The 115,343-nt window shown below is 68.2% G+C and carries 83 protein-coding genes and 1 tRNA gene (2 of these 84 only partly in view); 51 read left to right on the forward strand and 33 right to left on the reverse strand.

The window, feature by feature from the left end; translation table 11 throughout:
• The 4 genes in view from ABD156_RS09680 to ABD156_RS09695 are tightly spaced (at most 17 nt apart) and all read left to right on the forward strand, a layout consistent with a single transcriptional unit that may run on beyond the window.
• Positions 1–9,669 carry the 3' portion of an amino acid adenylation domain-containing protein gene (locus ABD156_RS09680; protein ID WP_344269424.1) on the forward strand. Its footprint begins 12 nt before the window's first position, so only the last 9,669 of its 9,681 coding nucleotides appear in the window; the start codon falls outside the window, past its left edge; the stop codon is at positions 9,667–9,669.
• 5 nt (positions 9,670–9,674) lie between these two features.
• A complete protein-coding gene (locus ABD156_RS09685; protein WP_344269790.1) occupies positions 9,675–10,478 on the forward strand; it encodes an ABC transporter permease in 804 nt (267 codons plus the stop codon).
• 17 nt (positions 10,479–10,495) lie between these two features.
• Positions 10,496–10,699, forward strand: coding sequence for an MbtH family protein (locus ABD156_RS09690; protein ID WP_344269427.1), 204 nt, complete (start codon positions 10,496–10,498; stop codon positions 10,697–10,699).
• 1 nt (position 10,700) lies between these two features.
• Positions 10,701–11,654, forward strand: a complete 954-nt coding sequence (locus tag ABD156_RS09695) for an ATP-binding cassette domain-containing protein (RefSeq protein ID WP_344269430.1) — start codon at positions 10,701–10,703, stop codon at positions 11,652–11,654.
• Between the two features lie 112 nt (positions 11,655–11,766).
• Here ABD156_RS09695 and ABD156_RS09700 read toward each other — a convergent pair whose 3' ends face one another.
• The 10 genes from ABD156_RS09700 to ABD156_RS09745 all read right to left on the reverse strand — a co-directional run bounded on the left by ABD156_RS09700 (position 11,767) and on the right by ABD156_RS09745 (position 22,382).
• Entirely contained in the window at positions 11,767–13,065 is a 1,299-nt protein-coding gene (locus tag ABD156_RS09700; RefSeq protein WP_344269433.1) for an MMPL family transporter, read from the reverse strand.
• Positions 13,066–13,185: 120 nt separating this feature from the next.
• Positions 13,186–14,163 carry a 2,3-diaminopropionate biosynthesis protein SbnA gene (gene sbnA, locus ABD156_RS09705; protein WP_344269436.1) on the reverse strand — a complete coding sequence of 326 codons (978 nt, stop codon included), beginning with the start codon at positions 14,161–14,163 and terminating at the stop codon, positions 13,186–13,188.
• Between the two features lie 4 nt (positions 14,164–14,167).
• Complete coding sequence (gene sbnB, locus ABD156_RS09710) at positions 14,168–15,214, reverse strand: 2,3-diaminopropionate biosynthesis protein SbnB (protein ID WP_344269439.1); 1,047 nt, start codon at positions 15,212–15,214, stop codon at positions 14,168–14,170.
• Between the two features lie 38 nt (positions 15,215–15,252).
• Complete coding sequence (locus tag ABD156_RS09715) at positions 15,253–16,623, reverse strand: preATP grasp domain-containing protein (protein WP_344269441.1); 1,371 nt, start codon at positions 16,621–16,623, stop codon at positions 15,253–15,255.
• Positions 16,624–16,712: 89 nt separating this feature from the next.
• A complete protein-coding gene (locus ABD156_RS09720; protein WP_344269443.1) occupies positions 16,713–17,447 on the reverse strand; it encodes a beta-ketoacyl-ACP reductase in 735 nt (244 codons plus the stop codon).
• Entirely contained in the window at positions 17,444–18,517 is a 1,074-nt protein-coding gene (locus ABD156_RS09725) for a beta-ketoacyl synthase N-terminal-like domain-containing protein (RefSeq protein ID WP_344269446.1), read from the reverse strand. Before ABD156_RS09725 ends, ABD156_RS09720 begins: the two co-directional genes overlap by 4 nt.
• Positions 18,514–19,761 carry a beta-ketoacyl-[acyl-carrier-protein] synthase family protein gene (locus ABD156_RS09730; protein WP_344269449.1) on the reverse strand — a complete coding sequence of 416 codons (1,248 nt, stop codon included), beginning with the start codon at positions 19,759–19,761 and terminating at the stop codon, positions 18,514–18,516. The genes ABD156_RS09725 and ABD156_RS09730 overlap by 4 nt, the downstream gene beginning before the upstream one ends.
• 5 nt (positions 19,762–19,766) lie before the next feature.
• Complete coding sequence (locus tag ABD156_RS09735; RefSeq protein ID WP_037812007.1) at positions 19,767–20,018, reverse strand: acyl carrier protein; 252 nt, start codon at positions 20,016–20,018, stop codon at positions 19,767–19,769.
• A gap of 179 nt (positions 20,019–20,197) precedes the next feature.
• Entirely contained in the window at positions 20,198–20,950 is a 753-nt protein-coding gene (locus tag ABD156_RS09740; protein ID WP_344269461.1) for an AfsR/SARP family transcriptional regulator, read from the reverse strand.
• Positions 20,951–21,776: 826 nt separating this feature from the next.
• A complete protein-coding gene (locus ABD156_RS09745) occupies positions 21,777–22,382 on the reverse strand; it encodes a TetR/AcrR family transcriptional regulator C-terminal domain-containing protein (RefSeq protein WP_344269464.1) in 606 nt (201 codons plus the stop codon).
• Between the two features lie 152 nt (positions 22,383–22,534).
• On the opposite strand from ABD156_RS09745, the gene ABD156_RS09750 reads away from it, so the two are divergent.
• Positions 22,535–24,100 carry an MFS transporter gene (locus ABD156_RS09750; RefSeq protein WP_344269466.1) on the forward strand — a complete coding sequence of 522 codons (1,566 nt, stop codon included), beginning with the start codon at positions 22,535–22,537 and terminating at the stop codon, positions 24,098–24,100.
• 25 nt (positions 24,101–24,125) lie between these two features.
• On the opposite strand, the gene ABD156_RS09755 is transcribed toward ABD156_RS09750, so the two are convergent.
• From ABD156_RS09755 to ABD156_RS09765, 3 genes are all read right to left on the reverse strand, one after another.
• The gene (locus ABD156_RS09755) at positions 24,126–24,581 is read right to left on the reverse strand and encodes a glycosyltransferase (RefSeq protein ID WP_344269468.1); all 456 of its coding nucleotides are present in this window, start codon (positions 24,579–24,581) and stop codon (positions 24,126–24,128) included.
• Positions 24,582–25,231: 650 nt separating this feature from the next.
• A complete protein-coding gene (locus ABD156_RS09760; RefSeq protein WP_344269471.1) occupies positions 25,232–27,811 on the reverse strand; it encodes an NACHT domain-containing protein in 2,580 nt (859 codons plus the stop codon).
• Between the two features lie 590 nt (positions 27,812–28,401).
• Positions 28,402–29,985: a Fis family transcriptional regulator gene (locus ABD156_RS09765; protein WP_344269474.1), complete on the reverse strand. Its 1,584-nt coding sequence runs from the start codon at positions 29,983–29,985 to the stop codon at positions 28,402–28,404.
• A 30-nt stretch (positions 29,986–30,015) separates the two neighbouring features.
• Between ABD156_RS09765 and ABD156_RS09770 the strand changes: the two genes are divergently transcribed.
• The 5 genes from ABD156_RS09770 to ABD156_RS09790 all read left to right on the forward strand — a co-directional run bounded on the left by ABD156_RS09770 (position 30,016) and on the right by ABD156_RS09790 (position 39,783).
• Positions 30,016–31,896 carry a hypothetical protein gene (locus ABD156_RS09770; protein WP_344269477.1) on the forward strand — a complete coding sequence of 627 codons (1,881 nt, stop codon included), beginning with the start codon at positions 30,016–30,018 and terminating at the stop codon, positions 31,894–31,896.
• Between the two features lie 14 nt (positions 31,897–31,910).
• Positions 31,911–33,536 carry a class I SAM-dependent DNA methyltransferase gene (locus tag ABD156_RS09775; protein ID WP_344269480.1) on the forward strand — a complete coding sequence of 542 codons (1,626 nt, stop codon included), beginning with the start codon at positions 31,911–31,913 and terminating at the stop codon, positions 33,534–33,536.
• Positions 33,508–34,626, forward strand: a complete 1,119-nt coding sequence (locus ABD156_RS09780; RefSeq protein WP_344269483.1) for a restriction endonuclease subunit S — start codon at positions 33,508–33,510, stop codon at positions 34,624–34,626. Before ABD156_RS09775 ends, ABD156_RS09780 begins: the two co-directional genes overlap by 29 nt.
• Positions 34,626–37,817, forward strand: a complete 3,192-nt coding sequence (locus tag ABD156_RS09785) for a type I restriction endonuclease subunit R (RefSeq protein WP_344269486.1) — start codon at positions 34,626–34,628, stop codon at positions 37,815–37,817. Before ABD156_RS09780 ends, ABD156_RS09785 begins: the two co-directional genes overlap by 1 nt.
• 658 nt (positions 37,818–38,475) lie before the next feature.
• Positions 38,476–39,783, forward strand: a complete 1,308-nt coding sequence (locus ABD156_RS09790) for a tyrosine-type recombinase/integrase (RefSeq protein ID WP_344269793.1) — start codon at positions 38,476–38,478, stop codon at positions 39,781–39,783.
• Positions 39,784–39,805: 22 nt separating this feature from the next.
• Here ABD156_RS09790 and ABD156_RS09795 read toward each other — a convergent pair.
• A tRNA-Ala gene (locus tag ABD156_RS09795) sits at positions 39,806–39,878 on the reverse strand.
• Between the two features lie 918 nt (positions 39,879–40,796).
• Between ABD156_RS09795 and ABD156_RS09800 the strand changes: the two genes are divergently transcribed.
• From ABD156_RS09800 to ABD156_RS09830, 7 genes are all read left to right on the forward strand, one after another.
• Entirely contained in the window at positions 40,797–42,404 is a 1,608-nt protein-coding gene (locus tag ABD156_RS09800; protein ID WP_344269796.1) for a coagulation factor 5/8 type domain-containing protein, read from the forward strand.
• Positions 42,405–42,512: 108 nt separating this feature from the next.
• Positions 42,513–44,165: an NAD(P)/FAD-dependent oxidoreductase gene (locus ABD156_RS09805; RefSeq protein ID WP_344269489.1), complete on the forward strand. Its 1,653-nt coding sequence runs from the start codon at positions 42,513–42,515 to the stop codon at positions 44,163–44,165.
• A complete protein-coding gene (locus ABD156_RS09810; protein WP_344269492.1) occupies positions 44,162–45,589 on the forward strand; it encodes an ATP-binding protein in 1,428 nt (475 codons plus the stop codon). Before ABD156_RS09805 ends, ABD156_RS09810 begins: the two co-directional genes overlap by 4 nt.
• A gap of 605 nt (positions 45,590–46,194) precedes the next feature.
• Positions 46,195–46,422, forward strand: a complete 228-nt coding sequence (locus ABD156_RS09815) for a hypothetical protein (protein ID WP_344269495.1) — start codon at positions 46,195–46,197, stop codon at positions 46,420–46,422.
• 1,009 nt (positions 46,423–47,431) lie between these two features.
• Complete coding sequence (locus ABD156_RS09820; protein ID WP_344269498.1) at positions 47,432–48,055, forward strand: pentapeptide repeat-containing protein; 624 nt, start codon at positions 47,432–47,434, stop codon at positions 48,053–48,055.
• 50 nt (positions 48,056–48,105) lie between these two features.
• Positions 48,106–48,705, forward strand: a complete 600-nt coding sequence (locus tag ABD156_RS09825; RefSeq protein ID WP_344269501.1) for a sulfite oxidase-like oxidoreductase — start codon at positions 48,106–48,108, stop codon at positions 48,703–48,705.
• Positions 48,675–49,418, forward strand: a complete 744-nt coding sequence (locus tag ABD156_RS09830) for a ferredoxin reductase (protein ID WP_344269504.1) — start codon at positions 48,675–48,677, stop codon at positions 49,416–49,418. The genes ABD156_RS09825 and ABD156_RS09830 overlap by 31 nt, the downstream gene beginning before the upstream one ends.
• Positions 49,419–49,431: 13 nt before the next feature.
• Here ABD156_RS09830 and ABD156_RS09835 read toward each other — a convergent pair whose 3' ends face one another.
• Both ABD156_RS09835 and ABD156_RS09840 read right to left on the reverse strand, forming a co-directional pair.
• Complete coding sequence (locus ABD156_RS09835; RefSeq protein WP_344269507.1) at positions 49,432–52,107, reverse strand: helix-turn-helix transcriptional regulator; 2,676 nt, start codon at positions 52,105–52,107, stop codon at positions 49,432–49,434.
• The gene (locus tag ABD156_RS09840; protein WP_344269510.1) at positions 52,104–53,246 is read right to left on the reverse strand and encodes an Hsp70 family protein; all 1,143 of its coding nucleotides are present in this window, start codon (positions 53,244–53,246) and stop codon (positions 52,104–52,106) included. Before ABD156_RS09840 ends, ABD156_RS09835 begins: the two co-directional genes overlap by 4 nt.
• A 304-nt stretch (positions 53,247–53,550) precedes the next feature.
• Between ABD156_RS09840 and ABD156_RS09845 the strand changes: the two genes are divergently transcribed.
• From ABD156_RS09845 to ABD156_RS09855, 3 genes are all read left to right on the forward strand, one after another.
• Positions 53,551–54,714, forward strand: a complete 1,164-nt coding sequence (locus tag ABD156_RS09845; RefSeq protein WP_344269513.1) for an IniB N-terminal domain-containing protein — start codon at positions 53,551–53,553, stop codon at positions 54,712–54,714.
• 97 nt (positions 54,715–54,811) lie between these two features.
• On the forward strand, positions 54,812–56,584 hold the full coding sequence (locus ABD156_RS09850; protein WP_344269515.1) for a dynamin family protein: 1,773 nt from the start codon (positions 54,812–54,814) through the stop codon (positions 56,582–56,584).
• Positions 56,585–57,345: 761 nt separating this feature from the next.
• Positions 57,346–58,545 (forward strand): GTPase, encoded by a 1,200-nt coding sequence (locus ABD156_RS09855; protein WP_344269517.1) that lies wholly within the window; start codon positions 57,346–57,348, stop codon positions 58,543–58,545.
• A gap of 375 nt (positions 58,546–58,920) precedes the next feature.
• Here the strand turns inward: ABD156_RS09855 and ABD156_RS09860 are convergent, their stop codons facing one another.
• Positions 58,921–59,307, reverse strand: coding sequence for a pyridoxamine 5'-phosphate oxidase family protein (locus ABD156_RS09860; RefSeq protein ID WP_344269520.1), 387 nt, complete (start codon positions 59,305–59,307; stop codon positions 58,921–58,923).
• 99 nt (positions 59,308–59,406) lie between these two features.
• Between ABD156_RS09860 and ABD156_RS09865 the strand changes: the two genes are divergently transcribed.
• From ABD156_RS09865 to ABD156_RS09880, 4 genes are read left to right on the forward strand one after another with little or no spacing between them, the layout of a single operon-like run.
• Positions 59,407–60,354, forward strand: coding sequence for an ABC transporter substrate-binding protein (locus ABD156_RS09865; RefSeq protein ID WP_344269522.1), 948 nt, complete (start codon positions 59,407–59,409; stop codon positions 60,352–60,354).
• On the forward strand, positions 60,341–61,234 hold the full coding sequence (locus ABD156_RS09870; RefSeq protein ID WP_344269524.1) for an amino acid ABC transporter permease: 894 nt from the start codon (positions 60,341–60,343) through the stop codon (positions 61,232–61,234). Before ABD156_RS09865 ends, ABD156_RS09870 begins: the two co-directional genes overlap by 14 nt.
• A complete protein-coding gene (locus ABD156_RS09875; protein ID WP_344269526.1) occupies positions 61,227–61,994 on the forward strand; it encodes an amino acid ABC transporter ATP-binding protein in 768 nt (255 codons plus the stop codon). The genes ABD156_RS09870 and ABD156_RS09875 overlap by 8 nt, the downstream gene beginning before the upstream one ends.
• Positions 61,991–63,718, forward strand: a complete 1,728-nt coding sequence (locus ABD156_RS09880) for an aminotransferase class V-fold PLP-dependent enzyme (RefSeq protein ID WP_344269529.1) — start codon at positions 61,991–61,993, stop codon at positions 63,716–63,718. Before ABD156_RS09875 ends, ABD156_RS09880 begins: the two co-directional genes overlap by 4 nt.
• A 45-nt stretch (positions 63,719–63,763) precedes the next feature.
• On the opposite strand, the gene ABD156_RS09885 is transcribed toward ABD156_RS09880, so the two are convergent.
• Positions 63,764–64,930 carry a macrolide family glycosyltransferase gene (locus ABD156_RS09885; RefSeq protein ID WP_344269532.1) on the reverse strand — a complete coding sequence of 389 codons (1,167 nt, stop codon included), beginning with the start codon at positions 64,928–64,930 and terminating at the stop codon, positions 63,764–63,766.
• A 285-nt stretch (positions 64,931–65,215) separates the two neighbouring features.
• On the opposite strand from ABD156_RS09885, the gene ABD156_RS09890 reads away from it, so the two are divergent.
• The 6 genes from ABD156_RS09890 (at position 65,216) to ABD156_RS09915 (ending at position 70,377) form a co-directional block, all read left to right on the forward strand.
• Entirely contained in the window at positions 65,216–66,118 is a 903-nt protein-coding gene (locus ABD156_RS09890; RefSeq protein WP_344269534.1) for an ABC transporter ATP-binding protein, read from the forward strand.
• Complete coding sequence (locus ABD156_RS09895; RefSeq protein ID WP_344269537.1) at positions 66,115–66,849, forward strand: ABC transporter permease; 735 nt, start codon at positions 66,115–66,117, stop codon at positions 66,847–66,849. Before ABD156_RS09890 ends, ABD156_RS09895 begins: the two co-directional genes overlap by 4 nt.
• A gap of 54 nt (positions 66,850–66,903) precedes the next feature.
• Entirely contained in the window at positions 66,904–67,551 is a 648-nt protein-coding gene (locus tag ABD156_RS09900) for a hypothetical protein (protein WP_344269540.1), read from the forward strand.
• Positions 67,544–67,849: a winged helix-turn-helix domain-containing protein gene (locus ABD156_RS09905; RefSeq protein ID WP_344269543.1), complete on the forward strand. Its 306-nt coding sequence runs from the start codon at positions 67,544–67,546 to the stop codon at positions 67,847–67,849. The genes ABD156_RS09900 and ABD156_RS09905 overlap by 8 nt, the downstream gene beginning before the upstream one ends.
• A gap of 1 nt (position 67,850) precedes the next feature.
• Positions 67,851–69,176: a DNA polymerase IV gene (locus ABD156_RS09910; RefSeq protein WP_344269546.1), complete on the forward strand. Its 1,326-nt coding sequence runs from the start codon at positions 67,851–67,853 to the stop codon at positions 69,174–69,176.
• 79 nt (positions 69,177–69,255) lie between these two features.
• On the forward strand, positions 69,256–70,377 hold the full coding sequence (locus ABD156_RS09915) for a CapA family protein (protein WP_377927743.1): 1,122 nt from the start codon (positions 69,256–69,258) through the stop codon (positions 70,375–70,377).
• 674 nt (positions 70,378–71,051) lie between these two features.
• Here ABD156_RS09915 and ABD156_RS09920 read toward each other — a convergent pair.
• Positions 71,052–72,074 (reverse strand): family 2 encapsulin nanocompartment cargo protein polyprenyl transferase, encoded by a 1,023-nt coding sequence (locus tag ABD156_RS09920; RefSeq protein ID WP_344269552.1) that lies wholly within the window; start codon positions 72,072–72,074, stop codon positions 71,052–71,054.
• 525 nt (positions 72,075–72,599) lie between these two features.
• On the opposite strand from ABD156_RS09920, the gene ABD156_RS09925 reads away from it, so the two are divergent.
• The 3 genes from ABD156_RS09925 (at position 72,600) to ABD156_RS09935 (ending at position 76,310) form a co-directional block, all read left to right on the forward strand.
• Positions 72,600–73,361, forward strand: a complete 762-nt coding sequence (locus ABD156_RS09925) for a bestrophin-like domain (protein ID WP_344269554.1) — start codon at positions 72,600–72,602, stop codon at positions 73,359–73,361.
• Positions 73,362–73,364: 3 nt separating this feature from the next.
• A complete protein-coding gene (locus ABD156_RS09930) occupies positions 73,365–74,654 on the forward strand; it encodes a DUF6923 family protein (protein WP_344269557.1) in 1,290 nt (429 codons plus the stop codon).
• 90 nt (positions 74,655–74,744) lie between these two features.
• On the forward strand, positions 74,745–76,310 hold the full coding sequence (locus ABD156_RS09935) for an esterase-like activity of phytase family protein (protein WP_344269559.1): 1,566 nt from the start codon (positions 74,745–74,747) through the stop codon (positions 76,308–76,310).
• 6 nt (positions 76,311–76,316) lie between these two features.
• Here ABD156_RS09935 and ABD156_RS09940 read toward each other — a convergent pair whose 3' ends face one another.
• Positions 76,317–77,330, reverse strand: a complete 1,014-nt coding sequence (locus tag ABD156_RS09940) for an autoinducer 2 ABC transporter substrate-binding protein (protein ID WP_344269561.1) — start codon at positions 77,328–77,330, stop codon at positions 76,317–76,319.
• Positions 77,331–77,428: 98 nt separating this feature from the next.
• Positions 77,429–78,733 carry an alpha/beta hydrolase gene (locus ABD156_RS09945; RefSeq protein WP_344269563.1) on the reverse strand — a complete coding sequence of 435 codons (1,305 nt, stop codon included), beginning with the start codon at positions 78,731–78,733 and terminating at the stop codon, positions 77,429–77,431.
• Between the two features lie 256 nt (positions 78,734–78,989).
• Between ABD156_RS09945 and ABD156_RS09950 the strand changes: the two genes are divergently transcribed.
• On the forward strand, positions 78,990–79,448 hold the full coding sequence (locus tag ABD156_RS09950; protein WP_344269565.1) for a DUF4396 domain-containing protein: 459 nt from the start codon (positions 78,990–78,992) through the stop codon (positions 79,446–79,448).
• Positions 79,449–79,451: 3 nt separating this feature from the next.
• Here ABD156_RS09950 and ABD156_RS09955 read toward each other — a convergent pair whose 3' ends face one another.
• Both ABD156_RS09955 and ABD156_RS09960 read right to left on the reverse strand, forming a co-directional pair.
• Positions 79,452–80,240, reverse strand: a complete 789-nt coding sequence (locus tag ABD156_RS09955; RefSeq protein ID WP_344269568.1) for a hypothetical protein — start codon at positions 80,238–80,240, stop codon at positions 79,452–79,454.
• 52 nt (positions 80,241–80,292) lie between these two features.
• The gene (locus tag ABD156_RS09960) at positions 80,293–83,169 is read right to left on the reverse strand and encodes an AfsR/SARP family transcriptional regulator (protein ID WP_344269571.1); all 2,877 of its coding nucleotides are present in this window, start codon (positions 83,167–83,169) and stop codon (positions 80,293–80,295) included.
• An 830-nt stretch (positions 83,170–83,999) separates the two neighbouring features.
• On the opposite strand from ABD156_RS09960, the gene ABD156_RS09965 reads away from it, so the two are divergent.
• On the forward strand, positions 84,000–85,979 hold the full coding sequence (locus ABD156_RS09965; RefSeq protein WP_344269574.1) for a S53 family peptidase: 1,980 nt from the start codon (positions 84,000–84,002) through the stop codon (positions 85,977–85,979).
• Positions 85,980–86,084: 105 nt separating this feature from the next.
• Here ABD156_RS09965 and ABD156_RS09970 read toward each other — a convergent pair whose 3' ends face one another.
• The gene (locus ABD156_RS09970) at positions 86,085–87,296 is read right to left on the reverse strand and encodes an MFS transporter (RefSeq protein WP_344269577.1); all 1,212 of its coding nucleotides are present in this window, start codon (positions 87,294–87,296) and stop codon (positions 86,085–86,087) included.
• Positions 87,297–87,397: 101 nt separating this feature from the next.
• On the opposite strand from ABD156_RS09970, the gene ABD156_RS09975 reads away from it, so the two are divergent.
• From ABD156_RS09975 to ABD156_RS10005, 7 genes are all read left to right on the forward strand, one after another.
• Complete coding sequence (locus ABD156_RS09975; protein ID WP_344269580.1) at positions 87,398–88,771, forward strand: purine-cytosine permease family protein; 1,374 nt, start codon at positions 87,398–87,400, stop codon at positions 88,769–88,771.
• 44 nt (positions 88,772–88,815) lie between these two features.
• Entirely contained in the window at positions 88,816–89,490 is a 675-nt protein-coding gene (locus ABD156_RS09980) for an SDR family NAD(P)-dependent oxidoreductase (protein ID WP_344269582.1), read from the forward strand.
• Positions 89,487–90,512, forward strand: coding sequence for an S-adenosylmethionine:tRNA ribosyltransferase-isomerase (locus ABD156_RS09985; protein WP_344269584.1), 1,026 nt, complete (start codon positions 89,487–89,489; stop codon positions 90,510–90,512). The genes ABD156_RS09980 and ABD156_RS09985 overlap by 4 nt, the downstream gene beginning before the upstream one ends.
• A 114-nt stretch (positions 90,513–90,626) precedes the next feature.
• A complete protein-coding gene (locus ABD156_RS09990) occupies positions 90,627–91,682 on the forward strand; it encodes an ABC transporter substrate-binding protein (protein ID WP_344269586.1) in 1,056 nt (351 codons plus the stop codon).
• Between the two features lie 25 nt (positions 91,683–91,707).
• Positions 91,708–92,484, forward strand: a complete 777-nt coding sequence (locus tag ABD156_RS09995; protein WP_344269589.1) for an ABC transporter ATP-binding protein — start codon at positions 91,708–91,710, stop codon at positions 92,482–92,484.
• On the forward strand, positions 92,471–93,355 hold the full coding sequence (locus ABD156_RS10000; protein WP_344269592.1) for an ABC transporter permease: 885 nt from the start codon (positions 92,471–92,473) through the stop codon (positions 93,353–93,355). Before ABD156_RS09995 ends, ABD156_RS10000 begins: the two co-directional genes overlap by 14 nt.
• 47 nt (positions 93,356–93,402) lie before the next feature.
• Entirely contained in the window at positions 93,403–94,395 is a 993-nt protein-coding gene (locus ABD156_RS10005) for a YdcF family protein (protein WP_344269595.1), read from the forward strand.
• 12 nt (positions 94,396–94,407) lie between these two features.
• On the opposite strand, the gene ABD156_RS10010 is transcribed toward ABD156_RS10005, so the two are convergent.
• Positions 94,408–94,818: a helix-turn-helix domain-containing protein gene (locus ABD156_RS10010; RefSeq protein WP_344269598.1), complete on the reverse strand. Its 411-nt coding sequence runs from the start codon at positions 94,816–94,818 to the stop codon at positions 94,408–94,410.
• Between the two features lie 112 nt (positions 94,819–94,930).
• Here ABD156_RS10010 and ABD156_RS10015 point away from each other — a divergent pair, with 112 nt between their 5' ends.
• The gene (locus ABD156_RS10015) at positions 94,931–95,329 is read left to right on the forward strand and encodes a MarR family winged helix-turn-helix transcriptional regulator (RefSeq protein ID WP_344269601.1); all 399 of its coding nucleotides are present in this window, start codon (positions 94,931–94,933) and stop codon (positions 95,327–95,329) included.
• Positions 95,330–95,532: 203 nt separating this feature from the next.
• Here ABD156_RS10015 and ABD156_RS10020 read toward each other — a convergent pair whose 3' ends face one another.
• Positions 95,533–97,092 (reverse strand): DEAD/DEAH box helicase, encoded by a 1,560-nt coding sequence (locus tag ABD156_RS10020; RefSeq protein WP_344269604.1) that lies wholly within the window; start codon positions 97,090–97,092, stop codon positions 95,533–95,535.
• 277 nt (positions 97,093–97,369) lie between these two features.
• Between ABD156_RS10020 and ABD156_RS10025 the strand changes: the two genes are divergently transcribed.
• Complete coding sequence (locus ABD156_RS10025) at positions 97,370–98,698, forward strand: serine hydrolase domain-containing protein (RefSeq protein WP_344269607.1); 1,329 nt, start codon at positions 97,370–97,372, stop codon at positions 98,696–98,698.
• A gap of 12 nt (positions 98,699–98,710) precedes the next feature.
• Entirely contained in the window at positions 98,711–100,438 is a 1,728-nt protein-coding gene (locus tag ABD156_RS10030) for an acyl-CoA dehydrogenase family protein (protein ID WP_344269610.1), read from the forward strand.
• Between the two features lie 55 nt (positions 100,439–100,493).
• Here ABD156_RS10030 and ABD156_RS10035 read toward each other — a convergent pair whose 3' ends face one another.
• Positions 100,494–102,872, reverse strand: coding sequence for a Tex family protein (locus ABD156_RS10035; protein ID WP_377927735.1), 2,379 nt, complete (start codon positions 102,870–102,872; stop codon positions 100,494–100,496).
• A gap of 167 nt (positions 102,873–103,039) precedes the next feature.
• Between ABD156_RS10035 and ABD156_RS10040 the strand changes: the two genes are divergently transcribed.
• Positions 103,040–104,542, forward strand: coding sequence for a chitinase (locus tag ABD156_RS10040; RefSeq protein WP_344269616.1), 1,503 nt, complete (start codon positions 103,040–103,042; stop codon positions 104,540–104,542).
• Here the strand turns inward: ABD156_RS10040 and ABD156_RS10045 are convergent.
• Together ABD156_RS10045 and ABD156_RS10050 are read right to left on the reverse strand one after the other, a co-directional pair.
• Complete coding sequence (locus ABD156_RS10045) at positions 104,514–105,989, reverse strand: flavin-containing monooxygenase (RefSeq protein ID WP_344269619.1); 1,476 nt, start codon at positions 105,987–105,989, stop codon at positions 104,514–104,516. The genes ABD156_RS10040 and ABD156_RS10045 overlap by 29 nt on opposite strands.
• A gap of 81 nt (positions 105,990–106,070) precedes the next feature.
• Positions 106,071–107,162, reverse strand: a complete 1,092-nt coding sequence (locus ABD156_RS10050; protein WP_344269622.1) for a winged helix DNA-binding domain-containing protein — start codon at positions 107,160–107,162, stop codon at positions 106,071–106,073.
• An 80-nt stretch (positions 107,163–107,242) separates the two neighbouring features.
• Between ABD156_RS10050 and ABD156_RS10055 the strand changes: the two genes are divergently transcribed.
• The 3 genes from ABD156_RS10055 to ABD156_RS10065 all read left to right on the forward strand — a co-directional run bounded on the left by ABD156_RS10055 (position 107,243) and on the right by ABD156_RS10065 (position 110,165).
• The gene (locus ABD156_RS10055; RefSeq protein WP_344269625.1) at positions 107,243–108,259 is read left to right on the forward strand and encodes an AraC family transcriptional regulator; all 1,017 of its coding nucleotides are present in this window, start codon (positions 107,243–107,245) and stop codon (positions 108,257–108,259) included.
• Between the two features lie 42 nt (positions 108,260–108,301).
• Positions 108,302–108,901, forward strand: a complete 600-nt coding sequence (locus tag ABD156_RS10060; RefSeq protein WP_344269629.1) for a TetR/AcrR family transcriptional regulator — start codon at positions 108,302–108,304, stop codon at positions 108,899–108,901.
• Positions 108,902–108,968: 67 nt separating this feature from the next.
• The gene (locus ABD156_RS10065) at positions 108,969–110,165 is read left to right on the forward strand and encodes an MFS transporter (protein WP_344269632.1); all 1,197 of its coding nucleotides are present in this window, start codon (positions 108,969–108,971) and stop codon (positions 110,163–110,165) included.
• Here the strand turns inward: ABD156_RS10065 and ABD156_RS10070 are convergent.
• Positions 110,114–110,737 (reverse strand): TetR/AcrR family transcriptional regulator, encoded by a 624-nt coding sequence (locus ABD156_RS10070; RefSeq protein WP_344269799.1) that lies wholly within the window; start codon positions 110,735–110,737, stop codon positions 110,114–110,116. The genes ABD156_RS10065 and ABD156_RS10070 overlap by 52 nt on opposite strands.
• Before the next feature lie 70 nt (positions 110,738–110,807).
• Between ABD156_RS10070 and ABD156_RS10075 the strand changes: the two genes are divergently transcribed.
• On the forward strand, positions 110,808–111,191 hold the full coding sequence (locus tag ABD156_RS10075) for a hypothetical protein (RefSeq protein ID WP_377927732.1): 384 nt from the start codon (positions 110,808–110,810) through the stop codon (positions 111,189–111,191).
• Between the two features lie 60 nt (positions 111,192–111,251).
• Here ABD156_RS10075 and ABD156_RS10080 read toward each other — a convergent pair whose 3' ends face one another.
• Entirely contained in the window at positions 111,252–112,133 is an 882-nt protein-coding gene (locus tag ABD156_RS10080) for a TetR/AcrR family transcriptional regulator C-terminal domain-containing protein (protein ID WP_344269635.1), read from the reverse strand.
• A gap of 105 nt (positions 112,134–112,238) precedes the next feature.
• Between ABD156_RS10080 and ABD156_RS10085 the strand changes: the two genes are divergently transcribed.
• Entirely contained in the window at positions 112,239–113,423 is a 1,185-nt protein-coding gene (locus tag ABD156_RS10085; protein ID WP_344269638.1) for an FAD-dependent monooxygenase, read from the forward strand.
• Here ABD156_RS10085 and ABD156_RS10090 read toward each other — a convergent pair.
• Both ABD156_RS10090 and ABD156_RS10095 read right to left on the reverse strand, forming a co-directional pair.
• A complete protein-coding gene (locus ABD156_RS10090; RefSeq protein ID WP_344269641.1) occupies positions 113,412–114,725 on the reverse strand; it encodes an MFS transporter in 1,314 nt (437 codons plus the stop codon). The two genes, ABD156_RS10085 and ABD156_RS10090, sit on opposite strands and share 12 nt — an antisense overlap.
• Positions 114,722–115,343, reverse strand: partial view of a M20 metallopeptidase family protein gene (locus ABD156_RS10095; protein ID WP_344269644.1) — the 3' portion only. The gene runs 605 nt beyond the window's last position; 622 of the gene's 1,227 nt are visible here — the last part of the coding sequence; the start codon falls outside the window, past its right edge; the stop codon is at positions 114,722–114,724. Before ABD156_RS10095 ends, ABD156_RS10090 begins: the two co-directional genes overlap by 4 nt.

Here is a 115,343-nt window from a genome sequence, read left to right on the forward strand (position 1 = left end):
GAGACCAGCCTGCCCCTGTCCACGGCCCAGACCGACGTCTGGTTCGACGAGCAGCTGTCCGGAGGCGGCCTGGCCTACGCGATGGCCGACTACCTGGACATCTCCGGCGACCTCGACGTGGCGGCGTTCACCGAGGCGTTCCGCCTGCTCACCGACGAGGCCGAATGCTTCCGCGCGCGCTTCTTCGAGATCGACGGCGAACCGCGCCAGGTGGTCGAGCCGCTGACCGAGCTGCCGGTCCGCTTCCTCGACCTGTCCGGCGAACCGGACCCCGAGGCGGCCGCCCTCGCGTGGATGCACGAGGACCTGGCCCAGCCGTTCTCCGTCACCGATTTCCCGCTCTTCCGGGCGGCTTTGCTCACGCTCGGCCCGCGTCGGCGATTCTGGTATCTCACCACCCACCACCTGGTCGGCGACGGGTTCAGCGCCGCGATCTGCCACCGGCGGATGGGCGAGCTGTACACGGCCGTGCTGACCGGTGCGGAGCCCCAGGGCCGTCCCCTGCCGCCGTTTCGGGACCTGCTGGAATCCGAACTCGCATATCAGACCTCGACGCATCTCGGGCGGGACCGCGAGTTCTGGAGCAGCCACTTCAGCACGGTCCCGGACCTGATCAGCTTGTCCGGCAAGGAACCCGCGCCCGCTCGCGGCTTCCTACGCCGCACCCTCGCCCTGCCCGCCGATGCCGCCGCAGCCGCGCGGAAGGCGGTGGCGCAGGCCGGGGTGACCCTGCCGACCTTCCTGCTCGCCGCGATGGCCGCCTACACCGAACGCCTTTCCGGGATCCAGGACCTGATGCTGACCGTCCCGGTCGCCGCCCGCGCGGGGGTCCGGACGCGGACGATTCCGGGGATGATGGCGAACTACCTGCCGCTGAAAATGCAGGTCACGCCCGCGATGACCCCGCAGTTGCTGCTGAAGCAGGCTTCGCGGGAACTCGCCCGCACGCTCAAGCACCAGCGGTACCACGTCAACCAGATCCGCCGCGACATCGGCGTGCGCAGCGACGAACGGCGGCCGTTCGGCGGTCCCTTCGTGAACGTGCTGCCCGCGGATCCCGGGCTGCGGCTCGGCGACTGCGTGACCCGGGTGCGGAACCTGTCCACCGGGATCACCAACGACCTGTCCATCACCGTCCTCGACGAGCCCGGCGGCGGGATCGAACTGCACCTCAACGGAAACCCCGACCTCTACGACGAGTCCGGAGTGGACACTCACCTGCACCGGTTCGCCGGGTTCCTGGACCGCTTCGCGCGCGCCGATCCGGACGCGCCGCTCGCGCGCATCGACGTCGCCGATGCGCAGGAGCGCGAGGAACTGCTCGCCGCCGGGTTAGGCGCTAATGGCCCGGTTGGTGCGGGGGTGGTGGAGCGAGTGCGCGCGCAGGCTCCGGATGCGGTCGCGGTGGTTGATGCGGCCGGGTCGGTGAGTTATGCGGACCTGGTCGGGCTGGCCTCGGCGTTGTCGCGGCGGTTGCCAGCGGGGCGCGTGGTTGGCGTGCTCGCCGGCCCAGGGAGCGGTTTCATCTCAGCGGTTCTCGGTGTGTTGGGCGCGGGCGGTGCCTACGTGCCGCTGGATCCGACGCTGCCGTTGGCGCGGTTGCGTGACTTGGTGGCGGACAGCGGCGCGGCTTGTGTCGTTGCGGCACCGGAGTTTCGGGACATCGCGGCGGAGCTGCCGGTGGACGTCGTGGAGCTGGACGGCACGGTTGATGCCGACCTGGCACCCGTGGTCGGCGCGGGCGATGGCGTGGCGTACGTGATCTTCACGTCCGGGTCGACCGGGCGTCCCAAGGGCGCGATGGTCTCCCGGCTCGGGATGATGAACCACCTGCTGGCGAAGGTCGAGGATCTCGGGCTGGGCGCGTCCGACGTGGTGGTGCAGAACGCGCCGCTGACGTTCGACGTGTCGGTGTGGCAGATGCTCGCGCCGCTGGTGGTCGGCGGCCAGGTCCGGGTGGTGGACCGGCGGGTCGCCGCGGATCCGGAGACGTTGTTCGGCTTGGGGATGTCGGTGCTGGAAGTGGTGCCGTCGTTGCTGCGGGCCGCATTGGACTTCTGGGATGCCGGTGGTCCGCCGAAGCTGCCCGGATTGCGGTGGCTGGTGGTGACCGGCGAGGCGTTGCCGCCGGACCTGTGCGTGCGGTGGTTCGGGTACTTCCCGGAGATTCCGCTCGTGAACGCGTACGGGCCGACGGAGTGTTCGGACGACGTGACGCACGCGGTTCTGTCCAGTGTGGACGATGTGCGCGGGGTGCGGACGCCGATCGGTCTCCCGGTGCGGAACACCCGGCTGTACGTGCTGAGCGACGAACTGCGGCCGGTCCCGGCGGGTGCGGCCGGCGAGCTGTATGTCGGCGGCTTGGTGGTCGGACGCGGTTACGTGGGCGACCCGGTCAAGACGGGTTCGGTGTTCGTCGCGGATCCGTTCGGCGAGCCGGGCACGCGGATGTACCGGACCGGCGACCGCGTGGTGCGCCGGGACGACGGGGCTTTGGAGTTCATCGAGCGTCGCGACTTCCAGGTCAAGATCCGCGGCCACCGCATCGAACTCGGCGAAATCGAAGCTACCCTGCGCGAGCTGCCCGAGATCGCGGACGCGGTCGTGGTGGTGCGCACCGACGACGCCGGGACCAAACGGCTGGCCGCGTATCTGGTCGGAACGGAGCCGGTCGACGTCCCGTCGGTGCGGAGCGAACTGCAGCAGCGGCTGCCGGACTACCTGGTGCCGCCCGCGATGGTCGTGCTCGACGCGATGCCGCTGACCGTGCACGGCAAGGTCGACCGGGAAGCGTTGCCGGAGCCCGATTTCGCCGCCGAGGCAGTCGGCCGGGCCCCGCGCAATGCCGTCGAGGCCATCCTGTGCGATGTCCTGGCCGAAGTGCTGACGGTGCCGAAGGTCTACATCGACGACAACTTCTTCGCCCTCGGCGGCGACAGCGTCAGCTCGATCCAGGTGGTCAGCCGTGCCCGCAAAGCCGGGCTGATCATCACCCCGCGCGACCTGCTGGAAGCCCGCACCCCGGCGGCGATCGCGGAGAACGCGGTCCCGGTCGGAGACGAGGTCGCCCTCGAAACCGCCGCCTTGATCGAACTCGAACCGGGAGAACTGGACGAGCTGCGGGTCGGTCCGGTCGAGGAAGTGCTCCCGCTCGCGCCGTTGCAGCAGGGCATGCTCTTCCACGCCGAGCTGGACGTCGAAGGCGTGGATTTCTATGCCGTGCAAGCGATCGCGGACCTCGAAGGACCGCTCGATACCGCAGCGGTCCGGGACGCCTGCGCCACGCTGCTGACCCGCCACACCGCTCTGCGCGGATACTTCCGGCGACGCCGCAACGGGGAACCGGTGCAGCTGGTCGCCGAATCGGTCGAGCTGCCGTGGTCCGAGGTCGACCTGACCGTGCTGCCGGAGGACCGTCGGGTGGCGGAGCTGCAGCGGCTGGTCGAGGAAGACCGGTTGCGCCGCTTCGACCTCGCCCGCCCGCCGCTGGTCCGCTTCACCCTGATCCGGGTCGCCGCCGAGCGCTACCGGTTCCTGTGGAGCGCGCACCACATCGCCACGGATGGCTGGTCGGTGCCCATCCTCATCGACGAGCTGGCGCAGCTCTACGCACGCGGCGCGAAGGCCGAACTGCCCGCGGTGCCGCAGATGCGCGACTACCTCGCCTGGCTGTCTCGCCAGGATCAGGAAGCCGGTCGGAAAGCCTGGCAGGACCTCCTCGACGGCCTCCCCGGACCGACCCGCGTCGCCCCAGATCTGCCGGCCGCCGCGAACCTGCCCGCGACTGTCGAGTTAGTACTGTCCGAAAGCGACACTGCGAATCTCTATGCGTGGGCGCGGGAACACGAGCTGACGGTCAGCACGATCGTGCAGGCGTGCTGGGCGATTCTGGTCGGCAGGCTGGCCGGGCAGCAGGACGTGGTCTTCGGCGCGGTCGCCTCCGGACGTCCGGCGGAACTGCCCGGCGTCGAAACGATGGTCGGCATGTTCGTGAACACCGTGCCGGTGCGGGCTCGCCTCGACCCCGCTCGCCCGGTCCGCGGACTGCTCGCCGAACTGGGGCAGCAGCAGGCCTCGATGGTGTCCTATCAGCACATCGGACAGGCCCAGCTGAGCGGAGCCATCCCGGACAGCGGAGAACTCTTCGACACCGCGGTGGTGTTCGAGAACGTTCCCGCCGGCGACGGCGGCCCGCTGGTGAAACTCGGCGAGGACGTCAGGGTGGTCGACGCGGTGACGCTCGATTCGCGGCACTACCCGCTCAGCCTCGTCGTGGAACCGCGCGACTCCCTCGTCTTCCGCTTCGACTACCTCCGCGAGGCCTTCGGCGACGACCGCGTCCGCGGGCTGGCGCAGCAGTTCCGGGCACTGCTCGACACGGTGCTCGGCGACCCGGACCGCCTGCTCGGCCGGATCGACGTGGTGGCCGAACCGGCGCAGACTTTCCTGCTGGGCGCGACGGGCCCGGTCGGTGCGGGCGCAGTCGAGCGGGTGCGCTCGCAGGCCCCCGACGCGGTCGCGGTGGTCGACGACACCGGATCCGTGAGTTATGCGGAACTGGTGGGACTGGCTTCGGCCCTGTCTCGGCGGTTGCCTCCGGGACGGGTGGCGGGCGTGCTCGCAGGCCCCGGTATTGGCTTTATTTCAGCAGTTCTCGGTGTCCTCGGTGCCGGTGGTGCATACGTGCCGCTCGATCCGTCGGTGCCGCTCGCCCGCCTGCGAGGGCTGGTGGAGGACAGCGGCGCGGCGTGTGTGATCGCGGCGCCGGAGTTCCGGGAGCTCGCGGCCAGTCTGCCGGTGGACGTCATCGAGCTGGACGGCGTGGTCGACACCGAGCTGGCCCCGGTGGTCGGTGCTGACGACGATGTGGCCTACCTGATCTTCACTTCCGGCTCCACCGGCCGTCCCAAGGGCGCGATGGTTTCTCGCCTCGGGATGGTCAACCACCTACTCGCCAAGGTAGAAGACCTGTCCCTGAAGCCGTCGGATGTGCTGGTGCAGAACGCGCCGCTGACGTTCGACGTGTCCGTGTGGCAGATGCTCGCGCCCCTGATGGTCGGCGCTCAAGTCCGGGCGGTGAGCCGCGAGACGGCGGCCGATCCCGACGCGCTGTTCGGCTTGGGCATGTCCGTGCTGGAAGTCGTGCCCTCGTTGCTGCGCGCGGCGTTGGACTTCTGGGACGCGGGCGGCCCGCTGAACCTGGACGGACTTCGCTGGCTGGTGGTCACCGGAGAGGCCTTGCCGCCGGACCTGTGCGTCCGCTGGTTCGAGTACTTCCCGAACATCCCGATGGTGAACGCCTACGGCCCGACCGAGTGCTCCGACGACGTGACCCACGCCGTTCTGTCCAGCGTGGACGATGCGCAGGGCCTGCGGGTGCCGATCGGCCTCCCGGTGCGCAACACCCGGTTGTACGTCCTGGGCGACGAGCTGCGGCCGGTCCCGCCAGGCGCGGCAGGGGAGTTGTACGTCGGCGGATTGGTCGTCGGCCGCGGCTATGTCGGTGACCCGGTCAAGACGGGTTCGGTGTTCGTGGCTGACCCGTTCGGCGAGCCGGGCGCCCGGATGTACCGGACCGGCGACCGCGTGGTGTGCCGGGCTGACGGTGCGCTGGAGTTTGTGGAACGCCGGGACTTCCAGGTCAAGATCCGCGGCCACCGCATCGAACTCGGCGAGATCGAAGCCGGTCTGCTCGCCCAGGAATCGGTCACCGACGCTGTAGTCGTCGTGCAGGGCTCCGACGCGGCCAACCGGCACCTCGTCGGGTACGTCGCGGGAACCGCCCGCCCCGAAGACCTGCAGGCTCAGCTGGCCGAACTGCTGCCCGCTTACATGGTGCCCAGCGCGCTCGTCGTACTCGACCGGCTCCCGCTGACCGCACACGGCAAGGTCGACCGCAAGGCCCTGCCCGCGCCGGAAAACCTAGCCGGACCAGAGAAGCGCGGCCCTCGCACCCCGGTCGAGGAACAGCTGACCCGGCTCTACGCCGAGGTACTGGGCCTGCCCGAAGCCGGAATCGACGACGACTTCTTCGAACTCGGCGGCCATTCCCTCCTGGCCACCGCGCTGGTCAGCCGGATCCGGTCGGAACTGGACGTCGAACTGCCGCTGCGGGACCTCTTCGAGGCCCGCACCGTCGCCGCACTGGCCGGACGGCTCGCGTCCGCGGGCCAAGCACGCGCGGCGTTCCGCAAACTGGACCGTCCCGATCCGTTGCCGCTGTCGTACGCCCAGCAGCGGATGTGGTTCCTCAACCGGCTCGAAGGCGAACACGGCGGATACACCATCCCCCTCGCCGTGCGCCTCTCCGGCGAGCTGGACCGCTCTGCGCTCGCCGCCGCCATCGACGATCTGACCGCGCGCCACGAAATCCTGCGCACGATCTTCCCCGACACCGACGGCGTGCCGTACCAGCGCGTCCTCGACGCGGGGGAGTCCTTGCGCACCGCGCCGATGCCCGCGAACCTCACTGCAGTCCTGGAAGAAGAGGTCGCCCGAGGATTCGACCTGGCCACCGATCTTCCGTTGCGCAGCAAGCTCTTCGGACCCGCCGAGAACGGCGATCACGTCCTCCTGCTGGTGCTCCACCACATCGCCGGAGACGCCTGGTCCGTCGACGTGCTCGCCCGCGACCTCGCCACCTCCTACGAAGCCCGGCTGTCCGGAAAGAGTCCAGAGTGGACAGAGCTGCCCGCCCAGTACGCGGACTACTCGGTCTGGCAACACTCCCTCCTGGACGACACCAAGGACGGCGAATCCCTCCGCCTGCTGAAGCACTGGCGGGAGGCACTCGCCGGAATGCCCGGCGAACTGGCGTTGCCGGTCGACCTGCCGCGGCGCGCCTCCGCCGGCTACCACGGCGGAACCATCGAGTTCGAGGTGCCGTCCGCCGTGCACCGGGGCCTCGCGCGGCTCGCGCATGAGCAAGGGGCGAGCCTGTTCATGGTCGTCCAGGCCGCGCTGGCCACGCTGCTCACCCGGCTCGGCGCGGGTACCGACATCCCGCTCGGCAGCCTGGTCGCCGGACGTCCGGACGAAGCCGTGCACGACCTCGTCGGCTTCTTCGTCAACACGCTCGTTCTGCGCACCGACACCAGCGGCGACCCGCACTTCGCCGACCTGGTCGCGCGAGTCCGCGACGCCGACCTCGCCGCCTACGCCCACCAGGACCTGCCCTTCGAACGACTGCTGGAGGCGACGCAACCGGCCCGTTCGATGTCGCGGCAGCCGTTGTTCGGAGTGCTGCTGTCCTTCTACGACGTGCCGCCGTCCGAAGTCAGTCTCGGCAGCCTGACCGCGCGTCCCGAACTGCTCGCCCCGACGCACAAGAAGTTCAAGTTCGACCTGACCTTCCAGCTGGGCCAGCACAAGGGAGAACGCGGTCTGGAAGGCACGCTCGAGTACAACGCCGACGCGTTCACCGCGGAAACCGCGCACCTGCTGGTCGAGCGGCTGAAGCTCCTCCTGACGGCTGCCGCCGAAGATCCCGGACAGCCGCTGAGCCGGATCGACCTGCGCACGGTCGCCGAGCGGGCAACCTCAGCCGTGTCGGTTCCGGAGGTTCCCGATGGCTTGCTGGTGCCGGGGGACATCGGTCTGCGCGAGCAAGCCAACCGACTGGCCCGGGCATTGCAGGCGCAGGGCGCGGGTCCGGGGGAGACGGTGACCGTCGACCTGCCGCCGGGCCGCGACCGCTGGGCCGCGATCTTCGCCGTCCTAGCCACCGGCGCGGCCTGGACGCCGAGCGGGCCGTCTCGTTGCACAGTCCCCGCGGACGTGTCCGGATTCGCCGACACCGACCTTGAGGTGTCGCTGTCCGGGGCAGAGCTGGCGTATCGCGGAGAAGCGGTGTTCAGCCGAGACGCGCTGGCCGCGACAATCGCCGCCCTGCTGGCCGAATTGCCGCTCACCGCCAGCGACCGCGTCCTCGCGCCGGACACTGAATTCGCGCTGCCGGTCGTGCTGGCCGCGTTGCACGTCGGCGCGGTGGTGACCGTCGCTCCCGCCGCGGAGATCGCGGAACTCGCGTCGTCGGTGGACCCGAGCGTCGTGGTCGTGACCCCGAGCATCGCGAAAATGCTGGCGCTGCGACCGGGTACCAGGGTGCTGAACTTCGGTGAGAGATTCCTCGACGGTGCGCTCAACTGCGAGGGCACCGCGGCGTCCGGCTGGCTCTCGCTGGTCGACGGACGCCCCTTCGCGCACAGCCGCGCCGACGTCCTCGACCAGAGTCTGCAATCCGTGCCTCGTGGCGGCCGAGGAGAGCTGTACTTGGCTGGCGCACCCACCGGCCTCCCTGCCCGCATCAGCTTGGACGGAACCGTCGAAGTGATTCGCGAGACCCAGGTGCGCGGCTTCACGATCCCGATCGGGCAGATCGAAGCGGCTCTGCACCGCCAGCCCTCAGTCGCCGCAGCAGCCGTCATCGCCGAGGATGACTTGATCGCCTACGTCGTCCCGCAATGGGAACGCGGCGTCGACCCGCTCACCCTGCGGGAAGCACTCGCCGCCGAACTCCCTGATTACCTGATCCCGACCGCGTTCGTCGAACTCGACACCATCCCCGTCGCCCCAGACGGATCCCTGGACCGTGCCGCGTTGCCCGCTCCCGCAACACAAACCAGCCAGGACACCAGCGAAACCGTCGAACTGCTGCGAACCGCTTTCGCCGAAACCCTTGGCATCACTGACGTCGACGTCCAGACTGGTTTCTTCGAACTGGGCGGCAACAGCCTGCAATCCGTCCGTCTGGTCGCACTGGCCCGACGAGCCGGACTCCGGCTGACCGTGGCCGACGTCCTGACCCACGGCAGCGTCGAACGCCTGGCCGCACTCGCCGAACGAGCCGAACCGGAGGTCGCGGACCTGCCGGACCCGTTCGCGCCCGTGCTGCCGATCCGCCCGACCGGGTCGAAACCGCCCCTGTTCTGCCTGCACGCCGGACTCGGCCTGAGCCTGCCCTACCTCGGTCTGGCGGCCCACCTGCCAGACCGGCCGATCTACGGCCTCCAATCGCCGGGAATCATTGGCACGGAAAAGTTCCCGGACTCCGTCGAACAGGTCGCCGAGGACTACCTGAAGCACATTCGCCGGATCCAGCCCCACGGCCCGTACCACCTGCTCGGCTGGTCCTACGGCGGTCTGCTGGCCTTCGAACTGGCCGTACGCCTCGAGTCCGAAGGCGAAACGGTCGGCTCACTGTCCATCTTGGACAGCTACCCGCAGGACGGCGCCGAAACCGCGCCGACGAGGCACGAGCTGCTCGTCGATTTCCTGGAGCACGTGGGCTTCCACGACACCGACGGCGGGCCCGAGCTGACCCCAGCCGACGTCATCGCCGTGCTGCGCGACGGAGACAGCAGACTGGCCGACATCGGCGAAGAACGCATGACCCGCGTCCTCGCCGTGATGGACAACAACGCGTCCCTCGCCCACCAGTACCGGCCGGCGAGGTTCACCGGCGCGGTCGAGCTGTTCGTCGCCGCCGAGGGCTTGACCGACGGCGAGGTAGCCGAACGCGCGGGCCGCTGGGTGCCGCACGTGGCGGGACCGGTGCGCGCACACCGGATCGACTGCGGCCACGAATACCTGATGGACCCGCGACCACAGGCCGAGGTCGGCGCCGTGGTGGCGGAAACGCTGAGCACCGGAAGCGAGGAGTCGCAGTGACCACGATGACTACCCCGGCGAACCCGCCGCGGGCAGCGGCGTTCATCGAAACGCTCGCCCTGGCCGGCCGTCGGCTGACGCACCTGCGTAAAGTGCCCGGCCGGCTCCTCGCGATCACCCTGAACTCCCTGATCACCATGCTGGCCATCGGGTACGTCTTCAAAGGCGCGGTGAGCGTCGAAGGCGGCGGCAGCTACCCGGAGTTCCTCTTCCCGGCCGCGCTCATGCAGGTGGGCCTCGCCGGAGTCGCACCGACCGCGATCGCGGTGGCGATGGACCTCAAAGGCGGCCTGACCGACCGATTCCGTTCTCTGCCGATCTCCCGCCCGGCCGTTCTGTTCGGCCACACCATCGGCGACGCGCTGGTGGGATTCATCGCGCTGGCGATCGTCGCCGGGATCGGGCTGGCGGTCGGCGGCCGCGTGCACGCCGGATTCCCCGCGCTGCTAGCCGGATTGGCCGTGCTCGCGCTCTTCCTCTACGTGATGATCTGGGTCGGCGTGCTGCTCGGGCTTTCGATGGGCAATCCCGAATCGATCGACGGCGTCGGCGCGGTGCTGACGCTCGGGCTTTCCTTCCTGTCCAACGCTTTCATGGCGGTCAGCCAGCTCCCGTCCTGGGTGCGGCCGATCGCCGAATGGAACCCGGTCAGCTCCGTCACCACGCTGTGCCGCCAGTTGTGGGGCGTGCCGGTGCCCGCGGACGATTCGTTCCCCGCCCAGCATCCCGGCATCGTCGTCGCGGTGACGCTGGTCGTGCTTTTCGCCGCGGCGACCCTGCTGAGCTTCCGCCGTTACCGCCTCGCCTAACCGATCCGGAGTATGCGATGACAAACCCGTTTGACGACCAGAACGGCGCTTTCCTGGTCCTGGTCAACGACGCACAGCAGTACAGCCTCTGGCCCTCCTTCGCGGAGACCCCGCCAGGCTGGCGCGTTTCGCTCGGCGAGAGCAGCCGGGAAGAAGCCCTCGCGCACATTTCGGGCCACTGGACCGATCTGTCGCCCGAGAACATCCGGGAAGCAGGCTGACATGGCGCACGGAGAACTCGCGATCGAAGCCGAAGGGCTCCGCAAACGCTACGGCGACCACGAGGCGCTCGCCGGCGTCGATCTCGCCGTCCCTCCGGGCACGGTGCTGGGCTTGCTCGGCCCCAACGGCGCGGGCAAAACCACCACCGTCCGGATGCTCGCGACCCTGCTCCCGCCGGACGGCGGCCGCGCGCTGGTCGCCGGGCACGACATCGTGCGGGAACGCAAGCAGGTCCAGCGGCACATCGCGCTCGCGGGCCAGTACGCGGCCGTCGACGAACTGTTGACCGGCAGGCAAAACCTGGTGCTGCTGGGCCGTCTGCTGCACCTCGGCCGCAGCGGAGCGCGCGCCCGCGCGGGAGAGCTGCTGGAGCGGTTCAACCTGGTCGAGGCCGCGGACCGCGCGGTCGGCACGTACTCCGGCGGGATGCGCCGCCGCCTGGACCTCGCGACCTGCCTGGTGGCGCGGCCCTCGGTGCTGTTCCTCGACGAACCGACCACGGGACTCGACCCGGCCAGCCGGATGGGCTTGTGGACGATGGTCCGCGAGCTGGTCAGCGAAGGTGTCACAGTCCTGCTCACCACGCAGTACCTCGAGGAAGCCGACTACCTCGCCGACCGGATCGTGGTCATCGACAAGGGCCGCAGCGTCGCGGAAGGAACCGCCGACGAGCTCAAGCGCAAGGTCGGGCGGGAACGGCTGGAAGTCGCCGTCGCGCACCCCGAAGGTCTCGCGGACGCAGTGGCGGCCCTGACGCCGGTCGCGGTGGGCGTCCCGGTCGTCGACGAACGCCGGTGCAGCATCTCCCTCGAACTGCTCGACGAGAGCGGCGGGATCGCCGCAGCGGCGAACGCGTTGCACGAGCGCGGTGTCGCGCTGGCGGACTTCGCCCTGCGCAGGCCGACCCTCGACGAAGCCTTCCTCGACCTCACCGGGCACCCGACCACCGGGTGATTTCCCGGCTCACGACGTAACCTCATCACCGCTTGCTCGCGTCCGTGAGGGGAACCCTGAGGGACTCTGATTCCCTCGGGGTTCCCCTCGCGGACAAGCAACGCACCGCGGCTCACTTTCGCGCAGCCCCCGGCCCGGTCCGCCGCCACCAGCGGACCGGGCCGGCTAGCGAGAGCAGCAAGGGCAGCAGCACCAACCGGATCACCAGCACGTCCATCGCCAGCGCCGCCGCGGCCGCCCAGCCGAACTCGCTCAACGCACCGGCGCCGGCGATCCCGAGAGCGCTGAAGACCCCGATGGACACCACGCTCGCGCTGGAGATCGCCACCGTGCCGCGACGCAGTCCTTCGGCGAGCACATGCTGGGGCGACATTCCGGTCAGCGCCTCGACGCGGAAGTGATGCAGCAGGCAGACGTGCATGTCGGTCGTGGGCGCGGCGAGCACGGCCACCAGCGCAACCGGCAGCCACGTCGGGGTCGGCGGGTCCATGCAGGTGAGCATGGTCAGCGCGAAGAGCGCGGACAGCACCGAAAGCACCGCGGTCGTCAGCGCCACCACCACCGGCCGGAAGGCTGTGATCACCGCCAGCGAGGTCAGCCCGATCAGCAGCGCCAGCGGCAACGGCGGCAGCGTCGGCGATTCGAGGTAGCGGTAGACGACGTAACCGAGCGCCGCGGCAGTGCACACCAGCGCGCCGATGAGCCCCGCTGCGTTGCGGTAGCGCCAGGTCGCGGGCAGTCGGGCGACGAACCGGGGCAGCCAGTGCCACTGGAACGACCTCCGCACGGGAAGCGTGCTTCGCGTCAGCAACACCGGGAGCAGAGTCAGCGCGGCGGCGGCTTCCGCGAGGACCACCAGGACCACGGCCGCCGCCAGCCGCATGACCTGCGGCTCGCGGGTCAGATACAGCCCGGTCATCGCGGTCAGCATCGCGAGCCCGGTGACGAGCGCGGTCCGCCCAGCCGTCGAAGCGACGATCTGTGCGGTGTCTGAGACGTTGTGCTTGCCCGGCGGCATCTCCTGCTGCCTGCGCACCGCGAACAGCAGATGGTTGGCCGCGCTCGTGATGCCCGGCAGGAGAACGAGGTTCCAGCTGCCGAACGAGCCCGCTCCTTCGGCGGCCGCCAGCAGCACGCCGAGCGCGCTGGCGCCGACCGTCGCGAGATATCCGAACGCGATCGCGGCCAGCCGCAGCGAACCCAGCACCAGCACCAGCAGCAGCGCGGTGAGCAGGCAGCCGACCGCGAGGACGGAACCGGCCGACGGTGCTCCCGGCTGGGCGGAGCCGCCGGTCGTGGCGGCGAAACCCTCGCTCGCCGCCACGACCAGGAACAGCAGCCACGCGCACAGGACCGGGCCGGGGTGTCCGGCACACCAGCGCGCGAGCCGGAGCAGAGGTAGCGTTCGCAATTGCCGCACTCCTTGGGCCGCTTCAGGCCTCCCGCCGCGCAGGCGGCAAGCCGGACGGTCTAAGGATGGCTCCTCGTGATCGTGCGCACACTGGGCGTGGCACCTCGATTTCGAGTGGTACTAGCTCCCGAGCGCGGCGGGCGGGGCGAGCGCCGCGTCTCCGTAGAGGTCGGCCACCCACTGGTCGTGGTAGACCGTGTCGAGGTAGCGGTCGCCGAGATCGGGGGCGACCGCCACCGCGGTGAAGTCCTCGCCGGGCGCGTGCCGGTCGAGCCAGTTCAGCGCCCCGGCGACGACGGTGCCGGTCGAGCCGCCGAACAGGAAACCCGCGCGGACGAGCCTGCGGCACATGCGCACGGTGGCGAGCTCCGGCACGTGCACCACATCGTCCACATAGGACTCGTCGAGCAGCGCGGGCCGGACCCCGGTGCCGAGACCGGGGATCATCCGCGGGGCGGCCGGGGTTCCGAAGGTCACCGAACCCACGGTGTCGATGGCCACCACGCGCATTCCGGAGCAGTGTTCGCGCAGGTATCGCGCGCATCCCATCAACGTGCCGGTGGTGCCCGCTCCGATGAACGCCACGTCGGCGCCGGGGAACGAATTCGCGATCTGCGGGCCGGTGGTGCGGTAGTGCGCCTGCCAGTTGCCCGCGTTCGCGTACTGGTTGAGCCACACCCGGTCGTCGCCCTCGGCGCAGAGCCGCCGCACGTGCGCGATCCGCGCGCCGAGCAGCCCGTCTTGCGGATGCGGTTCGGTGATCACGTGCACCTCGGCGCCGAGCGTCTGCATCAGCTGCCGGGCTCCGAGGGTGCAGCGTGAGTCGGTGACGCAGATGAACCGGTAGCCCCGGCTGGTGGCGACCAGGCTCAGCGCCACCCCGAGGTTGCCCGACGAACTCTCCACGAGGGTCGCGCCGGGCCGCAGCGTGCCGTCCAGCTCGGCGGCGTCGATCATCTCGGTCGCGGCCTTGATCTTGATCGAACCGGCGAAGTTGAAGCCCTCGCATTTGAGGTAGAGCGATCGCCCTGTACACCCGTTCAGGTCGACGAACAGGTCGTCGACGTTGAACTCGTGCGGACTGGTGATGATCGGCATCGGCTCAGCGCTTGCCGTGCTTGCCGTAGCGGTCGAGTTCGAAGAAGAAGTCGCCGACCTCGTGCAGTTCGCCGCGACGGCGCAGTTCGTCCAGCACGTGCTTGCCGACCGCGAGGTCGAGCACGCCGAGGCCGAACGGCGAGAACACCGCCGGCTGGCCGGCGTCTAGGGCGAGTGCCCCGGACATCACGTCGTAGAGGGTGCCGTCGAGGAAGTCGCGTCCGCCGGTGGCCTGTTCGGCCAGGTGCACTGAGGTGTTGGCCTTCAGGCAATGCTCGACGTCGTCGACCACGTTGGCCGACGCGAGGATCACCTCAGTCGACAGATCGCGCAGGGAAACGTTCAGCACCAGCGGGTTGTGCGCGAACCAGGCCGGATCGTGCACGTGCGGCTCGCCGGCGACGGTGGCGAACACGATCAGGTCGCTGCCGCGGATCAGCTCCTCCGCGCTCTCGCGCACCGCGATCCCGTTGGCGCCGGTGCTCTCCAGGTATCCCCGGAACCCCGCGGCGTGCTCGGCGGAGAGGTCGAACACCGCGGTCTCGTCGAAGTCCCAGCCGGTGCCGATCAGGAACCGGTGCACGTAGCGCGCGATGAGCCCGGTGCCGACGAACCCGAGCCGCCTCGGCCGTTCGCCGCGCCGGCTGAGCCAGTCGGCCGCGAGTGCCGCCGACGCCGCGGTCCGGCTGGCGCTGATGATCGAGCTTTCCATGCAGGCCAGCGGATAACCGGTCGCCTGGTCATTGAGGATCAGCACGGCCGACGCGCGCGGCAGCCCGGTGCGGACGTTCTCCGGGAAACTGGAGATCCACTTGACCCCGTCCACCGCGACCTCCCCGCCGACCGAGGCGGGCAGCGCGATGATCCGCGCCGACGGCCGGTCCGGGAACCGGAGGAAGTAGGAGGGCGGGTTCACGGTCGCCTGCTGGCCGTGCAGCCGGTAGGTCGCTTCGATCAGTTCGACGAGGTGTTTCTCAGCACCGTCGAGCACCTGGTGCACCTGGGCTCCGGACACGACGGCGAACTCCGGAACGGTAGCGGTTTCGGTCACAGAACTTCCTTAGTCTTCGGCTGGGCGGAAACGGGTGCTCAGTCCTGCTGCAGGACGGCCAGTGCGCTTTCGACTCGCGCGTCGATGCGGTCGACCTCGGCGACCGAATCCCCGATGAGCACGCCGTAGAGGCGGCCGGCGAACGGGGCTCCGTCCGCGGTCTGCGCACCGGCGTTGACGGTGGCGAAGTTGTTCACCAGCAGGCCGCTGCCCGCGCCGTCGAACAGCAGGTCGCCGAGCGCGTCGCGGACCCGGTCGAAGCCGACGCTGGCGCCGAGCCGCAGCGAGTAGTGCCGGGCCATCGCGGTCTCGCCCGCGGTGACGAAGCGTTCCTGGATCGGCACCTGATAGGTGGACATGTTGTTGCGGGCGTTGATTTCCAGCACCGGGAAGATGCCGCCGTCCGGCTCGACGATCGCGTCCACTCCCACGACGCCGTAGTAACCGTCGGCGGCGAGCTGCCCGCCGAGCGCCTGCGCGGCGGATCGGATGATCTCGATCTGCGCCTCGTCCAGGCGCGGCGGAATCCGGTGTCCTTTATGGACGCCGTGCTCGGTGATCAGCTCCTTGACGAAGTCGAAGTGCACCGAACCGTCCCGGCCCACGGTGAACTGGTAGTTGAGGTCGGCGCGCTTGTCGACCCACTCCTCGATCACGAACGCGATCCGGTCCCGGCCCTTGCGCCGGGCAGTCGCGGAGATCATCCGGCGCAACCGGTCGAGCCTGCGTTCGTCGGAGACCACCGAGATCCCTTTGCCGGACACCCCGAACGCCTCTTTGACCACGACCCGCCGCCCGGCGGCGAGCACCGCGCCAGCCGCGGTGACGGCCTCGTCGAGCAGGTCGAGCGTGTCACACGCCCAACCATTCGGCTGGCGCAATCCGAGCTGCGTCGCGATGCGCCGGCTGTAGATCTTGCTGTTCACCGCCTTGCACCGGGCCGCGTCAGGCGCGGCCAGCGGAAGCCCAGTCGCGGTAGACAGTTCTTCCTCCACCGCTGAGACGCCGTGCGCGAGCAGATGCGCTTCGTCAGTGCGCAGCGCGGAAAGCGCGGCGATCAGCCACGGATCGTGCAAGGCGTCCTGGCTGACCGTGCGCGCCGGGTCCGGGTCCGCGATCACGTGGATCTGCGGCAGGTCGAGGCCGAGCCCTTCCAGATAGCTGCGGTAGCCGGGGTCCGGTGCGTGTTTGAGCACCACGTGGTCCCGCTTTCCGCCCAGCAGCAACGCGAACTCGTCCATGCTGTTGACGACCGCCGTGCCGCCCGGAGCGGACACCCGGGGCAGGCCCTGCTCGTCGACCGCCCACTGCTCTTCGACCTCGAAGTTGCCGACGAACACCAGCGGGCGCTCGGCCGAGCCCAGAACCGCGGTCTTGAGCCGCGGGATGAAACCGTTGTCGGCGCTCATGACGTCCTTTCGCCAGCGCACGGGTAGGACGCGGCAAACGCTTCCTGCGCTCGCCGCGGGGGAGATCAGTTAGACGGGGTTAGACGGGGTTAGACAATGAAGCCGCCGTCCACCTCGAAAACGCTGCCGGTGATGTAGGAGGCGCGTTCGGAAACCAGGAAAGACACCAGGTCCGCGACCTCTTCCGGCCTGCCGAACCGGCGCAGCGGAACGGCCCGCAGCATCTTCTCGCGGGTCGCTTCGCTCAGCTTGCCGAGCATGTCGGTCTCGATCAGGCCCGGCGCGACGGAGTTGACCCGCACCCCGTACCGGCCGACTTCCTTGGCCAGCGCCTTGGTGAAACCGAGCACGCCGCTCTTGGCCGCGGAGTAGTTGGTCTGCGTCGGATTGCCGTGCACGCCGGACACCGAGGACAGCGTCACCACGCTTCCGGTGCGGCGTTTGATCATCCGGAACACAGCGGGACGGCACGCGTGAAAGACGCCGTCGAGATTCGTGCGCAGGACACTCGACCAGTCCGGCTCGGACATCAGCGCGAGCGAACCGTCCCGGGTGATTCCCGCCGAGGTGACTAGCGCGTCCGGTGCGCCGAACTCGTCAGCCGTGCGCTCTACCCACGCCGTGACCGCCTCGCAGTCGGCGACGTCGACCTGACTGGCCTCGACCCGGACGCCCAGGTCAAGGACTTCCTTGACGAGGACGTCCGCCGCGGTTTGGTTGCTGTGGTAGCAAAAGGCGACGTCGAACCCGTCCTGCGCCAGCCGGAGCACGACTGCCCGGCCGATCCCGCGAGAGCCGCCGGTGACGAGCGCGGTTCTGCTCATCGCTCACCGCCGAGTTGCAGCAGCGCGCAGGCCACCGAACCGTCGTCGTCGCAAGCGGTCACGACGATGTGGTCCTGCTCGCCGTGGTCTGCCCCATCGGCGACGCTGAGCACCGAAGCCAGCCCGAACAGCGCGGTCGCCGCCGAGGTGTCGCCGATGAGATCCACCGGCGGCACGCGGTCGGTGACCTCGTCGCCGAACAGTTGCCGCAGCGTCGTGTCTTCGGGCCGCTCCGACCCAGCGGGGAAGCCACTGCCTACCGCCGCCCACACCCGTTCCGTCGCCACGCCGGAGCGGGTGAGCAGCGAGGACACGGTGGCCTGCAACGTTCCGGCGAGATCCCCGTCGAGGCAGATCCGCGAGTCGATACCGGTCAACGTCGCCAGTACATTGCGCGGATCAGCCGAGTCCGCCGGTTCGAGCAGGAACATCGCACAGCCTTCGCCGAGCGTCGCCGCTCCACCGCGCCGGTGATGTTCAAGCCAAGACCGCGCGTCGGAATGCTCCTCTGCCGCACCGCACAACACCTGCTCCGCACGTTCGGTCATCAGCAGCCGGCGGGCGTAGTTCAACGCCTGCAACCCCGTCGTGCGACCGGCGGCGATCGTCGCGTTGGGTCCCTTGAGCCCGTGCCAGATCGCGGCCTGCCCAGCCGCGCAGTTCATCACCGTGCCAGGAACGGCGGCGGGCTCGACGTGGTCGGGCTGCTCGGCGGTGATCGACGCGCGGGTGAAGTCCATCATGCTCTGTGCGCTGCCGGTCGTGGTGCCGAGCACGAACCCGATGTGCTCGCGGTCGCCGTCGGGAGCCAGCGCCATGTCGGCGAGCAGCTGCTGCGCGGCCGCGACGGTGAGCCCGCTGACCCGGTTCATCGCCCGGGTTTTCTTGCGGCCGAACATCTCGCGCACGTCGAAACTGGGCACGACAGCCGCCTCGCCGGGCCCGCCGGGTTCGGTGACGGGCTCGCGCCGGGAGCGAACACCGTTGGCGAACGCTTCCCGGCCGTAGCCGAAGGGGGAAATGGCCGTCCAGGCCGAGATGACCGGACGGCGCCGGGCAGGTGCGGTCACCGCGCGGTCTCCTTTCGGGGCTGCCGCTCGTACCGGCCGAGCAGGACCACGGCGTTGTTGCCGCCGAAGGCCCAGCCGTTGTTCTGCACGATGTCGAGGTCGGCGTCGACGGATTCGTTGGGCACGCAGTCCACCGGGCAGTCCGGGTCGGTGTCGCGGTGGTTGATGGTGGGCGGGATGAACTGCTCGGTGAGCGCGATCGAACAGCCGATCGCGGCCAGCGCGCTCGCCGCGCCCATCGAGTGCCCCAGCATGGATTTCATCGACACGGTCCGCGGCGGCTTCGGCCCGAAGAGGTCGCGGATCGCCGCGGATTCGGTCATGTCGTTGGCTTTGGTCCCGGTGCCGTGCGCGGAGATCAGGTCGATCTCGCCGGGCTTGACCCCGGCGTCGGCCAGCGCCAGTTCCATGCAGCGGGCGATCCCGGCCTGATGCGGCGCGACGGGATGGTGCGCGTCGCAGGACATGCCGTACCCGAGCACTTCCGCGTAGATCCGGGCGCCGCGGGCGAGCGCGGAGTCCAGGCTCTCCAGCAGAAGGATGCCCGCGCCCTCGCCGGTGAGGATGCCCATCCGGTTGCGGTCGAACGGACGGCAGCAGTCCGGGGCGATGCTGCGCAACCGGTAGAACGAGGTGAACGTCTTGCGGCACAGCGCGTCCGCGCCGCCGCAGAGAGCGAACTCGGCGTCCCCGCACCGGATCGCGTCGAGCGAGTTGCCGATGGCGTAGTTGCCCGCCGAACACGCCGTCGCGATGGTCCCGGTCTCGACGTCGGTCAGTTCCAGCTCGCGCGCGATCGACGTGGCGAGCCGGCCCGCGGAGGTGCGGCGCACCTGTCGCGGGTCGAGCCCGGCCAGCCCGGCGGAGAGCTCCTGCGCCACCAGGCCGTCGAGCTCGTGCGCCTCGCCGTCGGTGCTGCCCACCGAGACGAGCGTGCGCGCGGCGCGCAGGGTTTCCAGCGGCAGCCCCGAATCCTCGACGGCGAGGCGCGCGGCGGCGGTGGAGAACCGGCTCGCCCGGCCGAGATCGCCGGGGTCGAGCGTGCGAATCCACCGCGCGGGCTCGAAGTCGGCGACCTCGCAGCCGTTGTCGTGGGCGAACCCGGTGGTGTCGAACACCGAGATCGGCCGGACGTTGCTGCGCCCGGCGCGCAGTGCGGAGGTGAACTCCCGGACGCCGACGCCGATGCTCGACACGACACCGCATCCGGTGATGACCACCCGGCGTCCGATACTCGTCGACATGGTCTCTACCAGCTCGCGGATTCCGACACGACCTCGTACACCGCGCGCAGGTTGGTCATCCTGGCGAACTGGGCCTGGTCGATCGTGACGCCGAACTTCTTCTCCAGCGCGGCCAGCACGTCCATCAGCGACAGCGAATCCGCCTCGTGGTCGTCGGCGAAATCGCTGGTTTCGGTGAGCTCGGCGTCGTCGAGTTCGAGGTGCGTGCAGACGATCTCACGGATCTGCTGCATGCGTTCGGAGACGGCTGTCGTCATGGGGGCACTCCCGATAGTCAGGGACCGGTTCTGGGGATCGGCCCGAAACTAGCGGCGAGCGGTGACACCTTCCTGACCCCGTTCTGACAGACCCCTGACGCCCCGGATCCGTCGGCGCGCTGTCAGCAGGCGGTCATCGGGGACTGCCATGCTGACGCCGTGGAAGTGAAAACGACGGCTCAGTCGAGGACCCGGTCCTGCATCAGGATGGACTGGTACAGCCGGCGCAGCCCCGGCCCCGGCTCCAGCCCGAGTTCGGCGCTCAGCCATTGCCGGGTGCTGTGGAAGACGGAGACCGCCTCGCCCTGCCTGCCGTCGCGGTAGAGCGAGATCATCAGGTACTCGCTGAGCCGCTCGCGGGCCGGGTTCTCGGCGACGAGTTGTTTCAGGTCATGGGAAAGCCCGTGATGTTCCCCGACTTGCAGCCGCGCGGAGATCAGGTCCTCCTGCACGCTCAGCCGATGCTCGTTGAGCTGCTCGGCGGCCATCCGGCAGCGGGTGCAATCGGCCACGTCGAGCAACGCCGGCCCGCGCCAGAGCCGCAACGCCTGCTCGAACACGGTGATGGCGGCGCGCGGATCCTGGCCGAGCAAGCTCGCGCCGCGCTGGGCCAGAGCGGAGAACCGGTGCGCGTCGACCGCTTCGGCGGGCACGGTCATCAGATAACCGCTGCTGACCGTGCGGACCACCTCGCGCTCGCCGGTCACGTTGAACACGAGCTTCCGCAACCGGGCGATGTTGGCCTGCAAGGCGTTGCGCACGTTGGAGACCGGTTTGTCGGCCCACAGTTCGTCCGCGAGAGTGTCCAGGGACAACGGCACCCCCGGCGACAAGGCCAGCAACGCGAGCACAGTCCGCACCTTTCGCGACGCGACTCCGTGCCTCCGGCCGGCTTGCCGGAGCGTCACCGATCCCAATAGCTCAATTTCCATATCTACCCCTGAGGAAAAATAGCCCGTCTCAAGTGACCCCACGCACCGAGCTGTCGGCCGAGCCGAGCATGTCAGAACTTGAAAAGACGGTCTACCTCCGATTGGGGTAATGAGTTGGCGTCATGTTCGACAGTTTCGCGCTCCGAATAGGAAGGACCCTCCCGATTTACCGCCTCCGACCTCCCGATGGTGGTGCTGGCACCAGTCAGGACAGTGGTGTTACCTCCCCCAGGAGGCCCTCGTGCGGCGAATACCTTGTCGTACTCGCCGGTACGGTGTTGAATCAATTAACGCGGCCGGGGCGGTGCCGCATATTTCGATCCGGGGAGAGTTCTATTTGCAGTTCCGGGCAACATTTCTGCCCGTAGTCGCAGAGTCGGCGAATGGTTATTTATCGGCGGTCCGGCGACGCAGGGTGTTTCTGTTGTTCCCCAGCGTTGAGGAGAGTCATTCGACATCGTGAACGGACTGCTTCGCCTCTCGGCTGCTGGGACGGAATGCCGCTATTGCGCCAGTGTGCAATCGCCCCGCTTCGGCCGGCCGAAGCGTAACAGCGGAATTTTGCGAAGTTCCGTACTTTCGGCCGGGCGACCGATCGCCTTGGCGGCCCCACCGTCCACTTCGGAGCGACGCTGAGGTCATGACGCGAACACGAAAAACCCGCCGAGCACCAAATGGTGCGATCGAAGGGTTTCCGCGCGACTTCTGGAGCTAGGGGACTCGCCCCAACGCCAATGCCGGACGCGCCGCGACGCAAAACCTGCCGGCCGGTCTCGACCCAGTCAGCCCTGTGGAACAAGCGGCGGACGAGACCGGCACGCGATCCTCACGAGTCTTTGACTCGCTGACGCATGCCGTCGAGGATCAGCGCGAGGCCGTGGTCGAACATCGCGTCGAAGTCCTTTGCGCCGGTCAGCGCACGTGCCGAGAGCGGGAACGTGCCGGGCTGCCGCGTGTTCGCGACCGCCTCGTCGCGACCCGCGGCCTGCTGCTCCTCCAACGTCGAACCGAGGACGAAGTTCGTCAAAGCGCCGACGCCGTGCATCGCGTCGTCGAGGCTGAGGCCGTCCCGCTGCAGCAGGTGCAGCAGGCCCTCCATCGCCTCCCACTGGTCGTCGGTCTGGCTGCTGCGCACCGCCAGCAGCGCCCCGTCGCGGCGGGAAAGCATGCCCGCGCGCTGGGTGCGGGCCACCCAGGTCAGCCAGGCGTCCCAGGGTTCGGTCGGTTTGGGGACGTCGTGCTGCCAGGCGGTGGCCATCATGGCCGCCGCCATCTCGTCGATGAGTTCCTGCTTGTTCTTGACGTGCCAGTACAGGGTGGCCGCCTTCACGCCCAGCTTCGTGGCCAGCCCGCGCAGCGACAGCCCCTCCAAGCCGACCTCGTCCAGCAGATGAAGGGCGGCTTGCACGATGTCCGCTCGGCTCAGTGCCACGGGTCTCTCCTCGGCGCGCGGTTGACGGCCTAACGGTGTTAGCGCTTCACTCTAACACTGTTAGACGTTTTCCTTGTCGTTGTTAGATGCGCCTGCTGGATACCACGGCACGGCCTCCCGTGCCGCAGAACCCCGGATGGGAGACGAGGCGGATGAGCGGCGCCCAGGTCGGTGTCCCGCCGGAAGCCGGCCACCCTCGACTGAACCTGGTGGCGGGTGCGCTCGCGCTCGCCTCGCTGCTGGCGGCGATGGACATGATGGTCGTCAACGTCGCGATGTACTCGATCATCAAGGAACTGGACCCGCTGCACGGCGTCGACGACAGCCGCTGGGTCCTGACCGTGTACACGCTCGCGCTCGGGGTGACGACCCCGCTGTACGGCAAGCTCGCCGACCGTCTCGGCGGCAAGCGGATCATGCTCGTCGCGCTGGCGATCTTCGTCGGTGGCTCGCTGCTGTGCGGGATGGCGACGTCCATGCCCGCGCTCATCGCGTTCCGCGGCGTGCAGGGCCTTGGCGCGGGCGGGCTGATGAGCGTGGCCATGGTGATCATCGGCCAGCTGGCCCCGCCGCGGGACCGCGCGAAGTACGGCGGTTACATCGGCGGTGTCACGCTGATCGGCATCATCGCCGGACCGGTGGTGGGAGGGTTCTTCGCGGACACGCATGTCGTTCTCGGGATGACCGTCACCTGGCGCGGGGCGTTCCTGATCAACGTGCCGCTCACACTGATCGTGGCGGCCGCCGTGGCTCTCGCGCCCAAGGCCCCGGTCGGCAAACGCGGCGGCCGGGTCGATTTCGCCGGCGCCGTCGCGATGGTTCTCGCGGTGGGCGCCGTGCTGCTCACCACCGAGCACGACCTCCTGCCGTACGCCTGGGCGTCGCCATGGATCCTCGGCGCGACGGGCGCGGTGCTGCTGCTGATTTTCTTCCTGCTGGAGCGCCGGGCGAGCGATCCGATCCTGCCGCTGTCGCTCTTCCGCAACAGCACGTTCCGGGTCACGGTCATATTGGCCGTGCTGACCGGTTTCGCCTTGCTGGGCATGGCGTTCTACATGGCGCTGTACATGCGAATCGTGCGCGGGCTCGGTGCACTCGACACCTGCGTGCACCTGATGCCGATGATCATCGGCATGTTGCTGGGCCTGTTGCTCAGCGGCAGCCTGATCTCGAAGTTCAACCGGTACCGCCCGTTCCCGATCGTCGGCAGCGTGGCCGCCGCCGCGTCGGTAGCGCTGTGCGCCACGCTGGATGCGACCACGTCGTTCTGGCTGGTGAGCCTGTACCTGGCGGTGTTCGGCCTCGGCATCGGGCAGCTCAACCAGGTACCGACCGCGGCCGTGCAGAACACCGTGGACTTCAGCGACGTCGGCACCGCGTCCACGGCGACGGCCTTCATGCGCATGATCGGCCAGTCGCTAGGCCCTGCGGTATTCGGAGCGTTGCTGGCAAGCCGCTTCCTGGCAGAGGTCCCCGCGGCACTGGCCGGGCGCACCGCGTCGGAAAACGGGTCGATCAGCGTGGCAGGCATGCAGCAGCTTCCGACGGAGCAACAACATCAGGTATTAGACGCGTTCCTCAGCGGCCTGCACGCGGTGTTCTTGCTAGGCGCGGCAACACTCGCCCTGGCGTTCCTGGTGAGCCTGTTCTTCAAGGAGCCGACGGTGCCCGAACCAGCCAAAACAGAGCCAGCAACCGCCCCGGCGACCGCCATCTGATTCCCCCTGCCCCGCACCTCGCGGGTCAGGACCCGCCACCCGGCACCCCTACGGTCCAGCCGCGCCGCATCTCAGCACAAACAACTTCCGCAGCGTGCCGCTGCGCGGGGCCGTCGAGGGCGCTGGCGATCGCGACCCGGTTTTCCTCGTACCCGGCAAGGAAACCAGCCAACGTGGTGGAAGCTCCCGGTGCAGTCGCAGCGCCGCCCCACCTCGATCCCGTCGCCCGACAACGGCAAGCCACCTCCGGCACACCGCACGCGAGCGCGCTCATCGCGGGTCGCCACTGCCATTGGTGCACCACCGCATCGCTGGACCGCAGCACCAGATGACCCGGGAAGTCCCGCGCCATCCGCACATTCTCCGGCACCGGCCCGAGGTTCCGCGCCTGCTCCTCCAACACCACCAGCACGACGCCGGCACCGAGTTCGCCGAACGCTTTCACCGCGCGCGAAAGAGCTTCCGGCTCGTCGCCGAACAACCCGATCGCCTACCGCCCCTCAGCGGAAGCACACACACTTGCGGCCGGCCTGGTTGTCCTAGGCCCACTCCGGCAGGGTCCCGGTGGCGAAGCCGCGGCCAGGCTGTATCCCGCAGGACGCGATCCACCGCGCTATCGCCAGCCCGTCCAGATTGCTCGCCATCCGGACCAGCCGAACCGCCAACTGCAGAACTGGGCAGCTAGATACCGATTCGCCAGTGCTGGCCCGAAAGAGCGCCGTCGACATGGCCAGCCCCCGGAGCAACGCACCCCAGAAACACTCCATCAGGGGCACCCGACGCCGACTAGAAACGATCACCCGAGATCATCGCCCAAACACGAGAAAACCCCTCCGACCAGCGCTAACCACGCGATCAAAGGGGTTTGCCAAACTTGTGGAGCTAAGGGGACTCGAACCCCTGACCCCCTCACTGCCAGTCTGGCCCGTGTAAACCTCTGACCTGCAGTTATCGAGGATCTGCTGGTCGGATGGAGTAGTTGTCCTCTGATCAATGCGGTTCATCGTCGTTGAGTGCAGTCGGAACCGACGCCGTGCTCCAGATCTGCTCCAGGGAAATTGGTGAGAAACGACGCTGGCCGCTACCTGAGGGGCGAGCACCCTGACTGCCCGTCCCGTGTCGGTGCCTGGTTCAACTGTGGGTCGTGCGTTCTATGGCCGACGATACTGCTTGGCGTTGCTGATCGGTCAGTGTGCAGGATTGCAGAAGGGTTTCGTAGAGGTCTCGTGCCCTGTGTGGATCTTTGTCTTCGATGTACTCGATGGCGTCGAGGCGATGAGTGCCGGTCACCGTGTCGTCTTTGATGAACAGCTTGAGCAGAGTCGGTGTATAGCCTTCTCGTTGATCGTCGGTGAGGATCGTTGTCAGCCATCTAGTCGTCGTGAAGCTGCGGAGCAGGCGGTATGCTAATTTTTGGTCATAATTCGCTAGGTCAAGACAGGCCGCGACCTGATGGTCCACTGGGAGTTGCGTGTTGCTGGCGATGAGGCGGAGCCCGCGTGCTAGGTCTTCATCGGACACCGAGCAAGTGAGTAGCGGTGCCACCTTGAAGTTCCAGTCGGAATACATCGGGCTGTCGAGCGTCTGAAACGTGAGCCACTGGATGGCGGCAGCAACGTGACCGCCGTAGCGGACTAGGCCGGCGATGACGTTTAAACGGTCGTCGTCTTCCATGTCGAGATTGATGCTCAGGGCGAGCCGGCGTTGGATGCCTTTCCCTGGTTCGATGCCGTCGAGCGCAGCTGCAGCCTGCGCCTGGACTTCTGCCGTTTCGGAGCGGTCGTTCGCGATTGCGTTCAAGGCACTGGCTGTTCGCTCGCCGAGTCCGTAATCCCGGAAGTACTTGACGACGACGGCGACAGCACTCGGGTAGGCCTGCACGATGGCTGCGACCGCGGAGTCCATGTCGCTGGTTCTCTCCAGAAGGAGTTCTAGAGTTTGGAGGTTGGCGTCCACGAGCTCCGCGGCGTTGTAGTAGCCGGGCTCTTTAGCGGTGAGCATGTCGACGATGTCCTCCGGAGATGGCTCCGGTAATGCGCGTAGCGCGTAGTGCTCTTCGAATGAGGCGTGGAGGAAGTCCAGTCGGTCGCGGTGCTTGGTCATCAGTCCGGATCGGATCAGAACTTCTTCCACGGTCCGGTGCCAGTCGGCCACGAGGCGGGCGGGTGGAGTGACGCCGTGAGCGGCAGCCGACTTGATGGCCAGATCGAGGAGACTGGCTCCGGGGTTCTTCAAGAGGCGGTGTGAGGCTGCGTCCCCGGCCAGTGTGTGGATCTGGTTCTGCAGGTCGTTGATGACCGGCTCGCCGGACGAGGTCAGACGGGAGACGAGCAGCTCTGTGAACTTGGTGTAGAGCTGGTAGGAGGTTTCCGGGAGCGATTGGCCCGAGTCGCTGTCAGCTAGCGCGCAAACCATCAGAAGAAGCAGGGGGGAGGGGTCCTGTCCGCTCCAATCTAGTAGCGTGTTCAGCGCATATCTGGCTCGTGTGCCGACTTCGGAGGGGCGGTTGCGAAGTTCGAGCCACCGTCCGATATATCGATCCTCGTCGGCCGAGTCGAACGGCCGTATCTCGTAGGAAGTGAATGGGGCAGGGGTCGTATTCGCGCTGCCTGGCCGGCTTGCGATGACGAACTGCATCGCGGACCTGCCGGCTGCGGACTCGGCAGCCCGGATCGCCTCTTGGCGCTGATCGTAGTTGCGTACCTCGTCGAGCCCGTCGATCAGGACCAGCCATCGCCCGGACAAGGGTTCGTGGTCGAAGAAGCCCGTGTCCAGTGGCTGGTGCAGCAGACTGCCGAGTCGCTGTTCGACGCCTTCGCCGATTGCCTGGATTAGGGGCTTTCCCGCAGCGATATCGCGGGTGTGGATCGGTACGGGCATCCAGGGCTGCGGTTCTTTGCCGAGCCATCGGCTGGAGAGGACGGCTCCGATGTGCCGCATCAGGCTCGACTTGCCCGCTCCCGCGGGGCCGGTGACGAACACATGCTCGGATCGCTCAAGTGCTTCCTGCCAGGTGCAGGTCGAGCGGTCAGCTGCCTCAAGCAGTTGCGGCTGGTACAGCTTGTCCAGATCCGGAATCTGATCGACGAATGACCACGGATGCTGGCTGCTCGCTTCCTTGACCGCGGTCAGGTAGTCATGAAACTCAGGGCGATACGAGTCGGGAATCGTCTCCCTTGCCCAGGTTCGCGCTTCGTCGGTCGTGCGGACTGCGGTGGCCAGAGACCGTTGGTCGAGGTTGAGCCTGCGGTAGGCGAGTGCCGCGAAATCCGCCCGAGCCATCGCTTTCGCCAGGCGATTTCCGTCGAAGACTTCCAGCTTGATGTCGTAGTGTGTTTTAGCTTCTTCCTCGAGGCGCTGGATCCGAGTAACCTGCAGGTCGGAAGCGAGGAAGGCGTAGACCGCGACAACGCGCGCATCCGCAGCGACCGCGCGGAGGTCAGCTCGGATCTTCTTGACGAGGTCACCTCCGCCGATGGTGCAGATGCCGACGACCTTGTCCGCGACCGCTATCCCCTTGCCTTCCCAGGTGAGGCGCATGTATGACGCAAAGTCCTGGCCGCCGTCTCCTCCGTCGCCGACCGGGCCTGTGGCAGGCACGAAATGACCGCCCAGGGCCGCGTTGGCGAAGTCGAGGCACAACGCCTCGAACTCATGAAACCCGTTGTTGCGGCGTAATCCTTGCAAGCCGTCATGAATCTGCCGCGCCACCTCAGGGCCCAGCGGCCTGTATCCCCCCCACATTCTCAGGCTATCGACTACTGCACGCTCCGTCGATAGCACTTGCCGCAGGACCGGCCGGACAACTCCTCACCACTGCGGGTTAGGAGCGCGCGGCTGCTGTGGGTTGCTTCCAGGAAGATTCGCGGTAGCGCACGCTGGATGAGTCCTTCATTGCGATGTTCGGCTCGGTGCTGCCGTTGGCGTGTCTGCACCTAGTTCGACGAGCAAGGCGAGAAGGCTGCGTGCTACGGCCGGTGTCAAGTCGGGCGGCTCAGGTGGCAAGAGCACCTTGATCTGCTTGTCGCGGCTGTCATCAGCATGGCTCATCAGTACAGGCCAGCGTTTGCAGCAGCTGGTCGCAAGCTCTCGAATGGCTGAACTCCGAGTCGTTCGTACTGCGCTTCGAGGCGGTCGAGGAGACCTGGGCCTGCCGGCGTGGAACTGTGCTGGCGTGCTCGGTGGCGACGAGGTGCCCACTGGGATTCGTTTCTGACGAGCAGCGGTCGGGCGCAACGACGGCCGGCGGGGCCGAAGGAAGCTGGGCGGCCGAAGCTTCGGCCGCCCAGCTGCGCGGAGTTTCATGCGGCGCCGTGCTGGTCTGTCGAAGCGGCGCTCGACGCTGCGCCGGCGTCCGCTCCGTCCAGGGCGATCAGTGCTTCGTCGAGCAGGCGCTGGATGGCTGCGTTCAGGGTCGCGCATTCGCTGTCGATTTTCGTTGCGGACTTCTGGATGGTGGCGGAGAGCTTTTTGACGGAGTCGATCTTCGCGAGGTGGGTCAGCGCTTCGGTGATCTTGTCCTCGGCGGTGGCGATCTCTTGGACTCCCTTGCGCCCGGACGTCGCGATGGCCGTCGTCCGCAGCAGCATGACGACGGTGCGCAGCAAGTTCGGGTCGTCAGTGGTCGGGTCGAACGCGAGGATGACCCGCTGGGAGCCGAGGACCCGGATGGTCTGGCCGCTGTTCTGTTCGGCGGTGCGGACGAGGCCGAGCGATGCTGCTGCGTCTCGGTTGCGTTCGGCGTCTTCGAGGTAGGCGGTCCATCCGGCTCGGGAAGAGTCGGTCATCTCGATGACGACGCGCACGGTGCCGTCGTTGAGGCTGAGGACGCCGTCGCCCTTTTTGCAGCGGGGGATGTTGCCGGGGGCCGAGCTGGTGTCGCTGTAGTCGTCGCCGAGGCCCGAGGCGATCGTGGCCAGAACGGCATGCAGCTGGTTGGCGTAGGAGTCGCCTTTGATCGGCGTGACCTTCGCCAGGCTGGTCCTGGCTTCCTGGACGCGCAGTGCCGTGGATACTTCGTCGATCTTGCCGGCGAGCTCGGTGTGCTGCTTGCTCAGTTGCTGTGCGAGCTGCTCCTGCCGTGCCGCAAGTTCGGCGGCGTGTTTGGCCATCGGCGAGGTCGGGTCGGATGCGTCGAATTGCTGCGCGGCAGTGGCGAGGAGTTCCGTCGTGCCGGTGGTCAGCTTGGCACCGAGGTCGGTGCTGAACTTATCCAGTAGAGGACGCAGCCGTTCGACGAGTTCAGGGTTGTCGCCGGCGAAGATGCGGCGCACCTCGTCGTGCAGGTCCTTCTTCGCTGCTGACACGGCGGTGGTGAACTCGGTGCGGCTCTGTACGTCGGCTTCGGTGATCGCGGTCTTGGCGTCGCGCGCTGCTTTCGTGACGACGTCGGATGCTTCGCGCACTGCCCGCTGGGTCAGCTCGGCTGCGCGTGCGGTGGAGTCTGCGGTCTTGTCGCCGACGTCCTTGAGCAGCCGTTCGATGGCCTGGGCCTCCTGGGCCTGCCCGGTGACGCTGAGGGCGTGGGCACCGATCCGGATGGCTTCGGTGACGTAGTTGGTGAGGTCTGCGGCGGCGAGTTGGCCGGGGTCCTCGACAAGCGGGCCGCGCTCACCCGTGATCCATCGTTGTGCTTCCCGGGTGACGTCGCGGTCGCTGATGCTCAGCTGTTCGATGATCACGCTGGCGGCGTCGTGATCGAAGTGCGCCGGCCGCGGGATGGGGTGCGTCATTTCAGCTCCTGGGTTCAGGCTGCCGCTAGCCGGCAGCTCGTGGACCCAGCATCCGAGCATTGAATCGGATCTCCGATTCTGAACACTGATAACCACACTTATCAGAACTGGTGTTTCTCGGATTTGCCCCAGGGTGCGTAGTCTTGGAGGCACTCCGGACGGACCGAGGGGTGGTGGACTGTGATGGGTGCGGGACCGGTGCTGACGCTGCAGGACGTTGCTGATCTTGCTCGTGTTCGTCGGCCGGTGGTGAGCATGTGGCGCCGCCGGCCCATGGCGCGGGGCGTGCACCTTCCGTTTCCCGACCCGGTCGAGGTCGTGGGCGGGGTGGAGCGGTTCAGCCGCGACGAGATCGTCGTGTGGCTCGAGCGCACCGGGCGCGGTAACAACCCGGATGCGGGCCTCGATGCACCAGCATTGAGCGTGCCGGAGGCAGTGTCTCTGGAGGAACTCGTCGTGTGGCTCTGTCTGGCGTCCTTGACCGGCGACGAGCTGGCCGCGACGACGACCGAGCAGCGCACCGACAGGGCGCGTGACGTCGACCCCGGCGACCGAATGCTGCTTCGCGAAGTCGCCTCGGCCCGGGCGGTGCCGGCCACGCTGCAGTTTGTCGACGGGCTCCTCGATGCCTCATACGGCCCCGGGGAAGCCCTCGATCGCCTGCACCGGAGCCGGGCAGGCCGGGGCAGCCGCGACCTGACCTCGGACGCGGTAGACCTCGTCCGCACCGTCGCCCAGGCATGCGCTCTTCACCTCGATCCCGAAGGCGTGCCGCTGGTACACGCCGGCAGCGCGACCAGCGCGACCCTTGCCCTCGCCCCGAGCTTCACCCAACTCATCGTGCCGGGCGATACCCCGGACGTGCGGGGTATGCGGCGTCGCGCAGCAATCCGCGGCGTCGAGACGGTCGAGCGGGCGGCGACGCCCCGCGCGCGCTTCCTCTCGGCTGTCGGCGAAACCGTGGACTCCGCCCTCGAGCTGGTCGACGAGGTGGTGCTCGACCTCGACGAGGCGGAGCTCGCCGTCATCGTCGGGCCGGCCGCAGCCCTGTGCGACGAGCTGCACGGCACCCAGGAGCAGTGCAGAGCCCGGACTCTCCGCGCTGAGGGGCTGGCTGTTGCGCTGCGCCTGCCGCGGGGCATGTGGCGCGAAGCGCATCGGCAGGCGCTCGGATTGTGGGTCTGTGCGCCGGGCGGGTTCACCCAGCGGCCGCTGGTCGCCGATCTGGCGGCGTTCGACAGCGCCGAACGGGACCTGGATGACCTCGCCTCGGACGTAACCGCGGCCCTGGCCAGGGTCCGCGGCCGCGCATTCCGGTACCTTCGCCCGCACGACCTGCCCGCGATCCTCAGCTCGCGCGCGACTGTCGTACCCGCCGGCGCGCGGGCGATCCGTCTCGCCACGGCGGACACCGGACGGCACACAGCTGCCATCAACGCCGCGACCTTGGTTACGAGCGAACCGATTCGTCCGTTCGACGTCCTGGCAGAATCCGCCCCTGGGACGATGCTGCTGCGCCGCCGGTCGCTCGGCGAACTCAGCGACCAGGGCCACCTCCGGCTCCTTCGCGGCAGCCGGATACGCAGTGACCACACCGACCCCGCCGGGTCGGTCCCGGTCCTGTCCGCGACCGCTCCGCACGGCCTGCTGCGGCTCGACCCGTTCGATGCGACGCAGCAGTACCCGCGTGCCGCACGCACCAACGCTGGCGACGTCGTGTTCACCGACCGACCGCACCCGGTCGCCATCGTCGACGACACCGGCGGAGCACTGGTGGCCGCCCCGTCGAAAATCCTCCGGATCAGCCCGAAAGCCGGCATCGGCCCTCGAGCGGTCGCTGCGATCATCAACCGGCTTCCGCGCGCGCCCTCGGAGTGGAAGACCTGGAGCGTGCCGATCCTCGGCACCGCTGACGTGGATCGACTCGAAGAGGTCCTCGCGGCCGCGGACGCCCACGAAGCGACGCTTCGACGCCACTTGGACGAAACACGGAACCTCGTCACTGCCATGATCGACGGAGTCGCCGCAGGAGCGGTGACTCTCGCGACGCGGACAACGGAATAGGAAGGACAGGCAGCATGCCTCCCCGCACGAAGAAGGAACCGTCGGCACCGTCGACGATGAAGGATCTGAAGGACACGCTCTGGAAGGCCGCCGACCGGCTCCGCGGCTCGCTGTCCGCGAACCAGTACAAGGACGTCATCCTCGGCCTCGTGTTCCTCAAGTACGTCTCGGACGCCTACGACGAACGCCGCGAAGCCATCCGTACCGATCTGACGGCCGAAGGCTACGACGACGAGCAGATCGCCGACCTTATCGACGACCCCGAGGAATACCAGGGCTACGGCGTGTTCGTGGTGCCGCCTACCGCACAGTGGGACCACCTCGCCCGGTACGCCAAGGGCAAGCCGGCCGAAGGCTCCGAACCTGCCAAGAACATCGGCCAGCTCATCGACGAGGCGATGGACCTCGTCATGAAGACCAACCCGACGCTGCAGGGCACGCTGCCGCGCCTGTACAACAAGGACAACATCGACCAGCGCCGCCTGGGCGAACTGATCGACCTGTTCAACAGCGCCCGGTTCAGCCGCCAGGGCGAGCATCGTGCACGCGACCTCATGGGCGAGGTCTACGAATACTTCCTCGGCAACTTCGCCCGATCAGAAGGAAAGCGGGGCGGCGAGTTCTTCACGCCGCCCAGCGTCGTCCGGGTGATCGTCGAGGTGCTGGAGCCCGCGAGCGGTCGCGTGTACGACCCGTGCTGCGGCTCCGGCGGCATGTTCGTGCAGACCGAGAAGTTCATCTACGAACACAACGGCGACCCGAAGGACATCTCGATCTTCGGGCAGGAGAGCCTGGAAGAGACCTGGCGGATGGCGAAGATGAACCTCGCCATCCACGGAATCGAGAACAAGGGCCTCGGGGCCCGGTGGGGCGACACCTTCGCCCGTGACCAGCACGCGGACCTCCAGATGGACTACGTGATGGCCAACCCGCCATTCAACATCAAATACTGGTCACGGAACACCGAAGACCCACGCTGGAAATTCGGCATCCCTCCGGCTAACAATGCTAACTACGCTTGGATTCAGCACATCCTGTACAAGCTCGCCCCGGGAGGCAGCGCCGGTGTGGTGATGGCGAACGGCTCGATGTCGTCGAACTCCAACGGTGAAGGTGCGATCCGTGCCCAGATCGTCGAGGCCGACCTCGTCTCCTGCATGGTCGCATTGCCGACTCAGTTGTTTCGTAGCACTGGAATTCCAGTCTGCGTCTGGTTCTTCGCAAAGGACAAGGGTACGGGAAAGGGCGGGGCCGTCGACCGGTCCGGCCAAGTGTTGTTCATCGACGCCCGCGAACTCGGCTACATGGTCGACCGCGCAGAGCGCGCATTGTCGAACGAAGACATCGCCAAGATCGCCGACACCTACCACGCCTGGCGCGGTACACGGTCTGCCGCTGTAAAACACCTTGCCTACGAGGACATCCCTGGCTTTTGCAGGTCAGTGGGCAACCCCGACATCAAAGCCGCAGATTATTCCCTGACCCCCGGCCGTTACGTCGGTGCCGCTGAAGTTGAAGACGATGGCGAACCTACCGATGCCAAGATCCAGCGACTCTCCAAGGAGTTACTGACTGCGTTCGACGAATCGGGACGTCTAGAAAGGGTTGTCCGTGACCAGTTGGAGCGAATCGATGGGTGAGTGGCGACAACGCCCGCTCAGGGACCTAGTCAGCCTACAACGCGGCTATGACCTTCCAGCTGAGACGCGAATCACTGGCACTGTGCCAGTTGTGGGGTCAGGCGGCATATCCGGCTGGCATAACGAGGCCCGCGAAGAAGGCCCGGGAGTTGTCGTCGGTCGAGCGGGTGCATCGATTGGTAAACCCACGTTAGTCAAAGGCGCTTATTGGCCCCTTAATACCACGCTCTTCGTCAAAGATTTCAAGGGAAATGACCCGCGCTGGGTGTACTACTTGTTCGAGATCACGGACTTCGCTGGATACAACTCCGGTGGGGCACAGCCGATGTTGAACCGCAACTACATTGCGGATCTGCAGGTGCGGACTCCAGGAATCTCCGAGCAGCGGGCGATCGCTGATTTGCTTGGAGCGCTCGACGACAAGATTTCCGCCAACGATCGAGTGATCGCTAATGCGGAGTCCTTGATGATCGTTCAAGCGGGAAATGCGTCGAGTAGAACGTCGGTTGCCGACCTTGCGGAGCAACATAAGGCGACGCTGAGTCCTGGATATTTCGACGCTAAGGTGGCCCATTTCAGCCTTCCATCTTTCGATGAAGGTAAGATGCCAGAAATTGCTTCGGGAGGCTCAATAAAGAGTAATAAGATATTGATATCTGAGCCGTGCGTCCTAATGTCTAAACTAAATCCGAGAATTCCTCGAATCTGGGATTTGGCGGCGTTGCCTGGTCGAATGTCTCTAGCGTCGACGGAGTTCGTTGCGCTCGTTCCTGGTCGAATTTCGTCCTCACTGCTGTGGGCCACCCTTAGCGAGCCGTCAGTGTCCGTCGATCTTGCGGCGAACGTGGCAGGAACATCGGGCAGTCATCAGCGAGTCAAGCCCGCAGAGTTGCTCGCACTACGAGTAAAGGACCCGCGTGCTCTCGCTCGGGAAGTCCAACAGTCCATCGCCGATCTCGGCGTGCTTTGTCATCTGCGGCGAATGGAGTCCGCTCGCCTGAGGGTAACTCGGAGCCAGCTGCTTCCGTTGCTCATGTCAGGCAAAGTCTGGGTGCGAGAAGCTGAGAAGGTTGTGGAGGGGGTTGTGTGATGGTGGGGCAGCAGGGGTTCAGCGAGGCGGAGTGGGAGAGCGTCGCGCTAGAGACGCTCGCCGAGCAGGAGTGGCAGCCGCTCCCAGGTGTCGAAATCGCGCCAGGTGCCGAAAACGGTCGGGACTCGTGGGACGACATCGTGCTTCCTGGGCGGATGTTCGCCAAGATGCGGGAGTTGAACCCGCAGGTGCCAGCGGAGTACTTGGAGCAGGCGCTCGCAGAGATCATCCAACCGACCTCGCAGGATGCGATCGCCGAGAACTACCGGCTGCACCAGATCTGTACTCAGGGTTACCGCGGGATCAGCTACATCGACGCTGATGGCGTCGAGCAGAACCCGACCATTCGGCTGGTCAGCCACCAGGTCAGCGACAACGAGCTGCTCGCGGTCAATCAGGTCACCGTCCGTACGGCGGAGGTCGAGCGCCGCTTCGATGTCGTGCTCTATCTCAATGGCATGCCGGTCGCGATCTTCGAGCTGAAGCAGGCGGGCGCGGCCAAGGCCGATCTGGACGCGGCGCATGCCCAGTTGGCGACCTACCTGCGTGAGTTCCCGATGGCGTTTCGGTTCACTGTGGTGACCGTGATCAGCGACGGGATCACCGCCCGCTACGGTACGCCGTTCACGCCGTTAAACCACTACTCGCCGTGGAATGTCGATGACGACGGCAAGCCGGTAAAGCTTGGCGAGCCGCTCGACGACGTGCATCTGGGCACCGAGCTGGAGTTCCTGATCGAAGGCGTGTTCAATCCGGAGCGGTTCCTGCAGCTGCAGCGGAACTTCACCGCGTTCGACGGCGGAGCCGACGGTTACGCGAAGCGGATCGCCAAGCCGCATCAGTACTTCGCAGTGACCAAAGCGGTAGGCTCGACCGTGGCCGCGGTGGAGAGCAACGGCAAGGCCGGCGTCGTGTGGCATACCCAGGGGTCGGGCAAGTCGATGGAGATGGAGCTGTACGCCCACCTTGTTGCCACGCAGCCCAAATTGAAGAACCCGACCATCATCGTAGTGACCGACCGCAAGGAGCTTGACGGTCAGCTGTACGAGTCCTTCAACCGCTCCCGTCTGCTGAGCGAGTCTCCGATCAAGGTCACGACTCGTGCGCAACTGCGCGACGAGCTGGCCAACCGCGCAACGGGCGGCATCTACTTCACAACACTGCAGAAGTTCGGGCTCAGCAAAGCCGAAAAGGACGCCGGCCTGGAGCATCCGCTGCTCTCGGGCCGTCGCAACATCATCGTCATCGCCGACGAGGCCCACCGCAGCCACTACGACGACCTCGACGGCTACGCCCGCCATCTCAAGGACGCCCTGCCCAACGCTGCACTGATCGCGTTCACCGGCACGCCGATCTCCTTCGAGGACCGCAACACACGGGAAGTGTTCGGCGACTACATCGACATCTACGACCTGACCCGCGCGGTCGACGACGGTGCCACCGTTCCGGTCTACTTCGAGCCCCGGCTCGTCAAGGTCAAGCTGATCGATGACGTCACCGAGGACGACCTCGACAAGGCCGCGGACGAGGCGACGCTCGGGCTCGACGAGGCCGAGCGCGCGAAGATCGAGAAGTCCGTTGCGGTGGTCAACGCCGTGTACGGGGCACCTGCGCGTCTGGAGGCGTTGGCGGCAGACATCGTCGCGCATTGGGAGACGCGGTCCGAGGAGATGCGCAAGTTCATCGGTTCTCCCGGCAAGGCGTTCATCGTCGGAGCGACACGTGAAATCTGCGCCAACCTGTACGACGAGATCGTCAAGATCAAGCCCGAGTGGCACCATGACGCGGTCGACAAGGGCGTGATCAAGGTCGTCTACTCCGGTACCGCCCAGGACGTCCTACCGGTGGCCCGGCACGTTCGCCGCGACGGGCAGAACAAGGTCATCCAGAAGCGGCTCCGCGACGCCGAGGACGAGCTTCAGATCGTCCTGGTCAAAGACATGATGCTGACCGGCTTCGACGCGCCCCCGCTGCACACCCTCTACCTCGACCGTCCGCTCAAAGGCGCTCTGCTGATGCAGACGTTGGCGCGAGTGAACCGCACGTTCCGTGGCAAGCCGGACGGATTGCTCGTCGCCTACGCGCCTTTGGCGGACAACCTGAACAGGGCGCTCGCCGAGTACACCGACACTGACCGGGCCCAGAAGCCGGTCGGCAAGAACATCGACGAGGCTGTCGCGCTCACCACCACGCTCATCGCGTCGTTGGACCAGCTGTGCGCTGCCTACCCGTGGCGGAGCAAGCTTGACGGCGGGCCGAAGAGCTGGGTGCGGGCGGCCTACGGCCTCACGAACTACCTTCGTTCCCCTGGTACTCCGGGCAACCGGCCTCCGGAGGGCGAGGAGCCGCTCGGTGATCGGTTCCGCCAGCTGGCGAACCAGCTGGCTCGGGCGTGGGCGTTGTGCGCCGGTAACCAGACCCTCGATCATCTTCGCGTTACCGCGAAGTTCTACGAAGAAGTCCGCGTCTGGATGGGCAAGTTCGATGCCTCGGAGCGACAGGCCGAGGGCAAGCCCGTGCCGGAAGAGATCGAGCGAATGCTTTCCACGCTGGTCGCGACGTCCACGGCATCCGGCGAGATCGTCGACATCTACGAAGCCGCGGGCATGCCCAAGCCCTCGTTGTCCGACCTGGGGCCGGAATTCCAGCTCAAGGCCCAGTCGGCCTCGAACCCGCACCTGGCGATCGAGGCGCTGCGCGCGCTGCTGGTCGAGGAATCGGATCATGTCACCCAGCACAACCTCGTCCGCCAGCGTGCGTTCTCCGAGCGAATCGCCGAGCTGATGCGCAAGTACACCAACCAGCAGCTCACCTCTGCAGAAGTCATCGCCGAGCTGATCGAGCTGGCCAAGGAAGTCGCCGAGGAGGGCAACCGCGGGCAGTTCTTCACTCCGCCGCTGTCCCACGACGAGCTCGCGTTCTACGACGCCGTCAGCACCAACGAATCGGCCGTCGAGATGCAAGGCGACGATGTGCTCGCCCAGATCGCGCGCGAGTTGGTGGCAGTCATGCGACGCGACGTCAAGACCGACTGGACTGTCCGAGACGACGTGCGCGCCAAACTGCGATCGTCCATCAAACGGCTGCTCGTAAAATACAAGTACCCTCCGGACAAACAACCCGAGGCCATCCGGCTCGTCATCGAGCAGATGGAGGCGATGGCACCTCGCTATGTCACCGACGACAAGTGAGCATAGTGCGTACTGAGCGGACTACGGCAGGCGGCTTCTGGGGTCATTGCGCGCATCTAATGCTGAGTCGGCAGTGGATGCACGGATAGCGGTCTTAGTTCGCGAGAGTGTGCGGACCTGGACGAACTCAGCGGCCCGGGTTTGACCGACCGCAGCGAGCACAGACGGCGCTACAAAAGGAGAACTTGAGTGCGAGGAAGGCATGCCGTAGCCGCAGTGGCGTGCGCTAGATGACGTCGCGTCGCAGCCGGTGGGCGCTTCACGCGGCTCTGGCTTGTCTGTTCAGAGATCCGGGCGACGTTGTCGTCGGAGACGTTCAACAAAGATGCGAGCCGGTGCTCGACGCTATATTCGCGCCTTTGTCGTTCGCATCCGTCTGTTAGATGGGAAGGTCAGGCTAAGACCACTTCGACGCTGGTGTCACTTCTCCAATTGCCGGGGGAGGCTTGTCGGCCCTCCTAGCCGTCATGGGTTGACTTCCCGGTTGTCCGGGCGCATGACGGAACGGGGCGTTGTCGCGTGTCGGGAGGTTGTCATGGCGTGGGTGGAGCAGTCCGGGCGGTGTTCGTGGCGGGTTCGTTATCGCCGGGCGGGCGGCGGTGTTGGTTCGGTGCCGGGGTTCGCGACGCGGAGGGCGGCCGCTGGGTATGCCGGGGACATGGAGTCTGATCAGCGTCGCAAGGTGTGGGTCGATCCCGCAGATGGCCGTGTGTTGTTTGAGGATTGGGTGCGGCGGTGGTTGCCGGTGCAGGATCTGGATCCGCGGACGGTGGACAACTACGACAGTTACTTGCGGTGTCATCTGCTGGCGCGTTTCGGGGCGACGCCGATCGGTGAGATCACCGCGCTTCAGGTCGATGAGTGGAAGACGGCGGCGGCTGAGGCCGGTTACGCGGCGGCGACGGTGGCGAGCTGGGCGAAGCTGTTGTCGATGATCTTGGCTGATGCGGTGGACGAGCGGTTGATCGCGGTGAATCCTGTGCGGCAGCGCCGTCGCCGCGGCCGCCGGTGCCGGACTCTGGTGCGGGAGCGGGTGTGGGCGACGCCGGAGCAAGTGCTGCGGATCGCCGACCAGGCCGCCGCTCTGGGCGGCGACATCGCGCGGCTGCTGATCATCACCGCGGCGTGGACGGGCTGCCGGTGGGGCGAGCTCGCCGCGCTGCACCGCGACAACCTCGACCTCGACACGGGGCATCTCGTCGTGGACCCGGAGCAGGGGTCATTGCACGAGAGCCGGGGCCGACGATGGCTGGGGCCGCCCAAGACGCCGTCCTCGGCGCGGCGGATCGCGTTGCCGCCGTTCCTGGTCCGGTTGCTGCGCCGGCACCTGGACAGCCATCCGTTCGAGTTCATGTTCACCACCTCGCGCGGGACCTGGCTGTGGCGCTCCACCTTCGACCGTCGTGTCCTGCGGCCCGCGATCGACGGCTGCCACCGGCCCGGGATCCGCGCCTACTCGGTGTGCCCAGGACTGACGTTCCACGGACTGCGGCACAGCCACAAGACGTGGCTGATCGCGGGCGGGGCTCCGGAGATCGCGCAAGCACGGCGGCTGGGACACCATCTGCCCGACCGGGTCGTGGAGACGTATTCGCACGTGGCGCGTGAAGTGGAAACCCGGTTGCTGGCCGACCTGCAGCGCCGCTGGCGCAAAGCCGTCCGCAGCCCGCGTCCCGCCCGGCCCACGCAACAGAAAAGGGCGGCGGCGAAATCTCGTCCTCCCATTCCGCCGTCCCGGAAACCCCGGCAGCGGCCGAATCCGCCTGCCCTTATTCCCGATGGAAAGAGGGACAACTCCCGCCTTGCCCGGCAGGGAAGAGGAAACGGCGCTGCCCGCAAGCGCGTGCCCTGGAGCAGCACGCCCCAGAAACTCCCCACCTGGGACACCCCGCAACAGCTCGACCCGATCACGCGAGATCAACCCGCGAACACGAGAAAACCCCTCCGACCAGCGCCAACCGCGTGATCAAAGGGGTTCATCGAACCTGTGGAGCTAAGGGGACTCGAACCCCTGACCCCCTCACTGCCAGTGAGGTGCGCTACCAGCTGCGCCATAGCCCCGAAGCAGAGGTGAACTCCGCATCTCGTATGGACATACAGTACACCCCGCCTTGAAGGCCTTCGGCAGGGGGTCGGTTACGTGCCGCAAGTGCACTCGAAGGCTGCGCCAAGCTGGCCGAGCCGGTGTCATTGCCGCCCTCTCCTAGCGTATTAGTGCAGGTCGCCTGCCCTTCCTGACTTTTCTTCAGGTTTGCGTTGAGCGTACGTGTGCCCGCGGTTACATTCCTCCGCAGTCGCGACGTCAAGCCACCTCCTGCCCTACGGCGGACCGCATCCCCGGCTGAGGTCGCCCGACGATCCCGTCTCGGCAAGGAGGTGGCGATGGGTCCCGCATCACGGAGAGTGGCACCTCTGGCGCAGACACCTCCGAACCCAGCTGGCTACCTCCCCGGGCGGAACAGTCGAGCGCTGCCCCGCCAACCCCTTGCCGCAAACGCTGAAGCGTGGCCCGGTCCAGCCACGGCGGTGAACGCTCAGCGAGCCGCAGCTCAGCCGTCCGGCAGGTCCGCGCCGCTGGCCCGCGCGTACATCGGCACCGGAACAAACGCGCACGATTGGCACTTTCACCTCACCCGTGAGGGCGATGCGGAGACGACCACCCGTCGCTCCCAGCTTCCTGTTCCGGAGGACAAAAACGCTCTGCGAACGTGCCGCGCCGCAGTCCCGCCGCGATTGCCGTTCCCCGAGGTCGACCTGCGATGGCCAGCGCATCCGGCTGCGCCGGTTGTCGATCTTGACTCCGGCGGAGACCGTGAACCGCACCCGGCCGGACCGGCCGCCGACCACGAGAAGCCGCAGCAGCACGGCAGTCATGGCGCCGCCAACCGGTCGTTCACACTGATCTCCGTGGGTGGCACTCCTTCTCCGCCGCCGGGACAAGTGGACCTGGGGCCGAACGTCGTCGTTTTCGATCCGTCGATGCCGAGCGCGAGCATCCAGCGCAAGCTGGACGCGATCTTCGCGGAGCAGGAGAAGAACCAGTTCGGTTGCGAGCGCTACGCGGTGCTGTTCAAGCCGGGCACGTACTCCAACGACGTGAACGTCGGCTTCTACACCCAAATCCTCGGACTGGGCAGCACTCCAGACGCCGTGACGATCAACGGTGCGGTGCACGTCGAGGCGGACTGGTTCCCCCCGAACAACGCGACCCAGAACTTCTGGCGCGGCGCGGAAAACCTGTCAGTGAACCCCGTCGGGGGCGCGGATCAGTGGGCCGTCTCGCAGGCGAGCCCGTATCGGCGGATGCACGTCCGCGGCGACCTCCGCCTCGACCACGGAGGCGGCTGGTCGAGCGGTGGCTGGATCTCGGACACGAAGATCGACGGCCAGATCCGTTCCGGGTCGCAACAGCAATGGATCTCGCGCGATTCGCGGTTCGGCAGCTGGAACGGGTCCACTTGGAACATGGTGTTCGTCGGAGTGGACGGCGCACCCACCGGCACCTTCCCGGACCCGCCCTACACGACGGTCGACCAGACCCCGGTCGTGCGCGAAAAGCCGTGCCTGCAGGTCGACGAGTCCGGGCACTACCGGGTGTTCGTGCCCGCGCTGCGGACCAACACCTCCGGGGTCACCTGGGAACACGGCGGCGCGCCGGGCGTTTCGTTGCCGATCGACCAGTTCTTCATCGTGAAGCCCGGCGCTGCCGCGGCCGAAATGAACGCGGCGCTGACGTCGGGCAAGAACCTGCTGATCACTCCAGGCGTCTACCACCTTGACCAGCCGCTGCACGTGACCCGCCCGGACAGCGTCATCCTCGGCCTCGGCATCGCGACCTTGGTGCCGGACGGCGGGATCACCGCGATCAAGGTCGACGATGTGGACGGGGTAAAGATCGCCGGCCTGCTGATCGACGCGGGGACAACCTCGTCGGCCATGCTCATGGAGGTCGGCGACCCCGCGTCGGACGCCGACCATTCGGCGAACCCGACGTCGCTGCACGACGTGTTCTTCCGCATCGGCGGTGCCGCCGCTGGAAAAGCGCGCACCAGCCTGGTCGTCAACAGCAACGACGTGATCGGCGACCACCTCTGGCTCTGGCGGGCCGACCACGGAGCCGACGACAGCCACGTCGGCTGGAACTCCAACACAGCCGACACCGGCCTGGTCGTGAACGGCGACGACGTGACCGTCTACGGGCTGTTCGTCGAGCACTTTCAGAAGACCCAGGTGGCCTGGAACGGAAACGGCGGGCGCACCTACTTCTTCCAGAACGAGATGCCCTACGACGTCCCCGACCAGGCCAGCTGGATGAACGGCGAGGCGGAGGGCTACCCCGCCTACCAGGTCGCCCCGGACGTGACCAGCCACGAAGCCTGGGGCCTGGGCAGCTACTGCTTCTTCAGCACGAACCCGTCGGTGGCCTGCTCGCGCGCTTTCGCCGTCCCGGCCGCCCCGGACGTGCGATTCCACGACATGGTGACGGTTTCGCTCAACCAGCAGGGAACGATCACTCACGTGATCAACGACAACGGCGAGACCACTCCGGCGGGCACGAAACCGGCGAACTTGGTGCGCTATCCGTAGCCACCACCTGGACAACCGGTGCCCGTCGCGGTGGCGGCCGCGGCGGGCGCCGGTCCCTGGTTCTGTTGCTTGCCCCGACGGACGACGGGACACCGTAGGCTGTGCCGTGTGAGCCAGCCGATCCTGATGACCGTCGACGACGACCCCGCCGTTTCGCGGTCTGTGGCGCGCGACCTGCGTCGCCGCTACGGCAAGGACTACCGCGTCATCCGCGCCGACTCGGGTGCCGACGCCCTCGACGCCCTTCGCGAGATCAAGCTGCGCGGCGACGCCGTCGCGGCGATCCTCGCCGACTACCGCATGCCGCACATGGACGGCATCGTCTTCCTGGAGAAGGCGATGGACCTCTTCCCCAACGCCCGGCGCGCGCTCCTGACGGCCTACGCCGACACCGACGCCGCGATCCAGGCGATCAACGTGGTCGACGTCGACCACTACCTGCTCAAGCCCTGGGACCCGCCCGAGGAGAAGCTGTACCCGGTCATCGACTCTCTCGTCGAGACCTGGCTCGCGGTCGGCGATCGTCCGGTCGAGGAGACGAAGCTGATCGGGCACCGGTACTCGGCTCCGTCGTTCCGGATGCGCGACTTCCTCGCTCGCAACGCCGTGCCGTACCGGTGGTACTCGGTCGACGACGATGAAGCCGGCCGCATCCTCCAGGCCGCCGGCGCGTGCGAGACCGACATCCCGGTCGTGGTGACGCCGGACGGCACGGTGCTGAAACAGCCGTCGGGAAGCGAGATCGCCGATGCGGTGGGCCTTTCTACCCAGCCCGCACAGGACTTTTACGACCTGGTGGTGATCGGCGGCGGTCCGGCCGGACTCGGAGCCGCGGTCTACGGAGCCTCCGAGGGGCTGCGCACCGTGCTCGTCGAGCGCAAAGCTACCGGCGGCCAGGCCGGAACCAGCTCCCGGATCGAGAACTACCTCGGCTTCCCGGACGGCGTGTCCGGCGCACAGCTGACGGATCGAGCCCGCCGCCAAGCGCAGAAGTTTGGTGCCGAGGTGCTCACGGCTCGCGATGTCGTTGGCCTGGAAGCACGCGGATCGAGCCGGGTCGTGACCTTCGGCGACGGATCCGAGATCGCCGCGCACTCCGTGATCCTGTCCAGCGGCGTCAATTACCGCGCGCTGGAAGCCGAAGGAATCGAGGAGCTGACCGGCCGGGGCGTCTACTACGGCTCCGCCGCGACGGAAGCGCCTGAGTGCTCGAACGACCACGTGTACATCGTCGGCGGCGCGAACTCCGCTGGACAGGCCGCGGTGTTCTTCGCGCAGCACGCCACTGACGTGACGCTGCTGGTCCGCGGCGCGTCGCTGGAGTCGTCGATGTCGCACTACCTCATCGAGCAGCTCGCGGCCATCGAGAACGTCCACGTCCGCACGCACACCACAGTGGTCAAAGCTCACGGGGACGATCACCTCGAGTCCATCACGGTCTGCAAAGACGGCGTGACCGAGAAACTGGACACGGAACACCTCTTCATCTTCATCGGTGCCGCTCCGCGCACGGAGTGGCTGGGGAAAGGCGTCCTGCGGGACGCCCATGGATTCGTCCGGACCGGCCCGGATCTCGTGGAAGACGGACGCAGGCCGCCGGGATGGACGCTGGACCGCGATCCGCATTACCTGGAGTCGTCAGTGCCCGGCGTGTTCGTGGCCGGAGACGTGCGCTCGCAGTCGGTGAAACGCGTGGCGTCCGCCGTCGGCGAGGGCGCCATGGCCGTGACCCTGGTCCACCGATACTTGGAGGAACAGTGACTCAGCCCGCCTTGCCGCGCGAGGAACTGCGCGGCCTGTTCTTGTTCGAACATCTCTCGGACGCGCAGCTCGACTGGATCGAGCAGAACGCGGTGCGCGAGGAGTTCAAGGCTGATTCCGTGGTGATCCGCGAGGGCGATCCGGCCACCTGCTTCTACGTCCTGCTCAACGGCGCGCTGCGGATGACCCGCGTCGTGGCCGGTGCCGAGGTCGAGATGAAGCGATCCGATCAGCGGGGTTCCTATTGCGGTGCAACGCAATTCCTGGCCTACCAGGATAGTGAAGCCACCTACGGCGCGACGATCTACGCAGTCAGCGACCTGACCTTCCTCACACTTCCCGCCGCTGAGTTCGCCGTCGAATTCCGGCAATGGTTCCCCATGGCGGCGCATCTGCTGGAGGGGATGTACCTCGGCTGGCGCAACACCGACGCGCTGGTGTCGTCGCGGCGCAGGCTCGTCGCCCTCGGCGAACTGTCCGCGGGGCTCATGCACGAGCTCAACAACCCGGCCGCGGCCGCGGTACGGGCGACCGCCGCCCTGCGCGAGCGGGTCGCCGGCATGCGGCACAAGCTGGCGATCCTGGCGAAGAAAGACATCGATCCGGATCTGCTCGAGCTGCTGCTCGACGTCCAGGAACGCTTGGTGAAGCAGGTCGGCGACGCGCCTAAGCTCACCGCGATGCAGCAGGCCGACCGCGAGGACGAGATCGGCGATTGGTTCGACGACCACGGCATCGACCAGGGTTGGGACCTCGCGAGCATCTTCGTCGCGGCCGGGTTGACCCCGAAGAACCTCGACCACGTTCTCGAATCGGTGGGCGAAGGGTTGCTCGACGGCGCGATCCGCTGGCTCGCGTACGCACTCGAAACCGAGATGCTGATGGGCGAGATCGAAGACTCGACCAGCCGGGTTTCCACGCTCGTGGGCGCGGCGAAGCAGTACTCGCAGATGGATCGCGCGCCGCACCAGTTCATCGACGTCCACGAAGGACTCGACTCCACGCTGGTGATGATGTCGGGCAAACTCGGCGAAGGCATCCGCGTGGTCAAGGAATACGACTGCTTGATCGACCGGATTCCCGCCTACGCCGCCGAACTGAACCAGGTGTGGACCAACATCATCGACAACGCCGTGGGTGCCATGGGCGGCGAGGGAACGCTGACCTTGCGCACCTGGCAGGTCGGCAAGCAGGTGCGCGTCGAGATCGGCGACACCGGGCCGGGAATCCCGGAAGAGGTGCGCCAGCGTATCTTCGAGCCGTTCTTCACCACCAAAGGCGTGGGCGAAGGCACCGGCCTCGGGCTGGACATCTCGTGGCGGATCGTCGTGGAACGGCATTCGGGCGACATCAAAGTGACGTCGGAACCGGGCGACACCCGGTTCGAGGTCTGCCTTCCGGTGGAGGAACAAGCGTCGCTCTGAACGCGCGCTTGCCGTCGGGGACCCGGCATGGGGCCGGGTTCTTCGGCTTCTTCGGAGCAGTTCTGCGGTGACGGTCATCGGTGGCATCCCCTCGGAGCGATTGACGGCTCGATTCCGAGGCTAGCCGACCGCACCGACAGAATTTCGGGCTGTTTTCGAGTTTCCCTTGTGTGCCAAAGGTTTTCGATCTATCCCCGATCGAGTGATGATTCCGAACGGATGTTCGAGCACTCTGGATCACGGCGGTACGGCATCCATTGCTCGGGCCCAGACGGGGCTCGGTGGACGCCGCTGCCGGTTCAGGGGAGGGACCGTGATCCGAATCCGGGAAGTGTCAGTGTCATTGCCGCTGTCGTTAGCCAGGTCAGCATGTCCGGCAAGGGAATCCGGGCGAGCCGTCCGGGCCATTCGTCGGCTGCGATCGTCAGCGCGAGCTCGTCTTCGTCCGATCGGATTCCGGTCAGCCGCAACCCTTTCGGCAGATCCGGGAGCGGAAGCACGATCGGCCGGATCCGCTTCGGGGGACGCCTCGCCCATCGTCCGAGACGGAGCGCGGTCGGGGTCAGCACTATTGCGTCGTCTGCGATGTCTGCGACGAGGGTCAAATGTCCCCAGTGTGGATGCTTTCGCCAGCGCACCCGAATACCTTCCGGATGCGGCGTCGCGATCAGATCGGGACGCGCCGCGGCAACCCGATCCCGCACCACCGCCCCGCTCACTTCGATCTCGAGTTCGACAGATCCGGGAATCACCGCTGGCGAAGGCAATCCTCGAAGCCGTACGTCCTTGGCGAGCACGGTTACGCGGCGCAGCGGAATGCGGTCGACGTCTGACTGCGCAGACGTGTCGGCAGCTGGCCGGCTTGCCGACCCTGCTTCGCGGCTGGTGGGCGGCCGCCCGGAGTTCCGCCGAGAAGTCGGTTGCTCAGATTCGTGCGGTTCCGCGTTTGGTGCGTCAGGCACCGAGGTGGGGTTCCGCGCTGCGACACTTGGTGTGGCTTCCGAGATTCGGCGATCGCGTTGCGCCTGAACAGAATCCGACGATGCCGTGTTCTCTCGTGGACCGGATGGGCGTGCGGCAGTTCGGTCGTCGCCGGGCAGTTCGATGCGGGCAGACGCAAGACCAGCCGTGTCCGGCGAGCCGTCCGTGTTCCTCGGCTTGTCGGCGGGAGGTCGCGTGCCCTTCCCCGCATGCGCACCGAATGCGCCCGCGGTGGTCGGGGCCCTCGTTTCGCCACGCGCGTTCGACGCTGCTGCAGCCGCTCCGGATCGAGACGAGCCAGCAGTGCCGCCAAGGCTGCCGACGCCGTGCTCAACGGGGGCCGCCGAACTGCTCGGAACTGGCCAGTCGACGTCTGTCGCGACAATGCGGACGTCTCCCACCCGACCGGTGGCCAGGCGAAGCGAATCCGCCGGGTAATCGAGTTCGGTGAGGGTCAGGCCGACTTCGTGGCCTTGCACGGTGGTCGTGAGGCGACGGCCCACCAGTTGCTCGGTGACAGTTCGGGCGAGCGCGGCCGGGGTCGCGGGCACGGCGGGCAGCAATGCCCGGCCCGCGGCGGCCAAGCCCGACAGTTCGGGCCAAGGCACCCAGGCATCGAACCATCGGCCTTCGCTCATCCGGCCATCGTATGGCTGTCCTGAGGAGACCGCTCCTCGCTGTGGCATGGGCCGCGTAACAGAGCGGAAGGAGCCGACCACGCAACCGCCCGGGTAGCAGGAGGTACGGCACCTGCAGCGGTCCTGGCGTTCCTGGCCGTCACCAGCCAGAATCCGATGGCGGCGAGACGCTTCACGTCGCGTCCGGCATCCGTCCGGCAGGTGAGCCAACTAGGCTTGGCGAATGCCTGAACACGACCCGGAACCGCCGGCCGCCGAGACGGTAGAGGACCGCGTCTACCGGCGGGAAGACTGGTACGCGGAGGAGTTCACGGCGCGGCGGTTCGTGCGTTGCGAGTTCCACCAGGTCGATCTCACCGAGGCCGTCACGCGCGGTGTCACTTTCCTGGACTGTGTGTTCGGGAACGTCCAGTTCAACGCTTCGCGGCACACCGACTCGGCGTTCACCGGATGTGTGTTCAAGGGGTGCAACCTCTTCGACGCCGAGTTCACCGGATGCAAGCTGGTCGGCAGCCGATTCCAGGACTGTGACCTGCGGCCGTTGCGCGTAACGGGCGGAGACTGGTCTTTCGTCGGATTGAACGGTGCCGACCTGCGTGGAGTCACGGTCCAGGGTGTCCGGATGCGCGAAGCGGACCTCACGAAGGCGAAGTGCTCGGGGGCGGTGTTCACCGACGTGGATCTGTCCGGGGCGGAACTGCAGGACATCGACGTCACACGCGCTGAGCTGCGGGGGAGCGATCTGTCGTCGCTTGACCCGACTCGTGCGTCGCTGGCTGGCGCGATCGTGTCCCCGGAGCAGGCAGCGGTGCTCGTCACGTCGCTCGGGTTGCAGGTGCGCGGGTAGTCTCGCGTCCAAGGGGTGGAGCTTGCCGGGTATGTCCGGAAGGGAGCGCGATGGGAGTCGTCACACCAGGCTTCACCGGACGCGCCCGTGGGGCTAGCCCGCGGTTGCCGCCCGGGCAGTATCTCGCCGAAGACTTCCCGGTTCTCTCGGCCGGGCCGACCCCTCGGGTGAGCACCGAGCGGTGGGAGTTCGCGGTGGTGACCGAAAGCGGCGAACGCCGCTCGTGGTCGTGGTCGGAACTGATGGCGCTGCCCAGCGAGAAGATCACGGTCGACATCCACTGCGTCACTCAATGGTCCAAATTGGACACTCGGTGGCGCGGAGTCCCAGTAGACGCGCTCGTCGGGGACCTCGATACCGCCGCTGATTACGTCATGGCACATTCCTACGGCGGCTACACCACAAACCTCCCGCTTGCCGACCTGCTCGGCGGGCAAGCGTGGATCGCCTACGAGTACGGCGGCAAGCCGCTCACCCCGGAACACGGCGGCCCCGCCCGGCTGCTGGTGCCGCATCTCTATTTCTGGAAGTCTGCGAAATGGGTGCGCGAGCTGCGACTCGCCACGAAGGACGCCCCAGGCTTCTGGGAAACGGCCGGCTACCACGACTACGGAGATCCATGGCGAGAACAGCGGTATCAGGGCGACTAGCGTGGCGCGTCGCCCGGCTCGCGGAGATCCGGCAGGAGACGCCGACCGCGCGCACCCTGGTCTTCGACATCCCCGGGTGGCCCGGCCATCTCGCGGGACAGCACGTCGACGTTCGTCTCACCGCAGCTGACGGCTACACCGCGCAACGCAGCTACTCGCTGGCGGCACCGTCGAACGGAGATCGAATCGAGCTGACCGTGCAGCGCGTAGCCGACGGCGAGGTATCCGAACACTTGACCGGCCCTTACGCGGTCGGAGACCCGGTCGAGATCCGCGGCCCGATCGGCGGCTGGTTCGTATGGCGTCCCACCGATTCGGCCCCGGTGCTGCTCGTCGCCGGCGGCGCAGGCATCGTCCCGCTGATGTCGATGATCCGGGCTCGTCGCGAAGCTGGCAGCAAAGCGCTGTTTCGGCTGGTCTATTCGCTGCGCACCCCGGCGGAGCTGTACTACGCCGAGGAACTTCGCCGTCCGTACGCAGGCTTGGATATCTCCTACGTTTACACCCGAGAGCTTCCTGAAGGGCTTTCCGGTATTCCGCGGCGCATCGACGTTGCCACGTTGAATACCGCCGCATGGCCAACCGAATTCGGTGCCACCACGTACATTTGCGGGCCGACCGGGTTCGTCGAAACCGCCGCGGACATCATGCTCGCGCTGGGACATTCGCCGCAGTCGATCCGGACCGAACGTTTCGGCCCCGGCCGGGACTGAGGCCGTCCGGGAGTCAATGCACTGTCGGTTTGGCGAGCAGCTCACGCAGGGTCGCGAGGAGCTCGCGACGGTCTGTGGCACCGAGTTTTCCGCGGATGCGGGCCATGTGGTGTTCAACGGTCTTGCCGGAGATGAAGAGTTTGCTGCCAGCTTGTTTGTAGGTCAGGCCGTCGACCACTAAGCGGGCGACCTCCAGTTCTCGTTCGCTCAGAGCGCTCAATCCGGTCGCCGCGCCCGGCGTCGGGGTGGAGGATTCAAGGCGTCCAGTTGTGCCTTGGAACTGCCGAGCCGCTTCGAGGAGTTGGACCATCGCCTTGCGGTCCGACGTGCGAATCGCGGCTTGGCCGGCCAGTCGGGCAGCGTCCCAGCACAGGTCCAGTTCGTGAAGTTCCGCGGCCGCCGCGGAGATTTCACCCGGATCGAACGTGCCGCTGAGCACGGCAAGCCAGCACCCGGCGGCGCGGGCGAGCGCGGCCGGATAGCGGCCGCAGTCCGCGAAGCGGTTCAGCGAAGCCAGTTGCCTTTCCGCTGTGGCTCGGTCTTCGGTGGTGATCGCGGCGTGCAGTTCGTGCCAGCACAGCGAGACTGTCCACAAAGGAGGATTGCCGAGACGGTCCAGCATGGCGTGAGCGCGCTCCAGCCGCCGGGACAGCTTGGCGTGCGCACCGGTCCGAGCGGCTGCGATTGCCAGTTCTCCCAACGGCAACAGTGTGAACAAGTCAACCTGCTGACGCATAGACGCCTGATACGCCCGCTCCCACGACTGTTGCAGCCCGACCAGATCGCTCGCCCGCCGGGCGAGGCCGAGTTCCAGTGTGGCGAAGAACAGTTCGTCGCGGGCTTCAAGTTTGGTGCCAGCAACGGCGTCTCGGTGTTCAGTCGCGGCAGCGAGGTGGCCGCCGGTCATCGCGACCCAACCAAGCAGCAGCCGGTGCCGGGTGGCGAGCAGGTCGCCGCCGACGCTGCTGGCCAGCGCTCGTTCCAACACCGATTCGGCGAGCGCCAGTTCGCCAGCATGCAGGCCAGCGAGTGCTGCGAGCGCGGCCGGACTGTCCGGAAGCGGCGCACCGCCGACCGCTGGTTCGAGCATTGCCGCGGCACCGACGAGTGTCGGGAGCGCCTCTGTGCCGCACCCGAACACTGATTCCGCGATCCCGCTTGCTGTTCGAGCCGCGGCACCGGTGAACAACGTCGGCGCGACGCCCGGCATCGGGACTGTGGCGACAGCTTGGCCCCCGGTGGCCTGGCCGGTTCCGACGAGGGCGATCGTGGCGAACGCATCCACCGCGCCAGGGCCCACCCAGCGATAGGTTTCGCCATTTGGTTGGGGCGACGTTGGGAAAGAGGCATTCCCGTTGGGAACGTATGCGATTGGTGCCGGAGAGGCGGGATCGGCCGGAGCTTCGGCCGCGTCCGCGCGGTGGGGGAGCGCAGAGGCTTGCGGGTGCGACGAATTGGCTGCCGTCGGGTGTTTTGCGTCCTCATTGCTCGTTGCCGCGGCATCGGGATTTTCGGTGCCTGCCAGTGTGGAGCCGCTGGCGTTGGACACCAACGTGGCTGCGTGTTGACGAGACCAGTTGTCCGTGGCCGCAGCCCAGCGGTACAGCTCTGCGGTTCGAGCCAGTTCGCCGCGGTGGGCCAGGACTGTCGCGGCGATCTCCGCACCGGCGGCTCGTGCCTCGGGGTCTTCGCCAGACAACATGCCGTCGCCTAGGCGGAGGGCGGTGTCCAGATCCCCGGACTGTGCGGCGGCGCGAGCCCAGCCGGTGGTAGTCGCGGAGTCGCGGGCACCGGCTTCCGCTGCGGCTTCGAAAAGGCGTGCGGCGTGCTTTGGATCAGTGGGGAGAGCTTCGCTTGCTGCGGTCGCGAACGCGGTTGCTGCGGAGGCACCGGAGCTGCCGGCGTCGAGGAGCGAGGTCGCGAGGTCAAGTACGGGCAGGCCGCGGGTCAGCTGCGCTTCCACGAGTTGTTGCAGAACCGCCAGGCGACGGGCAGGCGGCCCGTAAGCACGGACGGCTTCGGCGGCGGCAGGCAGGAGAATGTCTTCGGCGTCGAGGAGGCCGGTAGCGCGGGCTCCGTCGACGACTTCGGGCAGTTCGTCCGGCGTGCGCTCCAACAAGGAACAGAGCAGATCGAGGTTGCGAGCCGCGCCGGCTTCGGCGGCGATGAGGTAGCGGAGGACGTCGTCGTCGAGGGCGGCCAGCTCAGCGCGGAAGTCGGCGAGGCGGGCGGTTACGACGCGTTCTACGAGGCGGGGGACGCCGCCGGTGTTGGCATGCAGGGCGGAGGCATCCGCGGTGCGGCCGGTGAGTTGTTTCGCGAGCTTGCCGACTTCGTCGACGGTCAGCGGCGGCAGCAGCAGCGTTTCGCCGAGCGCCCGCAATGCCTGCGCGCGAGGGTTTGGACGGTGTGCCACCACGAGCGGTCCCTCTTTGGCGGCAGCGAGCATGGTGAGCCTGGTCAGGTCTTCGTCGTCGAGCTGGTCGGCGTCGTCGACGACGGTGGCCTCGACGCCTGCCTCGCGGTAGCTGCGGTCGAGGGCGCCCAGCAACGCAGTCTTGCCATAACCGCCCGGGGCCACGACGACGAGCCGGACTGGGGCCGCGGGGGTGTCGGCGAGTTGTTCAAGGAGGCGGCGGGCTGCGGGGTGGACGGCGTCGTTGCCGGTTTTCGCCAGCAGTGCGTTCAACAGTGACCTTCACCGGAGGGAGCTGTGGCTGGGTGGGCGCACGAACTCAGGACAGGGGGACGGGGAGAAGCGGGTTCCTTGTCCGCGGTCGCTTCGTGTGACGTGAGGACCGCGATCAGGATCGAGGAGCTGATCGCCAGCACCGCCGCCGCGGCGGCGAGCGGTCGCCAGCGACGCATCAGTTTGGCAGCGCCTTCGGGCTCCGGCAGCGTGAATGGAGTGATCTCCACCGGCGGCCGCTCGGGTCTGTCCGGAAGTTCGGGTTCTCGGTCGACTCGCGGCAGCAAGGTGGTTTCGGGGGCGGGGGCTTCCCGGCGCGCGAGGGGCCTCGTCCGTTGGCTGGCGAGGATCCCGGCGCCGATGGCGGCCGTATCCGCGGGCTGAGGGCCGGTGAAGAACGGGCAGGGCAGGCGTCCAGGGCGGGCGCCCTGGACGGGTTCGCCGCAGAACACGATGCCGGCCAGCGACTCTGGAGTGACGTTGGCCGCCTGCGCGAGACCGAACGCGGTCGTGATCGCGGCACCTGGGGCGACGCCTTCAGTGCTGGTCCGGGCGATCCATCCGCTGGCTCCCGAAGCGGTCGCCAAAGTGACGGTGACGCCGTCCGGGCCGAACTCGCACACTGCGGCCGTCCGGTCGCCCGCGCCGGGCTCCGGGAGGTGGGCGTAGAGCGCGGCGACCGCACTGGGAACGAGGGTGACCGCGTTGAACCCGGACTCCGCGAGCGATTGGCGGAGTAGATCGCGCCGGTAACCGCCCCAGTCACCAGGGTGGGTGACGACGAGCTGTCGCGGTGGTCCGCCGGTCTGGCTGGCCGCGACGTCGGCGATGCCTTCGACGAAGACCGTCGTCAGGGATTCCGGCGTGAACGGTTCGCTGCCGATGAATACCGGCACGTCGTCGCCGACGCGACGGTGGAAGCCGGTGATCAGCCGGGACGGCACAGCGGCACCGGCTTGCGTGGCCGCATCGCCGGTGAGCAGGTAACCCTCGTCGTCGAGGAAGAGCGCGGTCGCGGTCGCCGGGGAGGTCTCGCCCAGCCACAATGGCTCGGGATCGTCCCACCGGTCACCTTGCCTGCGGCGGAGCGCGGCGTGGGTCCGGGCAGCGCCGAGGTCGATGCCGAGCACGTAGGGCACCGCCGCTTCCTCCCTTCGTCGCAGTCAGGGTTCGGCCAAGGGGCGTAACTCACTGAACGGATACGCATCCTCACCCGTTCGGGTCAGACGGGCAAGAGTGGGGTGGGATTTAACCCAACCGGGTTCCGCGTGTCCGATCCCCTAACTCCCTAACGATCTCATATCGACCCCCTAACGGCTGAGCGAGGCGCGACTGGGTGTAAACCCCGATGTGAGCGGGGGTGCCCCGTCCCTACCTTGGGCGCCACGCCCGGCCGGGGAGGGCCGGGCATTCCCCGTAATCACGACAAGTGGAGATCCCCCAATGGATTCGGTGCAGACTCTGCACGACTTCACGCTCACCTTGCTCCAAGACCCGTCCGCGCTCGCCGCTTTCGGCCAGGACCCGCAGGCCGCGCTGGCCGCTGCCGGGCTGGGCGACATCAGCGCCGCCGACGTGAACGAGGTCGCGCCGCTGGTGCTCGACTACGTCCCGGTGGACCACCTGGCCTCTCTCGGCCACCTGCCCCAGGCGGGCGACCTGACCGCTGCGCTCGGCGACGGCCCGCAGGGCGCGATCGAGCAGCTGCAGGCGCTCACCTCTTCGCTCGGTGGTGCGGCCGCGTCCGCGGGTGCGCCTCAGCTGCCGGGCCTCGGCGAGCTGCCGGCGGTGCCGGGCTTGGGCGAGCTGCCCGGTCTCGGCGAGCTCCCGGGCGTTGGCCAGCTGCCTGGCCTGGGCGAGCTGCCGGGTGCCGGTGCTCTTCCGGGCGTCGGCGCGCTGCCCGGTGTCGGTGACGTCGCCAGCGCTGTTCCGGCGCTGCCGGTCGCCGGCGAGCTGCCGTCGGTTCCGGCTGTGCCGGGCCTTCCGGCGGCTCCGGCCCTGCCCGCGCTTCCGGGCGTCGGCGACGTGCAGAACGCTGCCGCGTCCGTCACCGCGCTGGTGCAGAACCCGACCAGTGCACTCGCCCTGGGCAACGACCTGGCCAGCGGGCTGGACTCCAGCGCCGTCGCGCAGGCGAGCGGACAGGCGGCCGCCGCGGCTGACGGTGCCGTCTCGCAGGTGCAGCACGTCGGCGGCGAGCTCGCCGCGGCGTCGCCGGTCAACGTCGGCGACCTGCCGGTCGCGAACTCCGGCGCGCAGGTCGCCGACCACGCGACCGAGGCCGGCGGCGGCATTGCCGGGCACGTCAGCGACGCTGTCGGGACTGTCACCGACAACGTCGGCAGCCTGAGCAACACGCTCAGCGCCGATGGCCTGAACCACGCGGTCAACGGTGTGACCCAGCAGGCGCACTCGCTCATGTCGCACGGCGACGCCGAGCGCTCCGACGCCGCGACCGAGACGCACACCGGGACCGACGCCGGCGTCGGCATGGTGCACGACACCGTCTCGACGGTTTCCGACCTCGGGCACCAGGGCCTCGGCCTTGACCTGCACGGCGGTGCGGAGACCTCGCACGGCGGCGGTGAGCTGCACATTTCCCTCTGAGCAACGGTAATGAGGGAGTGGCTCCGCGGTCTGGGTGCGACCGCGGAGCCACCACCCGGTTCGGATACTCCCCGTACACAGGGGACACTGGTTCGCCGTGACGGCTCCAGCTTGGCTCGAAGTGCTCGCCGAGACCTCGGACGCCTGCCGGACGCACGGCCGCGAAGACCTGGCCCAACGTCTTCGCCGGCGTCAGGACCGGCCGCCGGGAGGCACGCGCGTCGCAGTGCTCGGCTTTCCCAAACAAGGCAAGGGCTACCTGGTCAACGCGGTGCTGAACGCGCCAGTCTGCCCAGTCGGCGACGCGGCGACACCCGCAGTGCCGATCGAAGTCGCGTACGCGGCGGAACCCGGCGCGACGCTCGTCGGACGCGCTGACGAACGCATCCCGGTCGAGATCGAGAAGCTGACCGGCGAGGTCGGCGCACGGCCGGCCGGCTCGCTGCGCCGGGTCGAGGTCGGGGTCCCGCGCGATTTGCTGTCCGCGGGCCTGGTGCTCATCGACACCCCGGCGATCGGCGATCCGAGGTCGCCTCGCACAGCCGCCGCTCTCGACGTTCTCGCGGACGCCGACGCGGTCATTCTTGTTTCCGACGCCGCTGCTCCGCTGGATCAGGCCGAGCTGGCGTTGGCGCATCACATCCGGACGTGGTGCCCGCACGTGGTCATCGCGCTGACCAAGATCGATGTCAGCGCAGGCTGGCGCACGGTTGCCGAACAGAACCGGACCGCGTTGTCCTCGGCCGGGATCGACTCGCCGGTGCTGCCGGTCTCCGCGACGGTCCGGTTCGCCGCGGCGAAGGGCGGCGACCAAGACCTCAACGTGCGTTCCGGATTCCCGGAGCTGCTTTCCTGGATCGCGACGCAGGTTTCGCGGCCGGCGGAGAGCACAGCCGCGTTGCTTGCCGCGGTGAGCGTGCGCGCGGCGGCAGCCGAGCTGGTCGAGACCTTGCGTGCGCGAGCCGAAGCGGCGGGGCAGGAAGCAGGCGTCGACCAGACGACGCTGCTGCAACGCTCCCAACGTCGCGCCGACGAGCTGCGCCGGCGCAACAGCCGCTGGCAGAACCTGCTGTCGGACGAGATCGCTGACTTGCAGTCCGACGCGGAGTACGACCTGCGCGAACGCACCCGGAAGATCGTCGAGACGATCGACGAAACCTTCGACCGCGGCGACCCGGTGAAGGTGTGGGACGAGTTCGGGCCGTGGCTGGACAGCACGCTCGCGGAAGCGGTCGAGACGACCTACACATTCGCGGCCGAACGCGCGGAGTGGATCGCGCAAGCGGTGGCAGTGAGTTTCGGTGCGCAGTACGACCTGCCGGAACTGGCCTTGATCGACTCCGGCGTGGACCAGATCGCCGAGGTCCGGCAACCGCGGATCGAGCGGTTCAAGATCGGGCAGAAGGCGTTCACCGGGTTGCGCGGTTCGTATGGTGGCGTGCTGATGTTCGGCCTGGTGACCGGGCTGGCGGGGTTGCCGTTGATCAACCCGGTGTCGATCGGCGCGGGCGTCGCGTTCGCGGCGAAGACGATCAGCGACGAGGGCGGCATGCGGCTGCAACGTCGGCAGGCAGTGGCCAAGATGACCGCGCAACGGCATGTCGACGACGTGTTCCTGCGGTTCAGCAAGGAGTGCCGCGACGCGATCCGCCATGTGCAGCGACGGTTGCGCGACCACTTCACTGAGCTTGCGGACGGTCTTGCCGACGAGCTGACGCGGGAACGCGAGATGATCATCGCCGGGTCGGCCGAGCGGGAGCGGCGGAGTGCGTCGCTGCGGCGGGAGATCGACCGGCTCGCCGGGCTGCACAAGCGGGCTGGGGAGTTGGGGATGCTGGCCAATCGTGCGCCTAAGGAATTGCCTGCGTGACCCTCGGCTCGGCTGAGCGCGACGGCTTCGGTTTTGTGGCAGGGCCTTGGGAATGCTGGCTAGCGGGGCACTCAAGGCCGTTGCTCGCGTGACCTTGGTCTGAGGTGGCTAGGCGCGTGCTCGGGTAGTCAGACGGCTTTCTGCGGGTTGGCGAGTGGGATGCTGGCTGACCAGGTGTCCGTGGAGTTGGCTGTGCGACTTCGTCTGGATTAGCTGGGCGTGGGATGTTTGGCGGCTCTTTCGGGCTGGGTGTCCGGTGCTCTCGGAGTTGGATGCACGACTTCGGAGAGGATGGCTGGGTGCGGCGTGTTTTGGTCGTGTTGGTGGCTTTCTTCGGGATTGGGCTGAGTCGTCGGCGGGATCCGGTGCTCGCTGGATGAGGCTGGGCTCCTGAGGTTTGCTGAGCGGGTTTCCGCATCGTGGGAGTGATTTAGCCCCCAGTGCGTTGAGGCGTTTGCTGCGGTGAACGCGGTTTGGTGAGTTGGAACGGGTTTGTGTGGAGTCGTCACGGTGGTTGGTCGATAGATCGAGGCTTGCGTCGGAGAGGTTGAGCCGTTTCGGCTGTGGGCGTCGAGTCGGGAGATGTGGCTGCGTGGCGGGTTCGGCTGTGGGGGATGTGGCGTTCTGGGGCGGTTGAGGGGGTTGTCGGCTGGATTGGTGATGGCCGGATTCGGTGGTCGGTGAGCGGGGCGTTGCCGGGTAGTCGAGGATGTTCGGGACTGTGCCGGGTGGCGTGAGTCGAGTGAGGAGTGGTGTCGCGCGTGGTTGAGGACGTTCGGGCGCTTCTGGCGGATGCTTGTGCGTACTACCGCGACAGCCCGAGGGCTTCGGCGTTGCTGGGAGAAGCGCTTGATCATCTCGACGAGCCGCTTCGGGTGAGCATCAGCGGAACTGCGGGGACGGGGAAGTCCACGCTGGCCGCGGCGTTGGGCGATTGGCCGACGCGGGCGTTGCGTGATCTGGAGTTTCTCGATGCGCCGCATCCGTCGACGCTCACTGACGCATCCGTACGACTGCTGCGCCACCTTGAGCCCGATCAGTTGGCGACATTGCGTCCGACAGCACCTTCAGCGTTCGCGCGACAGACGGCCGTCGACACGATCCTTGTGCTTGCGCGCGCGGACGAGACAGGCGCGGGGCGGATTGACGCACTGCTTACCGCGAAGCAGATTGCGCGGCGCGCGTGGCGTGAAGATCCGCTGTGCAGTGGATTCCAAGGCGTGATCGCGGTCGCGGCGCAGCTTGCGTACGGGGCGCGCGCGTTCACTGATGACGAGTTCGAGCTTCTCGCGGCTTTCGCTGCTGTACCGCGTGAGGAATTGGAGCGGTATCTGCTGTCGGTGGATTCCTTTACTGATCCGGCGTTTCCGGGACCGGTGTCGGTCGAGACGCGACGGTCGTTGGTGGTGCGCTTCGGGCTCTTCGGGGTGAAGCTTGCGTTGACGTTGATCCGGACGGGCTGTGACGACCGGGTGAAGCTGTCGACGGAATTGGTGCGGCGTAGTGGTCTTGGCGAGCTTCGCGACACTATCGCGGGTTGTTTCGCTGCGCGGGCAGACGCGCTGCGCGCGCGGACGGCGTTGATTCGGTTGGAGACCGTGTTGAACGCGGAGCCTCGGCCGCACAGCGATCGACTTGCGGCGCGGGTTGAGCGGTTTTCGGCTGGTGCGCACGACTTTCGCGAGTTGCGGCTGATCGCGGACATTCGCGGTGGGCGTACTGCGCTGGCGGGGGAGTCTGCGGAAGAAGCTGTGCGGTTGCTGGGTGCGGAGGGGACGGAGCCGGAGGAACGGCTGGGGCTCGCGGCGGGTACGGATCCGCGCGAGAGGTATGAAGCCGGTCTCGACGCGGTGATGCGGTGGCGGCATGAGGCGGAGCGGCCGGACCGGGCACTGGCGGAGCGGGCTGCGGCGCAGGTTGTGGTGCGCAGCGCGGAGGGGTTGCTGGCGCAGTTCGTTTGACCAGGGCAGTCGTCCGGGGCGGTTGACCCGGGCGATCGACCGGGTTGTTAGCGGGGCGGCTGACCTGGGCAGTCGACCGGGCTGGTTGACCAGGACAGTTGGCCGGGACAGCTGGCGGGATGACTGACCGGGCTGATGATCAGGGCGGTCGGCCGGGCGGTCGTCTGAGACAGTCTGCAGGACGACTGTTCAGGGCGATTGACCTAGGCAGTTGGCTGGGTTAGCGACCTGACCGGGCGGTAGACCAGGGCAGTCGACCAGGGCAGTTGATCGAGAACACTGACAGGGCGGTTGGTCAGGGCGGTCGGCCGGGGCGACTGATCAAGCCGACTGACCAGGGCGACTGACCAGGGCAGTTGGCCAGAAGGCAGAGCCTCAGGCGTTGCCCAGCACTCGTCCGATGGTGAGTTCCAGGACGACTCGCTGTGGGTTCTCGCGCGGCTGCCGGTACCGCTCGGCGTAGCGTTCTTCGGCGTCGCGGACCGAAACAGCATCGTCGAGGAGGCGGATTCGGCCTTCCAGCGTGGACCAGGTTCGGCCCTCGAATTGGCATACCGCGGCGGCCATTCCCGTCTCGCCGGCGGCGCGGATGAGGCGGGCCTTGTACGACGTCCCGGAGGCGATGACGCGGGCGAGGCCTTGTTCGAAGTCGACTGTCACGCCTACCGCGACCACGTGCGGCGTTCCGTTCGGGCGCACCGTCGTGAGCGACGCGAGCCGCCGTTCGGTCCAGAACTGGCGGAAGCTCTCGTCGAGTGTCATGTTCGCACGCTAGACGAGACAGGAATTCAACTGCTTGTTGACCTCTTTAACAAGCAGTTGTAGCGTCCCGCGGAACCAACGACGTCCTGGAGGTTCCGCATGTCGTCGCTTCGTTCCCGTGCTTGGCAGGCCGTACTGCTGGGCGGTTTGCTCGCGTTCGCCACCGCTTGTGGAGGGGGTCCCGACGGGGCTGGTGGCGGGCAACCGCAAAAACAGAGCGCTGTTCCGGACAACACCGCGTTGCTCGGCGCGATCAAGGCTGACCCGCAGCTCGCCGGAGCATTGCCGCCGGCGGTGGGGCAGGCCAAGACGTTGCGGTTGGCCTCCAACATCCAGTCGGCGCCGAACAACTTCTACGCCGCGGACGGCAAGACGCCGATCGGCTACGAGGTCGATCTGGCGAAGGCGGTCGGGGCGAAGCTCGGGGTGACCGTCGCGTACCAGGACCTCGCGTTCGGTTCGCTGATCACGAGTCTGCAGTCCGGCCGCGTCGATCTGACCATGGCGGCGATGAACGACACCAAGGAACGCCAGAAGCAGATCGACTTCGTGGACTACTTCTCGTCCGGCATCACGATCATGATCCGCAAGGGCAACCCGGACGGCATCTCCGGGCCGGACACGTTGTGCGGCAAGAACGTGGCAGTCGTACAGGGCACCAGTCACCAGAAGTTCGCCACCGCGCAGAGCACGAAGTGCACGCAGGCGGGCAAGCCGGCCATCACAGTGACCGCGACCGACAGCGACAACCAGAACCAGAATCAGCTGCGCACCGGTCGCGTCGCGGCGATTCTCAACGACCTGCCGAGCGCGGTCTACATCTCGCGCACCGCGGGCGACGGCAAGTTCTTCGAGGTCGTACCCGGACAGCCGATCGAGGGCGGGCCGTACGGGATGGGGTTCGCGAAGAGCAACACGAAGCTGCGTGACGCCGTCAAGCAGGCGCTGCAGTCACTCGTCGCCGACGGGACGTACGGCAAGATCCTGCAGTCCTGGGGCGTCGAGCAGGGCGCGGTCAAGGAGGCGGCCGTCAATGGCGGAAGCTGAACCGCTGCCGATCGTCCGGCTGCGGCATTGGGGTCGCTGGGTCAGCGCGGCGGTGATCGTCGCGCTGCTGGTGCTGCTGGGTTTCGCGCTCGCGCAGGCGCAGATCGAATGGGGTTCGGTACCCGACTTCGTCTTCTACCGCGTGATGGCGCTCGGCCTGCTCAACACCGTCGTGCTGGCGGTGATCGCGCAGGCGATCGCGATCGTGCTCGGCATCCTGATCGCGTTGCTGCGGCTCAGCGCCAACCCGGTCGCGAAGTGGTTCGCGGCGGTCTACATCTGGCTGTTCCGCGGGCTTCCGGTGCTGTTGCAGATCCTGATTTGGTACAACCTGGCCCTGATCTTCCCGACCGTCTCGATCCCGCTCCCGTTCGGCGGTTACCTCGTCCACGAGCCGACGAACGTGCTGATCAGCGCGTTCACCGCGGCTCTGCTCGGACTGGCGCTCAACGAGAGCGCGTACATGGCGGAGATCGTCCGTGCCGGGTTGACCAGTGTCGACACCGGGCAGACCGAGGCGGCGAAATCCATCGGCATGACGCCTGGCGCGACGCTGCGCCGGGTCGTGCTGCCGCAGGCCATGCGCGTGATCATCCCGCCGACCGGCAACGACTTCATCAACATGCTCAAGGGCACGTCGATGGCGTCGGTGATCGGCGTGACCGAGCTGATCCACGCGGCCAACAACATCTCGTCCAACAACCTGCTGGTGATGGAGACGCTGATCGCGGCGGCCGTCTGGTACATGGTCGTGGTGACGGTGGCGGGCATCGGCCAGCACTACCTTGAACGATCGTTCGGGGCGGCTGACCGGAGTCCGATGGCGCGGGCCGGGAAGGCGCTCAAGGGGATGCCGCTGGTGAGGGGTGCGCGTGTCTGAGCCGCTGCTGAAAGCTGTCGGGGTCCGCAAGAACTACGGGCACACCGAGGTGCTCAAGGGCATCGACCTGGAGGTCCGCAAAGGACAGGTGGTGTGCCTGCTCGGGCCGTCCGGGGCGGGGAAGAGCACGTTTCTGCGCTGTCTCAACCATCTCGAGACTATCGACGGCGGCCAGGTCTGGGTGGACGGCGAGCCGATCGGGTTCAAGCTGCGCGGCGGCAAGCTGTACGAGCTGCGGGAGAAGGACGTCGCCCGGCAGCGCCGCGACATCGGCATGGTTTTCCAGCGGTTCAACCTGTTCGGGCACCGGACGGCGCTGGAGAACGTGGTCGAGGGACCGGTGCGGGTGCTCGGCGTCGACCCGGCGCAGGCTCGGAAAGAGGCGCTGGACCTGCTTGACCGGGTCGGGCTCGCGGACCGAGCGGGCGCTTACCCGGGGCAACTGTCCGGCGGGCAGCAGCAGCGCGTCGCGATCGCGCGGTCGCTGGCGATGAAGCCGAAGCTCATGCTGTTCGACGAGCCGACGTCCGCGCTGGACCCGGAGTTGGTCGGGGAGGTGCTCGCGGTGATGGGTACGTTGGCTCGGGAGGGAATGACGATGGTGGTCGTGACGCACGAGATGGCCTTCGCCGCGGAGGCCGCCGACGAGGTGGTGTTCCTCGCCGACGGCGCGGTGGTCGAAACCGGGCCGCCGGAGCGCGTGCTGAAGTCGCCGGAACACGAGCGGACGCGGCAGTTCCTCGCGCGGGTCCTCTCGTGACCCGGATCCCGCCCCGGTACCTGCTCCAGTTCGACGAGCCCGCCGGCTACCTGGACTTCGCGCGGTTCGGGCCGCCGTCGCACACTGTCTTAGACACCACCGCGCGGCTGCTGGAGGCGACGACCAAGGCCGGTCCGTCCACTGTGGACGAGCTGATGCGGCAGGAGATCCGGGCGAAAGCGGCGGCCGCGCGGCTCTGCGGCAGCGACACCGACCACACGGTACTGCTGCCGCACACCAGCCTCGGCCTGTTCCAGGCGGCCTTCAACAGCCACGGCGAGGTGCTCGTTTCGGCCGCGGAGTTCCCCGCCAACACGTACCCGTGGGCGCGTGCCGAGCAGGCCGGAAGAGTACGGATGCGGCGGCTGGAAGGCGGTTACGTCACCGCCGATCGCCTCGCGGAAGCGCTCACGCCGGAAACCACGGTCGTTTCCGTGAGCGCCGTCGACTTCCGTACCGGCTACCGGGCTGATCTCGCCGCATTGCGCGAGGTCGTGGGCGACCGGCTGCTGGTGGTCGACGGGATCCAGGGCTTCGGGGTCGTCGACGCGCCGTGGGAGGTCGCCGACGTGCTCGTGGTCGGCGGGCAGAAGTGGCTGCGGGCGGGCTGGGGCACTGGGTTCGCGGTGCTGTCCGACCGGGCGCTGGCGCGGATGGACCCGATTCTGTCCGGCTGGACCGGCGCGCGCGACCCAGGCCTGTTCGACAACGAGATCCACCCGGCCGACCCGACCGCGGCGAGCTGGTCGATTTCGAACCTCAGCCCGGTCACGTCCGGCGCGTTCGCGGCCGCGCTCGAACTGGTCGAGGAAACCGGTGTCGCGGCGATCGCGGGCCGGATCGACGAACGCGTCGGCGAACTGGAGGACGTGCTGCGTTCGTTCGGAGCGGAGATCGTCTCCGCGACTGAACGACGAGCCGGGATTCTCGCGTTCTCGTTGCCGGATAAGCCGGCGGAGCAGGTCGGGGCGGCATTGACGGCGGCGGGGATCGCGGCGACGGTGCGTCCGGAACATGTCCGATTGTCGCCGCACGCTTCGACCCCGGCGGCGGCTGCCGATCTCGTGCGGGACGCGCTGGAAACGCTGATCCGGCCTCGCCGGGTCGTGCCGGTCGCGTCGGCTTCGGGAACGGCGACGCATGAGCTGCTCACCGCGTTGATTCCGGCGGTGGACGGGCTCGCGGCGATGCTCGGGCCGGGCAACGAGGTGCTGCTGCACGACCTGTCGCGGCTGCCGGATTCGATCGTCGCGATCGCGGGCAGGCTCACCGGCCGCTCGGTCGGCGGGCCGATGACGGATCTGCTGCTCGGGCTCGTCCGTCGCGGCACGACGCAGGACCTGACGAACTACCGCACGCACAGTCCGGACGGCCGCGAGATCCGGTCGTCCACGTTGTTCCTGCGCGACGCCGAGGGCACGGCGATCGGGTGCCTGTGCGTGAACAGCGAACTGCCCGCCGCGGCGCAGACGTCGGAGGAACGGCGGGAGGAGACGTTCCTGCCGGACGTCGACAGCCTGCAGCGGTTCCTCGTCGGGCGGGCGATCGGGAAGTCGGGGATTCCGGTGGAGCTGATGAAGAAGCGGCACAAGTCGGCGGTGGTCCGGGAATTGGACGAGGCCGGGTACTTCCTGATCAAGGACGCCGTGGACCATCTGGCCGGGCAGCTCGAGGTGACCCGGTACACGATTTACAACTATCTCAACGAGATCCGGGCCGGATAGCCGCGCTGCCCGGGCTTGGTGCGGCCAAGCCCGGGCAGCGCGTAATTACTTCAGGAATTTCTCCACCGCGTCCGCGGCCGCGGTGATTCCGCCGTTGGCCCGGATTTCCGCGCGCAATTCGGCCAATCGCGCGGCGACGTCCGGCGAACTGCTGACCTCATCGACGGCTGCACGGAGGGACTTGGCCGTCACCTGATCCGCGGGCAGATGCTTGCCGACCCCCAACGCCTCAAGTTGCGCGGCGTTGCCGAACTGGTCGACGGCCTGCGGGATGGCGACCGTCGGGACGCCGTACCACAGGGATTCCGTGCAGCCGCCCATGCCGGCGTGCGTGACGAAGGCCGACGCGACGTCGAGAATCGCGAGCTGGGGCACCGTTTCGTGCACCTCGACCGACTCCGGCAGCGGGCCGAGGTCGTCCTTCGAGACGTGCTTGCCGATCGAGAGCACGACATGCCAGTCGCCGAATTCGGTGATGCAGTGCCGGTATACGTCCAGTTGGTCGTTGTACGCGGTGCCGAACGACACGAGCAGCACGGGTTTCCCGTCGGAGGGCGGGGTCCAGTGCTCTGCCGCGCGCGCCGGGTCGAGGCAGGGGCCGACGAACTGGACGCGGTCCTCCGGCACGCGGTCGGCGTTCGGCTGCATCGCGCGCGGGATCAGCGACAGGATCGGCACCGGTCGCGCGAGCCAGGTCCAGGCGTCTTCGGTGACGCCGTGTTCCGTCAGCCATTCGGTGAACGTCCGGTCGTAGTCCATTCCGGACGGTGAGGTGCGGATCGGTTTGAGGACCTCGGCGAGTTCTTCCTCGTAGCCGTCCCAGGCGACGTAGGTGGGGGACAGCTGCACCGCCGGCACTCCGTAGCGGAGGCCGAGCAGCGGCGCGCCGAGCCCGCCGATGTCGTAGAGCAGCAGGTCCGGGCGGTCCTGGTCGAAGGTTTCGATCAGCCGCGGATGGATCGCGACGGCTTCGTCGAGGAAGACGCGCATCGCTTCGGCCGGGTCCTCCGGCCATTCCGCGTCCGGGCCGAGCGGGAAGATCGTGGGATGCGCGACGACGTCCGCGCCGGTCGGTTCGACCAGCTCGGCGAGCGGTTCGCCCACGACGTAGCTGACCCGGTGCCCGCGTCGCACGAGTTCGCGGACGATCCCGAGCGAGGGGTAGACGTGCGACGGCGCGGAACAGCCGACCACGACGATGTGCTTGCCCATGAGGCGAAAGTGTCCTTTCCGGACGAGATGCGGTCCGGCACGCAAAGCGGGGGCCGCCCGGTGGCGGGCGGCCCGGAGAGTCGTGCCGGGATCAGGACAGGCGGCAGCGGGCGAAGATCGTCATGGGTCCGGACGGTAGCGGTGCCGGTTGCGGGGAGCAACCGGATTTGCCGGGCATAGCCGTCACCGGCTTGCCGCGGTGAACAACTCCGCATCGCCTACCACTTTCCATCGCAACCAACTTTGTGTTACAAAGTTCAGGACAGCGAAGCACTGGGGGACGAGATGACAGAAGCGTTCAGGCTGACCGGCCTGGTGAAGCAGTTCAAGCAGGTCCGCGCGGTGGACGGGGTGTCCTTGACCGTGCGGCGCGGTGAGGTCGTCGCGCTCCTGGGGCCGAACGGCGCGGGCAAGTCGACCACTATCGACATGCTGCTCGGGCTTGCCTCGCCGGACGAGGGGAGCGTGCAGGTGTTCGGCGGCTCGCCTCGGGCGGCGCTCGACTCCGGGCGGCTCGCGGCGATGGTGCAGAACGGGTTCCTGCTACGGGACGTCACGCCGGCCGAGTTGGTCGAGTTGCATCGGTCGATGTTCCGGGATCCGTTGTCGGCCAAGGAGGTTTACGAGCGGGCCGGCATCGGGGAGTTCGCGAAGCGGCGGTGCGGCAAGTTGTCCGGCGGGCAGCTTCAGCGGGTTCGGTACGCGCTCGCGCTCACTGGCGACCCGGAGCTGCTGCTGCTTGACGAGCCGACAGCGGCGCTGGACGTCGATGCGCGGCGCGAGTTCTGGGCGTCGATGCACGAGTTCACGGCGGCTGGGCGGACCGTCCTCTTCGCGACGCATTACCTCGCTGAAGCCGAGGACTACGCGGACCGGGTCGTGTTGATGCGGCACGGGAAGGTCGTCGCGGACGGGGCGGTCGACGAGGTGCGCGCGAATGTGTCCGGGCGAGTGATCAGGGCAGTCGTACAGGGCGCTCGTGAGGAAGCCCTGGCCGCGCTGGACGGGGTCGCCAGTGCACGTGTTCAGGGCGATCGTGCGGAACTCGGCTGTACGGACTCCGACCTGGCGATCCGGGCGTTGCTCACGGCGTTCCCACAGGCCAGCTCGATCGAGATCACCTCCGCGGGGCTCGAGGAAGCATTCCTCGCCCTCACTTCCGACGAGCCGCAGGGAGCGCTCCGATGAACCTCGTCTACCTCCGCCTGGAGATCCTGCGCATCGTCCGCAGCCCGCAGTTCGCGCTGTTCACCATCGTGGTTCCGCTCGGCATGTTCCTGCTGTTCGGCGGACTGTTCGGTGACCAGGTCGGCGCGAACGGCATCCAGGCGAGCGTCACGACGATGATCAACATGGGCGCGTACGGCGCGATGAGCGGCGCGTTGTTCACTGGCACGCGGGTCGCGACTGAGCGGACTGACGGCTGGCAGCGACAGCTCCGGCTCACCCCGATGCGCGGACCCGGCTACCTCGCGGTGAAGATCGCGTCCTCGATGGCGATGGCGCTGCCGGTGGTTCTGGTGATCTTCGTGGCCGGTGCGCTGCACGGGGTGAATCTCACTGCGGCGCAGTGGCTGCTCAGCGGAGTCTCATTGTGGCTGGGCGCGTTGCCGTTCGCGGTTCTCGGGCTGCTGCTCGGATTGTTCGGCAAGGGCGACACGGTCGGGGCGATGACCGGGGCGTTGATGCTGCCGCTCGGGGTGTTCGGCGGGTTGTGGATGCCGCTCGCGTTCTTGCCGGGATGGATGTCCACGCTCGCGCATTTCTTTCCTACGTATTGGCTCGGCCGCGTCGGCACGCTCCCGGTCGATCACGCCGGCGGGCTCGGCTTGGCGGTCGGCGTGCTGGCGGCCTGGCTGGTGGTGCCCGCGCTCGTGGTGGTGCGGCGGTTCCGGCTGGGACCGGTGAAGGTCGCGTGACGTGTTAGCTTCCGTGCTGCATGCGGGGTCAGTACGGGGGAAGGGCGGTCAGGGGTGAACAACGACGCGGGGGACCCCGTCGAGGACGAAGGCGAACCGCTCTCCGCGGCGGAATCGCTCGAACTCATCGCCCGGCAGAACGAACGGACGCGCCGGGAGCTGCGAGTCAGCCCGGCGCGTCTGTTCGCCGTCTGGGCGTTCACCTGGCTCGTCGGCTGGGGACTCGTCTACCTCTCCGACGACCGGTCGGCGGCGCTGCTTCCCGGCTGGGTCGCGGGGATCGTCGTCGCCGTGCTCATGGTGGGCGCGATCTTCTACTCGGCTTGGCACGGCAGCAAACCCAGCCGGGGGATTCGCGGCCCGTCCCGGCGGATCGGCGCGATGTACGGCTGGTCGTGGGGGATCTCGTTCGCCGCGATGTGCCTGATCGACATCCGGGTCACCAAACTCCTTCCCGAGGGCTCCGACCTCGTGCCGCTTTTGTGGTCGGGCACGTCGCTGCTGCTCACCGGAACGCTTTATCTCGCGGGCGGGATGCTGTGGCAGGACATGCGGCAGTACTTCCTCGGGGGCTGGATCATCGTGTGCAGCGGGGCGAGTGTCCTGGTCGGCGTGCCAGGCAACTTCCTCGTCCTCTCGCTCGCCGGCGGCGGCGGATTCGCGGTCGCGGCGCTGGTCTACGTGGTGCGGCCCCGTGGCTGAGCTGCCGGAGCTCGACCCCGTCATCCACGCCCAGGCGCGGCTGCGCGTCACGGTCGCGCTCGCCGGGCTGCGTCCCGCCGACCAGATCACTTTCCCCCGGTTGCAGCAGCTCCTGGAGATGACCGCGGGCAACCTCTCGACGCATCTGCGCAAACTCGAGGACGCCGAGTACGTCGAGATCACCAAGGCCTACGAGCACCGCACGCCGGTCACGCTGGTGCGGCTCACGAGCAAAGGCCGGGCCGCGTTCGAGAGCTACACCAAGGCGTTGCAACGGCTCCTGGACGCTGGAACCTGACATGTCTCGCTGGGTCGTGCACCTGGACCTCGACGCGTTCTACGCCTCCGCCGAACAGCTCACCCGGCCGACGCTGCGCGGGCGCGCGGTGGTGGTCGGCGGCACCGGGCATCGCGGCGTCGTCGCCGGGGCGAGTTACGAATCCCGCGAGTACGGCGTGCGTTCGGCGATGCCGATGTCCCAGGCGCGACGGCTGCTCCCGGCCGGCGGAGTCGTGTTGCCGCCGCGGTTCCGGTTGTACGAAGTACTGAGCAAGCAGGTTTTCGACGTCGTCGGCGCGGTCGCGCCGGTGCTGGAACGGATTTCGCTCGACGAAGCGTTCGCCGAACCGCCTGTGCTGGCGGGGGCGTCGGTCGAGCAGGTGTCCGAGTGGGCGGAGAACCTGCGGACGCGGATTCGGGACGAGACCGGGTTGACTGCGTCGATCGGGGCGGGAACCGGCAAGCAGGTCGCGAAAATCGGCTCGGACCGGGCGAAGCCGGACGGTCTGCTCGTCGTGCCGCCGGGTACTGAACGCGAATTCTTGGCACCGCTGCCAGTGCGGGCGTTGTGGGGGATCGGGCCGGTGGCGGAAGCGAAACTGCGCACGATCGGTGTCCTCACCTTGGGCGAGCTGGCGGCGTTGCCGGAGCCGGACGCGGTGTCGACGCTCGGTGGCGTGGTCGGACGCGACTTGCGGCGGCTGGCGAGCGGGTTCGACGACCGTCCGGTCGCGGAGCGGGGCGAGGCCAAGCAGGTGAGCGCGGAGACGACCTTCGACGTCGACGTGGTTGATCTCGCCCGATTGCGCGCGGAGGTAAGGAAAATAGCGGCTGGCGCGCACGCTCGGCTGGTGAAGGCTGGTCGCGTCGCGCGCACGGTGGTGATCAAGCTGCGGCATACGGACATGAGCACCGTGACTCGCTCCGAGACCACCGCGTCGCCGACCGATGACCTCGAACAGCTTGCGGCTACTGCGGAACGGCTGCTGCTCGACCCGCAGGAGTTCGGCGGCGTGCGGCTCGCGGGGGTCGCGTTCAGCGGGCTTTCGGTGCCGCATCAGGACGCGTTGTTCAGCTTGACGGTGCCTGCTGCGGCGGAGGAGCCGGTGGTCACGTCGACCTCGGAGCCGTCGCCGGGCGGGAGTGCGCCGGTGTCGTCTTCGGGGTGGCGTCCGGGCGACGACGTCGTGCACGCCGAGCATGGCACAGGCTGGGTGCAGGGCGCGGGGCACGGCCGGGTGACGGTCCGGTTCGAGACTCGCACGTCCGGCCCGGGCGTCGCGCGGACGTTCGACCAGACCGATCCGTTGCTGACTCGCGGACAGCCCGCCGACTGCCTAGCCTGAGCGTTTCGCCTGGTCACGACCGGGGTGTTAACCCACAAGAGTGATGAGGAAGGATGTGCCGGGCAGTCGGGCAAAGGGGATGATCATGACGAACATGCGCCGCGCCGCCGCCCTCGCCGGGGTCGCGCTGATGCTGACGGCGTGTGGGAGCGAAGCCGCCCCGCAACGGTCCTCTGCTGGACCGTCGTCGTCGGTGGCTGCTTCGCCGGATTCGTTCACCGTGGTGGCGACCGGGGACGTGCTGATCCACCCGCGGCTCACCGAGCAGGCCGAGACGGACGGCGGCGGGAAGATCGACTATCGGCAGCTGTTCGCCGGGGTCAAACCGCTCGTGTCCGGCGCGGATCTGGGGATCTGCCACCTCGAAACGCCACTCGCCCCCGAAGGCGGGCCGTACAGCGGGTATCCGTCGTTCAGCGCGCCGCCGGAGATCGCGGACGCGTTGAAGGACACCGGATACGACACCTGCTCCACCGCGTCGAACCACACGCTCGACCAGGGTGCGGCGGGTGTCACGCGCACGTTGGACAAGCTCGACCAGACTGGGTTGAAGCACACCGGTTCAGCGCGTTCGGCCGAGGAGGCGGGGAAACCGCTGATTCTGGACGTGCACGGGGTGAAGGTCGCGCAGCTGTCGTATGCGTTTGGGTTCAACGGGATCAAGCGGCCGGCGGGGAAACCGTGGCTGGCCAATGAAATCGACCCTGACGAGATTCTGGCCGCGGCGCGCGCGGCGAAGGCGGCGGGGGCGGAGGTCGTGATCGCCAGCTTGCATTGGGGTGTCGAGTATCAGCATGACGTGACTGCTGAGCAGAAGCAGTTGGCGCAGAAGCTGACGGCGTCGCCGGATCTCGACCTGATCGTCGGGCATCACGCCCATGTGGTGCAGCCGTTCCAGAAGGTCGGCGGCAAGTGGGTGGCGTTCGGGCTGGGCAATGAGGTTGCTCGGCATGACGAGCCTCGCGGGTCCACGGAGGAAGGGGTCGCGGCCCGGTTCCGGTTCAGCCGGACTGGCGGGCATTGGGCGGTGGACAAGGCCGAGTACGTGCCGACGTTGATCGACCTCGGGCCGCCGATCCGGTTGCGCGATCTCACGACTGCGCCGCCGACGCAGCGGGGGAAGGAAGCGCTCGCGAATACCGATGAGGTGGTGCTTTCCCGGGGTGCTGGGGATGACGGGTTGAGCCGCCCGGGCCGGTGACGGTTCTGGCCGGTGGCGGGGCATGGATGGAGTAGTCGAGGCCGCGTTGGGGTGACGGCCCGTCTGTGCCCGAGGGTGCGGGTGGGATGCGGCCGAAACGGCATCAGGGCGATCGTCCTGGACGACTGCCCTGGGCGGTCGATCGCCTTGGGCGACTGCCCTGGACGGTCGCACTGGTCGGACGGTCGCCTTGGGCGACTGGCCTGGTCGGACGATCGCCTTGGGCGACTGCCCCGGGCGGACGGCCGCCCTGGACGACCGCTCTGGACGGGCGATCGTCCTGGACGGACGCCCTGGACGAGTGTCCGGGTAGATCGGGCGTTCGCCCTGGACAGGTGTCCGTCTAGGGCGATCGTCCTGGGCAGGCGTTCGCCCTGATCGGACGGTCGTGCTGGGCAGGTGGACGGTTGTGCCGCAGATGGTCTTGCGTGTTGGGCGGTCGTCCAGCGCAGACGTCCGTGCAGGTCGCGCGGTCGCCTCGGCGAGACGAACGCCCGCCCCAGACGATCGTCCGGGGCGGGCGTTCGCCCAAGGCGGGCGATCGAGCAAGGCAGGCGATCGAGCAAGGCAGGCGATCGAGCAAGGCAGGCGATCGAGCAAGTTGGATGATCGTCCTGGGCAGGCGTTCGCCCTGAACGGGCGTTCGTCCGGGGTGGGTGATCGGCAGGCCGGGGTCAGTGGTCTCGGCGGGTGATGAGCTGGGCCAGAGCAGTCAGTTCGGTTGTTGCTCTCGGGGTCGGGTTGGCGGCGGTCAGCGCGGTTAACGCGTCGGTGAGCAGTTCGTCGGCTTGGGCGTGGCTCCAGGCCCGGCCGCCGGCCTCGTCGACCAGGGCTGCGGCTTTGGCGAGGCAATCGTCCGGGAGCGGTTGCCGGTACAGCATCGACAGTTCCTGTCCGGCTGACGTGCCGGAAGTGAGCGCGGCAACCACCGGCAGGGACTTCTTGCGGCTGCGCAGGTCCGAGTACACCGGCTTCCCGGTGACCGCCGGGTCGCCCCAGATGCCGAGGAGGTCGTCGACGTGTTGGAAGGCCAAGCCCAGCGACCGGCCGAAGCGGCCGAAGCGTTCGACGTGTTCGCCGCGGCCGCCGACTACCAGCACGCCAAGCGTGCACGCAGCGCTCAGCAGGGCCGCCGTCTTGCCTTGTGCCATTCGGACGCATTCCTCGACCTCGACGTTCGTCCGCTGTTCGAACGCCAGGTCCTCGTGCTGGCCGTGCAGCAGATCAAGTACCGCCGTGCTCAGGAGGCGCGCCGCGGCGGGGCCGTCTGGGGACAGGACGTCGAAGGCCAGGGCGAGCAGGGAGTCTCCGGCCAGCACGGCTTGTCCGGTGCCGAACACGGTCCACGCGGTGGGGCGGTGCCGCCGGGTGCGGTCGCCGTCCATGACGTCGTCGTGCAGCAGGGAGAAGTTGTGCGCCAGTTCGACCGCGACCGCGGCCGGGATCGCGTCTTCCGGGTCTCCGCCGCAGGCCTCGGCGCACAGCAGCACCAGCGCCGGGCGCAGGGCTTTGCCTCCGGAGGCGCTCGTTGCGGTTCCCGTCTCGTCCCACCAGCCGAGGTGGTAGCCGGCGATCCGGCGCATCGACACGGGCAGCCGGTCCACCGCCGCCCGCATCGCCGGTTCCCATCGGCTCCGGCTCCAGTCCAGCACCTCGGCCACGGAACGGGCCGCGGTGCGCGCGTCCATCGTCGTCATCGCCGCACCGCTTCCCTGCGCGGCGCGGCAGCCAAAGTGGACAGTTCGGCGGGGTCGGTGACGGTCACTGCGAAACCACCTAACGTCGAAAACACCCGGGAACACGAAGAGACAGTGTTTTCCGGGAGCGGGCGAGGAATGCGAATCGAAAAGCGGCGCCGCGGATCAACATAGCAAGCGGGATCACTCCGACAATCACTCGATCGGGTAGCCGGGTCCGGTTCACCTGTTTGCCGAAGCTCCTTTTCGGACATTGCCGGTGCTGTTGTCGGCTCGACAACCAGAAGTGCGTCACCGTCGGTCCGCTGCCGTAACCCGGTCGTGTGCGCGCGACCGGTACCCGTGTCGTTTTCCCTTGGCAAGCAAGGGCAATCGGGGGAACCGGTATCCGGACCGCTGCTCCGATCCGGCGAACCGCGGCGGCGGCGGACGGCCACCCGGCTGAATCGCGCGTTCCGCCGTTGTCCGTTCCGGAATCGGCTGGATAGCGTCGGCCAGCGTATTTCCCCGCGCGAAAGGAACCGGATGAACGTCTACGTGACCGGGGTGTTCTGGGTCGTCGGCGCGGCGATCGCTGCCGCGGTGATCGGCTATCTCGTCCGGCGCTTCGGCTGGGACGAGGGCCGCCGCGACAACAACGACGCCGCGGGCCAGGTGTTCACCATCGTCGGCGGGCTGCACGCGGTCCTGGTCGCGTTCGTGCTGATCTCGCTCTTCGACGCCGTCACGTCCACGCGCGAGGGTTCCTACACCGAGGCGGAAGGCCTGGTCGCCGCCACCTGGTCGGCGCAGGCGCTGCCCGGCGACACCGGCGAGCAGGTGCGGCACCTCGCGATCGCGTACGCGACGACAGTGTCGAAGCAGGAGTGGCCCCGGCTCATCGACGACGGTCCGATCCCGGACACCGGCTGGACCCAGCTGGACCAGATGCGCCGCGTCGTCGCCAACGCGCAGGCGAGCGACGACTGGACGAACGACCGGAAGAAAGACGCCGCCGCACAGCTCTGGCAGGTTTACCAGGCCCGGCAGACCCGGCTGACCGGCGCGGAAACCGACGGCGTCGGCTCGGTCATGTGGTTCGCGCTCATCCTCGGCAGCGTGATCTCGATCCTGCTGCCGAACCTCTTCGGCGGCACGCGGATGGCCGCGCACTTGGTGATCGTGTCGACGCTGGCCGGCACGATCGTCCTCCTGCTCTACGCGATTTACCAGCTGCAAAACCCTTATGCCGGCGGCGCGAACGTGCATCCGGACGCGTTCACCTCGGCGATCTCGCGGCTCGGCTGACCGGTGCGAGGTTCCCGGTACCTGACTGTGGTGGCCGCCGCGGCCGCGGTCGCCGGGCTGCTCGTCGCGTCCGGTTGGCTGGCTCCGGCGCGACAGCGCGCGGCCGCGACCTCCTGCCGGGTGCTGCAGGTCGAAAGCCGCGACGGGTGGTCGTCCGACATCGTGCGGTTGACGTTGCCCTCCGGCGCGCGGCATCTGTTGCACCACAGCCCTTTCGCGCTGAACGCCATCGCCTACTCAGCCGCGCAGGACGTGACGTACGGCGTCGCCGACGGACGCTTCCGCGACGGTTCGCACGCGGTGCGGATCGACTCCGACGGCGAGCTGACCGACCTCGGCCCGGTCGGCCGCGACACCCACCACGGCGTCTGGAGCTGGGTGACCGGCGCGACGGCCGGGGCGATGTCCGGCAATTCCTGGTACGTGAAGCGGGCAACCAGTCTGTACACAGTGGACGTTGACCCGCGCAGCTCCGGATACCTCACCGCGACCGGGCCGGTGCTGCTGCATCCGTGGTGGCTCGCCTCGGGGGTCGACGATTTCGCGTACAACGCGGAGGACGGTCTGCTGTATGGGGTTTCGTCCACCGGCGAGGGCGCGGTGGTCACGGTGAATCCGGTGAGCGGGAAGGTCGCGAAGGTGCCGGGGGAGCGGTTCCCGGAAGCGACTTACGGGTCGGTCGTGTTCGGGCCGGACCACAAGCTCTACGCGACCGCGAATTGGATCGACGGGCGGAGCGTCATGTACCGGATGGACGGCGGTACCGCGGTCGAGGTGAGTACTGGGCCGCCGTTGGTGCTCTCCGACGGGGCCGGGTGTTTGGCCGAACCCGCGCCGCCACCTCCGCCGCCCCCGCCCCCACCACCTCCGCCGACGACGTCGTCCTCGGCACCGCCGCCGTCCTCACCTTCCCCGACGCCGTCCCCCACACCGTCGCCGTCCCCGACGCCGTCGAGCTCGGCGAGTCCCACGCCGTCCTCAAGCCCGTCACCCCAGCCGACGTCACCGTCAACCCTGCCATCCCCGGAACCGACCCAGCCGAATCCGATCGCGCCCACCCCGGCCCCGATCCAACCCCCGCAACAGCGAGACGCGATCATCCAGCCCGTCCCCATGCCGCAACCCCCGGCGCCCTCGCGCGCCGCTCCGCTGAAAGCAAGCCAGAAATTGCCCGAGAAACGCGCGGCGAAGGCGCGCGAGAACGTGAAGAAGCAGCGCCGCTGGGGTGTCACGGCGGTCTTGCTGATCGTCGGAGGAGGTGCGGTAGCGGCTCGAGCACGGCGCGCTCGTTAACGCGGCAGTCGTCTCGATGACGGACGTTGTCCAACTCGGCCGTCGAGACTTCCCCGGGCGTCGAAACGACGCCAGAGGAGGAGAAAGCCGATGAAACGCGTGAAGATCGGGCTGGTCGCCGGGGCGCTGGTGCTGCCGCTGGCCGCCGCAGGCCCGGCCGAGGCCAAGGGCTGCCCGGACGACCATTACCGGGTGCGGGCCGGGCACGCGCTGCAGGTGCGCGGCGACGCTCAGCGCGATGGCGCGGTCGTGCGGCACACCGATCCCGGGCACGGCGCGCTCACCATCGGCCCGGACGGAGCGTTCCGGTACACGCCCGCCGCCGGGTTCACCGGGCGCGACACGTTCACCTACACCGTCAGCGACGCGGTTCGGTTGTACCCGACGGACTTGCCGGCGCTCGGCACGATCGGCGGCGTCAAGATCACGGGCGGCGGATACGGTTCCGCGCTCACTCCGGTGCCGGGTTCGCGCGACGAGTTCTACGGACTGACCGACCGGGGCCCGAACGTCGACGCGCCGGACGGGTCCAAAGTGGAGCCGATCCCGTCGTTCACGCCCGCCATCGGCAAGTTCCGGCTCAAGGGCGGGAAAGCCGTGCTGGAGCGGAACATTCCGCTGCGCGCGGCGGACGGTTCGCCGTACAACGGCCAGGTCAACACCCTGGCGAACACCGGCGAGACCATCGTGGACCTCAATGGCGCGAAGCTGCCCGCGTCGCCGAACGGCTACGACTCCGAAGGTCTGGTCGCCCAGCGCGACGGGACGTTCTGGGTGTCCGACGAGTACGGCCCGTTCATCACGCACTTCCGCGCTGACGGCCGCGCGATCGAGCGGTTCTCGCCGTTCGACGGTTCGCTGCCGAAGGAACTGAAGAACCGCGTGCCGAACAAGGGCATGGAAGGGCTCGCGCTCACGCCGGACGGGCGGACGCTCGTCGGCGTCATGCAGTCCGCGCTGCAGCAGCCGGATCTCACGAAGAAGCCCAGCAAGGTTCCCGCGCTGCGGATCGTGACTGTCGACCTGAAAACCCGCGCCACGCATGAGTACGCGTACCTGCTCGACAACCCGGACGAGACCAGCACTGCGGTCTCCGAGATCACCGCGCTGTCGGCGACCCGGTTCCTCGTGGACGAGCGCGACGGCAAGGCCGAGCCTGGCGCGTACAAGAAGCTGTTCGAGATCGACCTGAGCAAGGCGACTGATCTCGGCCCGGCGGCGAAGGTGCCGGGCGCGACGTATGACGCGGCCAAGGGCGGGCTGCTCGTCGATGGCGGCAAGAGCATCGAGGCGTACGTCGGCAAGGCGACCACCGCCGAGGCCGCTGACGCGCTGAAGAAGGTCGGCGTGACGCCGACGGCGAAGAAGCTGTTCCTTGACGTTGGCGGGCTGGTGACCGGGCTGGATCCGAGTGGTGGGTTCTTCGGCCACGACAAGGTGGAGGGTGTCGCGACGACTGACGGCGGCCGCACTGTGGTGATCAGCAATGACAGCGACTTCGGTATTGACGGTGTCGCGAACTCGGCGGCTCCGTACACGCTGCACGCGAAGACGCAGCCGAACGGTCGTCAGGACGACGGTGAGTATCTGCAGGTGGACATGACGAGGCTGCCTGCGCGGACGCGCACGGTGACGGTGACCGTTGACGTGCGCTGACGGGCGTCAGTACTTGAACTGATCCACGTTGTTCTGCGTGATCAGCAGGGGATCGCCGAGCAAGACCGTCCGGGTGGCCGCGTCGTAGCGCACCGCGGGGAGTTCCGGGCTCACGTTGTTGCTGGGCCGGAGCGGGGTGCCGGTCGCGAGCTGCTCGGCGGTCCAGGCGGTGAGATAGCCGAGGGATTCGACGTTCCACAGCACCGTCATGGAGCAGGAACCGTCGACCAGGTACGGCTTCATCGTCTGCGGCGTGCCGGTGCCGACGGTGAACACCTGGCCGATCTTCTGCTGATCACGCACCGCCCGCGCGATGCCCGGCGTCGCCGTCGTGCACTGGCCGATCATGCCGGTGAGCTTCGGGTGCCGGCTGAGGATCTCCTTCGCCAGCTTCGTGGCGGTGGTGGTGTCCTCGTCGGCGTAGACCGTCTCGACCAGCTTCGCTCGCGGATAGTGTTGTGCCGCATAGGTTTTCTCGGCTTCGATCCACGAGTTGAGGTTCGCCGCGGCGCGCCCGCACGAGACGATCGCGTACTCGCCGGCGCCGCCGGTTTTCTTCATCAGCGAGTCGACCAGCGCCGAACCGATGCCTTCGGCCGTCGTCTGGTTCACGAAGACCTCGCGCTGGGAACCGGCGGCGTCGGTGTCCGTGGTGAGCACGTGGATGCCCTTAGCGCGCGCCTCGGCGATTGTCGGGGCCAGCTCCGCCGGATCGTTCGGGGCCACCGCGATGACGTCGACGCGTTCGGCGATGAGCTGCCGCAGGATCGCCGTCTGCGCCTCCGGGTCGACACTCGCCGGCGCGCGGGTGAACCACTTCGCGCCGAGCCGTTCGGAGGCCAGCATGCCGCCGGCGTTCATCGCGTCGAAGTACGGGATCCCGCCGATTTTCGGCACGAAGGCGATTTTCGCCGGTTCCGGAGCCGAACCGGACAGGACCGGCGTGCAACTGGCCGCCACCGCCGCCGCGGTCGCCACCAGCGCCGCACCCAGCACGAGCGTTTTGGTCCGCCCTCGCATCCCCCACCGTTCCCCGGCAACTTGACCTGGCAGCCGAAGGTAGGGCCAGTGGCCGCAGGGGGTCAACCGAACGCGATCAAACGGTTACGCAAACGAGTTCAACCGCCGGACGGCGCAGCCTCCTCTCCGCCCGCCGGACACGTCCCGTCCGCGGGCAGTTCACCGGTCAGCAGGTAGTGCGCGGCCTTGTCGTCGACGCACGGGTTGGGCTCGTTGAGGTAGGCGGCGTGGTTGCCGCCGCCGTCGACGAGCAGGCTCGAACCGCGCAGCACCCGGTGCATCCGCTGCGCGCCGACCAAGGGCGTCGCGGCGTCGTCTTTCCCTTGCAGCAACAGGATCGGCGGCACCGGGGCGGAGCCGATCCGGACTTCCGGCGACGGCGGGACCCGCCAGAACGCGCACGGGGCGCTGTACCAGCTGTTGAGCCAGGCGAACAGCGGCGCGGCCGCGGCGGACTTCGCGGTGTCCGCGTGCCAGGTCGCCCAGTTGCGCGGCCAGCCGGCGTCGGCGCAGTTGTAGGCGAGCTGGCCGGGATCGACCGCGTAGCGGGCCTGTCCGGCGGCGACGTTCAGCCCGGTCGAATCCCCGCCGCGGTGGCTCGCGACCGCCTGCATCAGCGACGGCCAGGCCCAGTCGCCGTACATCGCGGACGCCAGCAGATCGTCCAATTCGGACACTCCGGTCTTGCCGTCCGCCGGTTGTGCCGCGAGTTTCTCGCGCAGCTCGTTCCACGAGGCCTTCACAGCGGATGCGGTGGTGCCGAGGTGATACGTGCTGTCGCGCTCCGCGGTCCACGCGAACAGCTGCTCAGCCCGTGCCTGAAGGGCCGTGTTTTGCTGGAACTGCGTTTGATACGTGGTGACCGTCGGATCGACGACGCTGTCCAGGATCATCCGCCCGGTGTGCGTCGGGAACAGCGTCGCGTACGTCGCGCCGAGCTTGGTGCCGTAGGAATAGCCGAGGTAGTCGATCTTGTCCTTGCCGAGCGCTTCGCGGATCCGGTCCATGTCCCGCGCCGCGTTCTCGGTGGTGAGGTGTGGAAGCAGGTCTTTCCCGTTCTCCGCGCATTGCGCCGCGATCTGCTTGGCCAGATCTTCGCGCTTGCGCTCTTGCGGAAGACCGGCCGGTTCGTACGGCGACGCGGGATGCGGTGCGAGTTTCGAGGTGTCGCCACAGGAAACCGGTGTGCTCGCACCGATTCCGCGCGGGTCGAAGCTGAACACCGCGTACTGCTGAGCGACGTCCTGCGGCAGCTGGCTGAACACGAGCTTCTCGGTGCCGAGCCCGGACGCGCCGGGGCCGCCGGGATTCACCAGCAGGAAATGCGGCGAACTGAGGCTGCCCATGCCCGAGACGGTGAGGGTGATCTGCTTCCCGTCCGGTTTCGCGTAGTCGAGCGGCACCTGAAGGCTCGCGCACGACACCTGCCGGGGTGTCCCGGCTGGGCATTCGCCCCACTTGAGCGAGGACGGCTGTGCGCTGGCCGGAGCACTGAGGAAGCTTCCGAGGAGAAAAACGAGGACAAATGCGGTGGCGCAACGGCGCGCCAAGTTGATCACCACACTTCCGGTTATACCGATTTGCCGGAGCCGCCGGGCGACAGTCATCACATCGGGCGACCTTGCGCCATTGATACCCCATAGGGGTATAGTCAGCCGCATGAACGAGCACCAGCACGGAGCGTCTTGGTCCACCGCCGCCCAGGCGACGCTGCACTGCCTCACCGGGTGTGCCATCGGCGAAGTGCTCGGCATGGTTCTCGGCACCGCGTTCGGCCTGCACAACGCGGCCACTGTGGTGCTGTCCATCGTGCTGGCGTTCGTCTTCGGCTACGCCCTCACCATGCGCGGCGTGCTCAAGTCCGGGCTCGCGCTCGGCGCCGCCTTCAAGGTCGCGCTCGCCGCCGACACGGTGTCGATCGCGGTCATGGAGGTCATCGACAACACGGTCGTCGTGGCGATCCCGGGCGCGATGGACGCGGGGCTGTCGAGCGGATTGTTCTGGCTGTCGCTGGCCTTGTCGCTCGCGATCGCTTTCGTGGTCACGGTTCCGGTCAACAAGTGGATGATCGGCCGCGGTCGTGGGCACGCCGTCGTGCATGCCCACCACCAGCACTGAGGTTCAGCAGGACGGCACCGGCGAATCGGCTCGGAGATAGGCCTCGGACACGTAATGTCCGGGGCCGATCCGGTTCCAGCGGGTAGTTCCGTCCACTGCTTCGCCTCGCACGGAACACTCGATCGGCACCTGCGCGGAATCAGCGGCCAATCCGGCTGCCGGCGCGTCGTTGTCCGCAGACGTGCGCACGACCAGCGGAGCCCCGCCGGTCACCACGCCGGTGGCCGCGGCGGTGCCAGTCCAGAGGAAAGTGACGTCCACGTAGCTGCTGCCTTTGAGGCCGAGGCCGTCCCAGAACGTGCCGTCGGCCAGATCGAGACCGGCGGGGTTGCGCACGGTGCGGCCGTGTTCGTCCTTGCCGCCGTTGAAGCCGTCTTGGTATGCCGCTTGTGCTTCCGGTACGCCTTGGGGGAGTGAACCGAACTGCGCGCGTCGCTCGGCGGTGTTCCAGTAGTCGTCGTGTTCGTTCCACGGCCCGACATCCCACACCGGCGCGTACTCGCAGCGTGCGCCGTCGGTTCGGCACACCTTGACGGTGAACGTCCCTCTTCCCTTGGAGGACACCGTTTTCGTTGACGGGAGCGCTGCGAAGTGGTCCCGTTCGGTGATCCGGTGCCCGCTCGAAGTGGTGCCGCCGACGAGCCCTTCGCGGGTCGCGTAGAGGCGGTAGGTCAGCGGTCTTTCGAGGACTCTTCTGCCGTGCTTGGGTTTGGCCGAGACGGGAGGCGGAGTCGACAAAGCGATAACTGCCACTGCGAGAAGGACGTGACCAGCCGCTTTCCTGGTGTTCATCAGCGCATCGTGGCCCGGCGCGCGGGATTGGCCGCGCAACCGGGCCCGCGCGTCAGGCGGACACGATCCGGTGCGGCCCGGTCTTGCGCGGCCGGTCGTCGATGGGGGCGTCGGCGGACAGCTCCCGGCGGATGGCCCGGGCGCGCTCGGCGTAGCTGCGGGACCGTTCGGGCTGGCTGAGCGCGGAGTGGAGTTCGCCGAGAAGCTGCGACACATGGGCTTCGGACCGGCGGTCTCCGTTGCGGCGGTGCACGCTCAGCGAGTTCACCAGCAGCAGTTGCGCGTGTGCGAGATCGCCGCTGTACAGGCAGAGTTCGCCGAGGTTCTGGTTCGCGTAGCCGACGCAGTGGTCGTCACCGAGGTCGGTGAACACCGCGATGGCGCGCGTGACGTGCTCGCGGGCTTCGGCGAGGTTGCCCTCGCGTTGGTGCAGGAGCCCGAGCCGTTGCAGCGCATGGGCTTCCCGGTGCCGGTCGCCGATTTCGCAGGACAGCTCCAGCGCGTCGGTGTACCAGCGGCGGGCCGTGGCGTAGCACTTGCGCGCGACCCAGATCGACCCGATCGCGATCCGGATCACCGCTTCGCCGTGCGGGTCGCCCGCCTCGCCGAACAGCCGGAGCGCTTCGTGACAGGGTTCGAGCGCGCGGTCGGTTTGGCCCTGCATCCGCAACACGGTGCCGAGGCCGGCGTGTGCCTCGCCGAGGCCTTGCTGGTCGCCGATGCGCTGGTACAGCTCGCGTGCGGCTTCGAAGGCGACCATCGCGTCCGCGTCGTTGTCTTGGTACAGCAGGACTTGGCCGAGGTTGCGCTGGACGACTGCCTCGCCGCGGAGCGTGCCTGCCCGGCGTGCTGCTTCGAGGGCGATCAGATGGGTGGCGTGCCAGTCGTCTTGGTGGCCGCGGAGATCGAAGTACGGCGTGAGGGCCACGGTGAGCCGCCAGGTCAGGTCGTCGAAACCGCGCTCGGCGGCCAGCCCGACGGCGGCGACGCAGGTGGCGCGTTCGGCGGCGAACCAGGCAGCTGGGTCGGTCAGCAGGCGGTCTGCTTCCATGGGAAGGGCTGGGTCGGTTTCGTCGTGGTACTGGCCGAAGAAATGGATCGGCATTCGCTCGGCGGCTTCCACCGCCAGCGCTAGATATCCCTCTAGAACTCGGCCCACTGCGGCGCGGGTCTCGTCGGGTTCGGCTAGTTCGGCGGCGTAGACGCGCAGGAGGTCGTGCAGGCGGTAGCGCGGTTGGCCCGCGACGTCGGTGGCGACGAGTTCCACCAGGTGTGCGTCGACGAGCACGTCGAGGACGTCGTCGGCGGACGAGCGGCCCAGGACCGCGGCGACTGCCCAGGCTGGGAATTGCACCGGACCCAGTGCGCCTAACCGGCGGAAGGCCGCGGCGGCGGACATGGGCAGGAGGTCGTAGCTCAGGGTCACGCTCGCGCGGACAGCCAGGTCGCCGACGCGCAGCTCGTCGAGACGGCGGTGTTCGTCGTGGAGGCGGTCGGCGAGGATGCGCAGGGACCACGTCGGACGGTGGGTGAGCTTGGCGCCGGCGACGCGGATCGCCAGCGGCAGATGTCCGCACTGGCGCAGGATCGCCGCGGCGTCTTCGGGTTCGGCGGCTACCCGGTCGTGGCCGACGATGCCTTCCAGCAGACGGGCGGCTTCCGGTTCGGGCAGGAGGTCGACATCCACCGGGACTGCGCCGGGCAGGTCTGGCAGGCGGATCCGGCCGGTGACGAGTACGGCGCACGCGCCCGCGCCGGGCAGCAGCGGGCGTACTTGGGCGGCGCTGCCCGCGTCGTCGAGGACGACGCACATCCGGCGGCCGGCGAGCTGGGAACGCAGCAGTGCGGCGCGTTCCGCCAGGTCTCGGGGGAGGCCGGAATCCGGGATGCCCAGGGCGCGCAGGAGTTCGGCAAGGACGCTCATCGGGGAGCGCGGGGACGACGAGGTTCCGGCGAGGTCCACATGCAACTGTCCGTCTGGGAAAACGGTTCGTACTGCGTGCGCTACCCGTACTGCGATTGAGGATTTGCCGATTCCTGGTGCGCCGGACAGGACGACGATCGCGGGGCGTTCCGCTTCGGCGTGGTGGCGGAGTTTCGCGACCAGGCGCTGGGTTACTTCGCCGCGGCCGGTGAAATCTGGCAGATCGAGGGGCAATTGGCAGATCGGCGGGACTTTGGCGCACGGGACTTCGAGGGTGGTGCGGAGTTCGCGGAGTGCTGCGCCGGGGCTCGCGGACAGTTCGTCGGCGAGGGTTTGTTCGACCAGTTCGTACGCTTCCGCGGCTTCGGTGGTTCGGCCTGCGTCGCGTAGTGCGGTGATCAGGTGGTGCCAGAGTTCTTCGCGCAGCGGGTGTTCGGTGACCAGGGCGCGTAGTTCGGCGATGACTTCGTTGTGGCGGCCTAGGGCTAGCCGGGCGCGTAGGCGTTGTTCTTGTACTGCCAGGCGTAGTTCGTCCAGGCGGGCGACTGTCGGGCCCCAGGTTGGGTCGTGGGGGAGGCCTTCCAGAACTTCGCCTCGCCAGAGGGCGTGGGCTTCGTCCAGGAGGGTCAGGGCGGTTTCTGGGTGGTCTTGGGTTTCCCAGGCCTTCGTTGCCAAGCGGGTGAAGACGAGGTGGTCGAGTTCGTCTTCCGGGACGGTGAGGAGGTAGCCGGAGGCTCGGCTCGTGATGCGGTCGGCTAGGTCGGGGGAGGTTTCGGCTAGGCGTCTGCGGAGGGAGTGGACGTAGGTGCGGATGTTGGCGGCTGCGGAGCGGGGGGCGGTGGTCGGCCATAGGACTTCGACCAGGGCTTCGGTGGATACGACGATGTTGGGCTGGAGGGCTAGTGCGGCCAGCAGCAAGCGGGGCTTCGGGCCGCCCAGAGGTACGGCCCTGCCCTCGGCGATGACCTCCAGCGGCCCCAGGATCCGGAAGGTCAGCGAAATCAATTTACCCGCCTTGGCGGCAAGGTCCCCATGGTCGGCATGCTAGGAGCGTTTGGGCCGGTTAGCTAGATCCACTTGGGGAGGAATACCCCATAAGGGGTGATATCGAGGGGTGGATGTTACCGGGTGTTTCTGTGGGGTGAATCGGTTTCATGTGTGGGGGTGGGGGGCGGCTCGTCGCCTGGCGGCGACATTGCGCACGTTGGTTGCGTGGGGCACCCCGAAGCTTGATTGTGCTGACGGTCTGGGGGTGCTTGTCAAGGCGGGAAAGATGCCTTGACAAGCACCCCCAGACCGCAGGGAGGCTTCGTATCGGGGTTGGGGGAGGGGCTGGGTGCCTCGATCGTTGGGTGCATCGGTGTCTGTTGGGTGGGCTGTGAAGGACTCGTTGAGGGAATCTGGTTCCGTGAAGGGCTCCTTGAGGGAATGTCGGTTCGCGAAGGGGGTTGCGCGGCTCTGAGGTTCGTGAGGGGAACCCTGAGGGACTCAGAGTTCGTCAGGGTTCCCCTCACGTACTTGGGGGCCGGTGGGCAGATGGGTGAGTTTTTGGTGTTGTTGATCAGGATTGTGCGACCTTCGTAGGTGGCGGTTGGGGCTGTCTGGTGCTGTGAGGGGAGGGTGGTGAAACGGGCGTTTTTCTGATTTCGGCACATTCCGCTGTGGACAGTGCGGATGAAACGGACTTTGGTCGCACTTGTCCCTTGTGTCGCGATGAGGGGAGCAGATAACGGTTCCGCACCGGGGAGCTTGACGCTTCCCTGGCGGGCGGGGGCAGTCCTAATCTCGTTCCGGCGGCAGGCGGGGTCGAGGCCGCGCAACACGAGGGAGTTGCTGTGCGTAGAAGCGTCACCATGTTTCTTTCGCTGGCGGTGGTGGGCGGCCTGGCCGCTTCGCCTGCCGTGGCGTCGGCTCAGGGGCGGGCGGACATTCCGCAATCGCATCCGGCTTGGGCCAATCCGCAGTCCAAGGTGGCCGACACGGCTGGGTCGTCCACAATGGACTTTCGGGTTTATTTGAATCTCAAGGACCAGGGGGCGGCCGAGGCTGCCGCGCAGTCGGTGTCCGATCCGAACAGTCGCGGGTACCGGCATTATCTTTCGCCGGACCAGGTGCGCGACCAGTTCGCGGCTTCCGACCAGACTGTGTCCGCGGTGAAGAATTGGCTGTCCGCAAGCGGATTCGCCACCGGCGAGGTGCCGTCCAACCGGGCGTATGTCGAGGCGACCGGTACCGCTGACCAGGTGCAGCGCGCGTTCGCGGTGAACCTGGGCAAGTACCAGGTCAAGGGGCAGACGCTGCGGGCGGCGGACAAGGACCTGTCCGTTCCGGCGTCGCTGGCGAAGGACGTGCTCGGCGTCGTCGGCGTCGACCAGGCGACGAATCTGTTCAAGCCGGACCACACCGACGGTGCGGACACGCCGGCGACGAAGCAGTCTCGCGTGCAGGGCAGCCCGTCGACCGCGCCGCCCAGCAAGGGGTTCCGCAACTCGGGGCCGTGCAGCGCCTACTACGGCGAGAAGACCGACACGACTGACCCGGCGTACAACGGGAAGCAGCTTCCCTACGCGCCGTGCGGTTACACGCCCGCGCAGCTGCGTTCGGCGTACGGCCTGGACCAGGCCGCGAAGCTCGGTGCGGACGGTCGCGGCACCACGATCGCCATCGTGGACGCGTTCGCGTCGCCGACGATCTACGCCGACGCGGCGGAGTACGCCAAGCGCAACGATCCGGCGCACCCGCTGACCAAGCAGCAGTTCAAGCAGCACATCTTCCCGCCCAACCCGGTGCTCGAAGGACCGGACCAGTGCGACGCTTCCGGCTGGTACGGCGAGGAAACCCTGGACGTCGAGGCCGCGCACGGACTCGCGCCGGGCGCGGACATCCTCTACGTCGGCGGGCAAGACTGTGAAGACCTGTCGCTGGACACCGCGCTGAACTACGTCGTCGCGGGGCACAAGGCCGACATTATTTCCAACTCCTACGGCGACACCGGCGAGGACATCCCGGCCGCCGAGGTCAAGGTGTTCAACCAGATCTCGCTTCAGGCGGTGCTCGAGGGCATCGGCGTGTACTTCTCCTCCGGCGACAACGGGGACGAGGTCGCGCGGCTGGGCACGCCGTCGCCGGACTTCTCCGCTTCGGCTCCGTGGGTGACCGCGGTCGGCGGGACGTCGCTGGCGGTCGGCCAGGACGGCAAGCGGATCTTCGAAACCGGTTGGGAGACCGGCAAGTCGACGCTGACCGACGGCGCCTACGCCCCGGCGTTCCCCGGCGCGTTCAACGGCGGCGCGGGCGGCGGCACGAGCCGGCTGTTCGGCCAGCCCTTCTACCAGAAGGGAATCGTGCCGGACGCGCTGTCCACGAAGAACCAGACCGGCGGCGCGAAGGGCCGCGTGGTCCCGGACATCTCCGCGGTCGCCGACCCGAACACCGGGTTCCTGGTGGGCCAGACGCAGACCTTCCCGGACGGCGTCTACTACGACCAGTACCGGATCGGCGGCACGAGCCTGGCGTCGCCGGTGTTCGCGGGCGTGATGGCGGTGTCCGACAGCCTCGACCACTTCCACCACGGGTTCATCAACCCGGTGCTGTACCAGCTGACGTCGCGCACGTCGGCGATCCACGACGTGCAGCACGTCGACGGCGCGGTGCAGCGCGTGGACTTCGCCAACGGGACCGACGCCAGCGGCGGGCTGAAGACCTCGGCCCGGGTGCTCGACTACCCGAACCTGACGATTCACACGACCAAGGGCTACGACGACGTGACGGGCCTCGGCTCGCCCAACGGAGTGGCATTCCTCTTGCTGGTGTGACCGAGGGGTGAAAGGAAGGGCCTGCCGGGACTCCCGGCAGGCCCTTCCTTGCGTGGCGTGCCGTGAAGGGCTCCTTGAGGGAATCTAATTCCCTCAAGGAGCCCTTCACGGCACGCGGACCGGCGGGTGCCGCAGTGCGCGGACGGCGCGGGAGCGCAACGGGGAAAGCGCGGTGGCGACCAGGACGAACCCGCCGACGAGCAGCACCGCGGGCGCGCCGAACGCGGCGCCGAGCGGTCCGGCGAGGAGTTCGCCGATCGGAATGCCCGCATAGGAGCCGAAATCGTCGAACGCGGCCATCCGCGACAGGAGATGCCCGGGGATGTTCTCCTGGACCGTCGTATCCCAGGCCACGCCCATGACACCGGCGGAGAACCCGGCGACGAACGTCGTCCCGGCCAGCACGGCGAAGTTCGCGTGCGTGCCGAGCGCGAACAGCGGCAGCGCGGTCAGGGCCGCACCAACCAGTCCGACCGGCAGCAGTCGTTTCGGCGCGAACCGGTACATGACCAGACCGGCCAGCAGCGCGCCCACCGCGCGCACGCTCAGCGCCGCGCCCCATCCGGCCGCGCCGATGGTGTCCTGCGCGATGCCCGGCGCGAGCACCAGCCAGCCGCCGGTGAAGACGATGTTGTAGACGGTGAACGCCGTGACCACCCGCCACAGCCACGGGATCCGCCAGAACTGCCGCCAGCCGATTCGCACACTGTGCAAGACACTGTGCTGCTCGGACTTTTCCGCCGGGGGCAGCGTGATCGCCTGGTAGAGCAAGGCGGCGAGTACGAACGACACCCCGTCGGCGGCGATCGCCCACCCGCCGCCGACCGTGCCGACCAGCACTCCGGCGACGGCCGGACCGGCCACCTTGGTGATGTTCCGTCCGGTGGCCAGCAGCGAGTTCGCCTGGCGCAGCGATTCCGGCGGGACGATCTGCGGGACGATCCCGCGCAGCACCGGCGTCGTGAACGCGGTGCAGATTCCGCCGAGGAACTCGGTCGCGACGAGGGCGCCCAGCGAGTAGTTGCCGGTGAGCAGGATGGCCGCGGCCGCCAGTTGCGCCGCGCCCGCGCCGAGGTTCGACAGCCGCAACACGCGGTTGCGCGGGAACCGGTCGCCGACCGCGCCGCCCACCAGCAGGAACGCCAGCAGCGGCACGATCCCGGCGGCGAGCACGACGCCGAGGTCGGTCGGGCTGTGGCTGCTGCCGAGCACCGCGAACGACAAGGCGACCGGGGTCATGGCGCTGCCCAGCAGCGAGACCAGTCGTCCGGTGTAGAAAATGGCGAACGCGCGATGGCGCAACGGTGCTTCCCCCACCCCGCGATCCTGACGGGAACGGGTCGGGAACGCCACAGAGTATTGGCGCGGCCGGGCGCTCCGGTTCAGACTCACGGGTCAGCCGGGAGAAAGGGCAGCGCATGAGCGGGATCGACGCCGAGGTCTTCGGCGGCCGGATGCCGTCCGGAGCAGGGGATTTCGCGATCGAGACGCACGGAATCACCCCGATCCCGGCGGAGAACCGGTTCGGAAGGCCGTGGCGGCTCGCGGGCGTGTGGTTCGCGCCGAACCTCACCATGACCGCCGTGTTCACCGGCACCCTCGGCGCGACGCTCGGGCTCGGTTTCACCACCGGGTTCGTCATCGCGCTGATCGGCACCGTGGTCGGTTCGCTGCCGGTCGCGTGGCTGTCCACCTGGGGTCCGCGCACCGGAACCGGCCAGTTGCCGCTCGCGCGGCTCCCGTTCGGCCGCGGCGTCGTGCTGCCCGGCCTGGTGCAATGGCTCGGCTCGATCGCGTGGGACGCGCTGGTCGGGCTGTTCGGCGGCGAGGCGCTGGCGCAGCTCACCGGGCTGCCGTTCTGGGCCGCGGTGCTCGTGGTGCTGGTGCTGCAGTGCACGCTCGGAGTATTCGGTTACGCGGTGATCCACCGGGTCCAAGCTGTGATGAGCGTGGTGCTGGTTGTCGCATTTGTCGCGCTCGCCGTAAAGGTGGTGCTTGACCACCCGATTACGTTTGCCGATTCCGCGACCGGCGGCGATTTCGCCGGTGCCGTCGTGCTGTTTTCCACTATTACGCTCAGCCTCGCTATTTCGTGGGCTCCTTATGCGTCGGATTTCAGCCGCTACCTGCCTGCTTCGACGCGCCCGAGCGGCGTCTTCTGGTTCACGCTGCTCGGCCTGACCGCCTCGTACGCGCTCGGCGAGGGCATCGGTCTCGCGCTCGGCACTGCGCTGGGCGACCAGACCGCCGCGGGGGTCTCGACGCTGCTCGGCGGCGGCGTGCTGGGTGCGGTGGCGTTGCTGGTGATCGCGCTGGCGGCGGTGTCGTCCAACGCGATGAACGACTACAGCGGATCGCTCGCGCTGCAGACCGTCGGCGTGCGGGTGCGCCGGCCGGTGTCGGCGGTGGTCGTGACGGTGCTGGCGTTCGCGTTGATTCTCTGGATGCACACCGGGGATCTGGCGGCGAAATTCCAGAACGTGCTGCTGGTGGTGAGTTACTGGATCCCGCCGTTCCTCGGTGTCGTCGTGCCGGATTGGCTGCGGCGCAAACGTGGCGGGCGCGAGATCGATGTGCTCGCTGAGCTGCGGCGTCCGGTCCGCAGCTGGGCCGCACTCGTGGCGTTCGTGGTGGGCTTCGCGGCGGCGGTGCCGTTCATGAACACGACTGTCTACACCGGACCGGTCGCCGCCGCGCTGCACGGTGCGGATCTGGCCTACTACGCCGGGTTCGTGGTTTCGCTCGTGGCGTACACGCTGCTGCGCGGCCGCCGACCGGTTGACCTCCAGTAAGGTAGAGGTCGCACGCTGGCAGGTGCCTACTTCTGGAGGAACCCATGCCAGTAGCTGTAGTCACCGGAGCGTCCGCCGGTCTTGGCCGGGCGCTCGCCGCGGCTCTCGTCCGTCGCGAATGGACAGTGCTGGGCACCGGACGCGACCAGGGGACGCTGCGCGCCGCCGCGGCGGACCTCGGGTTCACCCCGGTGCCCGGCGACGTCACCGACCCCGAGCATCGCGCCCGGCTCGCCGAAGCCGCCGGACCCCGGCTCGACCTGCTCGTCAACAACGCCAGCACGCTCGGCGTCAGCCCGCTGCCGCCGCTGGCCGAGTATCCGCCGGACGAGCTGGAAACTGTCTTCCGCACCAACGTTTTCGCGCCGCTCGCGCTCGCTCGCCTGCTGTTGCCCGCGCTCACCGCGGCCAAGGGAGTGCTGGTGAACATCAGCTCCGACGCCGCCGTGGAGCCGTATGCGGGCTGGGGCGGCTACGGCTCCGCGAAAGCCGCGCTGGACCACGTGAGCGCGGTGCTGGGCGTGGAAAATCCGGACATCGCGGTGTATGCCGTCGATCCCGGGGACCTGCGCACGGCCATGCACCAGGCCGCTTTCCCCGGCGAGGACATTTCAGACCGGCCGCTGCCGGAGACCGCGGTACCGGCTTTCCTGCGGCTGCTGGAGGAACGTCCGCCGAGCGGCCGGTTCCGGGCAGCGGATCTGCAGGTGCGGTCGTGAACGCGCCGCGCACCCGGTTCGACCTGGCCGAGGACCGCAGCGCGTCCGCTCCGCCGGAAGCGCGCGGGCTGGCCCGGGACGAGGTGCGGCTGCTCGCGGCCAGTCCGGAGGGCGTACAGCACGCCACTTTCCGTGATCTGGCAGCGTTTTTGAATCCCGGCGATCTGCTGGTGGTCAACACGTCTGGCACGTTGCCCGCCGCCGTCGACGCGGTGCGGGATGAACGCGTCATCACCGTCCACTTCTCCACCGAACTCGACGACGGCACCTGGGTCGTCGAGCTTCGCGCACCCGGCGGTCCGCTCCTGGACGGCCGCGTGGGGGAGCGGCTCAGCCTGCCAGCCGGGGCTGTTGTCACGCTGCGCGAGCCGCACGTCGCCGGTGCGCAACGGTTGTGGCGCGCGAAGATCGACGTGGAAGGCGAGGTCGCGTGGTATCTCGCGAAGGTCGGCCGGCCGATTCGCTACGGCTATGTCCCGCGCGCGTGGCCGTTGCCGAACTACCAGACCGTGTTCGCGCTCGATCCGGGTTCGGCTGAGATGCCGAGCGCGGCCCGGCCGTTCACTCCGGAGCTGGTGACTCAACTGGTCTCGAGGGGAGTGCTGTTCGCGCCGATCTTGTTACACACTGGCGTCTCCTCTCCGGAAGCCGGAGAACCGCCGTACGGCGAGCGATTTCGCGTTCCGGCGACCACTGCCGCGTTGGTCAATTGGGTGCGTGACCAGGGTGGACGCGTTATCGCAGTAGGGACAACGGCGGTCCGCGCGCTCGAATCGGCCACGAATCCCGGCGGACTCGTCACCGCGGCGGCAGGCTGGACCGAACTCGTGCTCGGTCCCGATCGGCCGGCCCGCGCCGTCGACGGTTTGATCACCGGACTGCACACGCCTGAGACGTCTCACCTGCTGCTTCTCGAGGCGGTCGTGGGTCCGGAGCTGGTGCAGCGGGCTTACGACGCGGCAGTGCGGCGGGACTATCTGTGGCACGAGTTCGGTGACGTCTCGCTTCTGACAAGCAGGTGAGGCCCGGGCCTGTCAAGTAATCCCACACAATTTCCCGGGATGCGGATGCCTATGCAGTCTCGCGGGTGAACGTGTCATTCTCGCCCCGTTCCGCTGACCGCGAAAGGGCCATTTGTGCGTACATTTCCGCGAACCCGATTGCTTGCTTCCGCACTCGCCGCGCTGACGGTGCTCGGGGCGCTCGCCGGGTGTTCCCGCGCGGACCGCACCGAGGCCGCGACCAACCAGGGTGCCGCCGGGGAGGTGCGCGTCGGCTTCTTCCCGAACGTGACGCACACGCCGGCGTTGATCGGGGTCAAGAAGAACTTCTTCGCGCAGAACCTCGGCGGCACGAAACTCACGACACAGACGTTCAACGCCGGTCCGTCCGAAGTGAACGCGCTGCTCGGCGGTTCGCTCGACGTCGCGTTCATCGGCTCCGGGCCGGCGATCAACGCCTTCACCAAGTCCAAGGGCGCGATCCAGCTCGTGTCCGGCGCGGTCACCGGCGGCGCGCAGCTGGTGGTGAAGCCCGGGATCACGTCGGTCGACCAGCTCAAGGGCAAGACGATCGCGACGCCGCAGCTGGCCAACACCCAGGACGTCGCGCTCAAGAAGTTCCTCGCCGAGAAGCACCTGACCGGCCAGGTCAACGTGACCAACCTGGACAACCCGAAGACGTTCGACGCCTTCAAAAAGGGCGAGGTCGACGGCGGCTGGCTGCCTGAGCCGTGGTCGTCGCGGCTGGTCGCCGACGCGGGCGCGAAGGTGCTGGTCGACGAAAAGTCGCTGTGGCCCGAAGGCCGCTTCCCGACCACGGTCGCGATAGTGCGCAGCGAGTTCCTCAAGCAGCACCCGGACACCGTGCGCGCGCTGCTGAAGGGCGAGCTGCACGCGATCGACTGGGCGAAGAAGAACCCGGCCGAGGCGAAGACCGTCGTCAACGGAGCGCTCAAGGAGCTGTCCGGCAGCTCTCTCAGCCCGGCCGTGCTCGACCGCGCGTTTTCGAACATCGAGCTGACCACCGACCCGGTGCCCGCGCAGTTCCCGCAGCTGGCCAAGGACTCGGTGACCGCGGGCGTGGTCGACAAGGTGGTGGACCTGAAGGGGTTCGCCGACTTCGGCCCGCTCAACGACGTCCTCAAGGCACAGCAGCTGCCCGCCGTCAACGCGCCCGAACTGGCCAAGTGACGTCCCGACCGGAAGGCGATCCGCGATGACCTCCACCCTGGCCCGACCAGTGACCGCCGCCGTGCACCTCGACCGCGTGGGCAAGGTGTTCGGCTCCGGCGGCGGCGCGGTGACCGCGCTCGACGGGGTCGACCTCACCGTCGAGCCGGGCGAGTTCGTCTGCCTGCTCGGCGCTTCCGGCTGTGGCAAGAGCACGCTGCTGAACCTCGTCGCCGGTCTCGACCAGCCGTCCGCCGGCGAGATCACTCTCACCACTTCGCGGCCCGCGGTGATGTTCCAGGAGGCCGCGCTGATGCCGTGGCTGACCGCGTCCCGGAACGTGGAACTGCCGCTGCGGCTCGCCGGATTCGGCCGATCCGAGCGTCGCGAAAAGGCAGCTGAGCTGCTGGACCTGGTGCGGTTGAGCGACGCCGCGCGCAAGCGTCCGCACGAGCTGTCCGGCGGGATGCGGCAGCGGGTCGCGCTGGCCCGCGCGCTGGCCGCGACCCACCGCGTGGGCGGTGACGACGGCAATGCGTTGCTGCTCATGGATGAACCGTTCGCGGCGCTCGACGCGATCACCCGCGACGTGCTGCAGAGCGAGCTCCTGCGGGTGTGGCGCAGCACCGGTACCTCGGTGCTGTTCGTGACGCACGACGTCCGCGAGGCTGTCCGGCTTGGACAGCGAGTGGTGCTGCTGTCGTCGCGTCCGGGCCGGGTGGTCCGCGAGTGGCACGACGTCCCGTCCGCGGACGCTGAACTGCTGGCCGACGAGATCACGGCCGATCTGCGAAAGGTGATCAGCACCCATGCCCCGTCCTGACCAGGCGGCCCCCGACCTAGACGAAGCCGTCGGCGCCGGCCTGGACCGGCTCGACACCCCCACCGGCGCGCGGCCGGCGTCGCTGCGCCGCCGGTTCGTCCGCGGGTTCCTGCCGCCGCTCGGCGCGCTCGTGCTGCTGGTGGTGATCTGGCAGATCCTGTGGGCCGCCGCGTTCTGGCCGGAGACGACGCTGCCCGCGCCGCTGGACGTCTGGGCCGAGTTCGTGAGCACGATCAACGACGGTTCGGTGTTCGGCTTCATCTGGACTTCCGTGCACCGCGCCGCTTTGGGCTTCGCCGCCGGCGTCGTGATCGGGACGCCGCTGGGCATCCTGGTGGCGAAGGTCCGCGTGGTGCGCGCCGCGATCGGGCCGCTGCTGAGCGGGTTGCAGAGCCTGCCGTCGGTGGCCTGGGTGCCCGCCGCGGTGATCTGGTTCGGCATCAACGACGCGGCGATCTACTTCGTCGTGCTGCTCGGCTCTGTCCCGTCGATCGCGAACGGCCTCGTGTCCGGCATCGACCAGATCCCGCCGATCCTGCCGCGCGTCGGCAAGGTGATGGGCGCCGGCCGCTTCGCCGCGGCCCGGCACATCCTGCTGCCCGCCGCGCTGCCCGGGTTTCTCGCCGGGCTCAAGCAGGGCTGGGCGTTCTCGTGGCGTTCGCTGATGGCGGCGGAACTGATCGCGCGCTCGCCGAGCCTCGGCGTCGGGCTGGGGACGTATTTGAACGACGGGTCCTCGTACAACTCGATGCCCAAGGTGATCGCGGCGATTTTCCTGATTTTGTTCGTCGGGGTGGCGATCGAGCTGATCGTGTTCCGCCCGCTGGAGCGGTCGGTGCTGCGGGCACGGGGCCTGACGACGTCACTCTGAGTACCTGCCCGCGCGACGCTCGGACTTGCCAGACAGAATGCACGACCATGACGTCCGGGCTTTTCGCGATCGCTTCCGTGCTGGTGTTCGTCGTGCGGTTCGCGCGCGAGCCGAGGCGGGTCGGCAACGCGGTGTGGTTCCTGGTCGCGCTGTTTTTCACCGGGTTGTGGCTGCTGTCGTTCTTCAACCACGTCGAATGGGCGCAGATCGCGATCATCGCGGTGGTGGTGATCATCGGCGGGCTCGGCGCGCTGGCGCTGCCGTGGGCGCTGATCGCGAACGGCGTCGTGATGCTGCGACGCGAAGGACGGCGGCTCGCCAACCTGCTCTCGCTGCTCGCCGGGCTCGGTCTGCTCGCGGTGTTCGCGCTCGCGGTGAGTTCGCTGGTCTTCGACGATCAGCCGTTGCTGCGCGTGGCCGCGATGGCGGTGCTGTTCGTGACCGGCTATCTGGCGTTCCTGTTCACGGCGCTGTTGCTGTACTCGATTCTCTACAGCCGGGTCACCCGACGCGCTCGCGCTGGCGCAGTGGTTGTTCTCGGTTCGGGGCTTCAGGGCGATCGGGTGCCGCCGCTGCTGGCCAGCAGGCTCGACCGCGCGGTGCAGGTGCAGCAGCGATCGCCGGGTGCGTTGCTGGTGGTGTCCGGCGGTCAGGGTGCGGACGAACTGACGTCGGAAGCGGATGCGATGGCACGGTATCTCATCGATGCTGGGGTTCCGGCGGAGCAGATCGTCCTTGAGGACCGGGCGACGACCACTAACGAGAACCTGCGGTTCAGCGTCGCTTTGCTTGAGCAGCGCGGGTTTTCCGGCCCGATTCTGGCCGTGACGAACAACTACCACGTGTTCCGCACAGCGGTGCTGGCGCGGCAATTGGGGTTGCGGCTCAACGTGATCGGGGCGAAGACGGCGTCGTACTTCGTGCCCAGCGCGTTCTTGCGGGAATTCGTGGCGTTGCTGCTGGAGTACCGGAAGACGAACGCGGCCGCGTTGCTGTTTTTGGGTGTGGGGCCGTTTTTGCTGTTCTTGTCCGCGCAGTGAGCCGGTTTGGCGTTAGGCGGCCGACTCGCTGAGGCCCGCCAGCACGGTCCGGTACTCCGATTGGACGGCATTGAGGACGCGCCCCGCGGCGGCGACGTCGTCGGGGTCGAGGTTCTCCCAGATCGATCCCGTCAGACTGGTGATGACCTGCGTGACCCGTGCGATCAAGGACTGCCCCTCGCCGGTGAGCTGATCGCCGGCGACGAGCCCGCGGGCCGCGAGCCGCGCCACGAGGTCGTCCGCGTCTTCGAAGTGCGCCTGAGCACGCACAAATGCCGCCAACGGCACGGCGCTGGTGTCGGCAGCGAGCCGAAGGGCGACCCATTCACTGGTCGACAGGTCGTGCTCGCGCAGGATCCTGGTCAAAACGGCGTCGAGCGTCTTCTCGGTCTGGCCGATCAGCCGCGGTCCGAGGGAGAGCATGGGCGATACCTCCATGTCGTTGGTGTCACCAACAATATCAGGTTGTTGGCGACACCAACAAATCCGGTAGGCTGCCAGTGTGCTGAAGCGACTTCACGGCCGGGCGACCTGGTTGGTCAACCTGGCGCAGAGCCGGAGCCATACCTTGCTGTCCGAGGCCTTCGCGGAGGCGGGCTCGCGGCCGTACCACTACCGGATCCTGGCCGCGTTGGAGCAGGCAGGCCCGCTCAGCCAGGCAGAGGCGGGCCGGCTTTCGGGCATTGACCGCAGCGACGTCACCGTTGCGCTCGAAGCGCTCGACCAGGCCGGATTCACCGAGCGCCAGCCTCATCCCTCGGACGGGCGCAAGAAGCTCGTTCGGCTGACGGCCTCCGGCCGACGAGAACTTGCCAGGCTCGACACCGTTCTCGAGGACGTCCAGACCCGCTTTCTCGCACCCCTCAACGCTTCTGAACGCCAGCAATTCTTCACCCTGGTCCGCAAGATTGCTGACGAGGGCGCTCCGGAGTAGCGACAGCGGGATGGCGTTCGCGGGAGCGACTATCCGGCTGGCCGTGGTCGGCTGGCTCGCCCGGGGGCGACTAGCAGAAAGACGCGTTCCAGTGGAAATGCGTCGGTGCCTGGTTCGCCGACGAGGAAGCGGACTGATTTCCTCGCACAGAAAAGCGGGCCGGAGATCGAACAAACCGATCCCCGACCCGCCCAGTGCGAAACTCAGGACTCCGACTGACGCCGCCCGCTCGAGCCGTTTCGGCGGTTTCGGGGCGGCTGGCCCGATCCGCGACGGTCGGCGCCGGCAGCGCGACGGCCAGCGCCCTCCGCGCCTCGGCGACCGGCGCCCGTGCCGCGGCGTTGGTCTTCCCGGCGGGCTTGGCCCGCTTGCCGGTCCGAACCAGCCGAAGACCCGGCCCGAGCGGCGCGCGGCTCTGTGCCCTGACGAGGTCCGCCGCGGCCGCCGCCGGAGCGGCGGGGTTGCGAACCGGTGCGGGCGCCGAGGCCGCCTCGGTTTTCCGAAGGCGCGCCGCGGCGGCGGCCGGTACCCGGTGCGGCACCGGAAGCGGTCACCGTCTTGGGACGGTTGTCCACCACCGGGCGGCGCGGCGAAGCGGTGAACGAGCGGTCGCCGGGGGCCAGCTCGGCCAGCAGCGGGTGCGAAGGCGAGATCCGCGTGGTGGTCGGCGAGATGCCCGCCTTCCGGGTGAGCGCGCGGACGTCCGAGACCTGCTCGTCGGTCATCAGCGTGACCACGGTGCCGGACGCGCCAGCGCGGGCGGTGCGGCCGGAGCGGTGCAGGTAGGCCTTGTGCTCGACCGGCGGGTCGGCGTGGATGACCAGCGTGACGTCGTCCACGTGGATGCCCCGGGCGGCGATGTCCGTGGCCACCAGGGTTTTCGCGGTGCCGGAAGAGAACGCCTCCAGGTTGCGCGTGCGCGCGTTCTGGCCGAGGTTGCCGTGCAGTTCGACGGCCGGGACGCCGCTCGCGACCAGTTTGCGGGTGAGGGCCTTCGCGCGGTGCTTCGTGCGGGTGAAGACCAGGGTGCGGCCCGGAGCCGCGGTGAGGTCGACCAGGACCGGCAGGCGGTGGGTTTCCTCGAGGTGCAGCACGTGGTGCGTCATGGTCGAGACCGGGGACTGCGCCGAGTCGACGCTGTGCAGCATCGGGTCGTTCATGAAGCGCTTCGCGAGCACGTCGATGCCGTTGTCGAGCGTCGCCGAGAACAGCAGGCGCTGGCCGCGCTCGGGGGTCGCCGCCATGATGCGGCGGACCTCGGGCAGGAAGCCGAGGTCGGCCATGTGGTCGGCCTCGTCGAGGACGGTGATCTCGATCTTGTCCAGCTTCGCTTCGCCGGAGCGCATGTGGTCGGCGAGCCGGCCGGGGCAGGCGACGACGATGTCGACGCCGTCGCGCAGGCGGGTGATCTGCGGGTTCGCGCTCACGCCGCCGAAAATCGTGGTGGCCTTGAGGCCGAGCGGGCGCGCCAGCGGCACGATCGCGGCCTCGATCTGGGTGGCCAGTTCGCGCGTCGGGGCGAGGATCAGCGCCCGCGGCCGGCCGGGACGCCGCCGCGTCGGGCCCGCGGCCAGGCGGGCCAGCACGGGCAGCACGAAGCCGTAGGTCTTGCCGGAGCCGGTGCGGCCGCGGCCGAGGACGTCGCGGCCCGCGAGCGTGTGCGGGAGCGTGGCGGCCTGGATCGGGAAGGGCTCGGTGACGCCCTGCGCGGCGAGCGCGTCGACCAGAGTCTTGGGCAGGCCGAGTTCAGTGAAAGTCGTCATGGTTGGTGCGGACGCGAAAGCGTCCCGTATCTCCGTACGTAGCGCGGTTGTCCTGCCCGGCGCGGCCTCGGGTGGCTGCGGCGCGTGGTCGTCGACAACAGTGAAACGCGGTCCGAGGCAGAACTGAGCGGACCGCACCGTTCACTATACCGTCCCAAGATCCAGCGGGCTACGTGATATCGCCCGCAGGCCGCCACGCGCGAACCGACGAAGCGGGCGCGCGATGTTCGTTCGTTTCCACCATCGGCGGCGCGCCGGCGGGTGCGAGGCTGGCCGCATGAGCGCAGACGAACTCCGGGGACTGCTGGGCGAATGGGCGCGGGAAGCGGGAGTTCCCGGCGTCTCCGCCGGGATTTTCCACGAGGGCGAGGAAACCTTGCTCGCCGCGGGAGTGTCCAGTGTGGACACCGGAACTCCGGTGGACGACGACACCCTGTTCATGATCGGCTCCACCAGCAAGACGTTCGCCGCGGCCGCGGTGCTCGTGCTGGTCGAGGACGGCGTACTCGAATTGGACCAGCCGGTGGTCGAGTACCTCCCGGAGCTGCGGCTGGCCGATCCGCTCGCGACCAAGACCGTGACGCTGCGCCACCTCCTCACGCACTCGTCCGGCTTCCTCGGCGACATCGAGGTCGACACCGGCTGGGGCGACGACGCGCTCGCCCGCGCGGTGCGGCAGTTCGACGAGTTGCCGCAGGTGTTCCCGGTCGGCGAGGTGTTCTCCTACTGCAACGCCGGGTTCCTGCTGGCCGGCCGCGTCGCGGAGGCGGTGTCCGGCGGCAGCTACGAGGACCTGGTCCGCACTCGGCTCCTGGAGCCGCTCGGCATGACGGACTCGTACTTCCAGCCCTGGGACGTGCTCACCCGGCGGCACGCGGTCGGGCACGCGCTGCGCGAGGACGGTCCGGCGGTCGCGCACACCGTCGGCCTCGTCCGGGCGGACGCTCCGGCGGGCGGTCTCTGGTCGACTGCCCGTGACCAGCTGAAATGGGCTCGATTCCAGCTGACCGGCGCAGAGATATTGAGCGACGAGACCCGCAGCCTGATGCACAACGCGCAGCGCAAGGGTGCGTTGCCGTTCGAGGAGGTCGGGCTGTCCTGGCTGCGGCTGAGCCACGGCGACGCGCAGCTGGTGCGGCACGGCGGGAACGTCAGCAACCTGCAGCTGTCCGAGTTCGTCATGGCACCGAGCGAGAACCTCGCGGTCACCGTGCTCACCAACAGCGCGGGCGGCGGCGCGCTCGGCCCGCGGATCGTCGACTGGTGCCTGGAGAACCTCGCTGACCTGCCGAAACTGGACGGTCGCCCGTCCAGGGCGATCGACCCGGGCGACTGCCCTGGACGGTATCGGACCGGCTCGCTGATCTTCGAGGTCACCGAGCGCGACGGTGCGCTCTGGGCGCAGATGATCCTCGACACCGATCAGCCGGACATCCTCTCGGCCCCGCCGTTCGAGGTCGTCTTCGTCGCCGACGACGTGCTCGCCCGCGCCTCCGACACCCGCAGGCCGAGCGCGCGTTTCCGCCGCGATGACCACGGCCGGGTGGACGCGGTGGAATTCGGCGGCCGCACCGCGCTAAAGTTACCGGGCAGTAATATCGGCTGACCTGGAGATGCGATGAGCGAAACGGCGACAGCGCTGCTGAACCCGCGCGACTACGACGCCCGGAAGTTCGACCCGGAGACCCAGCGGCTGCTGCGGGCGACGATCGACTGGTTCGAAGCGCGCGGCAAACGCCGTCTCGCGGAGGCGTATCACGACCGCGAGTTCTACGCCGACTTCCTGGAGTTCGCGGGCAAGGAAGGCCTGTTCGCCACGTTCCTCACCCCGGCCGCGGATTCGGCCGGGGACTCCGAGAAGCGCTGGGACACCAGCCGGATCGCCGCGCTGGCGGAAATCCTCGGCTTCTACGGCCTCAACTATTGGTACCCGTTCCAGGTCACCGTTCTCGGGCTCGGACCGGTGTGGCAGAGCGGAAACGCGGCCGCCCGCAAGCGCGCCGCGGAAGCGCTGGCCGAGGGCGGCGTCGGCGCGTTCGGACTGTCCGAAAAGGAACACGGCGCGGACATCTATTCGTCCGACCTCGTGCTCACCCCGGACGGCGAGGGCGGCTACCGCGCCAACGGGTCGAAGTACTACATCGGCAACGGAAACTGTGCGCGCACGGTTTCGGTGTTCGGCCGGATCGAAGGCGTCGAAGGACCCGAGCAGTACGTGTTCTTCTACGCCGATTCCGAGCACCCGAACTACCACGTCGTGAAGAACATCGTGCCGTCGCAGATGTACGTCGCGGAGTTCCGGCTCGAGGACTACCCGGTGCGCGCCGAGGACCTCCTGCACACCGGGGCCGAGGCCTTCAGCGCCGCGCTGAACACGGTCAACATCGGCAAGTTCAACCTGTGCTTCGGCGGCATCGGGATGGCGACGCATTCGCTGTACGAGGCGGTCACGCACGCGCAGAACCGGATCCTGTACGGCAACCCGGTCACCGATTTCCCGCACGTGCGCCGCGAATTCGTCGAGGCCTACGCGCGGCTGACCGGGATGAAGCTGTTCTCCGACCGCGCGATCGACTACTTCCGCTCGGCGAACCAGCAGGACCGCCGCTACCTGCTGTACAACCCGATCACCAAGATGAAGGTGACCACCGAGGCGCAGAAGGTGATCGGGCTCGTCGCGGATGTCGTGGCGGCCAAGGGTTTCGAGGCCGACACCTACCTCGCGATGGCCAAGAACGACATCGACGGCCTGCCCAAGCTGGAGGGCACGGTCGCGGTGAACCTCGCGCTGATCGCGAAGTTCATGCCCGCGTACCTGTTCGCGCCGCAGGAATACCCGGCGGTGCCGACCCGCGACGACGCCTCCGACGACGATTTCCTGTTCCGCCAAGGCCCCGCGCGCGGGCTGTCGAAGATCCGGTTCCACGACTGGAAACCGGCTTACGAGAACGCGAAGCACCTGCCGAACGTCGCCCGGTTCACCGAACAAGCCAATGTGCTGGTGCGGCTGCTTTCCGAGGCGACGCCGGATGAGGCGCAGCAGAAGGACTTGGACTTCGGCCTCGCGCTGACCGAGCTGTTCACGCTCGTTGTGTACGGGCAGCTGATCCTGGAGCAGGCTGAGCTGACCGGCGTGTCAGACGATGTGCTAGACCAGCTGTTCGCCGTGCTGGTGCAGGACTTCAGCGTCGCCGCGGTCGATCTGCACGGCAAGCCGAGTTCCACCGAGAAGCAGCAGGAGCTGGCACTGGCCGGGCTGCGGAAGCCGGTGGTGGACGACGAACGGTTCGGCCGGGTGTGGGCGATCGTGCGCGAGCTTTCCGGCGCGTACGAGATGAATCCCTGAGCCAAGACAACGAAAACGGCCTCCCGAATAGCTCGGGAGGCCGTTTTTCGTTGTGCTACTTGCCGAATCCGGCGCGCCGCAGAGCGTCCGCCATCGCGCCGCCGCCCCCGGAGTCGCGGCGGTCTCGGCCGCCACCGCCGCCGCGCTGCTGCGGCTGGTTCCGGCGTTGGCCGCCGCCACCCTGACCGCCGCCCTGGCCACGGTCCCGGCCGCCGCCACCGCCGCGGTTGTTGCCCGCGCCGGGTTCGTCGTCCAGCCGCAGCGTCAGCGAGATCCGCTTGCGCGGCACGTCGACCTCGAGCACCTTCACCTTCACGATGTCGCCCGGCTTCACGACGTCGCGCGGGTCCTTCACGAAGTTCTTCGACAGCGCCGAAACATGCGCGAGGCCGTCCTGGTGCACGCCGACGTCGATGAACGCGCCGAACGCGGCCACGTTCGTCACCACGCCCTCCAGCCGCATGCCCGGCTTGAGGTCGCCGATCTTCTCGACGCCCTCGGCGAAGGTCGCGGTCTTGAACGCCGGACGCGGGTCGCGGCCCGGCTTCTCGAGCTCGGAGAGGATGTCGGTGACCGTCGGGAGACCGAAGGTGTCGTCGACGAACTCGGCGGGCTTCAGCGCCTGCAGGGTCCGGGCGTTGCCGATCAGCTCGCGGATGCCGCTGCCGGTGCGGTCGAGGATCCGCCGCACGACCGGGTACGCCTCCGGGTGCACCGAGGACGCGTCGAGCGGGTCGTCGCCGTCGGGGATGCGGAGGAAGCCCGCGCACTGCTCGAACGCCTTCGGGCCGAGCCGCGCGACGTCCTTGAGCGCGGTCCGCGAGCGGAACGGGCCGTTGCCGTCGCGGTGCGCCACGATGTTCTCCGCGAGCGACGTCGTGATGCCCGAAACCCGGGTCAGCAGCGGGGCGGACGCGGTGTTCACGTCCACGCCGACCGCGTTCACGCAGTCCTCGACCACCGCGTCCAGCGAACGCGACAGCGACACCTCGGACAGGTCGTGCTGGTACTGGCCGACGCCGATCGACTTCGGGTCGATCTTCACCAGTTCGGCCAGCGGGTCCTGCAGCCGGCGCGCGATCGAGACCGCGCCGCGCAGCGAGACGTCCATGCCCGGCAGTTCCTGCGAAGCGAACGCCGAAGCCGAGTACACCGAAGCGCCCGCCTCGGACACGACAGCCTTGGTGAGCTTCAGCTCCGGGTGCTTCTTGATCAGCTCGACGGCCAGCTTGTCGGTCTCGCGCGAGGCGGTGCCGTTGCCGATCGAGATCAGGTCGACGTTGTGCTTCCCGGCCAGCACGGCCAGCTCCGCGATCGACTGGTCCCACTTGTTGGCGGGCTGGTGCGGGTAGATCACGTGGGTGTCGACGACCTTGCCGGTCGCGTCGACCACGGCCACCTTCACGCCGGTGCGGAAGCCCGGGTCGAGGCCCATCGTCGCGCGGGTGCCCGCCGGAGCGGCCAGCAGCAGGTCGCGCAGGTTGGCCGCGAACACGCGCACGGCGTCGTCCTCGGCCGACTGGCGCAGCCGCATCCGCAGGTCGATGCCCAGGTGCAGGAGGATCTTCGTGCGCCAGGCCCAGCGCACGGTGTCGCCGAGCCACTTGTCACCCGGGCGGTCTTGCTGGCTGATGCCGAACCGGGCGGCGATGCGCTGCTCGTACTCGGTGGGGCCGACCCGGACCGGGGCGTCCTCGGCGACCGGCTCGGAAGGCTCCATCGACAGGTCGAGGATCTCTTCCTTCTCGCCGCGGAGCATCGCGAGGATCCGGTGCGAGGGGAGCTTGGTGTAGGGCTCGGAGAAGTCGAAGTAGTCGGAGAACTTGGCCCCGTCGGTCTCCTTGCCCGCGCGGACCTTCGACGCCAGGTGGCCCTCGGTCCACATCTTCTCGCGCAGCTCGCCGATCAGGTCGGCGTCCTCGGCGAAGCGCTCGACCAGGATGGCGCGCGCGCCGTCGAGGGCGGCCTGCGCGTCCGCGACGCCCTTGTCCGCGTCGACGAACACCGCGGCGGCGGCCTGCGGGTCGGTCGTCGGGTCGTTCAGCAGGCCGTCGGCCAGCGGTTCCAGACCGGCCTCGCGGGCGATCTGCGCCTTGGTCCGCCGCTTCGGCTTGTAGGGCAGGTAGATGTCCTCCAGCCGCGACTTCGTGTCCGCGGCGAGGATCTGCGCCTCGAGCGCCTCGTCCAGCTTGCCCTGGCTCCGGATGGACTCCAGCACCGCGCCGCGGCGCTCGTCCAGCTCGCGCAGGTAGCGCAGCCGCTCCTCGAGCGTGCGCAGCTGCGCGTCGTCCAGCTCTCCGGTGACTTCCTTGCGGTACCGGGCGATGAACGGCACCGTGGACCCCTCGTCGAGGAGGGTGACGGCGGCCTTGACCTGCCCTTCGCGCACCCCCAGCTCTTCAGCGATCCGCTGCTCGACCGACTGCACGCTCAAAACCAGGCTCCTGCTTCGTCTCGGGTTGCTCCGAGCCTGCATTGTGCCGCTGCCCGCCCCGCCCGCTGCGGATGGCCCGCCGAAGCACCTCCGGAAGTTCCTTGACATCCGTATTGGTCTAGTCCATTTTGAGGTGACCTGGCTCACTGTCGTGCGGAGGTCTGCCCGTGTCCCCACACCCGTCTCCCCGGCGGCTGCCTGCCCTGGTGTCCCTGCTGGCCTCGGTCGCGCTCGCGCTCGGTGTCACGCTCGCCCTCGGCACCAGCAGCGCGTCGGCCGCGAACATCCTCGCCAATCCCGGCTTCGAGACCGGCTCGCTCTCCGGTTGGACCTGCAGCGGCACCGCGTCGGTCGTCGCGACCCAAGCGCATGACGGCAGCCACTCGCTGAGCGCAGCGCCCTCGGGCTCCGACACCGCGCAGTGCTCCCAGCAGGTCACTGTGCAGCCCAACACCGCGTACAAGCTGTCCGCGTGGGTCCAGGGCAGCTACGTCTACCTGGGCGTCTCCGGCTCCGCGGTGCAGAACACCTGGACGCCCGGCGCGACCGGCTGGCAGCAGCTCAGCCTGAGCTTCACCACCGGCTCGTCCACGAGCCTCACGGTGTACCTGCACGGCTGGTACGGCCAGCCCGCCTACCTCGCCGACGACGTGAACCTCGACGGCCCGGGCACGCCGCCCACGACGTCCACGACCCCGACCTCGCCGACGTCCACCACGCCGACGACCCCCACGTCGCCGACGACGACCACCACGACCAGCACGCCGCCGCACAACGGCGACCTGCCGAAGCACATCCTCACCGGCTACTGGCAGAACTTCGACAACGGCGCGAAGACACTGAAGCTCGCTGACGTGCCCACGACGTACAACGTCATCGCGATCGCCTTCGCCGACGCCACCACCACGCCCGGCGCGGTGAGCTTCACGCTCGACCCGGCCCTGTCGTCGAAGCTCGGCGGCTACACCGACGCGCAGTTCCGCGACGACATCAAGACCGTGCAGGCGCGCGGCCAGAAGGTGATCATCTCGGTCGGCGGCGAGAAGGGCACGATCAGCGTCGGCGACAGCTCCTCGGCGAGCAACTTCGCCAACTCGGTGAAGCAGCTGATCTCCACGTACGGCTTCGACGGCGTCGACATCGACCTGGAGAACGGCATCAACGCCACCTACATGGGCCAGGCGCTGCGCAGCATCCACGACGGCGGCGGCTCGGTGATCACCATGGCGCCGCAGACGATCGACATGCAGTCCACCCAGGGCGGCTACTTCCAGCTCGCGCTGAACGTCAAGGACATCCTCACCGTCGTCAACATGCAGTACTACAACTCGGGCGCGATGAACGGCTGCAACGGGAACGTCTACTCCCAGGGCACGGTCGACTTCCTCACCGCGCTCTCGTGCATCCAGCTGCAGGGCGGCCTGCGGGCCGACCAGGTCGCGTTCGGGCTGCCGTCCTCGGGCTCGGCGGCGGGCGGCGGGTACCAGTCGCCGTCGAACGTGGTGTCGGCGATGAACTGCATGGCCAAGGGCACCGGCTGCGCTTCGTTCAAGCCGTCGACGACGTATCCGGAGCTCCGCGGCGCGATGACCTGGTCCATCAACTGGGACGCGTCGAACGGCTACTCCTTCGCCAACACGGTCAGCGCGGGCCTGAAGAACCTGCCCTGATCGAACGCACCAGGTAGTCGGCCGGGTCGAGTGCCCTGGTCCGGCGGTCGTATTCGGTGACCAGCCCGGGCCAGTTGGTGCTCACCCGGCCGTTCTCCTGCCGGTACCAGCTTGTACAACCGCTCCAGACGCTGTGCGAGAGCCGCGCTTGCACCTCGTGGTCGTAGCGCTCCTCGACTTCGGCGCGCACCTCCAGCGACGCCACGTCCGGCCGGGCGAGGTGTTCGACGGCCTGGCGGAGGTAGCGGGCTTGCCGCTCGATCATGTAGATGATCGAGCCCGCGCCGAGGTTGGTGTTGGGGCCGTAGACGCAGAACAGGTTCGGGAATCCCGGCACCGTCATGCCGAGGTACGCCCGCGCGCCGCCGCGCCACGCCTCGGACAGCGACCGGCCGTCACGGCCGAGCACCTTCATCGGACCGAGGAATTCCGTCGCTTTGAAACCGGTGCCGTAGATCAGCACGTCTGCTTCGTGCTCCACGCCGTCCGCGGTGCGCACGCCGCGCGGGGTGATCTCCTGGATCGAGGACGTTTCGACAGAGACGTTCGGCTGCGCGAGCGCGGGCAGGTAGTCGTTGGTGAACAAGATCCGCTTGCAGCCCAACGGATAGTTGGGCTTCACGCTGCGGCGCAGAGTGCGGTCCTTGAGGTGGCGACGGCGCAGTTGAGCCGTGCGCAGTTCGAAGATCTTGGTCAGCAACGGATACCGCGTCATGCCGTAGGTCGCGTACTCGGCGAGCAGGAAGATGCGGGCGCGGCCGAACAGCTGTGTCTTCGGCAGACGGCGGAAAAGCCGCTTCTGCCAGGCTTTGTAGCGGCCGTCGTTCTTGCCCATGATGTACGGCGGCGTGCGCTGGAAGACGGTGACGTGCGCGGCCTCCTTGCGGATCTCCGGCACGAACTGGATCGCGCTCGCGCCGGTGCCGATCACCGCGATCCGCTTGCCCTCCAACGGGATTTCGTGGTTCCACTCGGCGGAGTGGAACGCCTCGCCGGCGAAGGTCTCGCGGCCGGGGATCGACGGCCAGGCCGGCCGGGAGAGCTGGCCGACAGCGGGTACGAAGACGTCCGCCTCGAAGGTTTCGCCTTGCGCGGTCTCGACCCGCCAGCGGCCGTCCTCGTAGGTCGCGGACGTGACCTCGCGGCCGTAGCGGATGTGCGGTTCGATGCCGTACTTCGCGATCACGCGCTTGAGGTAGGCGTGGATGTCCGGCTGCATCGCGTACCGCTTCGGCCAGTCCGGATTGGGCTCGAAGGAGAACGAATACAGCGGCGACGGGATGTCGCAGGCCGCGCCGGGGTAGGTGTTCTCGCGCCACACGCCGCCCGGTTCGGCCGCCCGCTCCAGGATCGTGACGTTCGGGAAACCGGCGCGCTTCAGCTCGATCGCGGCGCCGATTCCGCCGAATCCGGTGCCCACGATCAGCACTGACGGGGTGTCGTCCATAGCCCGAAGCTACGCAGGCGGCCGCCGGTCCGGAAGGGCACGAACGGCCACTCGATCGAGAATTCCGGCCAGCGGACGCGGTTACTCGCTCATCAGCCGGACCTCGTGCGTCTTGCCGGGCTCGGCCCAGGCGAGCAGCTTCCGCCCGGCGCTCTCCAACGCGGCGGTGTCGCGCTTCGAGATGCGCTCGAACGGCGTCAGCGCCATTGCCGCCGACTCGCGCGTGGTCGTGGTTTCCCAGATCCCGCGGACCCGGCCGTCGACCAGCATGGTGCCCTTGACCAGGCCGTTGATGGTGATCACGCGTTTGCGGTGCTCGTCGCTGATCATCCGCGTGCGGTCGGCGTAGGACAGCAGTGTCTGATCGAACGGACCCAGCAGCCGCGGCGGCGCGGGCGTGTCCTCGTCGGGCAGCGTGGCGTCCGGCAGGTCGTACAGCGTGCGGCCTTCGGGATCGAGGTAGGTGCGCAGGTCCATCTCCTCGATCACCTCGCCGAGCTTCGTGACACCAGCCCAGGCCTGCACGTCCGCCACCGTCGCCGGACCGAACGCGGCGAGATAGCGGCGGACCAGCTCAGCGGCGGACGGCTCGGGCGCGGCGACGCCGTCGAGCCAGTGGTCCGCGACCTGGTACGTCGGCTGCCCGGCCTTGCCCCACACGCCGCGCGGCGGGATCTGCACGAGCGGCAGGACGGCGCGGACCAGGAACATCAGCGACGCGGCCGGGGTCTCCGGATAGTGCTCGACCAGCGCTTTGCCGAGCTGGTCGCTCGAATACGGCCGCTCGCGCAGCAGTTCGCTGGTCGTCTTCGCCACGGCGTCGTGGTCGAGCTTCGACAGCGGCTCCCGGTGCTGGTTGACGGCTGTCAGGGCGCGGTCCATGACGATCTGCGTGAGCGGACGCCAGGCCAGCGCGTCGGCGGCGGAGACAAGGTGCACCGTGCCGCGCATCAACACCATCCGCACCACGCTGCGGTCGAGCAGCAGGCTCGCGAGGTCGTCCGGCTGGAAACCCGGCAGCCGGCACCACAGTGCGTAATACGGCGGGAACGGCGCTTGCGCTTGCAGCCCGGCGAGGTGCGTGACGGCGTCGAGAACCGGCATCTTGGCGGGCTTAAGGAGCAACTGCCGGTCGAGGGTCGCGCGGTTGAGGAGGCGGTGGGAAAGGTGCACGGCGGGAGCTTAACGAGCAACTCCGACAGTTTTGGCCCTCGATCGGCACGCGGGCGGCCGGTTGATCCATAATTCCGGCCATGGCCGAGCTAGCCGCACCCGCCATCCGCGACTGGGACTACCCGCGCGGCACAGCGAGTGTGCTGCTCATGCACCGCTTCGCCGAGGAGCACGGCGTCACGCTGCCTGGGGTGGCCGTCGAGGAATTGCGCGCGCCGGACCGGCAGCTCGACGCTCGGCAGGAGTTGGCCGTCGTGCGCGCGCTGCTGTCGACGGTCGGTTCGGGCGACGACGTTGCGCTCAGTCTCGGTTGCCGGTACCGCGCGACGACGTTCGGCATCTTCGGCTTCGCTTGCATCAGCAGTCCGACGATGCGCGACGCGATGGTGTTCGCCTTGCGGTATCTGGATTTGTCGTTCACCTTCTGCATTCCGCACGTCGAGCTGGACGCCGCCGGACTCCGCCTGGTGCTGGACGATTCGCGAGTGCCGGAGGACGTCGCGCGGTTCCTCGCGCTGCGCGACCTGTCCGCGATCTGCACCGTCATGCGGGATCTCTTGCCGGAGATCTCCTTGGAACGGCTGGAGTTCCGGTTCCCGTCGTCGTCCTTTGTGGATTCATATCGGACGGCCTTCGGGGTCAGCCCGATTTTCGGTGCGGCCGAGCATCAGGTCGTTCTCGATCCGGAGCTGTTGAATCTTCCGTTGCCGCAGGCCAACGAGCAGACCGTCGCGTTGTGCGCCGCGCAGTGCGACGCCCTCGTCGCCCGTCGCCGCACGCGATCGGGAGTCCCGCAGCTGGTGCGGGAACGGCTGGTGCGGCTGGGCGGCGCGGACGCCGGGATGGACGAGATCGCCCGTCAGCTCACGCTCAGCGCGCGAACCCTGCGGCGTCGGTTGACCGAGGCAGGCACCGGCTACCGTCAGCTGCTCGACGAGGTCCGTCAGACGCTCGCCGAGGAAATGCTCGACACCGGCGTGCTGTCCGTCGACGACGTCGCGCTCCGGCTGGGCTACGCCGAGGCGTCGAGCTTCATCTACGCCTTCAAACGCTGGACCGGCACCACGCCTGCTGCGTACGCCCGCCGCAACCGATAGCCGTTATGGACACATCGTTACACAATGCCGTAGGCTCACGGCATGGCTCGACCACGCACCTTCGATCGCGAGCAAGTGCTCACCGCCGCCACTGACCTGTTCTGGCGGCGGGGCTTTCACGCGACCAGTGCCGAAGAGCTTTGCCAGGCAACCGGTCTCGGCCGCAGCAGCCTGTACAACACCTTCGGCAGCAAGGGCGCACTGTTCGCGGAATGCCTCGGCCGCTATCTCGACACCACCGCGCAGGCCACCGCCGAGGTGATCGCCAAGAGTGGCGACGCCGTGGCGCGAATCGAGGCTTATCTGACGAAGGTGGTCCTCGAAGAAGCCGAACGGTCGAGCACTGGCGCGCCGAGTGGATGTCTCGCCGTGAATTCCGTTGCCGAACTGGCTGGCGACACCGAGAACGCGGAATTCCTGGAGCAGGTCGCGCGCGACACCGATGCCCGGCTGCGCCTGCTGACCGACTTGTTGCGCGCAGGTCAGGCGTCTGGCGAAGTCACCGCCGAGGTTCCCGCGGAAGGCTTGGCCGCGTATGTGAACGCCAGTGTTGCCGGGCTGCGGATCTCCGCTCAAGGCGGCGCGCCGCTGGCCCGGCTGGCCGACATCGTCCAGGCCGCCACCCGGGCACTTCGTCCGTAACACCCCCGTCCTTCCCGGTTGAACGCTGACCGGGTTTTGAACCGATCGTTACAGGAAAGGGTCTCCCATGTCCGCGCCCCAAGTGCCGTCCGCGGTCTACGTACTGGCGGCAGGCATTTTCGCCATGGTCACCAGCGAATTCGCCGTCGCCGGGCTGATGCCGCAGCTCGCCGCCGGACTCGGTGTCGACGTCGCGCAGATCGGCTACCTCATCACGGTCTTCGCCGTCGCGATGGCGGTCGGCGGCCCGGTGCTGACGCTGGTGTTGCTGCGCGTCCGGCCGAAAACCGCGCTGATGGTCATCTTCGCGGTGTTCTTGGCGGGCAACGTGCTGGCCGCGCTCGCGACCACGTATTCGGTGATGGTGGTCGCCCGCGTGATCAGCGGCGTCGCATCGCAAGCCTTCTTCGGCATCGCGATTTCCCTATGCGGGCAGCTGGTCGAAGAACGCGTGCGCGGCCGCGCGATCGGCGTCGCGATGAACGGCCTGATGCTCGGCACCCTGCTCGGGCTGCCGCTGGCGACCTTCGCGGGCGGGCATTTCGGCTGGCGGGCGGCGTTCTGGACGATCACCCTGCTGACCGTGCTCGCCGCGCTGCTGACTCAGTTCCAGGTGCGCGATTCCGGGCCGGTTCAGCAGCGAGCATCTGCGGACCTGCGCGTTTTCCGCCGTCCGAAGCTGATTCTCGCGCTCGTCTCCAGCACGCTGATCATCGGCGCGACGTTTTCCGCATTCAGCTTCTTCACCCCGATCTTGACCGAGGTCAGCGGGTTCTCGCCGGACACGGTCCCGCTGCTGTTGCTCGGCTACGGCGCGGCCACAGTCATCGGCAACAGCGTCGTCGGAAGGCTCGCCGACCGGCACACCCTGGCGACGCTCGTGGTTGGCACGCTCCTCAACGCGGTCTTCCTCGCCGGCTTCGCGCTGTTCACCGACGTGCCTGCGGCCGCGCTGGTGTTCATGCTCGCGGTCGGCCTGGCCGGCGTGACGATGAACCCCGCGATGGCGGTGCGGGTGCAGCGGGCGGGGAACACCAGTCCGCTGGTCAACACGGTGCATTCGTCGTTCATCACGCTCGGGGTCATGCTCGGCTCGTCCGTCGGAGCCAGCCTGATCGAGCCGTACGGGCTGCGCGCGCCGATCGTCCTCGGTGCCGCGATGGCCGTGGCCGCTGTCCTGACCATCCTGCCCGCGCTCCGCCGTCGAGCGGCTCAGCCGGCGCTGCCCGCTCCGGAGGTCTGCTGCGCCAGTACCGCCGGATAGGTGGTTTCCAGCAGTTGCACCAGCGATTCCACCAGGAACGCGCGCAGTTCGGCCCGCTCCAGCGTGCCGCGGACCAGCCATTCCCGGGACGCGGCGCGCAGCATTCCGCCGTACGCGCGAATCATCGCCCGCAGCTGCGGATGTCCGTTCGCGGGCAGTTGAGCGGCGGCGAGCACGCGGTCGGCGGCGATCTCGTCGGCCTCCCGCATGATCCGCTCGACCTCGGGATCGTGCGCCGCGTCGATCACCGTGAGCCAGGCGTCGCGGTTGCGTTCCACGACGTCGATCCACCGGTCGATGCCGATTTCCAGCCGCAGCCGGGGCGGGCCCTCGGGCAGCGCGTCGACGACCGGGGCGGGCACGATCGTCATCTGCCGCACCACTTCGAGGTACAGCTCGCGTTTGCCGCCGAAATAGTGGTTGATCAGCGGCCGGGCGACCCCCGCGGCCGCCGCGATGTCCGAAGTGGACACCGAGGAGTAGCTGCCCGCGCCGAAGCACCGCCGGGCCGCGGCGAGGATCTCGGCGCGGCGCTGCGCGGGGTCCAGCCGCCGCCGGGGTCCGCTGCTCACCGCGCCAGCCTCGCCGCCGGGCGAGGTCGTTGTCAACACGTTGCGGGCTCCCCGGCGGCGCGGTCACCGGATGCCGTTACCCAACCGGAACAACCGGCTGGTAACTCCGGCCGCCCCGGCCGCGACCTTCAGCCGGGGGACGTGGGGCGAGCGGGAGCGGGCGATGAACGGCACGGACCAGCAGCCGCGGCCGCCCGGCCGGTGGGTCGGGGTGCGGTTGCACTACCGGCACGTCCGGATGGACGACCGGCCGTGCGCGACCGGCTGCCCGGAGGACGAGCTGACGGTGTCGTATCCGGGGATACTGATCAGCAGCTACGACGACGGCGAACTGGTGGAGGAGCGGTGGATCCCGCTGGGCGCCGAGCCGAGCGAGGAGGACGACGAAGCGCTGATCGAACAGCTGCGGGCGGCGCTGTGGTGGCAACTGGGCGAAACCCAACCGGACACCTGACCCCCGCGGAGAAGTCCGTGAGGGGAACCCTGAGGGACTCTGATTCCCTGAAGGTTCCCCTCACGGACATCCCAGCCGCCGTTCGAGGCCGTCGAGGAGCAGGCGCAGGCCGTATTCGAAGGTCTGGTCGAGGGTGTGCTGGGTCTCCTGGGCGGTCAGGTGGTCGAGCGCGGGGTAGCGGCCGGTCCCGACGATCCGGCGGAACTCGGCCTCGTGGCCGTCGAGCCATTCGTCGTTGGCCAGGCCGGTGTCCTGGCGCGCCCACGCTTCCGACTGCCAGGTGAGCGCGAGACTGCGGACGTGGCCGAACAGATTGAGGTGCGCGAGAAGCAGCTCTTCGGTGGGCAGCCTGGTCCGGAGCAGCGCTGCCAGCACCCACTCGGAGTACCGCATCAGGTTCGGCATGGGCCGGGGCCGCGTCATGGACAGCGCCTCGGCGACCCAAGGATGGCGCCGGCAGACTGTCCACAAGAGACGGAGAGTGTATTCCAGGCAAGCCCGCCACGGGGTCGGCGGCTCGCGGCGGATCGCTTCGCCGGCAACAGTGTCGGCCATCAAATGGAGCAGTTCTTCTTTGTCGCCGACGTGCCGGTACAGCGACATCGTCGCCGCGCCGAGTTCGGTGGCGATCCGCCGCATCGACACCGCCGGCAGCCCGTCCGCGTCGGCGATTTCGACGGCGACGCGCACGATCCGGTCCCGGCTCAGGTCCGGTTCCCGCTTCCGCCGCACCGACCGCACGACGGTGCCCGCGCCCGGTTTGGGGTCGACCAGACCCTGCTCGCGCAGTTCGGCGATGACCTTCGTCGCGGTCGCCATCGCGACGCCCCATTCCCGGGTGATCTGCCGGGTCGACGGCGCGCGGTCGCCCGGCCGCAGCCGTCCGCTCGTGATGCGCTCCCGGATCTCGGCCACGATCCGCTGGTAGGGCGCAGCGTCCATCGATGCCTCCAGTGCACTAGTGCGCTCCATCGACCCAACCGGGGCGTTAGAAGAACTGCACTAGAGCAAAGGTACCCGAAGGAGAAGCGCTCGTACGGTGTACACATGCGCACTGTTCTGATCTCCGGCGCGGGCGTCGCCGGTCTTTCCCTCGCGTACTGGCTGCGGCAGTACGGTTTTCACCCGACGCTGATCGAGCGTGCTCCCGCGTTGCGGCCAGGCGGCCAAGCGGTCGACATCCGCGGCACGGCCCGCGAGGTCGTCGCTCGGATGGGCCTGTTGGACGAAGTCCGCGCCGCGCACACCGGAACCCGCGGCATAGCCTGGCTCAACGAGCGTGGCCGTCGGGTGGCGGAGATGGCGGCGGACGCGTTCGGCGATTCCGGCGGCGTGATCGCGGATCTCGAAATCCTCCGTACCGACCTCGTGCGGATTCTGCACGACGCCGCAGCCGCCGACATCGAATACGGCACCGAAATCACCGCGCTGACCGAGGAATCCGACGGAATCCGCGCGACCTTCACGCACGGCCCGGCGCGGACGTTCGACGTCGTGGTCGGCGCGGACGGCATCGGATCAGGCGTGCGGTCGCTGGCGTTCGGCCCGGAATCCGTCCGAGATCTGGGTTATCACCTCGGGTACTTCCCGGCCCGGACGCGGCTCGCTCTCGACGGCTGGGAGGTGGTCTACAACCTGCCCGCGGGCAACGGCGTCGGCGGCCGGGTCGTCATGCTGTACCCGCTCGGCACTTCCGGAGACTGCCGGGTCCTGATCGGTTTCACGTCGCCGGAACCGATTTCGCCGCAAGCAAACCCAGCCGCGGTGGTAACCGAGGCGTTCGCCGGTGCTGGCTGGGAAATTCCCGCACTCCTGGCGCAACTGCCGGACGACCTGTACTTCTCCCGCGCCGGAGAGGTCCGGCTGGCTGAATGGCACCGAGGTCGCACGGTCCTGCTCGGCGATTCGGCCTTCGGCGGTTCGCTCGGCATGGGGACCAGCCTGGCGATCGTCGGCGCCTACGTCCTCGCCGGTGAACTATCCACTATGGACGACCCGCGAGCGGCTTTCGCCCGCTACGCCGACGAGATGCGGGATTACGTGGCCGCGAACCGTAAACGCCCGCCCGGCGGGGCCAGCGGATTCGCCCCGCGGACCCGGAACGGCATCCGCCTGCGCAACGCGGTCATGCGAGCGATGCCGTATCTGCCGGGCAGGCAACGAATGCTGGGCGGGCTTCAGCGCTCGGCGAACGCCATCACGCTGAAGCCCTACCCGGCCTTACGCTCCTGATCCGGTGACTGCCCGGTCGGCAGTCTCCGCCTTCTCCCGCAGGTCCACGCCCCGGGTTTCCGGAAGCGTGAACACGACCAGCGCGCTGATCACCATCAGCACAATCCCGTAAATGATGAACAGCGACGGATGTCCGTTCCCGGCGAACAGCGTCTGCAAGTACGGCGCCGTGCCGCCGAACGCCGCGACCGCGATCGAGTACGGCACGCCGACGCCGACCGCGCGGATGCGGGTCGGGAAGATCTCCGCGTAGACCGCCGGGCCGATGGAGGAGAACCCGGCCATGAACACCAGCGCGATCGACATCGCCACGAACAGCTGCCACGCCTCGTGCCCGACCATCGCGTTCAGCGGGAAGCTCAGCACGAGCAGGCCCGCGATCGCGATGAACAGCACCGGCTTGCGGCCGATGCGGTCGGACAGCATTCCCCACAACGGCAAGGCGATCAAGAACACGACGTTCGCGAACACCCCCGCCCACAGCGCGCCGGTCGGGGCGACGCCGCGCACGGTGATCGCGTACGACGGCGCGGCGACGGCCCACATGTAGTAGATGACCGTCGCGCCGACAGTGAGCCCGACGACCTGCGCGAGCAGCTTCGGGTTCTGCTTGATCGTCTGCCAGATCTGGCCCTTCTCCTTCGCCGAGTCCTTCTTCGCGGCCTGGAACACCTCGGTCTCGCGCATGCGAAGCCGCACGTAGAGCGAGTAAATGCCGAAGACGCCGCCGAGGATGAACGGGATGCGCCAGCCGTAGGACAGCATCTGCTCGTGCGTCAAGACGCCGGAGAGAACCGCGCCCAGCAGGGTGCCGACGAGCACGCCGCAGGTGCCGGAGAAGTAGATCAGGCTCGACCACAACCCGCGTCGGGCCGGCGGCGCGACCTCGGCGATGTACGTCTGCGCGGAGGGCAGCTCGCCGCCGTGCGCGAGGCCCTGGGCCAGCCGCGCGACCACGAGGATCACCGACGCCCACACGCCGATTTGGCCGTACGTCGGGGAAAGGCCGATGACCAGGCTGCCGGCGGCGGCGATCGCGACGGTCAGCGACATCGCCAGCTGACGGCCCTTGCGGTCGGCGATCCAGCCGAACACCCAGCCGCCGACCGGCCGCGCGGCGAACCCGACCGCGAACACCGCCAGCGTGCTCAGCAGGGCCGAAACCGCGCTGTGGGCGTTGAAGAACTGCGCGGCGAAGAAGGACGCGAAGGTGGCGTAGACGTTCCAGTCGAACCACTCCATCGCGTTGCCGGCACCGAGCCCGAACAGGGTGCGGCGACGGTCTCGGACCACAGAAGTCATCGCAGTGCTCCTTCGGCGAAACGGTCGAGACGGCGGACGGCGAGTTCTGCGTAGACGGTGGCGGCGCGGGACAGCACGGACGGGTCGAAATCGGCGTACGGGCTGTGGTTGTTGGGCGCGGTGTGCGGTTCGAGGCCCGGCATCAGCGCGCCGAGGCCGAGGAACGTGCCCGGCACCGCGGCGAGCACGCGGGAGAAGTCCTCGGAACCGGCGACCGGGTTGGGCAGTTCGGTGTAGTACTGCTCGCCGATCGTCTCGCGGACGACCTCGGCTCCGAACGCCGTCTCGTCGACATCCGTTACGGTCACGGGATATTCGTTCTCGAACACGACGTCCGCGGTGACGCCGTTCGCCCGCGCGACCCCGTCGATCGTCTCGCGGATCGTGGTGTCCAGCAGAGCGGCGGTGTCGTCGGAGAAGCAGCGGACGGTGGCTTCGAACTCGGCGGTCGCGGGGATGACGTTGCGCTTGGTGCCGCCGCGGATGACGCCGACGGTGAGCACGGCCGGGTCGAAGATGTCGAGCCGGCGCGTGATCATCGTCTGCAGCGCGGTGATCATCGCTGCCGCAGCAGAGATCGGGTCCTTGGCGCGATGCGGCATCGACCCGTGGCCGCCT

Source organism: Amycolatopsis albidoflavus, assembly GCF_039525725.1.
In the GTDB taxonomy this organism is placed as follows: Bacteria; Actinomycetota; Actinomycetes; order Mycobacteriales; family Pseudonocardiaceae; genus Amycolatopsis; species Amycolatopsis albidoflava.

Coding starts and splice junctions, on each gene's coding strand:
- ABD156_RS09790 (WP_344269793.1), top strand. CDS start 38,476: ATGGAGTCTGATCAGCGTCGCAAGGTGTGGGTCGATCCCGCAGATGGC.
- ABD156_RS09995 (WP_344269589.1), top strand. CDS start 91,708: ATGACCTCCACCCTGGCCCGACCAGTGACCGCCGCCGTGCACCTCGAC.
- ABD156_RS10020 (WP_344269604.1), bottom strand. CDS start 97,092: ATGACGACTTTCACTGAACTCGGCCTGCCCAAGACTCTGGTCGACGCG.
- ABD156_RS09845 (WP_344269513.1), top strand. CDS start 53,551: ATGGATTCGGTGCAGACTCTGCACGACTTCACGCTCACCTTGCTCCAA.
- ABD156_RS10075 (WP_377927732.1), top strand. CDS start 110,808: ATGCCGTTACCCAACCGGAACAACCGGCTGGTAACTCCGGCCGCCCCG.
- ABD156_RS09685 (WP_344269790.1), top strand. CDS start 9,675: ATGACTACCCCGGCGAACCCGCCGCGGGCAGCGGCGTTCATCGAAACG.
- ABD156_RS09915 (WP_377927743.1), top strand. CDS start 69,256: ATGATCATGACGAACATGCGCCGCGCCGCCGCCCTCGCCGGGGTCGCG.
- ABD156_RS10000 (WP_344269592.1), top strand. CDS start 92,471: ATGCCCCGTCCTGACCAGGCGGCCCCCGACCTAGACGAAGCCGTCGGC.
- ABD156_RS10085 (WP_344269638.1), top strand. CDS start 112,239: ATGCGCACTGTTCTGATCTCCGGCGCGGGCGTCGCCGGTCTTTCCCTC.
- ABD156_RS10030 (WP_344269610.1), top strand. CDS start 98,711: ATGAGCGAAACGGCGACAGCGCTGCTGAACCCGCGCGACTACGACGCC.
- ABD156_RS09740 (WP_344269461.1), bottom strand. CDS start 20,950: ATGGAAATTGAGCTATTGGGATCGGTGACGCTCCGGCAAGCCGGCCGG.
- ABD156_RS09935 (WP_344269559.1), top strand. CDS start 74,745: ATGAAACGCGTGAAGATCGGGCTGGTCGCCGGGGCGCTGGTGCTGCCG.
- ABD156_RS10005 (WP_344269595.1), top strand. CDS start 93,403: ATGACGTCCGGGCTTTTCGCGATCGCTTCCGTGCTGGTGTTCGTCGTG.
- ABD156_RS09825 (WP_344269501.1), top strand. CDS start 48,106: ATGGGAGTCGTCACACCAGGCTTCACCGGACGCGCCCGTGGGGCTAGC.
- ABD156_RS09980 (WP_344269582.1), top strand. CDS start 88,816: ATGCCAGTAGCTGTAGTCACCGGAGCGTCCGCCGGTCTTGGCCGGGCG.
- ABD156_RS09865 (WP_344269522.1), top strand. CDS start 59,407: ATGTCGTCGCTTCGTTCCCGTGCTTGGCAGGCCGTACTGCTGGGCGGT.
- ABD156_RS09870 (WP_344269524.1), top strand. CDS start 60,341: ATGGCGGAAGCTGAACCGCTGCCGATCGTCCGGCTGCGGCATTGGGGT.
- ABD156_RS10045 (WP_344269619.1), bottom strand. CDS start 105,989: ATGGACGACACCCCGTCAGTGCTGATCGTGGGCACCGGATTCGGCGGA.
- ABD156_RS09695 (WP_344269430.1), top strand. CDS start 10,701: ATGGCGCACGGAGAACTCGCGATCGAAGCCGAAGGGCTCCGCAAACGC.
- ABD156_RS09925 (WP_344269554.1), top strand. CDS start 72,600: ATGAACGTCTACGTGACCGGGGTGTTCTGGGTCGTCGGCGCGGCGATC.
- ABD156_RS09800 (WP_344269796.1), top strand. CDS start 40,797: ATGCCGAGCGCGAGCATCCAGCGCAAGCTGGACGCGATCTTCGCGGAG.
- ABD156_RS10055 (WP_344269625.1), top strand. CDS start 107,243: ATGGCCGAGCTAGCCGCACCCGCCATCCGCGACTGGGACTACCCGCGC.
- ABD156_RS09715 (WP_344269441.1), bottom strand. CDS start 16,623: ATGAGCGCCGACAACGGTTTCATCCCGCGGCTCAAGACCGCGGTTCTG.
- ABD156_RS09920 (WP_344269552.1), bottom strand. CDS start 72,074: ATGACGACGATGGACGCGCGCACCGCGGCCCGTTCCGTGGCCGAGGTG.
- ABD156_RS09950 (WP_344269565.1), top strand. CDS start 78,990: ATGAACGAGCACCAGCACGGAGCGTCTTGGTCCACCGCCGCCCAGGCG.
- ABD156_RS09735 (WP_037812007.1), bottom strand. CDS start 20,018: ATGACGACAGCCGTCTCCGAACGCATGCAGCAGATCCGTGAGATCGTC.
- ABD156_RS10010 (WP_344269598.1), bottom strand. CDS start 94,818: ATGCTCTCCCTCGGACCGCGGCTGATCGGCCAGACCGAGAAGACGCTC.
- ABD156_RS09775 (WP_344269480.1), top strand. CDS start 31,911: ATGCCTCCCCGCACGAAGAAGGAACCGTCGGCACCGTCGACGATGAAG.
- ABD156_RS09730 (WP_344269449.1), bottom strand. CDS start 19,761: ATGTCGACGAGTATCGGACGCCGGGTGGTCATCACCGGATGCGGTGTC.
- ABD156_RS09940 (WP_344269561.1), bottom strand. CDS start 77,330: ATGCGAGGGCGGACCAAAACGCTCGTGCTGGGTGCGGCGCTGGTGGCG.
- ABD156_RS09830 (WP_344269504.1), top strand. CDS start 48,675: ATGGCGAGAACAGCGGTATCAGGGCGACTAGCGTGGCGCGTCGCCCGG.
- ABD156_RS09885 (WP_344269532.1), bottom strand. CDS start 64,930: ATGGGCAAGCACATCGTCGTGGTCGGCTGTTCCGCGCCGTCGCACGTC.
- ABD156_RS09750 (WP_344269466.1), top strand. CDS start 22,535: ATGAGCGGCGCCCAGGTCGGTGTCCCGCCGGAAGCCGGCCACCCTCGA.
- ABD156_RS09720 (WP_344269443.1), bottom strand. CDS start 17,447: ATGAGCAGAACCGCGCTCGTCACCGGCGGCTCTCGCGGGATCGGCCGG.
- ABD156_RS10080 (WP_344269635.1), bottom strand. CDS start 112,133: ATGGACGCTGCGCCCTACCAGCGGATCGTGGCCGAGATCCGGGAGCGC.
- ABD156_RS09910 (WP_344269546.1), top strand. CDS start 67,851: ATGTCTCGCTGGGTCGTGCACCTGGACCTCGACGCGTTCTACGCCTCC.
- ABD156_RS09890 (WP_344269534.1), top strand. CDS start 65,216: ATGACAGAAGCGTTCAGGCTGACCGGCCTGGTGAAGCAGTTCAAGCAG.
- ABD156_RS09860 (WP_344269520.1), bottom strand. CDS start 59,307: ATGACACTCGACGAGAGCTTCCGCCAGTTCTGGACCGAACGGCGGCTC.
- ABD156_RS09975 (WP_344269580.1), top strand. CDS start 87,398: ATGAGCGGGATCGACGCCGAGGTCTTCGGCGGCCGGATGCCGTCCGGA.
- ABD156_RS09770 (WP_344269477.1), top strand. CDS start 30,016: ATGGGTGCGGGACCGGTGCTGACGCTGCAGGACGTTGCTGATCTTGCT.
- ABD156_RS09690 (WP_344269427.1), top strand. CDS start 10,496: ATGACAAACCCGTTTGACGACCAGAACGGCGCTTTCCTGGTCCTGGTC.
- ABD156_RS09815 (WP_344269495.1), top strand. CDS start 46,195: ATGTCCCCAGTGTGGATGCTTTCGCCAGCGCACCCGAATACCTTCCGG.
- ABD156_RS10090 (WP_344269641.1), bottom strand. CDS start 114,725: ATGACTTCTGTGGTCCGAGACCGTCGCCGCACCCTGTTCGGGCTCGGT.
- ABD156_RS10060 (WP_344269629.1), top strand. CDS start 108,302: ATGGCTCGACCACGCACCTTCGATCGCGAGCAAGTGCTCACCGCCGCC.
- ABD156_RS09955 (WP_344269568.1), bottom strand. CDS start 80,240: ATGAACACCAGGAAAGCGGCTGGTCACGTCCTTCTCGCAGTGGCAGTT.
- ABD156_RS10025 (WP_344269607.1), top strand. CDS start 97,370: ATGAGCGCAGACGAACTCCGGGGACTGCTGGGCGAATGGGCGCGGGAA.
- sbnA (WP_344269436.1), bottom strand. CDS start 14,163: ATGCCGATCATCACCAGTCCGCACGAGTTCAACGTCGACGACCTGTTC.
- ABD156_RS09785 (WP_344269486.1), top strand. CDS start 34,626: ATGGTGGGGCAGCAGGGGTTCAGCGAGGCGGAGTGGGAGAGCGTCGCG.
- ABD156_RS09895 (WP_344269537.1), top strand. CDS start 66,115: ATGAACCTCGTCTACCTCCGCCTGGAGATCCTGCGCATCGTCCGCAGC.
- ABD156_RS09820 (WP_344269498.1), top strand. CDS start 47,432: ATGCCTGAACACGACCCGGAACCGCCGGCCGCCGAGACGGTAGAGGAC.
- ABD156_RS10065 (WP_344269632.1), top strand. CDS start 108,969: ATGTCCGCGCCCCAAGTGCCGTCCGCGGTCTACGTACTGGCGGCAGGC.